At 62.8% G+C, this 111,759-nt stretch carries 105 protein-coding genes and 1 tRNA gene (2 of these 106 only partly in view); 45 read left to right on the top strand and 61 right to left on the bottom strand.

Annotated features, from left to right (window positions below; genetic code table 11):
* The 21 genes from nuoM to CXQ81_RS21240 form a co-directional block, all read right to left on the bottom strand.
* Positions 1-988, bottom strand: the 5' portion of a protein-coding gene (nuoM, locus tag CXQ81_RS21340; protein WP_101338483.1) for an NADH-quinone oxidoreductase subunit M. It extends 545 nt beyond the left edge of the window; only the first 988 of its 1,533 coding nucleotides appear in the window; it begins with the start codon at positions 986-988; its stop codon lies beyond the left edge, outside the window.
* 39 nt (positions 989-1,027) lie between these two features.
* Entirely contained in the window at positions 1,028-2,881 is a 1,854-nt protein-coding gene (nuoL, locus tag CXQ81_RS21335; RefSeq protein ID WP_101338482.1) for an NADH-quinone oxidoreductase subunit L, read from the bottom strand.
* Entirely contained in the window at positions 2,878-3,186 is a 309-nt protein-coding gene (gene nuoK / locus CXQ81_RS21330; RefSeq protein WP_085985111.1) for an NADH-quinone oxidoreductase subunit NuoK, read from the bottom strand. The genes nuoL and nuoK overlap by 4 nt, the downstream gene beginning before the upstream one ends.
* Positions 3,187-3,199: 13 nt before the next feature.
* Positions 3,200-3,700, bottom strand: a complete 501-nt coding sequence (gene nuoJ / locus CXQ81_RS21325; protein ID WP_101338481.1) for an NADH-quinone oxidoreductase subunit J — start codon at positions 3,698-3,700, stop codon at positions 3,200-3,202.
* 9 nt (positions 3,701-3,709) lie between these two features.
* Positions 3,710-4,258, bottom strand: a complete 549-nt coding sequence (gene nuoI, locus CXQ81_RS21320; protein WP_003223795.1) for an NADH-quinone oxidoreductase subunit NuoI — start codon at positions 4,256-4,258, stop codon at positions 3,710-3,712.
* Positions 4,259-4,269: 11 nt separating this feature from the next.
* Positions 4,270-5,277 carry an NADH-quinone oxidoreductase subunit NuoH gene (gene nuoH, locus CXQ81_RS21315; protein WP_007929607.1) on the bottom strand — a complete coding sequence of 336 codons (1,008 nt, stop codon included), beginning with the start codon at positions 5,275-5,277 and terminating at the stop codon, positions 4,270-4,272.
* Positions 5,274-7,988, bottom strand: a complete 2,715-nt coding sequence (gene nuoG / locus CXQ81_RS21310; RefSeq protein WP_101338480.1) for an NADH-quinone oxidoreductase subunit NuoG — start codon at positions 7,986-7,988, stop codon at positions 5,274-5,276. The genes nuoH and nuoG overlap by 4 nt, the downstream gene beginning before the upstream one ends.
* A 125-nt stretch (positions 7,989-8,113) precedes the next feature.
* Positions 8,114-9,472 (bottom strand): NADH-quinone oxidoreductase subunit NuoF, encoded by a 1,359-nt coding sequence (nuoF, locus tag CXQ81_RS21305; protein ID WP_009044590.1) that lies wholly within the window; start codon positions 9,470-9,472, stop codon positions 8,114-8,116.
* Positions 9,469-9,966: an NADH-quinone oxidoreductase subunit NuoE gene (nuoE, locus tag CXQ81_RS21300; RefSeq protein ID WP_009044589.1), complete on the bottom strand. Its 498-nt coding sequence runs from the start codon at positions 9,964-9,966 to the stop codon at positions 9,469-9,471. Before nuoE ends, nuoF begins: the two co-directional genes overlap by 4 nt.
* A 2-nt stretch (positions 9,967-9,968) precedes the next feature.
* Positions 9,969-11,750 carry an NADH-quinone oxidoreductase subunit C/D gene (gene nuoC / locus CXQ81_RS21295; protein ID WP_007929185.1) on the bottom strand — a complete coding sequence of 594 codons (1,782 nt, stop codon included), beginning with the start codon at positions 11,748-11,750 and terminating at the stop codon, positions 9,969-9,971.
* Positions 11,751-11,822: 72 nt separating this feature from the next.
* Positions 11,823-12,497: an NADH-quinone oxidoreductase subunit B family protein gene (locus CXQ81_RS21290; protein WP_007929186.1), complete on the bottom strand. Its 675-nt coding sequence runs from the start codon at positions 12,495-12,497 to the stop codon at positions 11,823-11,825.
* A gap of 10 nt (positions 12,498-12,507) precedes the next feature.
* Positions 12,508-12,921, bottom strand: coding sequence for an NADH-quinone oxidoreductase subunit A (locus CXQ81_RS21285; RefSeq protein ID WP_007929187.1), 414 nt, complete (start codon positions 12,919-12,921; stop codon positions 12,508-12,510).
* Positions 12,922-13,520: 599 nt separating this feature from the next.
* Complete coding sequence (gene aceA / locus CXQ81_RS21280; RefSeq protein ID WP_007929188.1) at positions 13,521-14,846, bottom strand: isocitrate lyase; 1,326 nt, start codon at positions 14,844-14,846, stop codon at positions 13,521-13,523.
* A gap of 511 nt (positions 14,847-15,357) precedes the next feature.
* A complete protein-coding gene (locus CXQ81_RS21275) occupies positions 15,358-16,113 on the bottom strand; it encodes a secretin N-terminal domain-containing protein (RefSeq protein ID WP_087091622.1) in 756 nt (251 codons plus the stop codon).
* Positions 16,114-16,309: 196 nt separating this feature from the next.
* Entirely contained in the window at positions 16,310-16,735 is a 426-nt protein-coding gene (locus CXQ81_RS21270) for a GNAT family N-acetyltransferase (protein ID WP_007929190.1), read from the bottom strand.
* On the bottom strand, positions 16,728-17,894 hold the full coding sequence (locus tag CXQ81_RS21265) for a cupin domain-containing protein (protein WP_009044587.1): 1,167 nt from the start codon (positions 17,892-17,894) through the stop codon (positions 16,728-16,730). The genes CXQ81_RS21270 and CXQ81_RS21265 overlap by 8 nt, the downstream gene beginning before the upstream one ends.
* 82 nt (positions 17,895-17,976) lie before the next feature.
* Positions 17,977-19,347 (bottom strand): adenylosuccinate lyase, encoded by a 1,371-nt coding sequence (gene purB, locus CXQ81_RS21260; protein WP_007929192.1) that lies wholly within the window; start codon positions 19,345-19,347, stop codon positions 17,977-17,979.
* 126 nt (positions 19,348-19,473) lie between these two features.
* The gene (hflD, locus tag CXQ81_RS21255) at positions 19,474-20,097 is read right to left on the bottom strand and encodes a high frequency lysogenization protein HflD (protein ID WP_007929193.1); all 624 of its coding nucleotides are present in this window, start codon (positions 20,095-20,097) and stop codon (positions 19,474-19,476) included.
* Positions 20,094-21,218, bottom strand: coding sequence for a tRNA 2-thiouridine(34) synthase MnmA (gene mnmA / locus CXQ81_RS21250; RefSeq protein ID WP_101338479.1), 1,125 nt, complete (start codon positions 21,216-21,218; stop codon positions 20,094-20,096). Before mnmA ends, hflD begins: the two co-directional genes overlap by 4 nt.
* A gap of 71 nt (positions 21,219-21,289) precedes the next feature.
* Entirely contained in the window at positions 21,290-21,736 is a 447-nt protein-coding gene (locus CXQ81_RS21245; RefSeq protein ID WP_053261842.1) for an NUDIX hydrolase, read from the bottom strand.
* Positions 21,737-21,853: 117 nt separating this feature from the next.
* Complete coding sequence (locus CXQ81_RS21240) at positions 21,854-24,079, bottom strand: NADP-dependent isocitrate dehydrogenase (protein WP_101338478.1); 2,226 nt, start codon at positions 24,077-24,079, stop codon at positions 21,854-21,856.
* Positions 24,080-24,584: 505 nt separating this feature from the next.
* On the opposite strand from CXQ81_RS21240, the gene icd reads away from it, so the two are divergent.
* On the top strand, positions 24,585-25,841 hold the full coding sequence (gene icd / locus CXQ81_RS21230; RefSeq protein ID WP_101338477.1) for an NADP-dependent isocitrate dehydrogenase: 1,257 nt from the start codon (positions 24,585-24,587) through the stop codon (positions 25,839-25,841).
* 89 nt (positions 25,842-25,930) lie between these two features.
* On the opposite strand, the gene cspD is transcribed toward icd, so the two are convergent.
* Entirely contained in the window at positions 25,931-26,188 is a 258-nt protein-coding gene (cspD, locus tag CXQ81_RS21225) for a cold shock domain-containing protein CspD (protein ID WP_007929210.1), read from the bottom strand.
* Between the two features lie 226 nt (positions 26,189-26,414).
* On the opposite strand from cspD, the gene clpS reads away from it, so the two are divergent.
* Positions 26,415-26,777: an ATP-dependent Clp protease adapter ClpS gene (gene clpS / locus CXQ81_RS21220; RefSeq protein WP_009044582.1), complete on the top strand. Its 363-nt coding sequence runs from the start codon at positions 26,415-26,417 to the stop codon at positions 26,775-26,777.
* 29 nt (positions 26,778-26,806) lie between these two features.
* Positions 26,807-29,077, top strand: a complete 2,271-nt coding sequence (gene clpA, locus CXQ81_RS21215; protein WP_007929214.1) for an ATP-dependent Clp protease ATP-binding subunit ClpA — start codon at positions 26,807-26,809, stop codon at positions 29,075-29,077.
* A gap of 122 nt (positions 29,078-29,199) precedes the next feature.
* On the opposite strand, the gene infA is transcribed toward clpA, so the two are convergent.
* From infA to trxB, 4 genes are all read right to left on the bottom strand, one after another.
* Positions 29,200-29,418 (bottom strand): translation initiation factor IF-1, encoded by a 219-nt coding sequence (infA, locus tag CXQ81_RS21210; RefSeq protein ID WP_002553999.1) that lies wholly within the window; start codon positions 29,416-29,418, stop codon positions 29,200-29,202.
* A gap of 100 nt (positions 29,419-29,518) precedes the next feature.
* Positions 29,519-30,226: an arginyltransferase gene (locus tag CXQ81_RS21205; protein WP_007929216.1), complete on the bottom strand. Its 708-nt coding sequence runs from the start codon at positions 30,224-30,226 to the stop codon at positions 29,519-29,521.
* Positions 30,227-30,283: 57 nt separating this feature from the next.
* Entirely contained in the window at positions 30,284-30,964 is a 681-nt protein-coding gene (gene aat, locus CXQ81_RS21200) for a leucyl/phenylalanyl-tRNA--protein transferase (RefSeq protein WP_085534134.1), read from the bottom strand.
* Between the two features lie 71 nt (positions 30,965-31,035).
* Positions 31,036-31,986, bottom strand: a complete 951-nt coding sequence (gene trxB, locus CXQ81_RS21195; RefSeq protein ID WP_101338476.1) for a thioredoxin-disulfide reductase — start codon at positions 31,984-31,986, stop codon at positions 31,036-31,038.
* Between the two features lie 317 nt (positions 31,987-32,303).
* On the opposite strand from trxB, the gene ftsK reads away from it, so the two are divergent.
* The 6 genes from ftsK to cysG all read left to right on the top strand — a co-directional run bounded on the left by ftsK (position 32,304) and on the right by cysG (position 39,820).
* The gene (ftsK, locus tag CXQ81_RS21190) at positions 32,304-34,712 is read left to right on the top strand and encodes a DNA translocase FtsK (RefSeq protein WP_101338475.1); all 2,409 of its coding nucleotides are present in this window, start codon (positions 32,304-32,306) and stop codon (positions 34,710-34,712) included.
* A 65-nt stretch (positions 34,713-34,777) separates the two neighbouring features.
* A complete protein-coding gene (gene lolA / locus CXQ81_RS21185) occupies positions 34,778-35,401 on the top strand; it encodes an outer membrane lipoprotein chaperone LolA (RefSeq protein ID WP_007929220.1) in 624 nt (207 codons plus the stop codon).
* A 30-nt stretch (positions 35,402-35,431) separates the two neighbouring features.
* Positions 35,432-36,757 carry a replication-associated recombination protein A gene (locus CXQ81_RS21180; RefSeq protein WP_101338474.1) on the top strand — a complete coding sequence of 442 codons (1,326 nt, stop codon included), beginning with the start codon at positions 35,432-35,434 and terminating at the stop codon, positions 36,755-36,757.
* The gene (crcB, locus tag CXQ81_RS21175) at positions 36,754-37,128 is read left to right on the top strand and encodes a fluoride efflux transporter CrcB (RefSeq protein WP_007929222.1); all 375 of its coding nucleotides are present in this window, start codon (positions 36,754-36,756) and stop codon (positions 37,126-37,128) included. Before CXQ81_RS21180 ends, crcB begins: the two co-directional genes overlap by 4 nt.
* Before the next feature lie 16 nt (positions 37,129-37,144).
* Positions 37,145-38,425 (top strand): serine--tRNA ligase, encoded by a 1,281-nt coding sequence (gene serS / locus CXQ81_RS21170; RefSeq protein WP_007929229.1) that lies wholly within the window; start codon positions 37,145-37,147, stop codon positions 38,423-38,425.
* A complete protein-coding gene (cysG, locus tag CXQ81_RS21165) occupies positions 38,426-39,820 on the top strand; it encodes a siroheme synthase CysG (protein WP_101338473.1) in 1,395 nt (464 codons plus the stop codon). It abuts the gene before it with no gap.
* 97 nt (positions 39,821-39,917) lie between these two features.
* Here cysG and CXQ81_RS21160 read toward each other — a convergent pair whose 3' ends face one another.
* The 8 genes from CXQ81_RS21160 to CXQ81_RS21125 all read right to left on the bottom strand — a co-directional run bounded on the left by CXQ81_RS21160 (position 39,918) and on the right by CXQ81_RS21125 (position 44,554).
* Positions 39,918-40,925, bottom strand: coding sequence for a glutathione S-transferase family protein (locus CXQ81_RS21160; protein WP_007929234.1), 1,008 nt, complete (start codon positions 40,923-40,925; stop codon positions 39,918-39,920).
* Positions 40,926-41,013: 88 nt separating this feature from the next.
* Positions 41,014-42,015, bottom strand: coding sequence for a glycosyl transferase family protein (locus CXQ81_RS21155; protein WP_101338472.1), 1,002 nt, complete (start codon positions 42,013-42,015; stop codon positions 41,014-41,016).
* Positions 42,012-42,347, bottom strand: coding sequence for a TusE/DsrC/DsvC family sulfur relay protein (locus tag CXQ81_RS21150; protein WP_007929238.1), 336 nt, complete (start codon positions 42,345-42,347; stop codon positions 42,012-42,014). The genes CXQ81_RS21155 and CXQ81_RS21150 overlap by 4 nt, the downstream gene beginning before the upstream one ends.
* Positions 42,344-42,643, bottom strand: coding sequence for a sulfurtransferase complex subunit TusB (gene tusB / locus CXQ81_RS21145; protein ID WP_053261833.1), 300 nt, complete (start codon positions 42,641-42,643; stop codon positions 42,344-42,346). The genes CXQ81_RS21150 and tusB overlap by 4 nt, the downstream gene beginning before the upstream one ends.
* The gene (tusC, locus tag CXQ81_RS21140) at positions 42,643-43,005 is read right to left on the bottom strand and encodes a sulfurtransferase complex subunit TusC (RefSeq protein WP_085534145.1); all 363 of its coding nucleotides are present in this window, start codon (positions 43,003-43,005) and stop codon (positions 42,643-42,645) included. The genes tusB and tusC overlap by 1 nt, the downstream gene beginning before the upstream one ends.
* A 3-nt stretch (positions 43,006-43,008) precedes the next feature.
* Positions 43,009-43,401 (bottom strand): sulfurtransferase complex subunit TusD, encoded by a 393-nt coding sequence (gene tusD / locus CXQ81_RS21135; RefSeq protein WP_007929241.1) that lies wholly within the window; start codon positions 43,399-43,401, stop codon positions 43,009-43,011.
* A gap of 64 nt (positions 43,402-43,465) precedes the next feature.
* On the bottom strand, positions 43,466-44,170 hold the full coding sequence (locus tag CXQ81_RS21130; RefSeq protein WP_101338471.1) for a YoaK family protein: 705 nt from the start codon (positions 44,168-44,170) through the stop codon (positions 43,466-43,468).
* A gap of 51 nt (positions 44,171-44,221) precedes the next feature.
* On the bottom strand, positions 44,222-44,554 hold the full coding sequence (locus CXQ81_RS21125) for a DUF6388 family protein (protein WP_101338470.1): 333 nt from the start codon (positions 44,552-44,554) through the stop codon (positions 44,222-44,224).
* Positions 44,555-44,835: 281 nt separating this feature from the next.
* Between CXQ81_RS21125 and CXQ81_RS21120 the strand changes: the two genes are divergently transcribed.
* On the top strand, positions 44,836-45,084 hold the full coding sequence (locus tag CXQ81_RS21120; RefSeq protein ID WP_101338469.1) for a DUF1652 domain-containing protein: 249 nt from the start codon (positions 44,836-44,838) through the stop codon (positions 45,082-45,084).
* Between the two features lie 78 nt (positions 45,085-45,162).
* On the opposite strand, the gene CXQ81_RS21115 is transcribed toward CXQ81_RS21120, so the two are convergent.
* Positions 45,163-45,396, bottom strand: a complete 234-nt coding sequence (locus tag CXQ81_RS21115) for a DUF6555 family protein (protein ID WP_007929246.1) — start codon at positions 45,394-45,396, stop codon at positions 45,163-45,165.
* A 394-nt stretch (positions 45,397-45,790) separates the two neighbouring features.
* Here CXQ81_RS21115 and CXQ81_RS21110 point away from each other — a divergent pair, with 394 nt between their 5' ends.
* From CXQ81_RS21110 to CXQ81_RS21100, 3 genes are all read left to right on the top strand, one after another.
* Positions 45,791-46,126 (top strand): hypothetical protein, encoded by a 336-nt coding sequence (locus CXQ81_RS21110; RefSeq protein ID WP_007929247.1) that lies wholly within the window; start codon positions 45,791-45,793, stop codon positions 46,124-46,126.
* 700 nt (positions 46,127-46,826) lie between these two features.
* Positions 46,827-48,473, top strand: coding sequence for a malate dehydrogenase (quinone) (gene mqo / locus CXQ81_RS21105; protein ID WP_009044563.1), 1,647 nt, complete (start codon positions 46,827-46,829; stop codon positions 48,471-48,473).
* A 255-nt stretch (positions 48,474-48,728) separates the two neighbouring features.
* The gene (locus tag CXQ81_RS21100) at positions 48,729-49,127 is read left to right on the top strand and encodes a hypothetical protein (RefSeq protein WP_101338468.1); all 399 of its coding nucleotides are present in this window, start codon (positions 48,729-48,731) and stop codon (positions 49,125-49,127) included.
* A 12-nt stretch (positions 49,128-49,139) separates the two neighbouring features.
* Here the strand turns inward: CXQ81_RS21100 and CXQ81_RS21095 are convergent, their stop codons facing one another.
* The 6 genes from CXQ81_RS21095 to CXQ81_RS21070 all read right to left on the bottom strand — a co-directional run bounded on the left by CXQ81_RS21095 (position 49,140) and on the right by CXQ81_RS21070 (position 59,949).
* On the bottom strand, positions 49,140-51,311 hold the full coding sequence (locus tag CXQ81_RS21095) for a TonB-dependent siderophore receptor (protein ID WP_101338467.1): 2,172 nt from the start codon (positions 51,309-51,311) through the stop codon (positions 49,140-49,142).
* Between the two features lie 305 nt (positions 51,312-51,616).
* Complete coding sequence (locus tag CXQ81_RS21090; protein WP_101338466.1) at positions 51,617-53,023, bottom strand: ATP-binding protein; 1,407 nt, start codon at positions 53,021-53,023, stop codon at positions 51,617-51,619.
* Positions 53,020-54,831, bottom strand: coding sequence for a DAHL domain-containing protein (locus CXQ81_RS21085; RefSeq protein ID WP_101338465.1), 1,812 nt, complete (start codon positions 54,829-54,831; stop codon positions 53,020-53,022). The genes CXQ81_RS21090 and CXQ81_RS21085 overlap by 4 nt, the downstream gene beginning before the upstream one ends.
* Positions 54,828-55,781: a cytochrome-c peroxidase gene (locus tag CXQ81_RS21080; protein ID WP_101338464.1), complete on the bottom strand. Its 954-nt coding sequence runs from the start codon at positions 55,779-55,781 to the stop codon at positions 54,828-54,830. Before CXQ81_RS21080 ends, CXQ81_RS21085 begins: the two co-directional genes overlap by 4 nt.
* Before the next feature lie 26 nt (positions 55,782-55,807).
* Positions 55,808-57,676, bottom strand: coding sequence for a bifunctional diguanylate cyclase/phosphodiesterase (locus CXQ81_RS21075; RefSeq protein ID WP_101338463.1), 1,869 nt, complete (start codon positions 57,674-57,676; stop codon positions 55,808-55,810).
* Positions 57,673-59,949 (bottom strand): EAL domain-containing protein, encoded by a 2,277-nt coding sequence (locus CXQ81_RS21070; RefSeq protein WP_101338462.1) that lies wholly within the window; start codon positions 59,947-59,949, stop codon positions 57,673-57,675. The genes CXQ81_RS21075 and CXQ81_RS21070 overlap by 4 nt, the downstream gene beginning before the upstream one ends.
* A 213-nt stretch (positions 59,950-60,162) precedes the next feature.
* On the opposite strand from CXQ81_RS21070, the gene CXQ81_RS21065 reads away from it, so the two are divergent.
* The gene (locus tag CXQ81_RS21065) at positions 60,163-61,521 is read left to right on the top strand and encodes an HD domain-containing phosphohydrolase (RefSeq protein ID WP_101338461.1); all 1,359 of its coding nucleotides are present in this window, start codon (positions 60,163-60,165) and stop codon (positions 61,519-61,521) included.
* Positions 61,522-61,533: 12 nt separating this feature from the next.
* On the opposite strand, the gene CXQ81_RS21060 is transcribed toward CXQ81_RS21065, so the two are convergent.
* Positions 61,534-62,247, bottom strand: coding sequence for a murein L,D-transpeptidase catalytic domain family protein (locus CXQ81_RS21060; RefSeq protein WP_009044554.1), 714 nt, complete (start codon positions 62,245-62,247; stop codon positions 61,534-61,536).
* Between the two features lie 141 nt (positions 62,248-62,388).
* Between CXQ81_RS21060 and CXQ81_RS21055 the strand changes: the two genes are divergently transcribed.
* From CXQ81_RS21055 to CXQ81_RS21025, 7 genes are all read left to right on the top strand, one after another.
* Positions 62,389-63,960: a murein L,D-transpeptidase gene (locus CXQ81_RS21055; protein ID WP_101339457.1), complete on the top strand. Its 1,572-nt coding sequence runs from the start codon at positions 62,389-62,391 to the stop codon at positions 63,958-63,960.
* A gap of 108 nt (positions 63,961-64,068) precedes the next feature.
* The gene (locus CXQ81_RS21050) at positions 64,069-64,341 is read left to right on the top strand and encodes a hypothetical protein (RefSeq protein ID WP_101338460.1); all 273 of its coding nucleotides are present in this window, start codon (positions 64,069-64,071) and stop codon (positions 64,339-64,341) included.
* A gap of 167 nt (positions 64,342-64,508) precedes the next feature.
* A complete protein-coding gene (locus tag CXQ81_RS21045) occupies positions 64,509-64,823 on the top strand; it encodes a hypothetical protein (protein WP_178081079.1) in 315 nt (104 codons plus the stop codon).
* A 163-nt stretch (positions 64,824-64,986) separates the two neighbouring features.
* Entirely contained in the window at positions 64,987-65,223 is a 237-nt protein-coding gene (locus CXQ81_RS21040; protein ID WP_178081078.1) for a hypothetical protein, read from the top strand.
* Between the two features lie 84 nt (positions 65,224-65,307).
* Positions 65,308-65,724 (top strand): VOC family protein, encoded by a 417-nt coding sequence (locus CXQ81_RS21035; protein ID WP_101338457.1) that lies wholly within the window; start codon positions 65,308-65,310, stop codon positions 65,722-65,724.
* Between the two features lie 130 nt (positions 65,725-65,854).
* Positions 65,855-66,046 carry a hypothetical protein gene (locus tag CXQ81_RS21030; RefSeq protein ID WP_007929308.1) on the top strand — a complete coding sequence of 64 codons (192 nt, stop codon included), beginning with the start codon at positions 65,855-65,857 and terminating at the stop codon, positions 66,044-66,046.
* 66 nt (positions 66,047-66,112) lie between these two features.
* Entirely contained in the window at positions 66,113-66,547 is a 435-nt protein-coding gene (locus CXQ81_RS21025) for a GNAT family N-acetyltransferase (RefSeq protein ID WP_101338456.1), read from the top strand.
* A gap of 151 nt (positions 66,548-66,698) precedes the next feature.
* Here CXQ81_RS21025 and CXQ81_RS21020 read toward each other — a convergent pair.
* Positions 66,699-66,786, bottom strand: a tRNA-Ser gene (locus CXQ81_RS21020).
* 123 nt (positions 66,787-66,909) lie between these two features.
* Between CXQ81_RS21020 and CXQ81_RS21015 the strand changes: the two genes are divergently transcribed.
* Complete coding sequence (locus tag CXQ81_RS21015) at positions 66,910-67,581, top strand: Bax inhibitor-1/YccA family protein (RefSeq protein ID WP_007929309.1); 672 nt, start codon at positions 66,910-66,912, stop codon at positions 67,579-67,581.
* A gap of 122 nt (positions 67,582-67,703) precedes the next feature.
* Here CXQ81_RS21015 and CXQ81_RS21010 read toward each other — a convergent pair whose 3' ends face one another.
* Entirely contained in the window at positions 67,704-68,033 is a 330-nt protein-coding gene (locus CXQ81_RS21010; protein ID WP_101338455.1) for a YceK/YidQ family lipoprotein, read from the bottom strand.
* Positions 68,034-68,115: 82 nt separating this feature from the next.
* Positions 68,116-68,553 (bottom strand): Lrp/AsnC family transcriptional regulator, encoded by a 438-nt coding sequence (locus CXQ81_RS21005; RefSeq protein ID WP_101338454.1) that lies wholly within the window; start codon positions 68,551-68,553, stop codon positions 68,116-68,118.
* A 132-nt stretch (positions 68,554-68,685) separates the two neighbouring features.
* On the opposite strand from CXQ81_RS21005, the gene CXQ81_RS21000 reads away from it, so the two are divergent.
* The 3 genes from CXQ81_RS21000 (at position 68,686) to CXQ81_RS20990 (ending at position 73,282) form a co-directional block, all read left to right on the top strand.
* Positions 68,686-69,582 (top strand): DMT family transporter, encoded by an 897-nt coding sequence (locus tag CXQ81_RS21000; protein ID WP_085534424.1) that lies wholly within the window; start codon positions 68,686-68,688, stop codon positions 69,580-69,582.
* 333 nt (positions 69,583-69,915) lie between these two features.
* A complete protein-coding gene (locus CXQ81_RS20995; protein WP_101338453.1) occupies positions 69,916-72,189 on the top strand; it encodes an FdhF/YdeP family oxidoreductase in 2,274 nt (757 codons plus the stop codon).
* Positions 72,190-72,328: 139 nt separating this feature from the next.
* On the top strand, positions 72,329-73,282 hold the full coding sequence (locus tag CXQ81_RS20990) for a Dyp-type peroxidase (RefSeq protein ID WP_101338452.1): 954 nt from the start codon (positions 72,329-72,331) through the stop codon (positions 73,280-73,282).
* Positions 73,283-73,407: 125 nt separating this feature from the next.
* On the opposite strand, the gene CXQ81_RS20985 is transcribed toward CXQ81_RS20990, so the two are convergent.
* From CXQ81_RS20985 to CXQ81_RS20970, 5 genes are all read right to left on the bottom strand, one after another.
* Positions 73,408-73,569 carry a DUF2474 domain-containing protein gene (locus tag CXQ81_RS20985; RefSeq protein ID WP_101338451.1) on the bottom strand — a complete coding sequence of 54 codons (162 nt, stop codon included), beginning with the start codon at positions 73,567-73,569 and terminating at the stop codon, positions 73,408-73,410.
* A complete protein-coding gene (locus CXQ81_RS31275) occupies positions 73,556-73,711 on the bottom strand; it encodes a hypothetical protein (protein WP_007929315.1) in 156 nt (51 codons plus the stop codon). The genes CXQ81_RS20985 and CXQ81_RS31275 overlap by 14 nt, the downstream gene beginning before the upstream one ends.
* Positions 73,698-74,714, bottom strand: a complete 1,017-nt coding sequence (gene cydB / locus CXQ81_RS20980) for a cytochrome d ubiquinol oxidase subunit II (RefSeq protein WP_053261802.1) — start codon at positions 74,712-74,714, stop codon at positions 73,698-73,700. The genes CXQ81_RS31275 and cydB overlap by 14 nt, the downstream gene beginning before the upstream one ends.
* Before the next feature lie 15 nt (positions 74,715-74,729).
* Positions 74,730-76,151, bottom strand: coding sequence for a cytochrome ubiquinol oxidase subunit I (locus tag CXQ81_RS20975; RefSeq protein ID WP_101338450.1), 1,422 nt, complete (start codon positions 76,149-76,151; stop codon positions 74,730-74,732).
* 128 nt (positions 76,152-76,279) lie between these two features.
* Positions 76,280-78,604, bottom strand: a complete 2,325-nt coding sequence (locus CXQ81_RS20970; RefSeq protein ID WP_007929318.1) for an FdhF/YdeP family oxidoreductase — start codon at positions 78,602-78,604, stop codon at positions 76,280-76,282.
* Positions 78,605-79,051: 447 nt separating this feature from the next.
* Here CXQ81_RS20970 and moaA point away from each other — a divergent pair, with 447 nt between their 5' ends.
* The 5 genes from moaA (at position 79,052) to moaE (ending at position 82,256) form a co-directional block, all read left to right on the top strand.
* Positions 79,052-80,050 (top strand): GTP 3',8-cyclase MoaA, encoded by a 999-nt coding sequence (gene moaA, locus CXQ81_RS20965; RefSeq protein ID WP_007929319.1) that lies wholly within the window; start codon positions 79,052-79,054, stop codon positions 80,048-80,050.
* A gap of 39 nt (positions 80,051-80,089) precedes the next feature.
* The gene (locus tag CXQ81_RS20960) at positions 80,090-80,989 is read left to right on the top strand and encodes a bestrophin family protein (protein ID WP_101338449.1); all 900 of its coding nucleotides are present in this window, start codon (positions 80,090-80,092) and stop codon (positions 80,987-80,989) included.
* A 92-nt stretch (positions 80,990-81,081) separates the two neighbouring features.
* Positions 81,082-81,558 (top strand): cyclic pyranopterin monophosphate synthase MoaC, encoded by a 477-nt coding sequence (gene moaC, locus CXQ81_RS20955; RefSeq protein WP_178081111.1) that lies wholly within the window; start codon positions 81,082-81,084, stop codon positions 81,556-81,558.
* Entirely contained in the window at positions 81,555-81,806 is a 252-nt protein-coding gene (locus CXQ81_RS20950; protein WP_009044519.1) for a MoaD/ThiS family protein, read from the top strand. The genes moaC and CXQ81_RS20950 overlap by 4 nt, the downstream gene beginning before the upstream one ends.
* A 3-nt stretch (positions 81,807-81,809) precedes the next feature.
* A complete protein-coding gene (gene moaE, locus CXQ81_RS20945) occupies positions 81,810-82,256 on the top strand; it encodes a molybdopterin synthase catalytic subunit MoaE (RefSeq protein ID WP_101338447.1) in 447 nt (148 codons plus the stop codon).
* A 30-nt stretch (positions 82,257-82,286) separates the two neighbouring features.
* On the opposite strand, the gene CXQ81_RS20940 is transcribed toward moaE, so the two are convergent.
* Both CXQ81_RS20940 and mobA read right to left on the bottom strand, forming a co-directional pair.
* Complete coding sequence (locus tag CXQ81_RS20940) at positions 82,287-83,189, bottom strand: LysR family transcriptional regulator (RefSeq protein ID WP_101338446.1); 903 nt, start codon at positions 83,187-83,189, stop codon at positions 82,287-82,289.
* Between the two features lie 151 nt (positions 83,190-83,340).
* The gene (gene mobA / locus CXQ81_RS20935; RefSeq protein ID WP_101338445.1) at positions 83,341-83,931 is read right to left on the bottom strand and encodes a molybdenum cofactor guanylyltransferase MobA; all 591 of its coding nucleotides are present in this window, start codon (positions 83,929-83,931) and stop codon (positions 83,341-83,343) included.
* A 251-nt stretch (positions 83,932-84,182) separates the two neighbouring features.
* Between mobA and moaB the strand changes: the two genes are divergently transcribed.
* Together moaB and glp are read left to right on the top strand one after the other, a co-directional pair.
* Positions 84,183-84,722, top strand: a complete 540-nt coding sequence (moaB, locus tag CXQ81_RS20930) for a molybdenum cofactor biosynthesis protein B (protein ID WP_101338444.1) — start codon at positions 84,183-84,185, stop codon at positions 84,720-84,722.
* Positions 84,719-85,924 carry a gephyrin-like molybdotransferase Glp gene (gene glp, locus CXQ81_RS20925; protein WP_101338443.1) on the top strand — a complete coding sequence of 402 codons (1,206 nt, stop codon included), beginning with the start codon at positions 84,719-84,721 and terminating at the stop codon, positions 85,922-85,924. The genes moaB and glp overlap by 4 nt, the downstream gene beginning before the upstream one ends.
* A 31-nt stretch (positions 85,925-85,955) precedes the next feature.
* Here glp and CXQ81_RS20920 read toward each other — a convergent pair whose 3' ends face one another.
* The 4 genes from CXQ81_RS20920 to CXQ81_RS20905 all read right to left on the bottom strand — a co-directional run bounded on the left by CXQ81_RS20920 (position 85,956) and on the right by CXQ81_RS20905 (position 90,859).
* Positions 85,956-86,996: an FUSC family protein gene (locus CXQ81_RS20920; RefSeq protein WP_101338442.1), complete on the bottom strand. Its 1,041-nt coding sequence runs from the start codon at positions 86,994-86,996 to the stop codon at positions 85,956-85,958.
* A 45-nt stretch (positions 86,997-87,041) separates the two neighbouring features.
* The gene (locus tag CXQ81_RS20915; protein WP_009044512.1) at positions 87,042-88,667 is read right to left on the bottom strand and encodes an NADP-dependent glyceraldehyde-3-phosphate dehydrogenase; all 1,626 of its coding nucleotides are present in this window, start codon (positions 88,665-88,667) and stop codon (positions 87,042-87,044) included.
* Positions 88,668-88,897: 230 nt separating this feature from the next.
* Entirely contained in the window at positions 88,898-89,935 is a 1,038-nt protein-coding gene (locus CXQ81_RS20910) for an AraC family transcriptional regulator (protein ID WP_009044511.1), read from the bottom strand.
* Between the two features lie 9 nt (positions 89,936-89,944).
* A complete protein-coding gene (locus CXQ81_RS20905) occupies positions 89,945-90,859 on the bottom strand; it encodes a GGDEF domain-containing protein (RefSeq protein WP_101338441.1) in 915 nt (304 codons plus the stop codon).
* Between the two features lie 348 nt (positions 90,860-91,207).
* Here CXQ81_RS20905 and CXQ81_RS20900 point away from each other — a divergent pair, with 348 nt between their 5' ends.
* The 8 genes from CXQ81_RS20900 (at position 91,208) to CXQ81_RS20865 (ending at position 101,339) form a co-directional block, all read left to right on the top strand.
* Positions 91,208-93,742 (top strand): TonB-dependent receptor, encoded by a 2,535-nt coding sequence (locus CXQ81_RS20900; protein WP_101338440.1) that lies wholly within the window; start codon positions 91,208-91,210, stop codon positions 93,740-93,742.
* A 151-nt stretch (positions 93,743-93,893) separates the two neighbouring features.
* Complete coding sequence (locus CXQ81_RS20895; RefSeq protein ID WP_101338439.1) at positions 93,894-95,792, top strand: phytase; 1,899 nt, start codon at positions 93,894-93,896, stop codon at positions 95,790-95,792.
* Positions 95,793-95,883: 91 nt separating this feature from the next.
* The gene (gene tolQ / locus CXQ81_RS20890; protein ID WP_101338438.1) at positions 95,884-96,594 is read left to right on the top strand and encodes a protein TolQ; all 711 of its coding nucleotides are present in this window, start codon (positions 95,884-95,886) and stop codon (positions 96,592-96,594) included.
* Positions 96,595-96,607: 13 nt separating this feature from the next.
* A complete protein-coding gene (tolR, locus tag CXQ81_RS20885) occupies positions 96,608-97,054 on the top strand; it encodes a protein TolR (protein WP_101338437.1) in 447 nt (148 codons plus the stop codon).
* Positions 97,051-97,887, top strand: coding sequence for an energy transducer TonB (locus CXQ81_RS20880; protein ID WP_101338436.1), 837 nt, complete (start codon positions 97,051-97,053; stop codon positions 97,885-97,887). The genes tolR and CXQ81_RS20880 overlap by 4 nt, the downstream gene beginning before the upstream one ends.
* 342 nt (positions 97,888-98,229) lie before the next feature.
* Positions 98,230-98,631 carry a cytochrome c5 family protein gene (locus CXQ81_RS20875; protein ID WP_101338435.1) on the top strand — a complete coding sequence of 134 codons (402 nt, stop codon included), beginning with the start codon at positions 98,230-98,232 and terminating at the stop codon, positions 98,629-98,631.
* A gap of 86 nt (positions 98,632-98,717) precedes the next feature.
* Complete coding sequence (locus CXQ81_RS20870; protein WP_178081110.1) at positions 98,718-100,046, top strand: D-arabinono-1,4-lactone oxidase; 1,329 nt, start codon at positions 98,718-98,720, stop codon at positions 100,044-100,046.
* 84 nt (positions 100,047-100,130) lie between these two features.
* Positions 100,131-101,339 carry a DSD1 family PLP-dependent enzyme gene (locus CXQ81_RS20865; RefSeq protein ID WP_178081109.1) on the top strand — a complete coding sequence of 403 codons (1,209 nt, stop codon included), beginning with the start codon at positions 100,131-100,133 and terminating at the stop codon, positions 101,337-101,339.
* On the opposite strand, the gene CXQ81_RS31100 is transcribed toward CXQ81_RS20865, so the two are convergent.
* Both CXQ81_RS31100 and CXQ81_RS20860 read right to left on the bottom strand, forming a co-directional pair.
* Entirely contained in the window at positions 101,336-101,488 is a 153-nt protein-coding gene (locus CXQ81_RS31100; RefSeq protein ID WP_157832263.1) for a hypothetical protein, read from the bottom strand. The genes CXQ81_RS20865 and CXQ81_RS31100 overlap by 4 nt on opposite strands.
* A 14-nt stretch (positions 101,489-101,502) precedes the next feature.
* On the bottom strand, positions 101,503-102,453 hold the full coding sequence (locus CXQ81_RS20860) for a transporter (protein WP_101338432.1): 951 nt from the start codon (positions 102,451-102,453) through the stop codon (positions 101,503-101,505).
* Between the two features lie 271 nt (positions 102,454-102,724).
* Between CXQ81_RS20860 and CXQ81_RS20855 the strand changes: the two genes are divergently transcribed.
* From CXQ81_RS20855 to CXQ81_RS20845, 3 genes are all read left to right on the top strand, one after another.
* Positions 102,725-103,762, top strand: a complete 1,038-nt coding sequence (locus CXQ81_RS20855) for an AraC family transcriptional regulator (protein WP_101338431.1) — start codon at positions 102,725-102,727, stop codon at positions 103,760-103,762.
* A gap of 100 nt (positions 103,763-103,862) precedes the next feature.
* A complete protein-coding gene (locus CXQ81_RS20850; protein ID WP_101338430.1) occupies positions 103,863-104,747 on the top strand; it encodes a Dyp-type peroxidase in 885 nt (294 codons plus the stop codon).
* Between the two features lie 28 nt (positions 104,748-104,775).
* Positions 104,776-105,744 (top strand): Gfo/Idh/MocA family protein, encoded by a 969-nt coding sequence (locus CXQ81_RS20845; RefSeq protein WP_101338429.1) that lies wholly within the window; start codon positions 104,776-104,778, stop codon positions 105,742-105,744.
* A gap of 156 nt (positions 105,745-105,900) precedes the next feature.
* Here CXQ81_RS20845 and CXQ81_RS20840 read toward each other — a convergent pair whose 3' ends face one another.
* The 3 genes from CXQ81_RS20840 to CXQ81_RS20830 form a co-directional block, all read right to left on the bottom strand.
* On the bottom strand, positions 105,901-107,559 hold the full coding sequence (locus CXQ81_RS20840; RefSeq protein WP_371860841.1) for a phosphoethanolamine transferase: 1,659 nt from the start codon (positions 107,557-107,559) through the stop codon (positions 105,901-105,903).
* 132 nt (positions 107,560-107,691) lie between these two features.
* A complete protein-coding gene (locus CXQ81_RS20835) occupies positions 107,692-108,429 on the bottom strand; it encodes a TorF family putative porin (RefSeq protein ID WP_101338428.1) in 738 nt (245 codons plus the stop codon).
* 119 nt (positions 108,430-108,548) lie between these two features.
* Entirely contained in the window at positions 108,549-110,291 is a 1,743-nt protein-coding gene (locus CXQ81_RS20830; protein ID WP_101338427.1) for an amidohydrolase, read from the bottom strand.
* Positions 110,292-110,394: 103 nt separating this feature from the next.
* Between CXQ81_RS20830 and CXQ81_RS20825 the strand changes: the two genes are divergently transcribed.
* Together CXQ81_RS20825 and lexA are read left to right on the top strand one after the other, a co-directional pair.
* Positions 110,395-111,312, top strand: coding sequence for a LysR family transcriptional regulator (locus CXQ81_RS20825; RefSeq protein WP_007929350.1), 918 nt, complete (start codon positions 110,395-110,397; stop codon positions 111,310-111,312).
* A 38-nt stretch (positions 111,313-111,350) separates the two neighbouring features.
* Positions 111,351-111,759, top strand: the 5' portion of a protein-coding gene (gene lexA / locus CXQ81_RS20820) for a transcriptional repressor LexA (RefSeq protein ID WP_007929352.1). The gene runs 209 nt beyond the window's last position; the window shows 409 of its 618 coding nt (coding positions 1-409); it begins with the start codon at positions 111,351-111,353; its stop codon lies beyond the right edge, outside the window.

Here is a 111,759-nt window from a genome sequence, read left to right as displayed (position 1 = left end):
TCAGCACGAAGCCCATGTGCGAAACGCTGGAGAATGCCACCAGGCGCTTGATGTCGGTCTGGGCGAAGGCCAGGAAGGCACCGTAGAAGATCCCGATCAGACCCAGGGTCATGGCGATCGGCGCGAACTCGGCCGAGGCATTCGGGAACAGCGGCAGGGCGAAACGCAGCAGGCCGTAGGCCGCGGTCTTCAGCAAGATACCGGCGAGGTCCACGGAGCCCGCGGTCGGTGCCTGGGCGTGAGCGTCAGGCAGCCAGGAGTGGAACGGCACCACCGGCAATTTCACCGCGAAGGCGATGAAGAAGCCGAGCATCAGCACGTACTCGGTGGTGGTCGACATCTTGGTCTTCAACAGGTCGGCGTAGTTGAAGGTGATCACGCCGGTGTCGTTGAAGTTGACCAGCACCAGACCGAGGATCGCCACCAGCATGATCAGGCCGGAAGCCTGAGTGAAGATGAAGAACTTGGTCGCGGCGTAGATCCGGGTTTTCTTGCCGTCCGAAGAACTGTGACCCCAGAGCGCGATGAGGAAGTACATCGGCACCAGCATCATTTCCCAGAAGAAGAAGAACATGAACAGGTCGAGGGCGAGGAACACGCCGACGACACCGCCCAGGATCCACATCAGGTTCAGGTGGAAGAAGCCCACGTGACGCTGGATCTCTTTCCAGGAGCAGAGGACGGACAGCACGCCCAGGAGGCCGGTCAGCAGGATCATCAACAGCGACAGGCCATCGAGGGCCAGGTGCACGTTGATGCCGAAGCGCTCGATCCAGACGTGCTTGAACTCCAGGGTCCAGGTCGGATCGGCGCCAGGTGCCGGAGCGAGTGAATAGTCGCCGTGGGCCCACAGCCAGAGGCCGAGGGTGAGCAGCAGGGACATGGTGATCAGCGCAATCCAGCGGGGGAGGGTGGCGCCGAAGCGCTCACCCATCCAGCACAGCAGGCCGCCGATGAAGGGGATCAGGATTAGCCAAGGCAGAATCATGACGGGCTCAATTCCTTTCGCAAGTTCGCAAGGTTCATATCAGACCGCTACCAGCACGACGGCGCCGATAACCAGCACGGCACCAGCAGCCATCGAGGCGGCGTACCAACGCAGTTGACCGGTTTCCGTACGGCTCAGGGAGTTGTGGCCCCCTTTGGCCAGGCGCGGGATCAGACCGATGGTCTGGTCGAGCGGGTCTTTGCGCAGTACATGGCTGATCGCCAGATATGGCTTGACGAACAGTTTGTCGTAGATCCAGTCGAAGCCCCAGGCAGCGAACCACCAGGCCGAGAGGATGCGGCCGATGCTGCTGTTGGCGACGGCGGTAACGAAGCGACGCTTGCCGAGGAACAGCAGCGCGGCCAGCAGGATACCGGCGATGGCGATGGCGCCCGACGCCAGTTCCAGGCTGTGCTTGGCTTCGCCACCGGCATGGCCGACGCTTTGCGGCAGTACGCCGTGCAGCGGTGGAGTGATCATGGCGCCGACGGCGGTCGACAGAATGATCAGCACCGACAGCGGCAGCCAGTGGCTGATGCCGTGGCCGGCATGGGCTTCGGTCTTGGCTTCACCGTGGAAGGTGATGAAGATCAGGCGGAAGGTGTACAGCGAGGTCATGAAGGCCCCCACCAGACCGGCATACAGCAGGCCGTGGTTACCGCTGGCGAAGGCTTCCCAGAGGATCTCGTCCTTGGAGTAGAAACCGGCGGTGACCAGTGGCAGGGCCGCCAGGGCCGCGCCGCCGACGATGAAGCTGGCGTAGGCCAGTGGCAGTTTCTTCCACAGGCCGCCCATCTTGAAGATGTTCTGCTCGTGGTGGCAGGCAACGATCACCGCACCGGAGGCAAGGAACAGCAGGGCCTTGAAGAAGGCGTGGGTCATCAGGTGGAAGATCGCGCCGTCCCAGGCGCCAACGCCCAGGGCCAGGAACATGTAGCCGATCTGGCTCATGGTCGAGTAGGCGAGAATCCGCTTGATGTCGGTCTGGACCAGCGCGGCGAAGCCGGCCAGGACCAGAGTCACGCCACCGACGACGCCCACCAGGTGCAGGATATCCGGCGCCAGGGCGAACAGACCGTGGGTACGGGCGATCAGGTAGACACCGGCAGTCACCATGGTTGCGGCGTGGATCAGTGCCGAAACCGGAGTAGGACCGGCCATCGCGTCCGCCAGCCAGGTCTGCAGCGGCAGCTGGGCGGATTTACCGACCGCGCCACCCAGCAGCATCAGGGTCGCCAGGACGATCCAGAAGTCGCCGGCCTGGAACTTCGCAGGCGCCGCGACCAGCAGTTGCTGGATATTCAGGGTGCCCAGCTGCTGGAACAGGATGAACAGGCCGATGGCCATGAACACGTCGCCGATGCGAGTGACGATGAAGGCCTTGAGTGCCGCGTTACCGTTGTTGCGGTTGCTGTAGTAGAAACCGATCAGCAGGTACGAACACAGGCCCACACCTTCCCAGCCGAAGTACAGGAACAACAGGTCATCGCCGAGCACCAGGAACAGCATGCTGGCGATGAACAGGTTGGTGTAGGCGAAGAAGCGCGAGTAACCGTCTTCACCGCGCATGTACCAGGACGCGAACAGGTGGATCAGGAAGCCCACGCCCACCACCACGCCGAGCATGGTCACGGACAGGCCATCCAGATACAGGGCGAAGGTCGGCTTGAAGTCGCCTACGGTCATCCACTGCCACAGCACCTGGGTGTAGTGGCCACCTTCCGGCGGGGCGACGTTGAATTGCCAGATCACATAAGCCGCGACAATCGCCGACAGGCCAACGGAGCCGACACCGATCAGGGCGGCGAGGTTTTCCGAGAGGCGTCCACGGGAGAACGACAGCAGCAGGAAACCGATCAGGGGGAACAGGAAAGTCAGATAGAGAAGGTTCATCCGCGCATCTCGCTGGCAGCGTCGATATCGAGAGTGTGGAAGCGGCGATACAGCTGCAACAGGATCGCCAGGCCGATACTGGCCTCGGCGGCTGCCAGGCTGATCACCAGGATGAACATGATCTGTCCATCCGGCTGCGCCCATCTGGCACCTGCGACGATGAAGGCCAGGGCGGAGGCGTTCATCATCACTTCCAGGCTCATCAGCACGAAGAGAATGTTGCGGCGCACCATCAGGCCGACCAGGCCAAGGCAGAACAGGATGCCGGCAACGGCCAGGCCATGCTCCAGAGGGATAGTTCCGATAGTAGGCATGGTCTTACTCCTTCGCCTCGTTGCGGCCCAGGTGGAACGCCGTGACGGCTGCGGCGAGCAGCAGCATCGAGGCGAGTTCGACCACCAGCAGATAAGGACCGAACAGGCTGATGCCCACGGCCTTGGCGTCCACGGTGGTGTGGCCGACACCGGTACCGCTCTGGTGGCTGAACAGCACGTACAGCAGCTCCACCAGCAGCAGGGTGGCGAGCACCACCGGCCCCAGCCAGATTCCCGGCTTGAGCCAGATGCGTTCCTGCTGAACCGAGGCAGGCCCCAGGTTCAGCATCATCACCACGAACACGAACAGCACCATGATGGCGCCAGCATAGGCGATCACTTCCAGTACGCCGGCGAACGGCGCGCCGAGGCTGAAGAAGGTCATCGCCACGGCGATCAGCGAAATGATCAGGTAGAGCAGGGCGTGCACAGGGTTGGTGTTGGTCACCACGCGGAGCGTGGAGACAACGGCGACACCTGACGCGAAATAGAAAGCGAATTCCATCTTTCTTCCTTAAGGCAGCAAGCTCTTCACGTTGATCGGCTCGGCTTCGTTTTGCGCGGAGCCTTTTGGCTTACCGGCAATGGCCATACCTGCAACACGATAGAAGTTGTAATCAGGGTTCTTTCCGGGGCCGGAGATCAGCAGATCTTCTTTCTCGTAAACCAGGTCCTGACGTTTGAACTCGGCCATCTCGAAATCCGGGGTCAGCTGGATCGCGGTGGTCGGGCAGGCTTCCTCGCAGAGGCCGCAGAAGATGCAACGCGAGAAGTTGATGCGGAAGAAGTCCGGGTACCAGCGACCGTCTTCGGTTTCAGCTTTCTGCAGCGAGATGCATCCCACCGGGCATGCCACGGCGCACAGGTTGCAGGCTACGCAACGCTCTTCGCCATCGGGGTCGCGGGTCAGCACGATGCGGCCACGGTAGCGTGGCGGCAGGTAGACCGGCTCTTCCGGGTATTGCAGGGTGTCGCGCTTGCGAAAGCCATGGCCGAAGACCATCACCAGGCTGCGCAGTTGGGTACCAGTACCCTTAACGATGTCGCCAATATATTTGAACATGGGTCAAATCCTCACTGAACCGCGCCTGCTGGCGTGTTCAACAACACAAGCGCAGCAGTCACCAGCAAATTGATCAGGGTCAGCGGCAGGCAGAATTTCCAGCTGAAGTCCATCACCTGGTCATAACGCGGACGCGGGATGGAAGCGCGCAGCAGGATGAACAGCATGATGAAGAACGCGGTCTTCAGGGCGAACCAGACGAAGGACAGTTGCGGCAGGATGCCGAACGGACCGTGCCAGCCACCGAAGAACAGGGTGACCAGCAGTGCCGAGATCAGGATGATGCCGATGTACTCGCCAACGAAGAACATGCCCCATTTCATGCCGGCGTATTCAATGTGGTAACCGTCGGCCAGTTCCTGTTCCGCTTCCGGCTGGTCGAACGGGTGACGGTGAGTCACGGCCACGCCAGCGATGAAGAAGGTACAGAAGCCGAAGAACTGCGGAATGATGAACCACAGGTTCTGCGCCTGGTAGTCGACGATGTCGCGCATGTTGAACGAGCCGACCTGGGCCACGATGCCCATCAGCGCCAGGCCCATGAACACTTCATAGGACACGGTCTGGGCCGAGGCGCGCAGGCTGCCGAGCAGGGCGAACTTGTTGTTGCTCGACCAGCCGGCGAACAGCACCGCGTAGACCGACAGGCCGGCCATGGCGAAGAAGAACAGCAGGCCGATGTTCAGGTCCGCCACGCCCCAGGTCGGGGTGATCGGGATGATCGCGAAAGCGATCAGCAAGGCGCTCATGGCCACGACCGGTGCCAGGGTGAAGATCACCTTGTCGGCAAACGGCGGGGTCCAGTCTTCCTTGAAGAACATCTTCAGCATGTCGGCGGCGATCTGGAACATGCCGAACGGGCCAACGCGGTTCGGACCGTAACGGTCCTGCCACCAGCCCAGCAGGCGACGTTCGACAAAGCTGAGCAAGGCACCTGCGACCACCACGGCCAGCATGATGACCAGGGCTTTGACGACCGCCAGGATCACGTCGATCACTTCAGGGGTGAACCAGGTCATTGCGCTGCCTCCTGCAGACCGTCAACGGATTTGCCAAAGAACGCCGGTGGAATGCCCGCCAGGCCTGCCGGCAGGGCCACCAGGCCAGCGCCCAGCTCTTCGTTGATGCGCAGCGGCAGACGCAGGGTCTGGCCCGCCACGCTCACGGCGAGCAGCGCGCCATCGTTGACGCCCAGGCGGTCGGCTTCGGACTTGGCCAGGGAGACGTAGGCGGCCGGGATGCGTTCCTGGACCGGAGCGGCTTTCGAAGAGTTCTCCTCGCTGCCGAACAGGTGGTAGAACGGCACCGCCTGCCAGGTGCCCTGGGCAGGAGAGAAGGCGCGCGGCACGCTGGCGAACCAGCCGAGGCTGTCGCCCTGGCTTTCGATCAGGCGGGTGCCCGGATCGCCGGCACGCAGATGACCACCGACTTCGTCCTGGAACTTGTTCCAGGCTTGCGGCGAGTTCCAGCCCGGCGACCAGGCGAACGGCACCTGGGAGCGCGGTTCCACGGAGCCCGAGTAACCTTCCATGGAGAAGGAAAACGCGGTGTCCTGGTCCTGCGGGGTACGTGGCTCGTGCACGCTGATATCGGCGCGCATGGCGGTACGGCCGCTGTAACGCAGCGGTTCGCGAGCCAGCTTCAGGCCCTTGATGCGGAACGACGCCGATGGCGCGGCATCGACGATGTGCGCCAGTTGCGGGTTGCTCTGGGCGCAGGCGGCGGTCACGTGGTCCAGCTGGGTCCAGTCCACCGGCTTGTTCAGCAGGGTAGAGCGCAGGGCATGCAGCCAGCGCCAGCCTTCGTGAACCAGGATGCTGGCATCCATATAGGTAGGATCGAACACCTGGAAGAAGCGCTGGGCACGGCCTTCCTGGCTGACCAGGGTGCCGTCGCCCTCGGCGAAGCTGGCCGCTGGCAGGACCAGGTGCGCGCGATCGCTGGTGGCGGTCTTCTGGTGGTCGGCGACGATCAGCACTTTCGCGGCGTTTAGCGCGGCATCGACCTTGGCAGCGTCGGTGCGGGTGTACAGATCGTTTTCCAGCACGACCAGGGCGTCGGCCTTACCGTCGATCACCGCTTGCAGCGCGGCGTCCACCGATTCGCCACCGAGCATGGCCAGGCCGAGGCTGTTGGCCTCGGGCACGATCAGGCTGATGGAACCGTTCTTCTCGCGCAGCTTGAGGGCCTTGGCAATGTTCGCCGCGGCTTCGATCAGCGCCTTGGAACCCAGGGAGGTGCCGGCGATGATCAGTGGGCGCTTGGCGGCGAGGAGGGCGTCGGCGATGCGCTTGGCCAGCTCAAAGGCTTCGCTGTCCAGACCTTCGACGGCCGGGGCGCTGGCATCCAGGGCGTGGGCCACGGCAAAACCGATGCGCGCCAGGTCGTCGGGAGCGGCGTGTACACACTCTTCGGCGACGTCGTCGAGCTTGGTTTCAGCGATGCTTGCAATGAACAGCGGGTTCAGCGCGTGCTGGCCGATGTTTTTCACCGCGGCGTCGAGCCATGGCTGGACGCGCATGGCGTCGGCCATCTCTTCGGCCTTGCCCTTGACCGACTGGCGCAGGGCCAGGGCCATGCGGGCGGCGGTCTGGGTCAGGTCCTCGCCGAGGACGAACACCGCATCGTGGTCTTCGATGTCGCGCATGGTCGGCACAGGCAGCGGGCTGTTTCTCAGCACTTGCAGGACCAGGCGGATGCGCTCCAGTTCGGCGGCTTCGATACCGCTGTAGAAGTGCTCGGCGCCTACCAGTTCACGCAGGGCGTAGTTGCTTTCCAGGCTGGCGCGAGGCGAACCGATACCGACAATATTGCGCCCGCGCAGCAGGTCGGCGGCCTTGTCCAGCGCCTGGTCCAGGTTCAGCTTGGTACCGTCGTTCAGCAGCGGCTGGCGTGGACGGTCTTCGCGGTTGACGTAGCCGTAGCCGAAACGGCCACGGTCGCACAGGAAGTACTGATTCACCGAACCGTTGTAGCGGTTCTCGATGCGCCGCAGTTCGCCGTAGCGCTCGCCCGGGGAAATGTTGCAACCGCTGGAGCAGCCATGGCAGATGCTCGGCGAGAACTGCATGTCCCATTTGCGGTTGTAGCGCTCGGAGTGAGTCTTGTCGGTGAACACACCGGTCGGGCAGACCTCGGTGAGGTTGCCGGAGAACTCGCTTTCCAGGGTGCCGTCTTCAACGCGACCGAAGTACACGTTGTCGTGGGCGCCGAACACACCGAGGTCGGTGCCGCCGGCATAGTCCTTGTAGAAACGCACGCAACGGTAGCAGGCGATGCAGCGGTTCATCTCGTGAGCGATGAACGGGCCGAGTTCCTGGTTCTGGTGGGTACGCTTGGTGAAGCGATAACGGCGCTCGTTGTGGCCGGTCATCACGGTCATGTCTTGCAGGTGGCAGTGACCGCCTTCCTCGCAGACCGGGCAGTCGTGCGGGTGGTTGGTCATCAGCCATTCGACGACACTGGCGCGGAAGGCCTTGGACTCTTCATCGTCGATGGAGATCCAGGTGTTGTCGGTGGCGGGCGTCATGCAGGACATGACGATGCGACCACGGGTGTCGTTCTCGTCGGTGTACTGCTTGACCGCGCACTGGCGACAGGCACCGACGCTACCGAGAGCGGGGTGCCAGCAGAAATAAGGGATGTCGAGGCCTAGTGACAGACATGCCTGTAACAGGTTGTCCGCCCCATCGACTTCGAGCACTTTGCCGTCTACGTGGATAGTGGCCATGGTTCAAAGTTCTTCGTTGGCCCGGTGTCAGCGGGCGTGGCTAATGGAATCTTGGTGCTCGCCTGGCGCGTCGCGGCGTCTTCAGGCGATACGAGGGCGGCACGGACCACCCTCGTTCGATACGTTTACGCGCCGACTACGATCGGCCGGGCCAGGGGCGGGACGGCGGCAGCACTGGTGGCTGCGATGCCGGCCTCGAACTCTGGACGGAAATACTTGATGGCACTGCCCAATGGCTCCACGGCGCCTGGTGCGTGAGCACAGAAGGTCTTACCTGGGCCGAGGAAACCGACCAGACCCAGTAGGGTCTCGATATCGCCGGCTTGCCCTTCGCCTTTCTCGAGGGCGCGCAGCAGCTTGACGCTCCACGGCAGGCCATCGCGGCAAGGGGTGCAGAAGCCGCAGGATTCGCGGGCAAAGAACTCTTCCATGTTGCGCAGCAGCGACACCATGTTGATGCTGTCGTCGACCGCCATCGCCAGGCCGGTACCCATGCGGGTGCCTACCTTGGCGATGCCGCCGGCGTACATTTGCGCATCCAGGTGTTCAGGCAACAGGAAACCGGTACCGGCGCCGCCGGGCTGCCAGCACTTGAGCTTGAAACCGTCGCGCATGCCACCGGCGTAGTCTTCGAACAGCTCGCGCGCGGTCACGCCGAACGGCAGCTCCCACAGGCCAGGGTTCTTCACTTTGCCGGAGAAGCCCATCAGCTTGGTGCCGTGGTCTTCACTGCCTTCGCGAGCGAGGGATTTGTACCACTCCACGCCGTCGCCGATGATCGCCGGCACGTTGCACAGGGTCTCGACGTTGTTCACGCAGGTCGGCTTGCCCCACACGCCGACGGCGGCAGGGAAGGGTGGTTTGGAGCGCGGATTGGCACGGCGGCCTTCGAGGGAGTTGATCAGTGCGGTTTCTTCACCGCAGATGTAACGCCCGGCGCCGGTGTGGACGAACAGCTCGAAGTCGAAGCCCGAGCCCAGGATGTTCTTGCCCAGCAGGCCTGCGGCCTTGGCTTCTTCCACGGCACGGTTGAGGTGCTTGGCGGCGGTGGTGTACTCGCCCCGCAGGAAGATGTAGCCGCGGTAGGTTTTCAGCGCGCGGGCACTGATCAGCATGCCTTCGATCAGCAGATGGGGCAGTTGCTCCATCAGCATGCGGTCTTTCCAGGTGTTGGGTTCCATTTCATCCGCGTTGCACAGCAGGTAGCGGATGTTCATGGATTCGTCTTTGGGCATCAGGCCCCACTTCACACCAGTGGGGAAGCCCGCGCCGCCGCGGCCCTTGAGGCCGGCGTCCTTGACGGTCTGGACGATGTCGTCCTGGGACAGGTCGGCGAAGGCCTTGCGCGCAGCGGCGTAGCCGTTCTTGGCCTGGTACTCGTCGAGCCATACCGGCTCGCCGTCGTCGCGCAGGCGCCAGGTCAGCGGATGAGTTTCCGGGCTGCGCTGGATGCGGTTGGCAGGGCCGAAGGATGTCAGGGTCATACGTAGCCCTCCAACAGTTTGGCCACGCCAGCAGGTTGCACGTCGCCGAAAGTGTCGTCGTCGATCATCAGCGCCGGGGCCTTGTCGCAGTTGCCCAGGCAGCATACCGGCAGCAGGGTGAAGCGGCCGTCGGCGGTGGTCTGGCCGAGGCCGATGCCCAGCTCGCTCTGGATTTGGCTGACCACGGACTCGTGGCCGCCGATGTAGCAAACCATGCTGTCGCAGACACGGATGATGTGACGGCCGACCGGTTGACGGAAGATCTGGCTGTAGAACGTCGCCACGCCTTCTACGTCGCTGGCTGGGATGCCGAGGATCTCGCCGATGGCGTAGAGCGCGCCATCAGGCACCCAGCCACGTTCCTTCTGGACGATTTTCAGGGCTTCGATAGACGCCGCGCGCGGGTCTTCGTAGTGATGCAGCTCGTGCTCGATGGCCGAGCGCTCGGTTTCGCTGAGGGCGAAACGGTCTGTCTGGATAAGCGGGCTGTTCATGCTTAGCGGTCCACGTCGGCCATAACGAAGTCGATACTACCCAGGTACGCGATCAAGTCCGCGACCATGCTGCCGCGGATCACCGAAGGGATCTGCTGCAGGTGGGCGAAGCTCGGGGTGCGGATCCGGGTGCGGTAGCTCATGGTGCCGCCATCGCTCGTCAGGTAATAACTGTTGATGCCCTTGGTCGCTTCGATCATCTGGAAGGACTCGTTGGCCGGCATGACCGGGCCCCACGAAACCTGCAGGAAGTGCGTGATCAGGGTCTCGATGTGCTGCAGCGTGCGCTCTTTCGGCGGCGGCGTGGTCAGCGGGTGGTCCGCCTTGTACGGGCCTTCCGGCATGTTGCGCAGGCACTGGTCGATGATCTTGATGCTCTGGCGCATCTCTTCGACGCGGACCATGCAACGGTCGTAGGCATCGCCGTTGGCCGCCAGCGGTACTTCGAATTCGAAGTTCTCGTAGCCGGAGTAGGGGCGCGCTTTACGCAGGTCGAAATCGCAACCGGTGGAACGCAGGCCGGCACCGGTGACGCCCCATTCCAGGGCTTCCTTGGTGTTGTAGGCGGCGACGCCGATGGTACGACCCTTGAGGATGCTGTTCTGCAGGGCGGCCTTGGTGTATTCGTCGAGGCGCTTGGGCAGCCAGTCGACGAAGTCTTTCACCAGTTTTTCCCAGCCGCGCGGCAGGTCGTGGGCGACGCCGCCGATGCGGTACCAGGCCGGGTGCAGGCGGAAACCGGTGATGGCTTCGATCACGGTGTAGGCGCGCTGACGGTCGGTGAAGGTGAAGAACACCGGGGTCATGGCGCCGACGTCCTGGATGTAGGTGCCCAGGAACAGCAGGTGGCTGGTGATCCGGAAGAACTCGGCCATCATGATGCGGATGACGTCGACCTTCTCCGGCACCTTGATCCCGGCCAGTTTCTCGACCGAGAGCACGTACGGCAGGTTGTTCATCACGCCGCCGAGGTAGTCGATACGGTCGGTGTACGGGATGAAGCTGTGCCAGGACTGACGCTCGGCCATCTTCTCGGCGCCACGGTGGTGGTAGCCGATGTCCGGTACGCAGTCGACGATCTCTTCGCCGTCCAGCTGCAGGATGATGCGGAAGGCACCGTGGGCCGAAGGGTGGTTCGGGCCCAGGTTGAGGAACATGTAGTCCTCGTTGGCGCCGGAACGCTTCATGCCCCAGTCTTCCGGCTTGAAGCGCGCGGCTTCTTCTTCCAGTTGTTGCTTGGCCAGGGTCAGGCTGAACGGATCGAACTCGGTGGCGCGCGCCGGGAAGTCCTTGCGCAGCGGGTGACCTTCCCAGGTCGGCGGCATCATGATGCGCGACAGGTGAGGGTGGCCGGCGAAGTCGATGCCGAACATGTCCCAGACTTCACGCTCGTACCAGTTGGCGTTCGGCCAGATACCGGTCACGGTCGGCAAGCTGAGGTCGCTCTCGGACAAGGCGACCTTGATCATTACGTCACTATTACGCTCGATCGACAACAGGTGGTAGAACACGCTGAAGTCGGCGCCTGGCAGCCCTTGACGCTTGGTGCGCAGACGCTCGTCCACGCCATGCAGGTCATAGAGCATGACGTACGGCTTGGGCAGGTTGCGCAGGAAGGTCAGGACTTCGACGAGTTTGGCGCGGGTAACCCACAGCACCGGCATGCCGGTGCGGGTGGCCTGGGCGGTGAACGCCTCAGGGCCAAAACGGTTATTGAGTTCGACGACCACATCCTGGTCGTCTGCCTTATAAGGCGGGATGTACAGAGCACTGCCTGTAGTCATGGTTTTTTATCGCTTTCGGTCAACGTAAAGAATGAAGCCAGTTTTTCGTTCTTTGTAAGAAGCGTTCTGGAATCAGACTTCGTCGGGGCTGCGCAGGTTGGTTACCTGAATACGCTGTTCGCGGCGCTGTTCCTTTTGCGACGGCATTTCGGCGCGATACACGCCTTGGTCACCGACGACCCAGGAAAGTGGGCGACGCTCCTGGCCAATCGACTCCTGCAAGAGCATCAGGCCTTGCAGAAAAGCTTCAGGGCGGGGCGGGCAGCCAGGCACGTAGACGTCCACGGGCAGGAACTTGTCCACCCCTTGAACGACGGAATAGATGTCGTACATGCCACCGGAGTTGGCGCACGAACCCATGGAGATGACCCACTTCGGCTCGAGCATTTGCTCGTAGAGACGCTGAATGATCGGCGCCATCTTGATGAAGCAGGTTCCGGCAATAACCATGAAATCCGCCTGACGCGGTGATGCCCGGATAACTTCGGCGCCGAAGCGCGCGATGTCATGGGGCGCCGTGAAGGCGGTGGTCATTTCCACGTAGCAGCAGGACAGGCCGAAGTTGTACGGCCACAGGGAGTTCTTACGCCCCCAGTTGACCGCGCCGCTCAGCACGTCTTCCAGCTTGCCCATGAAGATGTTTTTGTGGACTTGATCTTCTAACGGATCGGAAACGGTTTCCCGTTCGCCGATCGGATACTGCTCGTTAGGAGCATCGGGGTCGATCCTGGTGAGATTGTATTGCATCGCCAAAGCCTCATTGTTTTAGCTTCGCCTGCCGCTTACGGCGACCTTCCGGAGCCCAATCAAGAGCCCCCACCCGCCAAAGGTAGACAAGACCTGCCAACAGAATTGCTATGAAAACGAGAGCTTCGACGAATCCGGTCCAGCCGCTTTCGCGGACGGACACAGACCAGGCAAAGAGAAAGAGGGCTTCGATATCGAAGATCACGAAGAGCATCGCGACCAGATAGAATTTGGCTGAGAGCCGCAAGCGGGCGCCACCGGTAGGTAGCATGCCGGACTCGAACGGTTCGTTTTTGCTGCGGCCCCAGGCTTTTGACCCGAGGAGGCTGGAGACGCCGAGCATGAAGGCGCAGAGGCCGCCTACACCCAGAAGGAAAATGGCAAAGCCCCAGTTGTGGGCCATGAGTCCTGTCGCTTCGGGCATGCTGGTAATCCTTAACAGAGAGCAAAGGTCTCTGAGCTTGATAAAGAAATAAAGCAGTGACGATATGTCGCAGTGCAATCAATCGCCGTGATTTTATGGCTAAACACCGGGCAAGTAAATTTTCATGGCGAAATTATTTAGCGGAATAAGGACATAGCTCCCCTTGCAAGCCCCGTAAGCCACGGCCTGTGGGCATTAGCGGGTGTTTTGTTAATTATGTTTTGTCCTCGCTGTAACGAACATTACCGCCTCTAAATGATAATCAATATTATTTAGCGCTGCTTTTAAACAATGGTTCCCATGAAGAGCCGCTAAGTTGTCTTTTATATGCTCGTTACTGCAAGTTGCGAGCGAGCCCCTTTTACCCGCTTTTTTCTCCACGCATACCGCTCTGGATCAATGTTTTGCCTGATTGGCAGGGTGTCCGGGCCGATGTCGTCGCGAGCAGGCTCGTTGTTGTCGCAGCTTGGGGGTTGCCGGTGATGCCTGCAAAAGCTGCAGGCAAAAAAACGCCCCGAACCAGTCGGGGCGTCAGATGTGCAGCACTGCAGTTAGCTTTTACCGGGTCTGCAATGGCCGTTTTTCAGCGCGAAGTCGAATCAGTGGAACTGTTCTTCTTCGGTGGAGCCGGTCAGTGCGGTTACCGAAGACGAGCCGCCCTGGATTACGGTGGTCATGTCGTCGAAGTAGCCGGTGCCCACTTCCTGCTGGTGAGCCACGAAGGTGTAACCCTTGGCGGCGTCGGCGAATTCCTGCTCCTGCAGCTTCACGTAGGCGGTCATGTCGTTGCGGGCGTAGTCGTGCGCCAGGTTGAACATGCTGTGCCACATGTTGTGAATGCCGGCCAGGGTGATGAACTGGTGCTTGTAGCCCATGGCGGACAGTTCGCGCTGGAACTTGGCGATGGTCGCGTCGTCCAGGTTCTTCTTCCAGTTGAAGGAAGGCGAGCAGTTGTACGACAGGATCTGATCCGGGTATTCCTTCTTGATCGCTTCGGCGAAGCGGCGGGCTTCGTCCAGGTCCGGCTTGGCGGTTTCGCACCAGATCAGGTCGGCATACGGCGCGTAGGCCAGGCCGCGAGCGATGGCCTGGTCGAGGCCGGCGCGCACTTTATAGAAGCCTTCCTGGGTGCGGGTGCCGGTCACGAACGGCTGGTCGTACGGGTCGCAGTCGGAGGTCAGCAGGTCGGCGGCGTTAGCGTCGGTGCGGGCCAGGATGATGGTCGGTACGCCGGCAACGTCGGCCGCCAGACGGGCAGCGGTCAGCTTCTGCACGGCTTCCTGGGTCGGAACCAGTACCTTGCCGCCCATGTGGCCGCATTTCTTCACGGAAGCCAGCTGGTCTTCGAAGTGAACGCCAGCGGCGCCTGCTTCGATCATGCTTTTCATCAGCTCGTAGGCGTTCAGCACGCCGCCGAAACCGGCTTCGGCGTCAGCCACGATCGGTGCGAAGTAGTCGATATAGCCTTCGTCGCCCGGGTTCTTGCCGGACTTCCACTGGATCTGGTCGGCGCGACGGAACGAGTTGTTGATGCGCTTGACCACGGTTGGCACGGAGTCCACCGGGTACAGCGACTGGTCCGGGTACATCGATTCGGCGGAGTTGTTGTCCGCGGCAACCTGCCAGCCCGACAGGTAGATCGCCTGGATGCCGGCTTTGACTTGCTGTACAGCCTGGCCGCCGGTCAGGGCGCCCATGCAGTTGACGAAATCTTTCTCAGGACGGAAGGACGGTTTGGCACCCTGGGTCACCAGGTTCCAGAGCTTCTCGGCGCCCATGCGTGCCAGGGTGTGCTCAGGTTGAACCGAGCCACGCAGACGGACAACGTCGGCAGCGGAATAAGTGCGAGTCACGCCTTTCCAGCGCGGGTTTTCAGCCCAGTCTTTTTCAAGGGCTGCAATTTGCTGTTCGCGTGTCAGTGCCATGGAGATAAACCTCGTCGCGTCTTGTGTGAAAAGTCGTTCTTGGGCGGAAAATTCCGACTCGCCAGATACGCAGGTCAAAGGGTGCGTAGTTGGCTGCTCGCTGACCAGAAGCTTAGGCGGTCAAGTCGGGTATGACGCGATGGCGACGGTTGAACGATGGGCTCAAGGGGAAAGTGAGCAGGTGAGGGCCAGCTGTCGGGCGCATTCGGGCGTCGTGGGCCTTCATACGAACCATCAGTGTGTTGCCGATCTACCTAATTAGCTTCCGTCCCTCGGGACAACCTCGTTCCAGTCGCAATCTCGTCAAACACACCTTGTGGGCGGTACAGACACGAATCGGCTCAGGTGGGTAGGTTAGAGCTGCGATCCGAAGGCCCTTGCCAGGGCCCCTGATTAGCGGGAGCGAGGCCATCATGCCTTCGGTTTTTTGCCTCGTCAAACGTTTTGTAGTGCTTTTTTTTCACCACTACATCTTTGGTCTAATACGACTAATCAGTCAGTTTCCGGTGCTTTAGTCCAAGGCGTCGACTTTCACTCGCAAGGTCATGTCATCCCGGCCCTGAGTCGAGTAGCTGCGGGTTGTAGCCTGTTTGTCGGCCTGGTTCTGGCGATTGACGCCGGCCAGGGTGATCCACTCGCCAAGACGGCCGCTGACAGTTGTGTCGGTACTTTGCACATTCACTACATCGGGACGTTCCTGGCTCATGCGGTCACGGTTGGTGCTGATGCTCAGGTGGACGGTTTCGCCGGTGACGCTGGCCGTGACGTAGAAACCCTGGGTGACGTTGCGATACTGGGTCTGGTTCTGCAGGCGGCCGTAAGGATCGGTCTGGGTGGTGGTCAGCGGCACGCTCTGGCCGACCTGGATCAGGGCCGGTATGCCTTCGCTGGCCTGGATCTGCTGGATGCCGCCATCGCGGCTGACGGTGCTGCGGCTGATGATGCGGGTTTGCGGCGCGCCGTTGAGCGAATAACCCTGGTTGTTCTGGGTGTTGTTTTCGTTGGTGTCGACCGTGATCAGCAGGCGTTTGGCGGCGGTATCCAGTTGCGCGATGAAGGCGCGCAGTTCCTCGATCTTCTCAGGTTCCGCATTGACGATCAGCTGGTTGCCGTAGGCGCTGACCTGGCCTTCCTTGCCGAGGAAGTTCTGTGCGACGGGCAGCAGGTCGGCGCTGGTGCGGTTGTTCAGGGGCACGATCTCGGTCGCGGCCGAGACTGAAAAGCTTGCAGTCAGCAGCAGCGTCGTGAGCAGGGTGCGTAGGGACATGTCCGTTATCTCCGCTAGGGGTGGAAGCCTTGAGTTTGACAGTTTGTCGGCCCGCGGTGGGGCAAGTTGAATCGCCGATGGCAAAACGCCCCAGCCTCCCTGGAGCCAGCTTAGCTTGCTGGATCCGGGGAGGCCGGGGCGTTTTGTGACGCTTGGCAGGGCATCGTCAGCAGGTTCGCTGCTGCGCGGGGCTTGCTCAGGCGTTGCCGCGAACCATGTCGACGTGAGGAATGCCCGCTTCCAGGAACTCCTCGCTGACGATGCTGAAACCCAGGCGCTCATAGAAGGCGGTAGCCTGGACCTGGGCGCTGAGCATCAGCTGCTTGAGGCCACGTTTCTCGGCTTCGCCGATCACTGCCTGCATCAGCGCATCGCCGACCTTCAGGCCGCGCCAGTCCTTGAGCACCGATACCCGGCCGATCTGCCCATCGGGCAGCAGGCGTGCGGTGCCGATCGGAAAGTCGCCTTCGAGCGCGAGGAAATGCACCGCGCTGTCGTCGTCGGCATCCCACTCCAGCTCAGGGGGGACGGATTGCTCGATGATGAACACCGCTTCACGAATGCGCCGGATCTCGGCGTTATCCTTTTGCCAGTCTGCGACACGTACGCGAATCTTATTCATCGGCAAATCCCAGGCTTCCTTGCTTGACCAGTTCGCACAGCAGGCTGCGTCCATCTTCGTCCGCCAGCCATGGGCCAAGGTTGTCGAGGTGCAGCGCGTCGGCGGCGCAAATCATCTTCAGCAGTTCGCGCAGCTTGCCCGGCAGGTAGCGGCTCTGGCCGCTGGCGAACAGCAGCAGGTCGTCGTCGACTTCGGACCAGGCCAGGCGCGCGCTCGGGTTGCGGATCAGGATGGCGCCCTGCTCGAGGCTGCCGAGCAGGTCTTCTTCTTCCAGCTCGGGGCCGACCACCAGTTCCGGGTAGCGCGGCTCGGTCATGAACTGGCCGAACCAGGTCAGCAGCATGCGCTCGTCGCTCATGTGCTCGGCCAGCAGGCCCTTGAGGCGATCGAGGGCGTCGTGCTGGATCTGGTGCGGGTCGCTGACAGGTTGCACGTCGGCGTCGGTATAACGCTCTTCATCCGGCAGGTACTGGCTGAGGAAGTCGGTGAAGTGGGTCAGCACTTCGGCGGCGCTCGGCGCGCGGAAGCCCACCGAGTAGGTCATGCAGTCGTTCACCGCGACGCCGTAGTGGGCCAGGCGCGGTGGCAGGTAGAGCATGTCGCCGGGTTCCAGGACCCAGCTTTCGGTTTCTTCGAACTCGGCGAGGATGCGCAGGTCCGCGTGCTGCAGCAGCGGGCTTTCGGCGTCGCACATCTGGCCGATCTTCCAGTTGCGCTTGCCGTGGCCTTGCAGCAGGAACACATCGTAGTTATCGAAGTGCGGGCCGACGTTACCACCGGGAGCGGCGAAGCTGATCATCACATCGTCGATGCGCCAGCTCGGCAGGAAACGGAAATGCTCCAGCAGTTCGGCGACTTCCGGCACGAACTGGTCGACGGCCTGGACCAGCAGGGTCCAGTCACGCTCCGGCAGCTTGCTGAACTCGTCTTCGGCGAACGGGCCGCGGCGCAGTTCCCAGGGGCGTTCGCCATGCTCGATGACCAGGCGCGATTCGACCTCTTCTTCCAGCGCCAGGCCGGCCAGTTCGTCGGCGTCGATCGGGCTTTCGAAGTCGGGCAGGGCCTGACGGATCAGCAGGGGCTTTTTCTGCCAGTAGTCACGCAGGAATTCCCGTGCGCTGATGCCGCCCAGAAGTTGAAGAGGAATATCAGGATTCATGTGTAACCTATTGAAAAAATGCACTTTTCATACGGGAATAAAAACGCCCGGCGCTGCCGGGCGTCAAAGGTCTTGCCATCGATCAGATGCGTTTGGCTTGCGCCGCGGCATTGCCGATGTAGCTGGCCGGGGTGAGCTTTTTCAGCTCGGCCTTGGCGGCTTCAGGCATTTCCAACGCGTCGATGAAGGTCTGCAGTGCTTCAGGGCTGATGCCCTTGCCGCGCGTCAGTTCCTTGAGTTTTTCGTACGGGTTTTCGATGTTGTAGCGGCGCATCACGGTCTGGATCGGCTCGGCCAGGACTTCCCAGCAGGCATCCAGGTCTTCGGCGATTTTCTGGGCGTTGAGCTCCAGCTTGCTGATGCCTTTGAGGCTGGCCTCGTAAGCGATCACGCTGTGGGCGAAACCGACGCCCAGGTTACGCAGAACGGTGGAGTCGGTCAGGTCGCGCTGCCAGCGGGAGATCGGCAGTTTGCTCGCCAGGTGCTGGAACAGCGCGTTGGCGATACCCAGGTTGCCTTCGGAGTTTTCGAAGTCGATCGGGTTGACCTTGTGCGGCATGGTCGAGGAACCGATTTCGCCGGCGATGGTGCGCTGCTTGAAGTAGCCCAGGGAGATGTAACCCCAGATATCGCGATCGAAGTCGATCAGGATGGTGTTGAAGCGCGCGATGGCGTCGAACAGCTCGGCGATGTAGTCGTGCGGCTCGATCTGCGTGGTGTACGGGTTGAAGCTCAGGCCCAGCTCGTCTTCGATGAAGGCGCGGGCGTTGGCTTCCCAGTCGATTTCCGGGTAGGCCGACAGGTGTGCGTTGTAGTTGCCCACGGCACCGTTGATCTTGCCCAGCAGTGGCACAGCGGCGACCTGAGCGATCTGGCGCTCCAGGCGGTACACCACGTTCGCCAGTTCTTTGCCCAGGGTGGTCGGCGAGGCCGGCTGGCCGTGGGTACGCGACAGCATCGGCACGTCGGCGAAGCGCAGGGCCAGTTCGCGGATGGCCCCGGCGGTCTGGCGCATCAGCGGCAGCATCACTTCGTCGCGGCCTTCGCGCAGCATCAGGGCGTGGGACAGGTTGTTGATGTCCTCGCTGGTGCAGGCGAAGTGGATGAATTCGCTGACGTTGGCCAGTTCAGGCAGCTTGGCGGCCTGTTCCTTGAGCAGGTACTCGATGGCCTTGACGTCGTGGTTGGTAGTGCGTTCGATCTCTTTGACACGCTCGGCGTGCTCCAGAGAGAAGTTTTCCGCCAGGGTGTTCAGCACGGCGTTGGCTTCGGCGGAGAACGCCGGCACTTCGCTGATGGCGGAATGGGCGGCCAGGCGCTGGAGCCAGCGCACCTCGACCAGGACGCGAGCACGGATCAGGCCGTATTCGCTGAAAATGGGGCGCAGGGCCTGGGTTTTGCCGGCGTAGCGGCCGTCAACAGGGGAAACCGCAGTGAGCGAAGAGAGCTGCATGGGGTGTTCTCGGACAGTCGGGCAACGAAATGGGGCGCGTATCATACATGAAAATATCCGCCGGTCCGTTGCCAACTGACCAGCGTCTTACGCGTTACTGACTACAAAAGGTCTTGCGGGCGCAGTTCAGCTGCTGCGCATCAGCGGATAAAGCTCTTTGAGCAGTTTGCGGCGGCTGATCACCAGCTGCCAGCGATGGCCGCCCAGTTGGCGCCACAGCCGCGCCGAACGGATGCCGGCCAGCAGCAGGGCGCGGATCTTCGAGGCATTGCTCGGCTGCTGCAGGTTGCGCATGTCGCCATGCACCTGGATCCGCTGGCGCAAGGTGCTCAGGGTGTCCTGATACAGCGAACCGCAAGCGGCAACCACGTTTTCGTGGGCCGGGCCGAAATGTTCGACCTGGGACTGAATCTGCGGCAGGCGCTTGCCGATGATTTCCAGCAGGTCGTCGCGCTTGGCCAGCTGGCGCTCCAGGCCGAGCATCGACAGGGCGTAGCGCAATGGTTCGCGCTGCAGGGTGCTGGGGTCGCGTTCCAGGGCGCCGATCAGGGCGCGATAACCTTCACGCAGGTTGATGTCGTCGCCACCGTAGACTTCCAGGGTGTCTTTCGGGTCGCGGATCAGCAGGCTGCCAAGCATGCAGCTCAAGGCTGCTTCGGTGACCTGGCCGGTCTTGGCGATCTTGTCCACCAGCACGGCGGCGAGAAACACGCCGCCCAATGCCGTCAGTTGCTCCTGGGTCGGGCTCATGCCTTGCTGCTCCAGGGCTCTGCGACTTCGATCACGCCGCCGCCCAGACAGATTTCGCCGTCATAGAAGACTACGGATTGGCCGGGGGTGACCGCGCGTTGCGGGTCATCGAAGGTGGCGCGGTAGCCGCTGACGGTCTGTTCCAGGGTGCAAGGCTGGTCGCTCTGGCGGTAGCGCACTTTCGCGGTGAGGCGGCGCGGTTGGCTCAGGTCGATCGGGTTGACCCAATAGATGTCGGAGGCGAGCAGGGCGCGGGAGAACAACCACGGGTGATCGTTGCCCTGGCCAACGATCAGCTCGTTGTGTTCCAGGTCCTTGATCAGAACGTACCACGGCTCATCGCCGGCGTCCTTGAGGCCGCCGATGCCCAGGCCCTGGCGCTGGCCGATGGTGTGGTACATCAGGCCGTGGTGGCGGCCGATCACTTCACCTTCGGTGGTCTTGATCTCGCCGGGCTGGGCCGGCAGGTATTGCTTGAGGAAGTCGCTGAAACGCCGTTCACCAATAAAGCAGATACCGGTGGAGTCCTTCTTCTTGGCGGTGGCCAGGTCGTGTTTCTCGGCAATCGCACGGACTTCGGGCTTTTCCAGCTCGCCTACCGGAAACAGGGTCTTGGCGATCTGTTCGCCGCCGACGGCGTGCAGGAAGTAACTCTGATCCTTGTTCGGATCCAGGCCCTTGAGCAGTTCGGTGCGCCCATCGATGTCGAGGCGGCGCACATAGTGGCCAGTGGCGATCAGGTCGGCGCCGAGCATCATGGCGTAGTCGAGGAACGCCTTGAACTTGATTTCACGGTTGCACAGGATGTCCGGGTTCGGCGTGCGGCCGGCCTTGTATTCGGCCAGGAAGTGCTCGAACACGTTGTCCCAGTACTCGGCGGCGAAGTTGGCGGTGTGCAGCTTGATGCCGATCTTGTCGCACACGGCCTGGGCGTCCGCGAGGTCGTCCATGGCGGTGCAGTACTCGGTTCCGTCGTCTTCCTCCCAGTTCTTCATGAACAGGCCTTCCACCTGGTAACCCTGCTCCATCAGCAGGAGGGCGGAAACGGAAGAGTCCACGCCGCCGGACATGCCGACGATGACGCGCTTCTTTTGGGTGTCAGAAGGGGCTGGATCACGCATAGGAATTCAACGGGTGTCTTGAAAAAGGACGCGATTCTAACAGGCTGAGGCCTGCAAGGCTAAAACTGCGGTTAAAGCGACGGACGGATCAGCTCGAGGCTGTGCAGTTGGCCGGCCAGATAGTCGTCGACACAGCGGATAATCAGCTCGCTGCGCCATTGCGGGCGCAAGGCCAGCAGTTCGTCGCGGCTCAGCCAGCGCGGGCCGATGATGCCGTCGTCCAATTGATAGTCAGGGTGGTGCCTGAGCGGTTTGCCGGCAAAGCAGACGCGTTGGTAGGTCACGCCATTGCTGGGGGCGGTGTACAGGTAGATGCCGACCACGCCGGTCAGCTCGATGTCCCAGCCAGTTTCTTCCAGGGTTTCGCGAATGGCCGCCTGGAGCAGGCTTTCGTCCGGGTCCAGGTGCCCAGCAGGCTGGTTGAACACCGCCTGCTCGCCCTGGAACTCCTCGACGAACAGGAAGCGCCCCTGATCCTCAACGATGGTGGCGACGGTGATGTGGGGTTGCCATTCCATATACAAAGCTCTGTCTTGAGTGGGTGGTCATCATAAGGCGAACGCCAGTCCTACGGGTGTTGTCCAAAAAGCACAAACCCCGGCACCTGGCCGGGGTTTGTATGACAGCGGTGTTGCTTAAACCAGCGCAGCGATAGCCGCGTTGAGGGTGGTGCTTGGACGCATGGCCTTGCTCACCAGTTCAGGGTTGGCGCTGTAGTAGCCGCCGATGTCCACTGGCTTGCCTTGAACGCCGTTGAGTTCGGCGACGATGGTCGCTTCGTTCTCGGTCAGGGTCTTGGCCAGGGTGCTGAACTGCGCTTGCAGGGCGCTATCTTCAGTCTGGGCGGCCAGGGCCTGGGCCCAGTACAGCGCCAGGTAGAAGTGGCTGCCGCGGTTGTCGATGTTGCCGACTTTGCGCGATGGCGACTTGTTGTTGTCCAGGAACTGACCGGTTGCCTGGTCGAGGGTCTTGGCCAATACCAGCGCTTTCGGGTTGTTGTAAGTGTTGCCCAGGTGCTCCAGGGAAGCGGCCAGGGCCAGGAACTCACCCAGGGAATCCCAGCGCAGGAAGTTCTCTTCCAGCAGCTGTTGTACGTGCTTCGGAGCCGAACCGCCGGCGCCGGTTTCGAACAGGCCGCCACCGTTCATCAGCGGCACGATCGACAGCATCTTGGCGCTGGTGCCCAGTTCCATGATCGGGAACAGGTCGGTCAGGTAGTCGCGCAGCACGTTGCCGGTGACGGAGATGGTGTCCTTGCCTTCGCGGGTGCGGGCCAGGGTGAACTTCATGGCATCGACTGGCGACATCACGCGGATGTCCAGGCCGACGGTGTCGTGATCCTTCAGGTAAGCCTGAACCTTCTCGATCATCACGCCGTCGTGGGCGCGCATCGGGTCCAGCCAGAAAATCGCTGGCGTGCTGCTGGCGCGAGCGCGGTTGACGGCCAGTTTGACCCAGTCCTGGATCGGCGCGTCCTTGGTCTGGCACATGCGGAAGATGTCGCCGGCTTCGACGGCCTGTTCCAGCAGCAGGTTGCCCTTGCTGTCGGTGACGCGAACGACGCCGTCAGCCTTGATCTGGAAGGTCTTGTCGTGGGAGCCGTATTCTTCGGCTTTCTTCGCCATCAGGCCAACGTTCGGCACGCTGCCCATGGTGGTCGGGTCGAAGGCGCCATTGGCCTTGCAGTCTTCGATCACGGCCTGGTAGATGGTGGCGTAGCAGCGATCCGGAATCAGCGCCTTGGTGTCGTGCAACTGGCCGTCGGTGCCCCACATTTTGCCGGAGTCACGGATCATGGCTGGCATCGAGGCGTCGACGATCACGTCGCTCGGCACGTGCAGGTTGGTGATGCCTTTGTCGGAGTTGACCATGGCCAGGGCAGGGCGCACGGCGTAGACGGCCTGGATGTCGGCTTCGATCTGTGCTTGTTGCTCCGCGGGCAGGGCCTTGATGCGGGCGTACAGGTCGCCGATGCCGTTGTTCAGGTTGAAGCCGATCTGGCTCAGCACATCAGCGTGCTTGCTCAGGGCGTCCTGATAGAACTCGGCAACGATCTGGCCGAACATGATCGGGTCGGAAACCTTCATCATGGTGGCTTTCAGGTGCACCGACAGCAGTACGCCTTGCTTCTTGGCGTCTTCGATCTCGGCGGCAACGAAAGCCCGCAGGGCCTTTTTGCTCATGACTGCGCAATCGAGGATCTCGCCGGCTTGTACGGCGGTTTTTTCCTTCAGGACGGTAGCGCTACCGTCTTGAGCGATCAGCTCGATCTTCACAGTGTCCTGGGCGTCGATCAGGGCGGCTTTTTCGCTGCCGTAGAAATCGCCCTGGCTCATGTGAGCAACGTGGGACTTGGAGTCTTTGGCCCAGGCGCCCATTTTGTGCGGGTGCTTGCGCGCGTAGTTCTTGACCGACAGCGGAGCGCGGCGGTCGGAGTTGCCTTCACGCAGGACCGGGTTCACGGCGCTGCCCTTGACCTTGTCGTAGCGCGCCTTGGCGTCTTTGTCGGCGTCGCTGGTCACGGTTTCCGGGTAGTCCGGCAGGGCGTAGCCCTTGGCTTGCAGCTCTTTGATCGCGGCCTGAAGCTGCGGTGCTGAAGCACTGATGTTCGGCAGCTTGATGATGTTGGCTTCAGGGGTTACAGCCAGGTCGCCCAGCTCGGCCAGGTGGTCCGGTACGGCTTTGTCGCCCAGCAGCTCCGGGAAGCTGGCAAGAATACGCCCTGCGAGAGAGATGTCGCGGGTTTCCACGGCAATATCAGCGGAAGCGGTGAAGGCTTCGACAATAGGGAGCAGCGAGTAGGTGGCGAGGGCGGGGGCTTCGTCGGTGAAGGTATAGATGATCTTCGAGCGGGTGGGCATATTCGGATTAACTCTCTTCTTTGCTAAAGCGTGCGCAGAAACTCGAGGGGGCGCCGGGTAAGCGCGTTCGTTCAAAGTCATCCGTGAACCGAATGTCGAGGTTTCTTCGCGGTGATGTTGGGTGCATCAGTCGAGCGTCAAGCGGGTGGGCTGCGGTAACAACCCGGCTTTGGGCGGAAAGTCTCGGCTCCTTTTTTCCAGTAGCAGAGCGCTCAGCCGTCGTGACTCTGTGGTCAGCGGCGGCATTATACATAGGTAGCTGGCAAAACGCCGACGGTTCATATGCAACCGATCTCGTCCATTGGTCTAAAGGTCGCAGGCGGGGCGGCGGCGTAGAGTCCTGCGCAGTGCTCAAGTTTGGCGCTTTTCCCTTTGCTTTCAGGCTTGTAGGCCACGAACTGCGCAGCCTTCACGGCATATGAGCGGAACATGAGGTTCCCGTCCAGATTCAACTGGGGTACGCTCGAACGCAGCCAGATGTTCAATCCACACAACGGAGTTCAGCATGGGATACAAGAAGATTCAGGTTCCAGCAGTCGGCGACAAAATCACCGTCAACGCAGACCATTCTCTCAATGTTCCTAACAACCCGATTATCCCTTTCATCGAAGGCGATGGTATTGGCGTTGATATCAGCCCGGTCATGATCAAGGTTGTCGATGCTGCTGTTAAGAAGGCCTACGGCGGCGAGCGCAAAATCTCCTGGATGGAAGTCTATGCCGGCGAGAAAGCAACTCAAGTGTACGACCAGGACACCTGGCTCCCTCAGGAAACCCTGGACGCAGTCAAGGATTACGTGGTTTCCATCAAGGGCCCGCTGACCACTCCGGTAGGTGGCGGTATCCGTTCCCTGAACGTGGCCCTGCGTCAGCAGCTTGACCTGTATGTGTGCCTGCGCCCGGTGCGCTGGTTCGAAGGCGTGCCGAGCCCGGTGAAGAAGCCTGGCGATGTCGACATGACCATTTTTCGTGAGAACTCGGAAGACATTTACGCCGGTATCGAATGGAAGGCCGGCTCCGCCGAAGCCACCAAGGTCATCAAGTTCCTCAAAGAAGAAATGGGCGTCACCAAGATCCGTTTCGACGAAAACTGCGGTATTGGCGTCAAGCCGGTTTCCCTGCAGGGCACCAAGCGTCTGGCGCGCAAAGCGCTGCAATATGTGGTCGACAACGACCGCGATTCGCTGACCATCGTGCATAAAGGCAACATCATGAAGTTCACCGAAGGTGCCTTCAAGGAGTGGGCCTATGAAGTGGCGGCGGAAGAATTTGGCGCGACGCTGCTCGATGGCGGCCCGTGGATGCAGTTCAAGAATCCGAAAACCGGCAAGAACGTGATCGTCAAGGACGCCATCGCCGATGCGATGCTCCAGCAGATCCTGCTGCGTCCGGCCGAATATGACGTGATCGCGACCCTCAACCTGAACGGTGACTACCTGTCCGACGCACTGGCGGCTGAAGTGGGCGGGATCGGCATCGCTCCGGGCGCCAACCTGTCCGACACCGTGGCCATGTTCGAGGCGACCCACGGTACGGCGCCGAAGTACGCGGGCAAGGACCAGGTGAACCCGGGTTCGCTGATCCTGTCCGCGGAAATGATGCTGCGTCACATGGGCTGGACCGAAGCGGCCGACCTGATCATCAAGGGCACCAACGGCGCCATTGGTGCCAAGACCGTGACCTACGACTTCGAGCGCCTGATGGAAGGCGCCACGCTGTTGCCGTCTTCGGCGTTCGGCGATGCGCTGATCTCTCACATGTAAATTGACGCGCTCCAAATGAAACGGCCGGCTCAATCGATTGAGCCGGCCGTTTTTTTATGACTGTTTTTATGACTGGATGCTGAAGATTTTCAGCTCAGGGCCGTTTCCTGGTAGGAGGGGGCTGCGACGGGGGTGTTCTGGGTCTTGATGGATTGGATTTTCACGGCGTGCAGGCCCTTGGGTCCTTGAGTGATCTCGAAGCTCACGGCCTGGCCGGCTTTCAAGGTTTTGTAGCCTTCCATCTCGATGGCCGAGTAGTGGGCGAAAAGGTCGTCGCTTTTACCCTCCTCATTAATGAAGCCATAACCCTTGGCGTTGTTGAACCACTTGACCTTGCCGCTTGCCATGCTCATATCCCTCTGCAACAGACTCCATCACTGGAGTATCATCCAGTTCATCCGTACCGGAATCCGAAAATATAGGATTGACGGTACGGACCTTTATTACCCAATGTGGGCTCTATTGGTTGTAACACCGTTTTGCCGATAGTCAAGGTGACCCGGCGGTCGGAGTTGAAATCCCCCTGGAGTGCCCCCACCACTGTATTTGCTCAACTAACGAACCTTTCTTTCCATGCATGCAATCAGCCAGATTCGACTAACATTCAATCAGGATCGCCCGGATTTCCAAGACGACGATTCCGCTGGCTTGGCTGTACAGGAAGCTAAGCCGACGTTGCAGGCTCCGCCGATGTACAAGGTGGTTTTGTTCAATGATGACTACACACCGATGGATTTCGTCGTCGAAGTGCTCGAGGTGTTTTTTAACCTGAATCGCGAGCTGGCGACCAAGGTAATGCTGGCCGTTCATACAGAAGGACGGGCAGTATGTGGATTGTTTACCCGCGACATCGCCGAGACCAAGGCCATGCAGGTCAACCAGTACGCCAGGGAAAGCCAGCATCCGCTACTCTGTGAAATCGAGAAGGACGGTTAACGCCGACCACTTGGGTATGAGGTGAAGCTATGTTAAACCGCGAGCTCGAAGTCACCCTCAATCTCGCCTTCAAAGAGGCTCGTTCGAAGCGTCATGAGTTCATGACCGTCGAGCACCTCTTGTTGGCTCTTTTGGATAATGAGGCCGCCGCCACCGTTTTGCGTGCCTGCGGAGCAAACCTCGACAAACTCAAGCACGACCTGCAGGAGTTCATCGACTCCACCACGCCGCTGATTCCTGTGCACGACGAGGATCGCGAAACCCAGCCAACCCTGGGCTTCCAGCGTGTGCTGCAACGTGCTGTCTTTCATGTGCAGAGCTCGGGCAAGCGCGAAGTGACCGGCGCCAATGTGCTGGTTGCGATCTTCAGTGAGCAAGAGAGTCAGGCGGTGTTCCTGCTGAAACAGCAGAGCGTTGCCCGCATCGATGTCGTCAACTACATCGCCCATGGCATCTCCAAAGTGCCGGGGCATGGCGATCATTCCGAAGGTGAGCAGGATATGCAGGACGATGAAGGCGGTGAGTCTTCCTCTTCAGGTAATCCGCTGGATGCTTATGCCAGCAATCTCAATGAGCTGGCGCGCCAGGGGCGTATCGACCCGTTGGTCGGGCGTGAGCAGGAAGTCGAGCGTGTGGCGCAGATTCTTGCGCGCCGGCGCAAGAACAACCCGCTGCTGGTGGGCGAGGCCGGGGTCGGTAAAACGGCCATCGCCGAAGGTCTGGCCAAGCGCATCGTCGACAGTCAGGTGCCTGACCTGTTGGCCAGCAGCGTGGTGTACTCCCTGGATCTCGGCGCGTTGCTGGCGGGTACCAAATACCGCGGCGATTTCGAGAAGCGCTTCAAGGCGTTGCTGGGCGAGTTGAAGAAACGTCCGCAGGCGATCCTGTTCATCGACGAGATTCATACCATCATTGGCGCTGGTGCGGCGTCCGGTGGGGTGATGGATGCCTCGAACCTGCTCAAGCCGCTGCTTTCCTCGGGCGACATCCGTTGCATCGGTTCGACCACCTTCCAGGAATTCCGTGGAATTTTCGAGAAGGACCGGGCCTTGGCTCGCCGTTTCCAGAAGGTCGATGTGTCCGAGCCTTCGGTAGAGGACACCATCGGCATTCTGCGCGGCCTCAAGGGGCGTTTCGAGCTGCACCACAGCATCGAGTACAGCGATGAGGCATTGCGCGCCGCCGCCGAACTGGCGTCGCGTTATATCAATGACCGGCATATGCCCGACAAGGCGATCGACGTGATCGACGAGGCGGGCGCCTATCAGCGTCTGCAGCCTGTCGACAAGCGCGTAAAACGCATAGAGGTCGCTCAGGTCGAGGACATCGTGGCGAAAATCGCGCGGATTCCGCCGAAACACGTCACCAGTTCCGACAAGGAGCTGCTGCGTAACCTCGAGCGCGACCTGAAGTTGACGGTGTTCGGCCAGGATGCGGCGATCGACTCGCTGTCGACCGCGATCAAGCTGTCCCGTGCTGGCCTGAAGTCGCCGGACAAACCCGTCGGTTCGTTCCTGTTTGCCGGGCCTACCGGTGTCGGTAAGACCGAGGCTGCACGGCAGTTGGCCAAGGCGCTGGGTATCGAGCTGGTGCGTTTCGACATGTCCGAGTACATGGAGCGTCACACCGTGTCGCGTCTGATCGGTGCGCCTCCGGGTTATGTCGGTTTCGACCAGGGCGGTTTGCTGACCGAAGCGATTACCAAGCAGCCTCACTGCGTATTGCTGCTCGATGAAATCGAAAAGGCCCACCCGGAAGTCTTCAACCTGCTGCTGCAGGTGATGGACCACGGTACCTTGACCGATAACAACGGGCGCAAGGCGGATTTCCGCAACGTGATCGTGATCATGACCACCAACGCAGGTGCCGAGACCGCGGCGCGGGCTTCCATCGGGTTCACTCATCAGGATCACTCTTCCGATGCCATGGAAGTGATCAAGAAGAGCTTCACGCCGGAATTCCGTAACCGTCTGGACACCATTATCCAGTTTGGTCGCCTCAGTCATGAGGTCATCAAAAGCGTGGTGGACAAGTTCCTTACCGAACTGCAGGCGCAGCTGGAGGACAAGCGCGTTCAGCTGGAAGTCACCGATGCGGCCCGCAGCTGGCTGGCGGCTGGTGGTTACGATGTGACCATGGGCGCTCGTCCTATGGCGCGCCTGATCCAGGACAAGATCAAGCGTCCGCTGGCGGAGGAGATACTCTTTGGCGAACTGGCCGAACATGGCGGTGTGGTGCACATCGACATCAAGGATGGCGAGCTGACCTTCGAGTTCGAGACCACCGCAGAAATGGCCTGACCGGCCGCAATAAAAAAAGGCGCCGCAAGGCGCCTTTTTTATATCTGTTCTGTAGGCAGGCAGAGTAAATCGCAGGCAAACAAAAACGCCCGGCATGGGCCGGGCGTCTTGTATTGACTTGCTTAGCGAGCGCGGTAAGTGATGCGCCCTTTGCTCAAGTCATAGGGCGTCAGTTCGACGCGCACTTTGTCACCGGTAAGAATACGAATGTAGTTCTTGCGCATCTTGCCGGAGATATGCGCGGTTACGACGTGCCCATTTTCCAACTCCACACGAAACATGGTGTTGGGCAGGGTGTCGACGACAGTGCCTTCCATTTCGAAGCTGTCTTCTTTCGACATGCAGTAAAGCCCTCGGTGTCCAATGAATGGCCCGGTGCAACTGCGCCAGGCAAAAGCGGCGTGCATTGTGCCCGAAAAGTGGGGTTCAAGCCAAGGGCTTCTAGTTCAGGATGACCCATCTCTGGTTAATCAGCAGCTCAATGGGCCGATATTGGGTCTTGTAGTTCATCTTTTTGCAGTTCTTGATCCAGTATCCGAGGTAGACCGCGTCCAGACCCAGGCGCAAGGCTTCGCCGATCTGCCACAGAATGGCGTAGCGGCCGAGGCTGCGGCGCTCTTCATCGGGTTCGTAGAAGGTGTAGACCGCGGAAAGGCCATTGGGCAGCAGATCGGTGACGGCCACGGCGAGCAGGCGCCCATCGAGGCGGAACTCGTAGAACCTGGAGAAGGGCAGATCGCGAACCAGAAAGGTCGAGAACTGATCGCGGCTGGGTGGGTACATGTCGCCATCGGCGTGGCGTTGCTCGATATAACGCTGATAAAGGTCGAAATATTCTTCGCTGAACCCCGGTTTGACAGGCTGGACTTTCAGGTCGGCATTGCGTTTGAGAATACGTTTTTGCTGACGATTGGGCACAAACTGCGCGGCAGGAATACGTGCCGGAACACAGGCATTGCAGTTTTGGCAATGCGGCCGGTACAGGTGGTCGCCACTGCGGCGAAAGCCCATTTCCGACAGATCTGCGTAGACATGCACATCCATGGGCTGGCTAGGATCGAGGAACAGCGTGGTTGCCTGTTCTTCGGGCAGGTAGCTGCAAGAGTGGGGCTGAGTGGCATAAAACTTCAAACGCGCCAACTCGGTCATGAATCAACCCTCGGGATTAGCTTTGAATTAAGTGTAAGCCACGCTGGCAAAACCCGCCTAGGAAACCCATATGGCGCGGCTGGGCTGGTCCAGATGGCGCCGCAGATAGCCGGCGAACTCCTGGCGGGGGATGGCGCGGGCGCCCAGGCTGTGCAAGTGGTCGGTGGGCATCTGGCAGTCGATCAGGGCGAAGCCCCATGTCCGTAAATGTTGGACCAGCGTGACGAAGCCGAATTTCGATGCATTGTCGGCCCGACTGAACATCGATTCGCCGAAAAACAGCTGGCCCATTGCTAGCCCATACAGCCCGCCCACCAGCAAACCCTGATCCCAGACTTCGACCGAATGGGCATAACCGCGCTTGTGCAGTTCAAGGTAGGCATCCTGCATCGATTCGGTGATCCAGGTGCCGTCGGCATAAGGGCGTGGCGCCGCGCAGGCGCTGATGACCGCGGCAAAATCCTGATCGAAGGTGACCTGGTAGCGTTGCTGGCGCAGCAGCTTGCCCAGGCTGCGGGATACATGCAGTTCGTCTGGAAATAACACGGTGCGTGGGTCGGGTGACCACCAGAGGATGGGCTGGCCTTCGGAAAACCAGGGAAAGCAGCCGTGGCGATAGGCCTGGATCAGCCGGTCGGCCGACAGGTCGCCGCCGGCGGCCAACAGGCCGTTGGGGTCGCGCAGGGCCTTTTCCAGCGGGGGAAAGTCGAAGGTGTTGCGTTGTAACCAGGTCAGCATGGCATTCAGACTTGCGGAAGGGGAGGGCGGTGGCGGGCCTGCAAGGCCCGCCGCAAGCGTAGGTCGGGAGGTCAGTTGTCGTCGAGGAATTTCTCTGCATCGAGGGCCGCCATGCAGCCCGCGCCTGCGGAAGTGACGGCCTGGCGGTATACATGGTCGGCCACGTCGCCCGCGGCGAACACGCCCGGGATGCCGGTGGCCGTGGCGTCGCCTTCGTTGCCACCCTTGACCAGCAGATAGCCATCGCGCATTTCCAGCTGGCCCTTGAACAGATCCGTATTGGGCTTGTGACCGATGGCGATGAATACGCCGGCCAGCGCCAGTTCCTGGGTCTCTCCGGTCAGGCTGTCGCGCAGTCGGGCGCCGGTGACGCCGCTGGCATCGCCCAGCACCTCATCGAGATTCTGGTTCCAGTGCAGGCGGATATTGCCCTTGGCGGCTTTGTCGAACAGCTTGTCCTGGAGGATTTTCTCCGCGCGCAGCTTGTCGCGCCGGTGCACCAGGTGAACCTCTTTGGCGATGTTGGAGAGGTACAGGGCTTCCTCCACGGCGGTGTTGCCGCCACCGATTACGGCAACTACTTGATTGCGATAGAAAAAGCCGTCACAGGTAGCGCAGGCGGATACACCCTTGCCGGCGAAGGCTTCTTCGGAGGGCAGGCCCAGGTACTGGGCCGATGCACCCGTGGCGATGATCAGTGCGTCGCAGCTGTAGGTGCCGCTGTCGCCCTTGAGGATAAAGGGTCGCTGCTGCAACTCCGCGGTATGGATGTGGTCGTAGACGATCTCGGTGTCGAAGCGTTCAGCGTGTTTTTGCATGCGCTCCATCAGCACCGGGCCGGTCAGGCCTTCGACATCGCCAGGCCAATTGTCGACCTCGACGGTGGTGGTCAGTTGACCGCCCGCTTGCAGGCCGGTGATGACGGTCGGTTTGAGGTTGGCGCGGGCGGCATAAACGGCAGCGCTGTAACCGGCAGGGCCGGAGCCCAGAATGATCAGGCGTGAATGCTTCGCTTCGGTCATAAAAACACCTCATAAGCCTTTGTCACAAAAGAGAATGCATGCTCAAATTGAATACTGCGTAAAGTGTTCCTGATTATGCTACACCCAGTATTGAGCAGCGTGGCACGGCGCTTACAAACCCGTACAATGCGGGTTTGTATCCCTATATGGAATACATCGGCATTGCACGCGGCAGCTCTTACAGTTTCGCAATGCGTGGGCAGAATGTTAAAAGTAGCCCCAGTTACGCTCGTCAACTTTTTTACCTGCCTGGATTGGGCAGTATTTTTTAGTCGATCAACAGTTGGACGCGCCCATGGCGCAGGAAAAGACGCGTTTTGAAGAAATCCACCGCAGCACCTAAAACAGTAGTCCCACTCTGGCGCCAGCAATTGCACTACCGGCTCAAGGAAGGTGCGTTGATCGCCATTGGGGCCTTGTGCCTGTTCCTGATGATGGCATTGCTGACATATGGCAAGGACGATCCGGGCTGGAGTCATAACAGCAAGATTGAAGATGTACAGAACTTCGGTGGTCCTGCGGGCTCTTACAGCGCCGATATCCTGTTTATGGTGTTGGGTTACTTCGCCTATATCTTCCCGTTGTTATTGGCGATCAAGACTTATCAGATCTTTCGTCAGCGCCATGAGCCGTGGCAGTGGAGCGGCTGGCTGTTTTCCTGGCGCCTGATCGGCCTGGTATTCCTGGTGCTGTCCGGTGCCGCGTTGGCGCATATCCATTTCCACGCGGCGACCGGCCTGCCGGCTGGCGCAGGTGGGGCGCTGGGTGAAAGCCTGGGCGACCTGGCCAAGAATGCGCTGAATATCCAGGGCAGTACCCTGATGTTTATCGCGCTGTTCCTGTTCGGCCTGACCGTTTTTACCGATCTTTCCTGGTTCAAGGTCATGGATGTGACCGGCAAGATCACCCTTGACCTGTTCGAACTGTTCCAGGGCGCCGCCAACCGCTGGTGGGCGGCCCGTACCGAGCGCAAGCAACTGGTCGCCCAATTGCGTGAAGTGGATGCCCGGGTCGACGAAGTGGTCGCTCCGACCGTGACCGACAAGCGTGAGCAGGCCAAGGTCAAGGAGCGCCTGATCGAGCGCGAGCAGGCCCTGAGCAAGCACATGTCCGACCGTGAGAAACAGGTCCCGCCGGTGATTGCCCCGGCCCCGGTCAAAGCGCCCGAACCCAGCAAGCGCGTGCAGAAAGAGAAACAGGTCCCGCTGTTCATCGACAGCGCGGTCGAAGGCACCTTGCCGCCTATCTCTATTCTCGATCCGGCGGAAAAGAAACAACTCAACTACTCCCCCGAGTCGCTGGCCGCTGTCGGCCATCTGCTGGAAATCAAGCTCAAGGAGTTCGGGGTCGAGGTGTCGGTGGACTCGATCCACCCGGGCCCGGTGATTACCCGTTACGAAATCCAGCCGGCCGCCGGTGTGAAAGTCAGCCGTATCGCCAACCTGGCCAAGGACCTGGCGCGTTCGCTGGCGGTGACCAGCGTGCGGGTAGTGGAAGTGATTCCCGGCAAGACCACCGTGGGCATCGAGATTCCCAACGAAGACCGGCAGATCGTGCGCTTCTCCGAAGTGCTGTCGACCCCGGAATACGACAACTTCAAATCCCCGGTCACTCTGGCCCTGGGCCACGATATCGGCGGCAAGCCGATCATCACCGACCTGGCCAAGATGCCTCACCTGCTGGTGGCCGGGACCACCGGTTCCGGTAAGTCGGTGGGTGTGAACGCGATGATTCTGTCGATCCTGTTCAAGTCCGGCCCGGAAGACGCCAAGCTGATCATGATCGACCCGAAAATGCTCGAGCTGTCGATCTACGAAGGCATCCCGCACCTGTTGTGCCCGGTGGTGACCGACATGAAGGACGCCGCCAACGCCCTGCGCTGGAGCGTGGCCGAGATGGAGCGGCGCTACAAGCTGATGGCGAAGATGGGCGTGCGTAACCTGTCGGGCTTCAACGCCAAGGTTAAAGAAGCGATCGAAGCCGGTACGCCGCTGACCGACCCACTGTACAACCGCGAAAGTATTCACGACGAAGCGCCGCTGCTGACCAAGCTGCCGACCATCGTCGTGGTGGTCGACGAATTCGCCGACATGATGATGATCGTCGGCAAGAAGGTCGAAGAACTGATCGCGCGGATCGCCCAGAAAGCCCGTGCCGCGGGGATCCACCTGATCCTGGCGACCCAGCGTCCGTCGGTGGACGTGATCACCGGCCTGATCAAGGCCAACATCCCGACCCGCATGGCGTTCCAGGTATCGAGCAAGATCGACTCGCGGACCATCATCGACCAGGGCGGCGCCGAACAGCTGCTGGGGCACGGTGACATGCTCTACATGCCGCCGGGCACCAGCCTGCCGATCCGCGTCCATGGCGCCTTCGTCTCCGACGATGAGGTGCACCGTGTGGTGGAGGCCTGGAAACTGCGTGGCGCACCGGAGTACAACGACGACATCCTCAACGGTGTCGAAGAAGCCGGTAGCGGCTTCGACGGCAGCAGCGGCGGTGGTGACGGTGACGACGCCGAGACCGACGCGCTGTACGACGAGGCGGTGCAGTTCGTCCTCGAGAGCCGCCGGGCATCGATCTCCGCGGTTCAGCGCAAGCTCAAGATCGGCTACAACCGTGCGGCCCGCATGATCGAAGCCATGGAAATGGCCGGTGTGGTGACCGCCATGAACACCAACGGCTCGCGCGAAGTGATAGCGCCGGGTCCGATGCGCGACTAATGACCCGACACAGGCGGCGCGCCCCAGCGCCGCCGGTTTTTTCCACGAATCTAATGAGGACTCCCATGCGTCTTATCCGCATGTTGCTGGTACCGGTACTGGCTTTAACGACGCTGTCGGCCCATGCCGATCAGAAAGACGTGGCGCGCCTGACCCAGTTGCTCGAAAAGTCCCAGACCCTGACCGCGCGTTTCTCGCAACTGACCCTAGACGGCAGCGGCACCCAGCTGCAGGAAACCGCTGGCGACATGGCGCTGAAGCGCCCGGGCCTGTTCTACTGGCACACCGATGCGCCGCAGGAGCAACTGATGGTCTCCGACGGCAAGAAGGTTTCCCTGTGGGACCCGGACCTGGAGCAGGTCACCATCAAGACCCTGGACCAGCGCCTGACCCAGACCCCAGCCTTGTTGTTGTCGGGCGATGTGTCGAAAATCAGCGAAAGCTTCGACATCAGCGCCAAGGAGGCCGGTGGCGTGGTGGACTTCATCCTCAAGCCGAAAACCAAGGACACCCTGTTCGACAGCCTGCGCCTGTCGTTCCGCAATGGCCTGGTGAATGACATGCAACTGATCGACAGTGTTGGCCAGCGCACCAATATCCTGTTCACCGGGGTCAAGGCCAACGAGCCGATCGCCGCTTCCAAGTTCAAGTTCGACATCCCCAAGGGTGCCGACGTGATCCAAGAATAAGTCGCCGCCAAGAGGTTTCAATCGTCCGCCATGGATCTGTTTCGCAGTGACCCGATCGCCCAACCCCTGGCCGCGCGCCTGCGCCCGGCCAACCTGGACGAGTACGTCGGTCAGGAACATGTGCTCGCCCGCGGCAAGCCTCTGCGCGAAGCGCTGGAGCAGGGGGCTTTGCACTCGATGATCTTCTGGGGGCCGCCGGGCGTGGGCAAGACCACCCTGGCGCGGCTCCTGGCGAAAGTCTCGGATGCGCACTTCGAAACGGTCTCGGCGGTGCTGGCCGGGGTCAAGGAGATCCGCCAGGCGGTGGAAATCGCCAAGCAGCAGGCGGCCCAATACGGGCGCCGGACCATCCTGTTCGTCGACGAAGTGCACCGTTTCAACAAGTCCCAGCAGGATGCCTTCCTGCCCTATGTCGAAGACGGCACCCTGATTTTCATTGGTGCGACCACCGAGAACCCGTCCTTCGAGCTGAACAACGCACTGTTGTCCCGGGCCCGGGTGTATGTGCTCAAGAGCCTCGACGAGGCGGCTCTGCACAAGCTGGTACAGCGGGCCTTGACTGAGGAACGCGGGCTGGGCAAGCGCCAGCTGAGCCTCAGCGACGAAGGCTTCCAGATGCTCCTGGCAGCGGCGGACGGCGATGGCCGGCGCCTGCTCAACTTGCTGGAGAATGCCTCGGATCTCTCCGAAGACGGGACGCAAATCGGTGTCGAGCTGCTGCAAAGCCTGCTGGGCGATACCCGCCGGCGTTTCGACAAGGGCGGCGAAGCCTTCTACGACCAGATATCGGCGCTGCACAAGTCGGTCCGCGGTTCCAACCCGGACGGGGCCCTGTACTGGTTCGCGCGGATGCTCGACGGCGGTTGCGACCCGCTGTACCTGGCGCGGCGCGTGGTGCGCATGGCCAGCGAAGACATCGGCAACGCCGATCCACGGGCCCTGAGCCTGTGCCTGGCGGCCTGGGACGTGCAGGAGCGCCTCGGCAGCCCCGAAGGCGAGCTGGCGGTGGCCCAGGCCATCACCTACCTGGCCTGCGCGCCAAAAAGCAACGCCGTGTACATGGGCTTCAAGGCCGCCATGCGCAGCGCTGCCGAGCATGGGTCGCTGGAAGTGCCGCTGCACCTGCGCAATGCGCCGACCAAACTGATGAAGCAACTGGGTTACGGCGACGAATATCGTTATGCCCATGATGAGCCGGATGCCTACGCGGCCGGCGAAGACTACTTTCCCGAGGCGCTGGAGCCGCAACCCTTCTATCAACCCGTGCCCCGTGGCCTGGAACTGAAGATCGGCGAGAAGCTCAAGCACCTGACGGAGCTTGACCGGGCCAGCTCCAAGCAGCGGAGAAAACCGTGATCCCGTTGATCCTTGCCGTCTCGGTGGGTGGTATTGCCGGAACCCTGTTGCGCTTTGCCACCGGTAACTGGATCAGCGCCAATTGGCCGCGGCACTTCTATACCGCGACGCTGGCCGTTAATATCGTGGGCTGCCTGCTGATCGGCGTGCTGTACGGCCTGTTTCTGATACGCCCGGAGGTGCCCATCGAGGTGCGCGCCGGGTTGATGGTGGGCTTCCTTGGCGGCCTGACGACTTTTTCATCCTTTTCACTGGATACGGTGCGTCTGCTGGAAAGTGGACAGATTCCGCTGGCCCTGGGCTATGCGGCCATCAGCGTATTCGGCGGGCTGCTCGCGACCTGGGCCGGCCTGTCCCTGACCAAACTTTGATAAACGAGAGACCGACATGCTCGATTCCAAACTGTTACGTAGCAACCTTCAGGACGTAGCGGACCGCCTGGCATCCCGTGGCTTTGCCCTGGATGTAGCACGCATCGAAGCGCTGGAAGAACAGCGCAAGACCGTCCAGACCCGCACCGAACAACTGCAGGCCGAACGTAACGCGCGCTCCAAGTCCATCGGTCAGGCCAAGCAGCGCGGCGAAGACATCGCGCCACTGATGGCCGACGTCGAGCGCATGGCGGGCGAGTTGGCGGTCGGCAAGGTTGAGCTGGACGCCATTCAAACCGAGCTGGATGCGATCCTGCAGGGCATCCCGAACCTGCCCCACGAATCGGTGCCGGTTGGCGACGACGAAGAGGGCAACGTCGAAGTGCGCCGCTGGGGCACGCCGACGGCGTTCGACTTTCCGATCCTGGACCACGTCGCCCTGGGCGAAAAACACGGCTGGCTGGATTTCGAGACCGCGGCCAAGCTGTCGGGCGCGCGTTTTGCCCTGCTGCGCGGGCCGATCGCCCGTCTGCACCGCGCCCTGGCGCAGTTCATGATCAACCTGCACACCAGCGAGCATGGTTACGAAGAGGCCTACACCCCTTACCTGGTGCAGGCACCGGCATTGGTGGGGACCGGCCAACTGCCGAAGTTCGAAGAAGACCTGTTCAAGATCAGCCGTGAAAACGAAGCCGATCTGTACCTGATCCCGACCGCCGAAGTGTCGCTGACCAATATCGTGGCCGGCGAGATCCTCGATCCGAAGCAGTTGCCGATCAAGTTCGTCGCTCACACCCCGTGCTTCCGCAGCGAAGCCGGTTCGTCGGGTCGCGACACCCGCGGCATGATCCGCCAGCACCAGTTCGACAAGGTCGAGATGGTCCAGATCGTCGAGCCATCGACCTCCATGGAAGCCCTGGAAGGCCTGACCGCCAACGCCGAGAAAGTCCTGCAACTGCTGGAGCTGCCTTACCGCACCCTGGCGCTGTGCACCGGCGACATGGGTTTCAGCGCGGTCAAGACCTATGACCTGGAAGTGTGGATCCCGAGCCAGGACAAGTACCGCGAGATTTCGTCGTGCTCCAACTGCGGCGACTTCCAGGCCCGTCGCATGCAGGCGCGCTTCCGCAATCCGGAAACCGGCAAGCCGGAACTGGTGCATACCCTGAACGGTTCCGGCCTGGCGGTCGGTCGTACCCTGGTGGCGGTGCTGGAGAACTACCAGCAGGCCGACGGCTCGATCCGTGTGCCTGAGGTGCTCAAGCCTTACATGGGCGGCCTCGAGGTCATCGGCTAAATGGAATTTCTGCCGCTGTTTCATAACCTGCGCGGCAGTCGTGTGTTGGTGGTCGGCGGCGGGGAGATTGCCTTGCGCAAATCCCGTCTGCTGGCCGACGCCGGTGCGCTGCTGCGGGTAGTTGCACCTGAAGTGGAACCCCAGTTGCGCGAGCTGGTCACGGCCAGCGGCGGCGAATGCCTGTCGCGCGGTTATGTCGAGGCGGACCTGGACGGCTGCGTGCTGATCATCGCCGCCACCGACGACGAACCGCTCAATGCCCAGGTCTCCGCCGACGCTCATCGGCGCTGCGTGCCGGTCAATGTGGTGGACGCGCCGGCCCTGTGCAGCGTGATCTTCCCGGCGATCGTCGACCGTTCGCCGTTGGTGATCGCGGTCTCCAGCGGCGGCGATGCGCCGGTGCTGGCGCGCCTGATCCGGGCCAAGCTGGAAACCTGGATTCCCTCGACCTACGGTCAACTGGCCGGCCTGGCCGCGCGTTTTCGCAATCAGGTCAAAGGCCTGTTTCCGGACGTGCAGCAGCGTCGTGCCTTTTGGGAAGACGTGTTCCAGGGACCGATCGCCGACCGGCAGCTGGCCGGGCAGGGCGAGGAGGCCGAGCGCTTGCTGCAGGCCAAGATCGCCGGCGAAGCGCCCCATGCGCCGGGCGAGGTGTATCTGGTGGGGGCCGGGCCGGGCGATCCGGATCTGCTGACCTTCCGCGCCTTGCGCCTGATGCAGCAAGCCGATGTGGTGCTCTACGACCGCCTCGTAGCTCCGGCGATTCTCGAGCTGTGCCGGCGCGATGCCGAGCGGGTGTATGTCGGCAAGCGTCGCGCTGATCACGCCTTGCCCCAAGAGCAGATCAACCAGCAACTGGTGGACCTGGCCAAACAGGGCAAGCGCGTGCTGCGTCTGAAGGGTGGCGATCCGTTCATCTTCGGCCGTGGCGGCGAAGAGATCGAAGAGCTGGCGGCCCATGGCATTCCGTTCCAGGTGGTGCCGGGGATTACCGCGGCCAGCGGCTGCGCGGCCTATGCCGGCATTCCTTTGACCCACCGTGACTATGCGCAGTCCGTGCGTTTCGTCACCGGGCATCTGAAGGATGGCACCACCGATCTGCCCTGGGCCGACCTGGTCGCGCCTGCACAGACCCTGGTGTTCTATATGGGCCTGGTGGGCTTGCCGGTGATCTGCGAGCAACTGATCCAGCATGGCCGTTCGGCGAATACGCCGGCCGCCTTGATCCAGCAGGGCACGACCGCCAACCAGCGAGTGTTCACCGGCACCCTGGCGGATCTGCCGAAGCTGGTGGCGGAGCATGAAGTGCATGCGCCGACCCTGGTGATCGTCGGCGAAGTGGTGCAGCTTCGCGAGAAGCTCGCCTGGTTCGAAGGCGCGCAGTCGCAGGTCTGAAAGCATCGCGGGCAATCTCACTCCTACACAGAAAATCTCTTCTGTAGGAGCGAGGCTTGCCCGCGATAGCGATCTCAAGAACGATCGCTCTCCTGAGTTATTTCTTGTTGCCTTGCCAAACCCCACGCCCGCTCAAACGCTCGCGATCATGCGCCGCATCGAAGTCCTGCGCCGGCCCTTTCGGCACGATGCCGGTCGGGTTGATGGTGCGATGACTGGCGTAGTAGTGCCCCTTGATATGGGCAAAGTCCACGGTTTCGCCGATCCCCGGCCATTGGTACAGCTCGCGCAGCCAGTTCGACAGGTTCGGATAGTCGGCGATCCGCCGCAGGTTGCACTTGAAGTGACCGTAATACACCGCGTCGAAGCGGATCAGCGTGGTGAACAGGCGGATGTCCGCTTCCGTCAGGTATTCGCCGGCCAGGTAGCGTTGGCCGCCCAGGCGCCGTTCCAGCCAGTCGAGTTCGGCGAACAGATCGTCGAAGGCCGCTTCGTAGGCTTGCTGCGAAGTGGCGAAGCCGGCGCGATACACACCATTGTTCACCGCGGGGTAGATACGTGCGTTCAGTTCGTCGATTTCACCGCGTAGCGGCTCCGGATAGAAGTCCAGGCCGTTACCGCTCAGGCCATCGAAGGCGCTGTTGAACATGCGGATGATTTCCGCCGACTCGTTGCTGACGATGCGTTTCTGCTGCTTGTCCCAGAGCACGGGCACGGTGACGCGGCCGGTGTAGTCGCGGGTATCGGCGGTGTAGCGTTGGTGGAGGAAATCCAGATGATCCAGCTGGTCGCCGCTGGAGCCCAGGGCCCGGTCGAAAGTCCAGCCCTGTTCCAGCATCAGCCAGCTGACCACCGACACATCGACCAGGCTTTCCAAACCCTTGAGCTTGCGCAGGATCAGCGTGCGGTGAGCCCAGGGGCAGGCCAGGGATACGTACAGATGATAACGGCCGGCTTCCGCGCGAAAACCGCCTTCGCCGCTAGGGCCTGGTTTGCCGTCAGCGGTCACCCAGTTGCGGCGTTGCGCCTGTTCGCGCTGGAAGGCGCCGTCTTTGCTGCTTTCGTACCACTGGTCGTGCCAGCGTCCTTCAATCAGCAGGCCCATAAAAAACTCCTCGGTCAGTGTGCATTGGAGTGCAGTCTAATCCGAGGGGTTCGAACGAATTACGCAAAAGTCCGGCAGTTATGATCGGTTAAATCGATCTTTCGCGCGCGTCCCAGTAGTGCTGAGCTTGCTCGAAAGCCTGTTCCCGGGGCATGCCGAGCCCGCGCAGGGCCAGGGCCATGGTGGCGATCAGCGCCAGTTGCGGGTAGCTGTCCTGCACATCGCCGCGCCAGACGGCTTTCAGGTGCTCGGGGTCGAGGCTGGCCGGTTTGACATGGCGCTGCTCGGACTGGGCCGGCCATTCCTCATCCCAACTGATACCGCCAGTGGTGCCGTACAAGTGGCTGGCGCTGTCCGGGTTGATCTCGATTTCGCCGCCGTCGCCCTTGATCACAATGACGTTGTCCCCCAGCAGGCCGCTGGCATCGCGATGCACGCCCTGATAGCCGGGGTGGAAGATGCTTTGCAGGCAGCAGCGCGCGCCCAACGGGTTGAGGATGCGCGCCAGGGAGTGGATCGGCGAGCGCAGGCCCAGGGTATTACGCAAGTCGATCATGCGTTGCAGCTGTGGCGCCCAGTCGCCCAGGGGGATGAAGGCCAGGTTGCCCTGGGCCAGCGCGGCATCGACCGCCTGCCAGTCGCGGCACAGCGGGATGTGCAGCTGCTCCAGCAATTGCTCGGTGTACAGCCGGCCGGCGGTGTGGGCGCCGCCACCGTGCAGCAGGATACGCACGCCGTTTTGTGCCAGGCACTTGGCGGCCAGCAGGAACCAGGGCAGGTGGCGCTTTTTGCCGGCGTAGCTGGGCCAGTCCAGATCGACCTTGATCGGTGGCGCCTGCAGGCGCTGGCGCAGGGCTTCGGTAAAGCCCGCCAGCTCCTCGGGGCTTTCTTCCTTGTGCCGCAACAGCATCAGGAAGGCGCCGAGCTGGGTGTCCTCGACCTTGTCGTCGAGCAGCATGCCCATGGCTTCCCGGGCTTCTTCACGGGTGAGGCTGCGGGCGCCGCGTTTGCCTTTGCCGAGAATGCGCACGAACTGCGCGAAAGGATGCTCGGTGGGCGTTTCGGTGGTCAGCGGGGTGTAATCGGTCATAAGCAATTGGTCGGCTTGGGCAGGCCCGCCAGCTTGGCGGCAAGTTTGGCGGGAGTGCCTTTGAACAGTCGGTTCAGGTGCAGGCTGTTGCCCTTGTCCGGGCCCAGCTTCAAGGCGGTGTATTTGATCAGTGGGCGGGTCGCGGGCGACAGCTGGAACTCCTGGTAGAAGCCACGCAGCAGCTCGAGGATTTCCCAGTGCTCGGGGGTCAGTTCGATCTGTTCCGCCGCGGCCAGGGCAGCGGCCACTTCGCTGGACCAGTCGCCCAGTTCCACCAGGTAGCCGTCCTTGTCCAGGGCGATGGCGCGTTCGCCGACAGTCAGTGCGTTCATAACCAGCTGTTGACCTTGTCGTACTGGATCGACAGCGCGACGAACGCCGGGTAATCGACACTCGTGGCCCAGGCCGGAACCTCCAGGCCTCGGGCCTGGTGGTCTTCCGCCAAAACGTAGAGCGACAGCGTCTCGCCGCGTGCCTGCAGGGCCGCCAGCGGCGCGCTGCCAGGCTGCAGGGCGTACACCGCATCGCCGCACAGGAGGATGGCATCCTGCGGGCCGAGCAGGCGCAGGCAACTGGTCAGCCGGGAGTCGGTGAAAGGCGAGTGGGACAGCACGTGCAAGGTCGACATCAGAGGGTGATCACCTGGTCAAAACGGTCAATAAGTGCGCCGAGTTCGGCCGGGGCCAGAACCTGCACCTCGTCCAGGTTCAGCGCGGCCGGGTCCAGGCCGCGTTCCGCCACGCTGGCGCCGCAGGCGAACAGCTGCTCCACACCAAACAGCGGCAGGGCCTGCAGATTGGCGCTGAGGTCCTTTTGCTGCACGGCAGCGGCTTTTTGCCCGGGGGCCAGCTGAAACACGCCATCGTCAAGAAACAGCAGGCCGATCGGCAAGTCGAAGGCGCCGCCCGCCAGCACGATATCCAGGGCTTCGCGGGCACCGGGGCCGGACCAGGGCGCCTGGCGGCTGATGATCAACAGGGATTGCGCCATGTTTCATGGCCCTCCGAAACAGATCAAGCGGTCGGCCGCCTGTACGGCGTCGTGCAACTGGCCGAGCCCGGAAAGCTCCCAGGGCGCGCTCAGGTTGACGGCCGGGCGCTGGTAGCGCGCGGCTTCCTCCTGGTTCAACACCCCGCGGCGCAGGGCCGCGGCAATGCACACCACGCCATCGAGCTGGTGCTCGCTGACGAAGGTTCGCCATTGCGCGGGCAGGTCCGGTTCGTCCTGCGGGGTGACGATGTTGTCCGATGCGCTGTGCACGCCATCCTGATAGAAAAACAGCCGCACGATCTCGTGGCCGCCAGCCAGCGCTGCCTGGGCGAATGCCAGGGCGCGGCGCGAGGAGGGCGCGTGAGCAGCGGAAAAAAGGGCAATGGCGAACTTCATGTAGAACTCTGTCTGCAAACCTGGGGCCATGATAAAGCTTTATGCCGGGCCCGGCGAAGTGGCTTTAGCGCGGCATATAGCCCAGCTGCCAGCGATGGGGGATCTTCAGCGACAACAGCCCCAGCAGCGCCGACAGCAGGCCGCTGACGAACAGGGCCGCGAGGCCCAGATGCTGTTCCAGAACGGCGCCCAGCACGGCGCCGGCGAACATGCCGCTCCAGGGCACTAGTTGGATGCGCCAGCCATTGCGCCGCTCGCCGAGCATCCAGCGGCCCAGGCCGCGGCCAAAGCGCGACAGGGCGCCGGTGACATAGGTCAGGCCCACGGGCAGCCCGTTCACTTCCTCGACGGCAGCATTGAGCATGCCCATGGCGATAATCGCGGCCAGCACCGCCGGTAGCCGTTGTTCAAACGGCCAAGCGGCTGCCGCGCACAGCAGCGTGGCAATGCACAATAGCAGCGGCAAGGCCCGGCGGCCGCCCAAGCGGCTGACGACGATGCCCAGGGCGTTGCCGGCGATGAAGGTGACGACCAGCAGCACCAGATGCAGGGTCAGGGCCAGGTCGGCATCGCTGATGGCGACGGCCAGGCGCGTGGTGTTGCCGCTCATGAAGGAGACGAAGTCCCCGGTAGCCATGAAGCCGATGGCGTCGGTCATGCCGGCCAGCACCGACAGGCTGGCGACCAGGCACAGGCCTATGCGGCCGCGCCATTTCTGGCGCCGCAGCAGCTCCGGGTTACTGCGAAGGCTGGTGGAAGAGGGCAGCATCAGCGTTGACTCATGGTGACAATGATCCTTTATCGAAGGCCCGAGCTGTGCTCAATCGCGTGGCAGGCCGTGTAGCTCGCAATACTCGCTCCAGGGCATGCCGGCCATTTCCGCCACTTCCCGGTGCACTTCGAGCCGCCGCGCGGCAAATTCCTCCACGCTCTGCACGGTCAACTGCAGGCTCAGTTCCCAGGCAAACAGACCCTGGCGTTCCGCCTCGGCCTCGAAGGCTTCGTGCAGTCGCTCCGCGCGGTATTGCTCCTGGGTTTCGCCCCTGGCCTGGGCGGCCAAGGGATTGAGATGATCGAGTGCTTCACGAAGCTCCGGGCGCGCTGCGAGAAACTTTTGCAGGGCCACTTCATGCGGGTGTTCGGGTGCGGCCATCGGCGATCCTGGATGGGGTTGAAGGAAGGCGTTTCGGATTTGGGAGGTGCGAAAGCCCAGCGACCATAACGCCTGGCCGGTCCAGCGTCAAAATGCTCCCGGGTGGAGTTGCCGCGACGGAAGGTCAGGGCCGTGCTCGCACCGTGCCACTGAGCGGATTGGCCAGGTAAAAATGCGTGCTGGATAACACTTCCAGTGAATGCCTGGGTATGAGCCCCGTTCTTGTGACCTACTCTCAACGGGCACTCTCTCCAAATGGCGCCGCCAAGGAGGAATTTCTCATGCTCTCGATGGACGAGCTTCGCCAGATCCTGGAGTCCGGTTTCCTGCCGCTTTCCTGCACCTGCACCGTCAATCCCGACGGCTCCCTGGCAATCAAGGTTTTCGAGCCGCAAAGCGGACGGATCGATCTGTTCATTACCGGGGTATCGACCGAGCATCTCACCAGTGTTCGCTCGGCGGCCAATCTCGTCGGTGAGTTGCGGACTGAAATCAGGGCGGGGCGTCGGGCATTTGCCGGCGGTTTCTAGTCGTTGTGCAAGTGGATCATCGGGCAGGTTGAGCGCTTCCTTGCGCCAGTGTCGGACGTCTGAGTTGTGCGGGGAGGGCTAGTTTTCAGACAACTCTCTCCAGTTCGCCAGCGTGACGCCGCTGCGCTCGGCGAATATCTGCATGGTGCGGTAGGTCCCGCCGCAGGGGGTGTCGTGGGTAATCAGGCACCCGGAATGCAGAAAGGCCAGATACCAGGTGTCGCTGTCGCTCAATCGCGCGCCCTGGTAAGTGAAGGTTCTTTGCGAACCTGCGAAACAGTAGCGAATTTCGAAAGTCTTGATGCTGTTCATCGCCGCGTCCTTTGGGCTGTGTTAGGTGGTGGCGATTCAAGATTATTCCCAAAAGGACGCGTTGACTTGCACCACTCATCCGAACTGCATGGACAGTCGCCGTTCGTTCCTCAAATGCCTCGCGGCATTCTCCTGTATCCCAAACGCCGCTGGCTGAAACCGCCCTCAATGGGTGTCATGTTGCGCCAGGCAGCGGGCGTTTTCCGTCAATCGAGGCCTTTGTGGACAAACTGTCATTTGCCTGTCCGGGACGTGATGGGGTTAACGTTTTTTTGACCGGTATCAGGTGATGATCGCGGGGCGGGAATACCGTTCGGCGAAAGAAGCAAGTGTTTCTAACGATAAGCCCGGGCAAGTGATACATTTCTCGATTTTTTAGGGATGAGGAAGATATATGCGAGTTTGGCTAGGCGCGTCGCTGATGGGACTGTTGGCCGGGTGTTCGTTACCCACGGCTTTGGCACCGGGCAAGCCGAATGTCAGTGAGCTGACTGGCAAAACGCCGAAAGATTACGCGCAGTGTGTCCTGCCGGCCTGGCAGCGCGAGACGCCCAGGAGCACCCAGTCCGATATCTCCAACGGCTATCGGATCACCGCTCCTGGCAGCCTGGCATCGGATGAGATCGTGGAAGTGGTGAAATCGAAGAACGGCAGCCTGGTCTCGCTCTACCAGGGAACACCCTGGGCCAAGTCCGCGGTGCTGAAAAAGGCCGTGCATGATTGCCTGTAGGCCGCTTCATGCCTTCTGTGAAGGGCTTGTCAAAGTGACAGCCCATTGCTGTTGAATCGCGCGTTCCTGCCCACAAAAAAGCCCTGACTAATCAGGGCTTTTTTTGTGCCGGGTCTTGTCCGGGCCTCACCTTGTTCGCCTTCAGGCGAACTCTTGAATCATCAAGGTCCTTTTCTGCATAAAAACAGGACAAATCTGACAGTTTTTTTGACGGCTTTATCCGTCCAGTAGACAATGGCGCGTTAGCCACCACCCATGATGGCCATTATGTCCGTTTTCAGCAGGAGGGCTGCCAGGGTTGGGGGCGATCCCTGTATGCGATACCCGTGGCCTTGCCGCTGTCAGGCGGTGATCGAGGGCGTTGGCAGCAGGCCGATCGTAGTACCGGGTGTTGTTGACTCACTCCTTCGGTTACACCCGACTAGTCTCTCTATGGGAATGTGGTTTTAGCGGGCGTTTCGGACCGTCGATCGATGCTGTCCGAAGGCGTCCCAACAAAATAGTGTCACTCAAGTAGCTGAAGCCAATAGCGAATAAGAAGTCAGCGCAGGAGCGACATATAAACTGAGGTCGATAGTGTCATGTCGGCCTTGTGTGCCCACCCTTCAGTTCTTCTGAGTGCGGGAACCCATGGCGGTGCCGGGGCGACTGATGATCGAGAATGGGGGGGCGGATGGCGTTCTATCGTAGGAACTACTGTATGTTGAAAAAAGTGAACACGGCCCTGCTGGGCTTGGCGATGACGATGGGGCTCAGCTCCGCGTACGCCGCCGAGACCAAGAAAGTGGATGTGCTGCTCATCGGTGGCGGCATCATGAGTTCGACCCTGGGTGTCTGGCTCAATGAGCTGGAGCCGGGCTGGTCGATGGAAATGGTCGAGCGTCTCGACGGCGTTGCCGAAGAAAGCTCGAACGGCTGGAACAACGCCGGTACCGGTCACTCTGCCCTGGCGGAGCTGAACTACACCCCGGAAAACAAGGACGGCAAGGTCGAGATCGCCAAGGCCATCGAGATCAACGAAGCGTTCCAGATTTCCCGCCAGTTCTGGTCGTGGCAAGTCAAGAACAATGTCCTGAAGGACCCGCGTTCGTTCATCAACTCCACTCCGCACATGAGCTTCGTGTGGGGCGATGACAACATCAAGTTCCTGAAGAAACGCTACGAAGCGCTGCAGGCGAGCCCGCTGTTCGCCGGCATGCAGTACTCCGAAGACCCGGAGCAGATCAAGCAGTGGGTCCCGCTGATGATGCAAGGGCGCGATCCGAAGCAGAAGATCGCCGCCACCTGGTCGCCGCTCGGCACCGACGTGAACTTCGGCGAGATCACCCGTCAGTTCGTCGGCCATCTGAAAGCCCAGCCGAACTTCTCGCTCAAGCTGTCGAGCGAAGTGGAAGACATCAAGCGTAACGAAGATGGCTCCTGGCGCGTGGTGTACAAGAACCTGAAAGACGGTACCGAAACCCAGACCGACGCCAAGTTCGTGTTCATCGGCGCCGGCGGCGGTGCCCTGCACCTGCTGCAGAAGTCGGGCATTCCTGAAGCCCAGGAATATGCCGGTTTCCCTGTGGGCGGCTCGTTCCTGGTGACCGAGAACCCGGCGATCGCCGAGCAGCACCTGGCGAAGGCCTACGGCAAGGCGTCGGTCGGCGCTCCACCGATGTCGGTTCCGCACCTGGACACCCGCGTGCTGGACGGCAAGCGCGTGATCCTGTTTGGCCCGTTCGCGACCTTCTCCACCAAGTTCCTCAAGGAAGGTTCGTACCTCGACCTGCTGACCACTACCACCACTCACAACATCTGGCCCATGACCAAGGTCGGCATCAAGGAGTACCCGCTGGTCGAGTACCTCGCCGGCCAACTGATGCTGTCGGATGAAGATCGCCTGAATGCCCTGAAAGAGTACTTCCCTAACGCCAAGGCTGAAGACTGGCGTCTGTGGCAGGCCGGCCAGCGCGTGCAGATCATCAAGCGCGACGAGCAGCTGGGTGGCGTGCTGAAACTGGGCACCGAGATCGTCAGCGCCAAGGACGGCAGCATTGCCGGCCTGCTGGGTGCTTCGCCAGGTGCTTCGACCGCCGCGCCGATCATGCTCAGCGTGTTGGAGAAGGTCTTCAAGGACAAGGTCGCGACTCCGGCCTGGCAGGCGAAGCTGCACCAGATCGTGCCGAGCTACGGCACCCAGCTCAACGGCAGTCCTGAGCGTGTCGCTCAAGAGTGGGCCTACACCAGCGAAGTGCTGCAATTGACTCCGCCACCGGCCATCGGCCAGATCGCTGCACCTGCGCAACCTGCGGCTGAAAAGCCAAAGGCGCCAGTGAGCAACCCGTCGGCTGACATGGCCCTGTAATACCGGCCGCGCCCGACCTGTCGGGTGAACCGGAACCTGGGGCGGATATCCGCTCCAGGCTAAAAAAACGCCGCTCCCAGGAGCGGCGTTTTTTGTTTGTGCGGCGTATTCAAGAGCCTTTGCCCTCGCGTCCTGCAACCCTGCCTTGCGCCCATGGCGCATTTCTAACCGAAACATCCAAGTCACGCCTGCCCGGGAACTATTGCCGGGAAATCCCTTTCCATAAGCTCGACGCAATGATGCCTGGAGAAGGCGATGTTCAGAGCTGGCTCGTTAATCTCGATCGTCTCGATTTTGCTGTCGATCCCGCTGGATGCCGGCGCGGATTCCGGCACGCAGGCAAATGCCCGATACTCCAACGATCATGCGAATTGGGAGCGCCTTCCCGTGGTCAATGACTACCAGGTGAGAGCGCTGTTGCAGGCTTCGAAACGGGACTGGAACCCGGCCGCGGCGCTGCCGGCCGATGCCAGGCAGAACCTGCGCCGGGGCAGGACGTTGCCCAGGCAGCAATCGCGACGCTTGAACCCCAGGCTGCTCCAGCAGTTGCCGCGTTACGACGGCTACCAATGGTGGCGCGCGGGCTCCGATCTGCTGCTGGTCAGGACCTCGAATCGGATGATCTTCGACGTCCTGGCCGATGCCTTCCAGTAGGACTGACCCCGATCAGAAGTTGATCGAGGCACTCAAGCGCGCGGTCAGGGGCGCGCCCTGGAACAGGTAGCCATCGCCCATGTATTCGCCGGCGTCACGCCAGTAGCGCTTGTCGAACAGGTTGTCCACGGTCAGCCGGAACACGGTGTCGTAACCGTCGATGCGGGTGCTGTAGCGACTGCCGATGTTGAACACGGCGTAGCTGCCGGTCTGCACTTCACCCTCGCGGTTGGCGTATTTTCGACCGCTGTACTGTACCCCGCCGAGCAGCGCCAGGCCGTCGAACCAGGGCAGGGCGTAGTCGCCATAGAGGCTGGCGCGCAGGGTCGGCACGTTGAGCGCCTGGTGACCTTCGTACTCCGGGGTGTCGCTGCCGGTGACCCGCGCGCGGATCGCTGCGACACTGGCCGAGACTTGCAGGCGTTGGGTGGCCCAGCCATTGGCCGAGAGTTCCAGGCCGGTGTTCTTCTGTTCGCCCTGCTGGGTGAAAGTGAAGGTGCCGTCGCCATTCGGTCGGGAATACTGGTAGGCCTGGCGGATCTGGAACAGCGCCGCGGCCAGGCTGATGCGCTGCCAGTCGTATTTGATGCCGGCCTCGATCTGCCGCGACACGGTGGGCGCGAGGATCTCGAAGGCATTGCTGGCGAACCACGGCGCTTCCCCGCCCAGGGACAGGCCCTTGCTGTAGCGGGTGTACAGCGCCAGGTTCTGCACCGGCTTGTAGATCAGCGCGGCCTGGGGCAGGAACACATAACGCTGGGTGTGGCGGGTGGTGTCGCCCTGGCTGTCGAAGGTTTCCTCGTCCAGGCGTACCTCGCGCCCGCCGAGCACGGTCTGCCAGTGTTCGTTGAAACTGATGCGGTCGTTGAAGAACAGGCCGTACTGGCGGCTGTCCAGGCGGCGGTAGGAGTCGTTGAGCGGTCCGTCGTAACGGGCGAAATCCGCTGGCTCGCCGTCGATGTTGGCGCTACCGATCATCTGGTTGATCGGGTCGCGTTTGTCCACCACGCGGCGGAATGCGCTGGTGCCGATACTGAGTTCGTGGCCCAGGCCGCCGGTGTCGAAGTTGCCGCTGAGGACGGCCTGAACCTCGTCGTTGCGCCGGGTATCGTCCGGGCTGCGGAAATCGTAGAGGTCGTAGTCGCCCTCGGGACTGAAGTAGTTGCCGACGCCGCAATTCGAGCTGCATCCGCCCCAGGCGAACGAGCTGTAGTCGTCGATCACCACCCGGCTGCGCGAGGCACTGAGGTTGCCTTTCCACTGATCGTTGAAGCGGTACTCGAAGTTGCCGTTGAGGTTCAGCGCGTCGGTGCCGACCGGCTTCGAACCGCTCTGGTGCGCCAGGAGCTTTTTCGGCGAGGCGTGGTGCGGCAGGCTGGAGCCGCCGAGCAATTGATAACCCGGGGCCGAGCGCTGTTCCTTGGTCTGGTACTCGATGTCCAGTTGCAGCAGGGCGTCGGGGCTGATGTTCCAGTCGAAGGCCAGGGAGGCGAAGTCGCGCTGGCCATTGGTGTGTTCGACATAGGAGTGGATGTCCTCGTGGGCCAGGTTGGCGCGCAGCCCGAACTGCTGCTCGCTGCCGAACCAGCCACCGACATCGGTGGCCACATAGCCGCTGCCGCGATCGTCGGTAGAGACTGTGACCGAGCGCACGTCGGTGGGGCGCTTGGTCACGTAGTTGATCAGCCCGCCGGGCTCGCTGACGCCGCTCTGCAGGCCGTTCAGCCCCTTGAGCAATTCCACCTGCTGCTTGTTTTCCAGGCCGACGTTCTGCTCGCCGGTGATGCTGCGGCCGTTGATCCGATAGCTGTTGGCGGCATTCAGGGAGAAGCCGCGCACCGTGAAATTCTCGTAGTAGCCGACCGGCGCATAACTTTCGCCGACCGAGGCGTCGTTCTTCAGCACCTCGCTGAGCAGGCGGGCCTGCTGGTCCTTGATCAAGTCTTCATTGATCACCGCGATCGAGGCGGGGGCATCGAGCAGGGGAGCTGCCTCGAAACCGCCAACCGCGGCGCTGCTGGCCTGATAACCGGAGCGGTCTTCGCCGGTCACGGTCAGGGCCGGCAGTTCGGTCTCGGCGGCCTGGGCCACGGGCGCGGCACCGGCCAGCAGCAGGCTCAGCAGATTGCGCGCGAACCGCGGGGCGGGCAGCCCCTGGCGGGAGGCCCGGTAAAGCATATCCATGAAAACTCCTCGACGATGGCGATCCCGGCCCCGGCGAATACCAGGCACAAAGGGCCAGGCGCGCTCGGGAAAGCGTCGTGCTGTTTAAGACGGGGGAAGCGTGTGTGCCCTGAAGGCGTCAGGCCGAATGTACTCCGGTGGTCATTGGCAAGACGAAATCGGCGACCCATTCTTGAGGCGCGCCATCATACAAGAGATCGGGCCTGCGGCATGCCCCGGCGTACCGCGTCGCTTGGATCGCCAGCAAGCCTGGCTCCTACAGAAGCAGCAGTGGTGTCGAGCCTGTGGCTGGAGTGCGGGGACGTTCAGCGGGCCTTTCTGCTCTGATGCACCGGAAGTTCGACGCGGAAGGTGGTGCCGACACCGACCTCGCTGCGTACCGAGATGTCGCCGCGGTGTTTCTTGACGATGCCGTAGGACAGCGACAGCCCCAGCCCCGTGCCCTGGCCCACGGGTTTGGTGGTGAAAAACGGGTCGAAGATTTTCTGCAGGCTGTCCGGCGGGATGCCCGAGCCATTGTCGGCCACTTCGATCCACACGTTCTCGCCCTCGACGCCGTTGCGCAGGGTGATGGTGCCCCGTTCGTTGCCCATGGCCTGGGCGGCGTTGACGATCAGGTTCATCACCACCTGGTTGATCTGCGAAGGCAGGCACTCGACCTCCGGCAGCTCGGCGTACTCCTTGATCACGTCGGCCTTGTACTTGATCTCGGCGGCGACGATGTTCAGGGTCGAGTCGATGCCCTGTTGCAGGTTCGCCCATTGCCATTCCTGGGTCGAATCGACCCGGGAAAAGTCCTTGAGATCCTTGACGATCTGGCTGACCCGGCCGATGCCGTCCTTGGACTCCTTGATCAGCAGCGGAATGTCCTCGAGGAGGAAATCCAGCTCGATATCCGTGCGCAACTGTTTCAGCCGATCGCGCAGCTCGCTGGCGCCGATCCCGGTTTCGGCATTGCCGTAAGCCTCGAGCATCTCCTGCAGGCGCTTGAAGTAGCTGTCCAGGGCGCCGAGGTTGGAGGAAATGAAGCCGACCGGGTTGTTGATTTCATGGGCGACCCCGGCGGCCAGCTGGCCCAGGGAGGCGAGCTTTTCCGATTGCACCAGCTGGCTTTCCAGCAGCTTGCGCTCGTCGATCTCCCGTTGCAGCGCGGCGCTGGCCTGCTTGAACGCCAGGGTACGTTGCTCCACCCGTTCTTCCAGCTCGCTCATCTGCAGCTGAGCGCGCATGGTCATTTCCCATTTGGTGGTGAGGGTATTGGCCATCTGCTGGACTTCGATATTGTCGAAGGGCTTTTTCAGGATCAGCAGCCGGTCGTGGCCGTTCAAGCGATCGAGCAGCTCGTCCCAGGAATAGTCGGAATAGGCGGTGCACACCACCACTTGCAGCAATGGGTCGTGCTTCCACAACTCTTCGATGGTTTGCGCGCCGTCCCAGCCATCGGGCATGCGCATGTCGACGAAGGCCAGGGCATAGGGTTGGCCCTTGCCCGCCGCCTCCAGCAGTTTACCCAGGCCTTCCTGGCCACCGTAGGCCGAATCCAGTTCGAACACCGTGGCGGCGGTTTTTGGCGCGCTGCCGAACAGCGCGTTTTCCATCGCATCGAGGTCGGCGCTGTCGCCGGTCTTGGGCGTGAGGATCTTGCGGAAATCGTCGTGGATCGCCGGGGTGTCGTCGATCAGCAGCACGCGCCGGTTTATCGGGTTGTTCATGCCTCAACCTCGGCGGTGATCAGGGGGATCTGCAGGACGAACAGCGCGCCTTTGCCCGGGCCGTCGCTATGGGCGGTCAGGTGGCCATTCATCTCGATGGCCGCCAGTGCGCAACTGTGCAGGCCGAACCCATGGCCTTCCTTGCGGGTGGTGAAGCCGTGGGCAAAGATGCGGGTCATGTTTTCCGGAGCGATGCCTTCGCCTTCGTCGCGCACGCTGATCTGCAAGGTCTCGCCGTCGACCACCGCTGCCGCCAGGGTCATGTTGCGCGTCTGGTTGGACAGGTCGGACATGGCGTACTTGGCGTTGCTGATCAGGTTGATCAGGATCAGCAGCAGGCGGTGCTTGTCGCCCATGATCAGTGGTACGTCGGCGTATTCCTTGCGCACGGTCACATGATGGCGGGTGAGGGCGCCGGAGTTCATGCGCAGCGCATCTTCGAGCAGTTCGCTGACCGACAGCGGTTCCAGCAGGCTGCTGGCACCCGCATAGGATTGCTGGGTGGCGACGATGTCCTTGATGTGATCGACGCTTTTGCTCAGTTGCGTCAGCTCCTCGGTCATGCCTTGCTGTTCCAGGTCGATGGCCTCGACCAGCTGGTTCAGGTAGCCGGGCAGCAACTTGCCTTTTGCATCCTCGGTGAGAAAGCTGCCCAGGTCCTCTTTGTGCTCGTTGATCAGTTGCATCGCCTTGCCCAGCCCCTGGGCCTTGCTGTTGCGCAGCTTGCGGCTGACCAGGTCGGCGGAGATGTTCACGCTGTTGAGCACGTTGCCGACGTTGTGCAGGACGTTGGTGGCGATTTCCGCCATGCCGGCCTGGCGGGCAGTGGCAAGCAGCTCGCTCTGGGTGTCCTTGAGCTGGCGCGTGCGTTCTTCGACCCGTTGCTCGAGTTCGTCGTTGGCGGCCACCAGGGCGCGGTTCATCTGGTTGATCTCGGCAAAACTGCGGATCAGGCGGATGCCCAGCCAGATCAGCAGCAGCACCAGCAACGAGGAAAACAGCAGCAGGTAGAAATGGTACTGCTGGTCGACGGCCTCGGCCTGCTGCTGGTCGCGGTTGAGCAGAACGGTGATGTCGTCCAGGCGTTCGTCGACCGGCACCACTTCGATTTCCTCGAGCAGGCGGTTGACCTTGGGTTGCTCGCGCAGGATCAGCCCGACGTGGTTGCTGAGGGTATCGATCAGCTCATGGAAGTCGGTGGGCAAGCGCTCCTTGTTGACCGCCAGCTTGTTCAGGCCCACCAGAATATCCGCGGCCCTGTCGTCGGAGGTGACCTGGGCGAACTCCAGGCTGCTGAGCAACAGGTCGTAGGTATCGGTGGCGATGTTCTGCAGTTGCAGTTTGTCCGCGTCGTGCAGTTGGGCGAGCTCCTGCTGGATATCGTCCTCGGCGGTCGGCAGGAAGGCCAGGGAGTTGCGCAGCACGGAGTTGTGCGACTTGAACTGTTCCACCAGCCGGGTCTTTTCCTTTATCGCGTTCAGGTAGCCGTCATGGGCATTGCGCCACAGCGGCGAATCGTTGCGCTGGTTCTGCGCCTCCATCGAGTCGAATTTCTGCCACAGGCGTGTCATCTCGCCCAGGGGTGAAACCAGCGGGTCGTAGTTGTGGGTGATGGCCACCCTGGCCTTGAGTATTTCGTTTTCCCACAGCGAGTCCTGCTGCTTGATCTGGCGGATCAGGTCGCGCGATTCGGTGTAGGTCACGGTCTGGTCGGATCTGGACTTGAGGTAGAGAAAGAGCAGGATCGAAGCCATCAATACCGCCAGGGCGGCGAGCAACAGGATGCTTACGCGACGGGATACTTTCATAAGGGGTTGCCTTCCCATTCGCCGGTCAGGGTCTTGAGGAATTTGACGATCAGGCGTTTGTCTTCCTCGGACGGCGTACGTCCCAGCTGGTACTTGAACATCACCGCCACCGCGCCTTCGAGGGTGGCTTGTGAACCGTCGTGGAAGTACGGCGCCGTGACCGCGACGTTACGCAGGCTCGGCACCTTGAACACATTGCGGTCGTCTTCTTCGCCCGTGACGTTGAAGCGCCCCAGGTCGGCCTCGGTAGGGTTGCCCCGGGCCGCGAAGTAGTCGCCGAGCACGCCGAACTTCTGGAACATGTTGCCGCCGATATTCACCCCCTGGTGACAGGCGATGCAGCCGTATTCCTGGAAGCGCTGGTAGCCGTACTTTTCCTCGATGTCGAGGATCTCGGTGTTGCCCGCCAGGTATCGGTCGAAGCGCGAGTTGGCGCTGAGCAGGGTGCGTTCGTAATCGGCCAGGGCGCCCTGGATGTTGGCCTGGGACACACCACCGGGGTAGGCATCGGCGAAGGCGGTGCGATAGGCCGGGTCGTTGGCGATGCGCTGTACCACGACTTTCCAGTCGCTGCCCATTTCGCTGGGGCTCTGCACCACGATGTGCACCTGGTCTTCCAGGGTTTCGGCCCGACCGTCCCAGAACTGGTGGAAGTTCAGGCTGGCGTTGAACACGCTCGGGGTGTTGACCGCCACGGGCTTGCCATCGAAACCCAGGGAGTGCGGAACGGTATCGGCACCGCCCCGATCAAGGCGATGACAACTGGCGCACGACAGGCTGTTGTTCACCGACAGGCGCGGGTCGTTGAACAAGCGTCGTCCCAGTTCGACCCGCTTGCTGTCCAGCGCCGGTGCTGCGGGGAGGGGTTTGAGCGGTCCTTCCAATGGCGCGGCCTCGGCGCCTGGAGCGAGCAGCAGGTTGGCCGAAAGGAGTAATGCAAGTGACGACATGGTCGGTATCCTTACCAGGCACAACTTCATGGATGGGGCAGGTGAGGTCGCTGGGATTCGGTCAGGAAGCGGGCGAATGCCTCGGGCTCCACGGCCTTGCTGAAGTAGAAACCCTGGCCTTCCTCGCAGTGGTGACGCTTGAGAAAGTCCAGTTGTTCGGCGGTCTCCACGCCTTCGGCGATGATGCTCAGGTTGAGGCTTTTACCCAGGTCGATGATGCTGCTGACCAGTTTCGCGTCGTTGCTGTCGGTGCCCAGGTCACGCACGAACGACTGGTCGATCTTCAACACGTCGACCGGGAATTTCTGCAGGTAGCTCAAGCTCGAGTAGCCGGTGCCAAAGTCGTCGATGGCCAGGCGAACCCCCAGCTGCTTGATGGCGCAGAGCGTGGCGATGGTGGCGTCGACGTTCTGCATCAGCACGCTTTCGGTGATTTCCAGTTCCAGCAACGTCGGGTCGAGCCCGGTCTCGGCCAGCGTGCGGGTGAGGCGTTCGACATAGTCGTGCTGACGGAAGTCGATGGCCGACACATTCACCGACATGCAGATGGGCGGCAGGCCCTGCGCTTGCCAGGCCTGCGATTGCAGGCAGGCACGGCGCAATACCCATTGGCTGAGGGGGACGATCAGCCCGCTGTCTTCGGCCACCGGGATGAAGTCCGAGGGGAACACCCAGCCATGGCCGGGCCGGTTCCAGCGCACCAGTGCCTCGGCACCGACCACCGTGCCTCGCGCCAGGTCCAGCTTGGGCTGGTAGTGCAGGACGAACTCCTCACGCTGCAACGCCAGGCGCAGGCCGGTTTCCAGGGTCTGCTGCTGGCGCGCGCGCAGGTTCATGTCTTCGATGAAAAAGCTGAAGTTGTTGGGGCCGCAGTCCTTGACGTTGCGCATGGCCGTCTCGGCGTTCTTGATCAGCGTTACGGCATCGGCGCCGTCGTAGGGATAGATGCTGATGCCCAGACTGGCGGTGACCGTCAGGTCGTGGCCCGCCACGGAATGAGGGGTATTGATGGCGGCCAGGAGTTTTTCGGCCACCCCTCGGGTCTGCTGTGGGTGCAGGATGTCGCCGATAATCACCACGAACTCGTCCGAACCGTAGCGAAATACCGAGTCGGTTTCGCGCACCGTGGTCGCCAGGCTGCGGGCGACGAGCTTGAGCATCTCGTCTCCCGCCGGGTGTCCGAGTGCGTTGTTGATGCGCTTGAAACGGTCCAGGCCGATGAACATCACCGCCAACTGGCGGTCATGGCGGCGGGACTGGGACAGATGCTGGGTCAGGCGATCACCGAGCAGGGTACTGTTGGGCAGCCCGGTGAGCACATCGTAGTGCAGCAGGTGCGACACGCTCAGCAGTTCCTGGACCCGTTCCTCGATGGTCTGTTCCAGGTTGCGCATCTTGCTCGCCGCGTCCTGCGCCAGCTGCCATTTCCAGGTCAGGGCGCTGGCCATCTGGCGAATTTCGAGGCTGTCGAACGGCTTTTTCAGGATCAGCAGCTGGTCGCCGAACTCGATACGTTCGGCCATGGCTTCCCATGAGTAATCGGAGAACGCGGTACATAGGGCGATCTGCAACTGCGGATCGGTTTTCCACAGATGCTCGATGGTCTGCAGGCCATCCCAGCCGGGTGGCATGCGCATGTCGATAAAGGCCAGGGCATACGGTCGGCCTTCGGCCTGGGCGCGCTTGACCAGTTCCACGGCTTCCTCGCCCTGGTAGGCCGAGTCAAGCTCGAAGTGCTGATGGGGTCTGCGGCTGGCGCCCAGCAGCAAGGCTTCGGTCTTGCCCAGAGGCCCTTCGTCTTCGGGGCTGAGAATCTTGCGAAAGTCCTGATGGATCGCCGGTGTGTCGTCGATGATCAGAATTCGCCGATTGGGCACCACGGATAACGGGCTCACCTGAAATTCTCCGACGTCGGATCCGCCGACCTGGTGCTGCCATCCACAGCAGCAGACCTGGCCTTGAGCAGTTCGCCAGCCTGGTCGCTGTCGACCGCCGCACCGAGCGAGTGCCCCAGTGACGTGCCGCTGGATATCAAGGTCGTACGCTGCTCCTGGGTTTCCACCCCTTCAGCGGTGACCCCGATGCCCACCTCGCGGGCGAAGTTGAGGATGGCCCGGAGCGTCATGGCGTTGTCCGGGTCGCTGCTGGCGCTGTCGAGAAAGCGCTGGGCAAGCTTGAGGTGGTTGACCCTGTAGGTCTTGAGGTAGTCGAACGAGGAGTATTCGGTGCCGAAATCGTCGATGGCGATCTTCACGCCCAGCTCGCACAGCCTGGGCAGGATGTCGTTGTGGGTCCACTTGGTCTGGGCCAGGGTGCCCTCGGTCACGTCGAATCTCAGGTCCCACGGGCACAGGTCCCAGCGCGCGGTGGTGCGCAATACGTCGTAGATCAGTTCTGGCCCGGTCTTGAGCTGGACCAGGGACAAATGGATCGCAATCAATGGCGGTGCCACGTTCTGGTCGCGCCAGGCGCGCATCTGCCGGCAGGCCTGGTCCAGCAGCCAATGACCGAGGGCGATGACGATGCCGGTCTTCTCGGCTGCGGGCATGAAGTCCTCGGCCTCGAGCCAGCCGCGCAGGGGGTGGAGCCAGCGAACCTGGGTCGCCATGCCGAGGATCCTGCCGGTACCGAGATCGACTTCCGGCAGGTAGTGCAGGTGCAGTTCGTCGCGTTCCAGGGCCAGCTTCAGGTCGTTGGCCAGGGTCACCCGCTCCGTGACCTCCTGGTTGATTTCCTCGCTGTGGAAATGGAACTGGTTGCGGCCCTTGTCCTTGGAGCGATACAGCGCCATGTCCGACTGCGCCATCAGGCTGTCGGCACTCAGGGTCTGCGGGCTGTAGAGGCTGATGCCGATGCTCACCGAGATGCGTACCTCGTTGCCTTCCAGAGAGTAGGGGAGCAGCAGGGTGTCGCGGATTTTCGTCGCTAGCGCGGCGCAATGCGTGGCCTCGTCGACGTCCAGTTGCAGGATCGCGAACTCGTCGCCGCCCAGGCGCGCCACCACATCGTTTTCCCGGGTGCAGGCCTTGATGCGCCGGGCCACTTCCTGCAGCAGCAAGTCACCAATGGGGTGGCCGAGGGTGTCGTTGATGCGCTTGAAGTGGTCCAGGTCCAGGTAAAACATCGCGAAGGGCGCGGCTCCCCGTCGGGCCGCGGCGAATGCCTGGTGCAGGCGCTCGATCAGGGTGGCGCGGTTGGCCAGCCCGGTCAGGCTGTCGGTGCGGGCCATCAGGGCCATTTTTTCTTCGGCCAGCCTGCGTTCGGTAATGTCGAGGATGATCCCTTCCACCTCGACCAATTGGCCCTGGTCGTTGCGTACCGGAATATAGCGGTTTTCCACCCAGCGAAAGGCACCATCGCCGGTGCGCATGCGGAACTCGATGGACGCTCCCGCCACATCCCGATCGAGGATCCGCAGCATGGCGTTCTTGACCTTGGCCTGGTCGTCGGGGTGGATCAGGGTCTGGGCCCAGTCGGCCGAGGCCACCAGTTGCGCCGCCACATGGCCGAACTTGGTGATGTTGTGGGAGATGTACATCAGCGTGAACGATGGCTCGCCCCGCAGACGATAGAGGATGGTGGGGCTGTTCTGCACGATGATGTTGGCGTCGGCCAACTCGCGGGTGCGTTCCTCGACCGCTTGCTCCAGCTGATCCATTTTCAGCTCGGCGTCTTCGGTCATCTGCCATTTTACGGTCAGGGCGCTGGCCATCTGGCGGATCTCGATGGCGTCGAAGGGCTTTTTCAGGATTAGCAGGCGGTCGCCCAGTTGCAGGCGCTCGGCGATGTCTTCCCAGGAATAGTCGGAGTAGGCGGTGCACAGGGCGATTTGCAGCTTGGGGTCGACCTGCCACAGCCGCTCGATGGTTTCCAGGCCGTCCCAGCCGGGCGGCATGCGCATGTCGATGAACGCCATGGCATAAGGCGCATCGTGATCCAGCGCTGCCTGCACCTTGTCCAGCGCCTCCCGGCCCTGAAACGCCGAGTCGAGGAAAAAATGCTCCAGCGAGGCACTGACGGGCGTACCGAACAGGGCGGCTTCGGCGTCGCTGAGGCTGTCCCCGGGGGCATCCGTGCAGGCGAGGATCTTGTGAAAGTCCTCATGGATCGACGCCGTGTCGTCGACGATCAGAATTCGCCGGTTGGTCCGGTCTGCCGACACCATCATCGGCGTGCTCCAACTCGGTGCGGGCACCTTGTATATAAGCTCATCGGGCTTCCCTTCCTGCTTCCTGAACATGCAGTCCATTTTGGCCTTGAGCATAGTCAGGCTCCCCCGTATGCGCTAATCGGCCGGCGTCGAATTCATGCCGAAACACTACAAGTCATCTAGCCTGTCCCAGAAGGCGGGTCTGATCGCAGTCAAAGGGGAGGGGGAACCATGGAAGAACATACAGCGGGCACAGCCCAGGACAGACCGACGGTACTGCTGGTCGACGATGAGGAATCGATTCTCAATAGCCTTCGTCGGCTGTTACGCAGCCAGCCTTACGACATCCTGTTGGCCGACAGCGGTGCCAAGGCCCTGGAGATCCTCGAACAACGGCCGGTCGACGTGGTCATGAGTGACGCCCGCATGCCGAGCATGGACGGTGCGACCTTGCTGGCCCATATCCATCAGCGTTATCCATCGACGCTGCGCATCCTGCTCACTGGTTATGCCGACATGACCTTGATCGCCAAGGCCATCAACGAAGGGCAGATCCATCGGTATATCAGCAAGCCCTGGAACGACGAGGACATGCTGGTGACGCTGCGCCAGGCCCTGGCGCATCACAATTCCGAAAGCGAGCGCCAGCGTCTGGAAGCCCTGACCCGGCAACAGAACGAGCAATTGAAAACCCTCAACTCGACCCTGGAAAAGCATGTGGCGGCGCGCACCGCCGAGCTGCAACAGACCGCCGACATGCTCGATCTGGCGTATGAAGAGCTCAAGCGCAGCTACGTGACCGGTACCGAGGTGTTTTCGCTGCTGGCCAACCTGCGCTTGCCCAAGGCCAAGCAGACCAACCGGCAGATCATTGAGCTGATTCGTGTCTATTGCATCACCCATGGCCTGGACGAAGCCGACAGCCGCAACATGACCATGGCCGCCGCGCTGTACAACATCGGCAAGCTGAGCTGGACCGACAGCATGATGACCGCGCCCGCGGACCTGCTGCACCACAACGAGCGCGACCTGTACCGGGCCTACCCGAAGCAGAGCGAGTCGCTGCTGATGACCCTGGAGCCGATGAAGGACGCGGCGCGCATCATCCTGCATCACCAGGAACGCTGGGATGGCAGCGGTTTTCCCGATCATCTCAAGGGCGAGGCCATTCCGCTGGGCTCGCGCTGGCTCAAGCTGGCCGTGGACTTCATCGAGCTGCAACGCGGGCTGATACTCGAACGGCAGATGAACAGCGATGAGGCGCTGCTGTTCATTCGCAAATACGCCGGTAAACTCTACGACCCCGACCTGGTGGAGGATTTCGTCGGTGTCTGCGCGGTTTATCAGAGCGATGTCACCCTGGCCGATCCGACGGTCAGGGTCCTGACGACGCGTGACCTGGCCCCGGGCATGACCCTGGCGCGTAATCTGAATGCCGACAATGGCATGCTGTTGCTCAATGCCGGCAAGGTGCTGAGCGGCCCGCTGGTGGACAAGCTCATCGCCTTCGAAGCGATGGAGGGGGCGAAGTACAGCATCTTCGTCAAAATACCCGAAGAGCCGGAAACGGCGGCCTCGGCCGCCGGTTAAGGAGCGAACGGGTTAACCGCCGCTGGCGGCGACAATGCTGGCCACCTGGCGTGGTTGGCAGTTGAGGTAGGGCGAGGATTTCAGCCAACGCTGGTCGGGGTACCAGGAAAACATGAACTGACCGTCCTTGAGGCGGTCGATCACCTGGCGCGCCACCTGCGGACGCACGGCCGGGCAACCCAGGCTGCGGCCGATGCGCCCTTGGCGTCGGCTCCACAGGGGGCTCACATAGTCGGCCGCGTGAATCACGATATCCCGATCGCGGGCGAGGTCATTGAAACCTGGCTCCAGGCCGTCCATGCGCAGCGAATAACCGTGGCTGCCTTCATAACTTTCCTGGGTGCGGAACAGGCCGAGGCTGGACTGGAAGCTGCCCATGCGATTGGAAAACTGGGTGGCGAAGTTCTCCCCGGATTTCTGCCCGTGGGCGACCAGGTCGCGCAGCACCAGGGTTCTTTTATTCAAGTCGAAGATCCACAGGCGGCGGGCGGTGGAAGGTTGCGAATAGTCGATGACCGCCAGGTGCCGGGCCTGCCTGGCGCCGCTGTTGACTGCGCATTGCATGGCGCTCAAGGCACTTTTCAGCACTTGGGGATTGAGTTCTGGAGCGGCGTGGGCGAGGCTGTTGTAAAGCAGCGGTGTCGTGTTGTTGGCGGCGAGCGCGGGGCTGCAGATCGCGCCTAGGGTGGTCATTGCCAGACAGAGCCGGCGCAAGAAGGTCAGCATTCTAGAGTGTCCCCACAGTCACTTTGGCTCCTGACGTCCTGTCGCTCTCCTGGCAGTTCTGGTTACAGGTGGTTGGATGATTTTTCGCAGCCACTGCCGAGGTTGACCATCACAATGATGGCCATGATTGGAGTAAAGCAGTTGTTCAAAAAACACGCATGTTACTTGAGCCTTTTCCTGCTCGCTGCGCCGTTGGTCGCGACTGCTCAGGATGTACCGGTCGATCATGAGAACCCTGTGCAACAGGTATTCACTCGATTGTCCGATGCCTGTCCGGGGTTGGCGGTGCACCTGGACATTCCCGCCCAGAGCCTGTTACAGGCTTTTTACCAACAGCAGGGTGACCAGCCGGTCTGGTCGTCCAGCGCACGTTTGGAGGCGTTGCAGGCCCAGTTGCAGCAACTGGCCGACGATGGCCTGGACCCGGCCGACTACCGTTCGCCGGCCAGTGCGCTCGCGGGCGACGCGCTGTGCGCCGACCTGAGCTTCAGCCAGCATTACCTGCAGGCCTTGCATGACCTGCATTACGGCCGTCTGTCGCAGGCCCGTTTCGAGCCGATGTGGCACGCCCATCCCTCACAGCTGGATCGCCAGGCGCAGGTGCTTGCCATCGCCGGGCCCGGCCTGCAGGACATCCCGGCGGCCTTCGCGCTGGCGCGGCCGAGCCTCGAGCAATATCAGAACCTGCGCCAGCTGTATGCCCAGCAGCGCCAGCTGGCGTTGCCCCATTGGCAGCCGCTTCCCAGCGGGCCGCTGTTGCGTCCGCAGATGCAGGACGCGCGAGTGCCGGAACTGGCGCAACGGTTGTTCAAGGAGGGGTACCTGGGCACCCTCGCCAACGAAGGCGACACCCTTTACAGCAGCGACCTGGTGAGTGCGGTGAAAAGCTTCCAGCTCAGCCATTCGCTGCAAGCCGATGGGGTGATCGGCGCGGGGACCTTGAATGAACTGAACATCAGCCCGCAGATGCGCCGCGAACAGCTGCGCATCAACCTCGAACGCTTTCGCTGGCTGGCGCAGGACATGGAGCCCGACAGCCTGCTGGTCAACCTGGCCGCGGCGCAGTTGATCGTCTATCAGGGCGGCGTGCCGGTCTGGCAGACCCGGACCCAGGTGGGGCGTGCCGAGCGCCAGACGCCCTTGTTGAAATCCCAGGTCACGCGCCTGACCCTGAACCCGACCTGGACGGTGCCGCCGACCATTTTCCGCGAAGACAAACTGCCGGAAATTCGCCGCGACCAGTCCTTCCTCAATCGGCAGAACCTGCAGGTGCTCGACAGCGAAGGGCATCCCCTGGCGGTGGAGGATATCGACTGGGACAACCCCGGCAATATCCTCCTGCGCCAGGAAGCCGGACCGAGAAACCCGCTGGGACAGATGGCGATCCGCTTCCCCAACCCGTTTTCGGTGTACCTGCACGACACGCCCAGCCAGGCGCTGTTCAACAAGGGACCAAGGGCCTTCAGTTCGGGCTGCGTGCGGGTCGAGCATGCGTTGCAGCTGCGCGATCTGCTGGTGAGCCCGGCGGAACGGGTGCGCACCGACGAATTGCTGAGCACCGGGCTCACTCATGAGTTCAGGCTATCGACGCCAGTACCAATCCTGCTCACGTACTGGACGGCGCAAGCCGACAGTCATGGCCAGCTGTCCTATGCCCCGGACATCTACGGACGGGACGCGGCCTTGCTGGTGGCGCTGGACAGCAAGCTTTGAGGGCTTGGCCACTGGCATGGCACGCTGTGCCTTTGGTCAGGAACCGCTGAACATCTGTCGGCGCGCGACGATCTGAATAAGTAAGAGGGCCATGAAGGAGAATCGGAAATGGTTCAGCGTCGCCGTCATCACATCTCGCAGTTGTCCCTTCGTATCGAAGGCCTGCGGGCCAATGTCCTGCAATTCAAGCAGGATGAGTTCCAGATCCAGCAAGCCCTGTGCGGCGCTTCGGCGACAGCGAAGGTGCGCGATCTGGAGGATGCCTTCGATGAGATCCGGGAATCGATCAATCACACCGAGGCCTTGCTGGAAGCCCTGGTCCAGGTCGCAGTTGGAGCCGGGGAAGAGGGTGCAGGAGCTTGCCAGGCCGCTGGACGTTAAGGAAGGCCGGCGCTGGGGGCGCCTACGGGCACCGTTAAACGATTGATGAAAACCCGGCCGCTGCGCCGGGTTTTTTATGGCGACACGAATGGCTATCATCGCTCGGTGATTTTTCAGCGTAGGGCGCCATGGCCTTTTTCGAGTTATTCGACCAATTCATGAGAAGCATGCTGGCGGCTTGGCTCTTTGTCGGTATCTGCCAGCTGGCCCGGTTCGTCTTCTCGCAGACTCCGTCCAGGTTGTCCGGATGGATCACCCTCGCCGGGCTGGCCTTCTTGATGGTCTACCCCTGCGGTTGGGACTGGGCTTCCGGCTTCATGGAAAACGCCTGGGTGGCGATGTGCAGGGTCTACCAGCATTCGGCCTCTCAACTGGCGCTGTTTCTGGCCGATGCGGCGGGCGCGGCATTGGGCGGCCTGGTCGCCTACCTGATGTCCCGCTATGTCATGGCCGCCCCGGCGCCACTGAAACCTGCCGGCTGAAGCGCTGACAGATACAAAAACAGCCTCGCCACTGTGCGGGGCTTTTTATTGCCTTCGCAAAATCGGACCTGTCGTCTCTAACCCTTGATGGGGAGTGGCCACCGACTGGCGTGAATCAATGGGCTGTGCCTTACTCGAACTTCATTTACTGAGGGATGCGGCCATGACTGAGCGTCATTTGAATCACAGTGAAACGCTTTCGAATGGATGCAAGATCAAGGTGCGATCAGAGATCCTCAGAGATGGCTCGCTCAAGATGTTCATCGGCATCTACACGCCGGATGGCAGCGTTATCGTCGAAGACAATGACCTGGCCCCGGATGGCCTGGACATGGAGGATGCGTTTGAGTGGGGGATCGACAGGGCCAAGAAGATTGGCAGCGGGCAGAAGGTTCAATGACAGGTAAGGCCGCGTACTAAATAGGCCGGCAATGCAGAGAACCAGGTAAATTGGCCGGCCAAGGAACTGAATGGATGCAAGAGCATGTTCAAGTTGAACGCCCTGGTGCCGGAACTGATCGTTTCGGACCTGCAGCAGAGTCTGTATTTCTACTGTGATGTGTTGGGTTTCAGGGTCGAGTACGACCGACCCGAAGACCAGTTTGCCTTTCTCTCCTTTGGCAACAGCCAGATCATGCTGGAGCAGGACTGGCACGACGATTCGCCATGGCGCGTGGGCCCCCTGGAGCCGCCCTACGGCCGTGGCATGAACCTTTCCATCGAGTGTCCGGATGCACAGGCTCTGGTTTGTGCGCTTGAAAAGGCGGGCTGCCCGATCAGGAGGCCTGTCGAAGAGCATTGGTACCGTAGCAATGACCGGCAATTCGGGCAGAGGAATTTCCTGGTCCTGGACCCTGATGGTTATCTGCTTCGTTTTGCAGAAGATATTGGCGTGAAATAGCTGCCAGGCGATGCCGGAAACCTGTGCGGTCCAATTGGCTCCACACCGTTTGCCGGCTATCCGCTCGCGCAGGGGCTGTTGGCGATTGAGGCGTAGAATAGCGGTGCTACCTCGTCAAAAGGAGCCCCATATGATCGCCGACCAAGTAAGCAAACAGGCGTCGGAGCAAAGAGTCTGGGATCAATACTTCTGCGCTGCGTTGATTGCCGAAAGCAATCTGACGGCACCGGTCGTAGGAGAGGCCACTCATGAAGACAGGCAGAACCTGTTGATCGAAAGAGCCAAAACTCTCGCCGACAAGATGATGGCATGTAGAAAATAATCGAAGCCCAGCCAGAGTGCTGGGCTTTTTGTATCCTCCTCCTTCTTCTTGCACAGGGACGCGATCATGAATTGGCAAATCAGACAGGCCGTCTTGAGCGATATCGAATGGTTGGTGCGTGTGGATCCTATCGCGGCAAAAGATCACGGCCGTCGAGCACAAATAGAAAGGGTAGTAGGCACGGGCGAATGCTGGGTTGCTTGTGAGACGAACGATCCCAGTGTCCCGATCGGTTACGGCTGTTTGGACACAAGTTTTTTCGGGGAGTGGTTCATCCCGCTTGTAGTCGTCTCAAACGCTCATAGACGTTCTGGTGTAGGTCGGCAAATCGTTGCTCACTTAGAGCATTGTTCCTCTGCCAGAAAGATCTTCACTTCGACCAACACGTCCAATACACCCATGCGGCAATTGTTGGTACAGCTTGGATATCAATACAGCGGGACTGTGGAGAATCTTGACCCTGGTGATCCAGAGCTGATTTTTGTGAAGTTTTTGAATTAACTCCGCACAACAACGGCGGCAAGGTCTTCACCATCCATGTTGCGCTGTCGACGCTGGTTACCTTTGTGGTGGGACTCCCAAGCGCAGCGTCGATCCTCAAGCCCCAGAAACGAAAAAGCCCCGAATAATCGGGGCTTTAGCGTGACGAATATGGCGGAGGCGATGGGATTCGAACTCATGGACCTGTTACAGTCGACGGTTTTCAAGACCGTTGCCTTAAACCACTCGGCCACACCTCCGTTTTTGTTGCGGGCGCCATAATACCTGAATGAAACACACTGTCAAACTCTCTGCATGGTGTGTTGCAGAGCGTCTGTTATGATCTTTGCCACTGAACGTTTCAAACCAACAGGAGTGTCGCCATGCGCGAACAGGATTACGCAGTTAATAACAGCGTGCAGGCCGAGCAGCTAGAAGTTAGCCGCGTCCTGCGCAACACCTACGGCCTACTCGCTCTTACTCTCGCCTTCAGTGGCGTGATGGCTTACGTGGCCCAGCAGATGCGGGTTGGTTATCCGAACATTTTCGTGGTGCTGATCGGTTTCTACGGTCTGTTCTTCCTTACCAACAAGCTCCGTGATTCGGCCTGGGGCCTGGTGTCGGCGTTTGCCCTGACCGGTTTCATGGGCTTCCTGCTCGGCCCGATCCTCAACCGTTACCTGGGCATGCAGGGCGGCGCGGAAGTGGTCAGCTCGGCCTTTGCGATGACCGCGCTGGTGTTCGGTGGTCTGTCGGCCTACGTGCTGATTTCCCGCAAGGACATGAGCTTCCTCGGTGGTTTCATCACCGCCGGTTTCTTCGTCCTGCTGGGGGCGACGCTGGCCAGCCTGTTCTTCCAGATCAGCGGTCTGCAACTGGCGATCAGCGCGGGCTTCGTGCTGTTCTCCTCGGTGTGCATCCTGTACCAGACCAGCGCCATCATCCATGGCGGCGAGCGTAACTACATCATGGCGACCATCAGCCTGTATGTATCGATCTACAACCTGTTCGTCAGCCTGTTGCAGTTGTTTGGCATCATGGGTCGCGACGACTGATCGTCAAGCCTGAAACAAAAAGCCCGCTTCGGCGGGCTTTTTGTTGTCTGCGATCTGGTCGCTCGGCCAGGGTCAAGGTGGACCGTGGTAGTGCCCGCAGAGTTTGCTGCCATCCAGGGACGCTATTCGGCAATGATCAGGCTGCCATCGGTTTGTTGCTGATAGATGGTGTAGGGCAACAGCAAGGTGTCGAGTACGCCTGAGACGGCCATGTCGAGCAGCATGGCTTGGTTCGAGGCCGGGCCGGTATGAGTTGTGCCGTTCTCTGGCTCAGGGGCATGCAGGCTGCAGAAATCGTAAGTCACGCCACTGTAGATACGCGGGACGCCACCGCAGTAGGTTTTTCGCTCCTTGAGTTTCTCGCTGGCCACCGCATCCTCCCTGAAGACGGTATCGATGGTTCCACAACCTGGGAGCATCAATGCCGCCAGCAACAGAAAAGAGGTTTTCACGGTGCGAATCCTTCGTCGACGAGGTCCTGAGTCTAGCCAGTTTTCTAGGTGCCAGGGCAAACGCCGTGTGTGAGCCCAGGCATTACACCATCGGCGGCAGCCGCCGTTTCACCGGGCTTTTCTTGACGATCGCGGTGTTGGTTTCCGCGCAGCTGTTGAGGTGGTCGAGCAGGCTGTCCAGTTGCTCCATGTCGCGTACATGCAGGCGGGCGATAAAGCAGTCCTCGCCCGTGACCTTGTCGCATTCGGTGAACTCGGGGATGGCCAGGATCTGTCGTTCGACCTCCTGGAGTTTCCCCGGCAGCGGCCGGATGCGTACGATGGCCTGCAATTGATAGCCGAAGAACTTCGGGTCGACTTCGACGGTATAGGCCTTGAGCACACCACGCTCTTCCAGGCGTCGCAGGCGTTCGGCGACGCTGGGCGAGGACAGCCCGCTGATCTGCGCCAGGGCCTTGAGCGAACGGCGTGAATCTTCCATCAGGGCGCTGATCAGCGCCTGGTCAATTTCGTCGATCATGTCAGCCTCATTAGGTAAAACCTAAGAAATACCTTGATAAAAAAGGTGTAAGACGATTTTAGCCTACCGTTGAGTCTTGAGCGGGGCAGGAGCCGATTGTCATACTTTTGGCTCTTGTTGAGGAGAATGATCATGGACAAATTGTTACGCCGCGGCTCACTGGAAATGACCGCCGCCATGTTGATTTCCGGCACCATCGGCTGGTTCGTGCTGGTGTCCGGGCAGCCGGTGCTGGACGTGGTGTTCTGGCGCTGCGTGTTCGGCGCCGCGACCCTGCTGCTGATCTGTGCCGGCTTCGGCTTTCTGCGCCCCGGCATCCTGACGCGCACCACCTTTCTCCTCGCGGTGCTCAGCGGTGTCGCCATCGTCGGCAACTGGGTGCTGCTGTTCGCCTCCTATTCCCGGGCCTCGATCGCCATCGGCACCGCGGTCTACAACGTCCAGCCGTTCATGCTGGTGGGGCTGGCGGCGCTGTTCCTCGGCGAGAAAATCACCGCGCAGAAACTGTTCTGGCTGAGCATTTCCTTCGCCGGGATGCTGGCGATCGTCAGTGCCCATGGCGAGCAGGGCGCGGCGGGCAATGACTATCTGCTGGGGATCGCCCTGGCGCTGGGGGCGGCCTTGCTGTATGCCTTCGCCGCGCTCTTGATCAAGCGCCTGACCGGCACGCCGCCGCACCTGATCGCGTTGATCCAGGTCTGCACCGGGGTGTTGCTGCTGGCGCCCTGGGCCAACTTCTCCGCGCTGCCCGCCGCTCCCGGTGCCTGGGCCAGCCTGCTGACCCTGGGCATCGTCCACACCGGGGTGATGTACGTGCTGCTGTACGGCGCGATCCAGAAACTGCCGACCGCGCTGACCGGCGCGCTGTCGTTCATCTATCCGATCGCGGCGATCTTCGTCGACTGGTTTGCCTTCGGCCATCGCCTGGAGCTGCTGCAATGGATCGGCGTGATCGCCATCCTGCTGGCGGCGGCCGGCATGCAGCAGGGCTGGAGCCTGGGCTTGCGCCGTCGGGTGGCGGCGCAGTGAGCATTGGGTACCGGTGAGTGACTGGTCGCCGAATTAATACGAATGATAAGTAACTACCCGATTTGCCAGCTATTTATTGCCTTGACAGGCGGGGACGCACCACTAAGGTTTTAACTCAGGGTGAAAGATTCAAGCGCAACCCTTCGTCGTTGATTCAAAGGTTTCAAGTCCTCAAACCCGGTTCTGGGTTGCGTGTCTTTTTTGCTGTTCAGATGTGACATCTACCGTCCCCCGATTCGGGTCGGTAGGTCGTTACCGAATGCCGCCATGGCGGCGGATCCCAGGCAACCAACGACTCTCGTCTACAGGGCAGGGGGCGTATGGGGAGCGATCATGACGACTCGACGCAAGGTACCCGGTGTTCGTAACTACGACGGTCCCGCTGGCGGCTGGGGGGCGCTCAAGGCCACCGCGACAGCGGTTAGAGAGCAGATGGATACGCTGAAAGCGCCCATCACCCTGATGCGCACCAACCAGCCTGATGGCTTTGACTGCCCAGGCTGCGCCTGGCCCGACAAGGAGCACAAATCCACCTTCCAGTTCTGTGAAAACGGCGCCAAGGCGGTGACCTGGGAGGCGACCAACAAGCGGGTCACCCCGGACTTCTTCGCCAATCATCCGGTCGCCTCGTTATTGCACCGCAGCGATTACGAGCTGGAGGACCTGGGACGTATCACCCATCCCCTGGTATATGACCGTGCCAGCGACACCTACCAGCCGATCGAATGGGAGGCGGCGTTCGCGCGAATAGGCGAGATACTCCGGGGGCTGCAACCGGAGCAGGTCGAGTTCTATACCTCTGGCAGGGCCTCCAATGAAGCGGCCTATCTGTACCAACTGTTCATCCGGGAATACGGCAGCAACAACTTTCCCGATTGTTCCAACATGTGCCACGAACCGACCAGCGTCGGGTTGCCGCGATCCATTGGTATCGGCAAAGGCACGGTGTCGCTGGACGACTTCGATACCTGCGAACTGATCATCTCCATCGGCCACAACCCCGGCACCAACCACCCACGCATGATGGGCACGCTGCACGAGGCCTCGCGGCGCAAGGTGCCGATCATGGTCTTCAATCCCCTGCGCGAACGCGCGCTCGAGCGCTTTGCCGATCCGCAGAACATGATTGAAATGGCGACTTACGGCTCCACCCGGATCGCCTCGTCCTACTTCCAGGTAAAAGCCGGAGGCGACGCGGCGGCGATCAAGGGGATCATGAAAGCGCTGCTGGAGCTGGAGCGGATGGTGGGCGAAGTCCTCGACCATGACTTCATCGCCCAGCACACCCAGGGTTTCGACGAGCTGGTCGCCGATTTGCACGCCACGGCCTGGCCCGATATAGAACAGGCCAGCGGCCTGCAGCAGGCCGAGCTGGAAAAGGTCGCCGCCGCTTACGCAAAATCCAACGCCACCATCGTCACCTACGGCATGGGCATCACCCAGCACAACGAAGGCACGGCCAATGTCCGGCTGATCTGTGACCTACTGATGTTGCGCGGTAACTTTGGCAAGCCTGGCGCGGGCATTTGCCCGTTGCGCGGCCATTCCAATGTCCAGGGCAACCGGACCGTGGGCATTACCGAGAAGCCGTCGAAGGCATTTCTCGACAGGCTGGAGAAAGTATTCGGCTTCAAGCCGCCAGCGGCCCACGGCCACGATTCGGTAAAAGCGATGCAGGCCATGATCGCGGGCACGGCCAAGGCGCTGATTTGCCTGGGAGGCAATTTCGCCGTCGCCTTGCCCGATCCGGGCCAGTGTTTTCCGGCCATGGGCAAGCTCGACCTGAGCGTGCATATCGGCACCAAGCTCAATCGCTCCCATCTGCTGGTCGCCAAGGAGTCCTATCTGTTCCCCTGCCTGGGTCGCACCGAACTGGATGTGCAGGACGGGATGCGCCAGTCGATCACCGTCGAGGATTCGATGTCGATGGTCCACGCATCGGCCGGCAAGCTGACCCCGGCCTCCGAGTTCCTGCGCTCGGAGCCGGCGATAGTGGCCGGCATTGCCCAGGCCACGCTGCCAGGCAGCAAGGTGCCCTGGCAGGCGCTGGTCGCCGACTACGACAAGATCCGCGACCTGATCGAGAAAACGGTGCCCGGCTTCGAGGCGTTCAACCAGCGCATCCGCGTGCCGGGCGGGTTCCGCATGCCGCTGCCGCCCACCGAGCGCATATGGCTCACGCCCTCGGGCAAGGCCGAGTTCTTTGTCTTTCCCGGGCTGCATGAAGACAAGGTGGTCGATGGCGCGGACGTCCTGCGCCTGATCACTATTCGCAGCCATGACCAGTACAACACCACCATCTATGCCATGGACGATCGTTATCGCGGGGTATTCGGCCGGCGCGACGTGTTGTTCATCAATCAGGCGGACCTGGATGCCCGTGGCCTGGCCCATGGCGACCTGGTGGATATCGAGACGGTCACCCAGGGGCGCAAGCTGCGCTACGAGAAAATCACCGCGATCGAATACAAGATTTCCCCGGGCTCGGTCGCGGCCTATTACCCCGAAGCCAACCAGCTGGTGCCGCTGGATTACATCGACGTGGATAGCGGGACGCCGTCCTACAAATCGGTTCCGGTACGGATTGTGCGCTCGACGCTGAACTGACCCTGGCGATCCAGGGAAGGGGGCGCATGGGGCGCCCCTTTTTTCATCGGTGGGCTTTCATGAGCGCGAGACTCGCTGCCGGACTGCAGCGCCGCGATTATTTGCTACTCTGCGGTCTTTCCCGTTCCGCCGAGTGCTCATGCCCATGTCCAACGATATTCCTGAACCGCAATCCGTCTGCAACCCGATTACCAGCAGCGCGATCTTTATCGTCGCCACCCTGGCCCCCGGCAGTGACGCCGCCGCCAAGGTGCGGGGCTGGTGCGAGGGTGTGGCGGGCCTCACCCGTTCGGTCGGCAAGCGGGTGCCCGCGGGTAACCTGTCGTGCGTCTGCGGTTTTGCTTCGGCGGCCTGGGACCGGCTGTTTGGCGGTCCGCGCCCGGCCTCGCTGCATGCCTTTCGCGAGTTCGGCCCGCAAGAGCGCCGGGCCGTGGCGACCCCCGGCGATATCCTGCTGCACATTCGCGCGGACCAGATGGACCTGTGCTTCGAACTGGCGACGCAACTGATCGGGGCATTGGGCGATGCGATCTCGGTGGTCGATGAGGTGCAGGGTTTCCGCTACTTCGACATGCGCAGCATCATCGGTTTTGTCGATGGCACGGAAAACCCGGTCGGGCGCAAGGCCATCGAGTTCACCCTGGTCGGCGATGAAGACCCGGCGTTCAGCGGCGGCAGTTATGTGCTGGTGCAGAAGTACCTGCACAACATGAACGCCTGGAACGAGCTGTCGGTCGAGGCGCAGGAACGTATCATCGGGCGCAAGAAGCTGTCCGATATCGAACTCGACGATGCGGTCAAGCCGACCTCTTCCCACAGTGCCTTGACCACCATCACCAAGGACGGCGAGGAGGTGAAGATCCTGCGCGACAACATGCCGTTCGGCCGGCCCGGGGCGGGGGAGTTCGGCACCTATTTCATCGGTTACGCGCGCTCGCCGGAGCCTATCGAGCAAATGCTGGAAAACATGTTCGTCGGTCGGCCGGCGGGCAACTATGACCGTCTGCTGGATTTCAGCACGGCGGTGACCGGCGGCCTGTTCTTCGTGCCTTCCGCCGATCTGCTGGAAGCGTTGGCCGAACGCCAGCCCTGATCCAGATGTAAAGAGCCCGCGAGGTGAGGGCCTCGCGGGCTCGTTGCATCTGGCGGATGCTATTCAATGGTTGCCGGGACCGCGCACCGGGAAAGGCGCCGGGCCTTTACCGATGCGATCAGCAATCAGTGAGTGCTCATGCCGGCCATGTGCATCATCAGCCGCAACAGACCGGCCACCGCACCCAGGGCCAGCACACCGCCCAGCCAGATGCCCACCAGCCATGCCAGCCGCCGATACCAGGGGGCGCTCGGGTGGCCGGTGGTCGATACCTCAGAGCGTTCCATAAGCCAACTCCATCATCAGTGCGGTGGCGGCGGCCAGCATCACCAGCCCGCCGAGGAACAGCAGGCTCAGCTGCGCCACCTGCTGGTAGAAAGGCCTCAGCCTGGCAGGGGGGCGAAGGGTTTCGCTGTCAATGGTAACCATCGCCGATCCTCACTTTGCCGCGGAACACGTAGTAGCTCCAGCAGGTGTACATCAGGATGATCGGCAGGATGAACAGGGTGCCGATCAGGATGAACAGCTGGCTGGACGGGGGCGATGCGGCCTGCCACAGGCTGATGGAAGGCGGCACGATGTTCGGCCAGATGCTGAAGGCCAGGCCGATGTAGCCGAGGAATACCAGCGCCAGGGTGAACACGAACGGCCAGTGCGAGTGATGCTGGCGCAAGGTGCGCAGCAGCCCGAACAGCGCCAGCAGCGCGAGAACCACAAGAGCGCCGAAGACCACGATATGCGCGTGGGTGAACCAGCGGCTGGCGATCTCCGGGTGCAGCATGGGCGTCCACACACAGAGCACCGCGACCACCGCCATCAGCACGAACGCCAGCGGCCGGGTGTAGTGGCGCATGCGCGATTCGAGCATGCCTTCGGTCTTGACCAGCAGCCAGGTGCTGCCCAGCAGTGCGTAGGCGACGATCAGGCCCAGGCCGCAGAACAGCGGGAACGGCGCCAGCCAGTCCAGGTTGCCGCCGGCGAACTGGCGATCGACCACCGGGATCCCGGCGATATAGCTGCCAATCACGATGCCTTGGCAGAAGGTCGCCAGCAGCGAGCCGCCGATGAACGCCATGTCCCAGATATGGCGTTTTTCCGGGCTGGCCTTGAAGCGGAACTCAAAGGCCACGCCGCGGAAGATCAAGCCGGCCAGCATGAAGATCAGCGGCAGGTACAGGGCCTCCAGAATCACCGAATAGGCCAGCGGGAAGGCCCCGTACAGCGCCGCGCCACCGAGGATCAGCCAGGTCTCGTTACCGTCCCAGACCGGCGCCACGGTGTTCATCATCACATCGCGCTCCTGCGCGTCCGGGATGAGCGGGAAGAGGATCCCCAGTCCCAGGTCGAAGCCATCCATGATGACGTACATCATCACCCCGAAAGCGATGATCACGCCCCAGATCAACGACAGATCTATACCTTGAATGCCCATGGGCAAGCTCCTTGTTCAGTTGGCGGGGTTGCCGGACGCGAAGGTCTCGGTGACCGCGGACAGCGGCCGGCGCGGCGTGCGGTCCTGGCCGGGGCCGCCTTGTGGCGGATGATCGTGATGCGGCTGCGGGCCTTTGCGGACCAGCTTCATCATGTAGGCGATGCCGACGGTGAACACCGAGAAGTAGATCAGCACGAACAGCGCGAGCGAGATGCTCAACTGGCTGACCGAGTGGTTCGACGCCGCATCGGCGGTGCGCTGCAAGCCGTACACCACCCACGGCTGGCGGCCGACCTCGGTGGTGATCCAGCCGGCCAGCATGGCGATCAGGCCGGTCGGGCCCATGAACAGCACCAGGCGCAGGAACAGCCGGTTGCGGTACAGCGCGCCGTTGCGGCGCAAGGCCAGGCCGAGCAGGCCGGTGAGGATCATCAGCATGCCCAGCCCGGCCATGATCCGGAAGCTGAAGAAGATGATGGTCGCGTTCGGCCGGTCCTCTTTCGGGAAGCTCTTGAGCGCCGGGATCTGCTTGTCCAGGCTGTGGGTCAGGATCAGGCTGCCCAGGTAAGGCACTTCGAGCGCATAACCGGTCTTCTCGGCGTCCATGTCGGGGATGCCGAACAGCACCAGCGGCGTCGGTTCATTGCCGATGTTTTCCCAGTGGCCTTCGATGGCGGCGATTTTCGCCGGCTGATGTTCCAGGGTGTTCAGGCCGTGGGCATCGCCGACCACCGCCTGGATAGGCGCGACGATCAAGGCCATCCACATCGCCATCGACAGCATCTTGCGCACTTGTGGCGTGTCGTTCTTGCGCAGCAGGTGCCAGGCCGCGGACGAGCCGACAAAAAACGCCGTGGCGACGAACGCGGCAATCGCCATGTGCGCCAGGCGGAACGGGAACGACGGATTGAACACGATGGCCAGCCAGTCCATCGGCACGATCCGCCCATCGACGATGGAGAAGCCCTGTGGCGTTTGCATCCAGCTGTTGGAGGCGAGGATCCAGAAGGTCGAGATCAGCGTGCCGATCGCCACCATGACCGTGGAGAAGAAGTGCAGCCCACGGCCGACCCGGTTCCAGCCGAACAGCATCACCCCGAGGAAACCGGCCTCGAGGAAAAACGCGGTCAGCACTTCATAGGTCAGCAGGGGCCCGGTAATGCTCCCGGCGAAGTCCGAGAAGCGGCTCCAGTTGGTGCCGAACTCATAGGCCATGACCAGCCCGGAGACCACCCCCATGCCGAAGTTGACGGCAAAGATTTTCGACCAGAAGTGATACAGGTCCTTGTAGACCGAGTTATTGCTTTTCAGCCAGAGGCCTTCGAGCACTGCCAGGAAGCTGGCCAGCCCGATGGTGATGGCGGGAAAGATGATGTGGAACGAGACCGTGAACGCGAATTGAATTCGCGCCAGGTCGAGCGCTTCCAGGTTTGGCATGACGATACCCTCAGAGTGGCTCGATACCTGTGCACAGCCCGGCCGACCGCGGTGAACCTCGCGGCTCGCGGTCAACGGCAGTGCAGGTTTCGAAAGGGCCGGGGCGACGCTCGCCGCCCCGGGCAGGTTCAATCGACGGAGGACTGGATCAGGTTGCTGACCGGCGCCGGTTCAAGGCGAATCGCGATGAACTTCGAGGTCGGGGTGAAGGTGCGGTCGCCGTAGCTTTCCAGTGGCACCAGAGGGTTGGTTTCCGGGTAGTAGGCGGCGGCCTGGCCGGCGGGAATGTCGTAGGCGATCAGGGTGAAGCCGCTCACCCGGCGCTCGCGACCGTCGCCCCACAGCGAGATCATGTCGACCTTCTGCCCCGGCTCGTAGCCCAGCTTGCGAATGTCCTGCTCGTTGACGAAGACCACGTCGCGCATGCCGTAGACCCCGCGATAACGATCGTCCAGGCCATACAGGGTGGTGTTGTACTGGTCGTGGGAACGCATGGTCTGCAGGATCAGCTCCGGCTTCACGCCCAGGTCGCGCACGCCCTGGCTCACCAGGTGTTCCGGCAATACGCCGGGGGTGAACTGGGCCTTGCCGGTGGCGGTTTTCCAGATGCGCTGGGCGGCGTCGTTACCCAGGTGGAAACCACCGGGGTGCAGCAGCTTCTGGTTGAAGTCCTTGAAGCCGGGAATGGTGTCGGCGATCAGGTTGCGGATGCGGCTGTAGTCCTCGATCACCCAGAGCCAGTCGATGGGGTGGCTGCCGAGGGTGGCGTTGGCGATCCCGGCGATGATCGCCGGTTCCGAACGCATCAGCGGCGACTTGGGTTTCAGCTGGCCGTGGGAAATGTGCACCATGCTGAAGGTGTCTTCCACGGTGACGCCTTGCGGGCCCTGGGCTTGCAGGTCGATATCGGTGCGCCCCAGGCATGGCAGGATCAGCGCCTCGCGGCCGGTGACCAGGTGGCTGCGGTTGAGCTTGGTGGCGATGTGCACGGTCAGCTCGCAGTTGCGCAGCGCGGCATGGGTGCGCGGGCTGTCGGGGGTGGCCTGGGCGAAGTTGCCCCCCAGGCCGATGAACACCTTGGCCCGACCTTCTTCCATGGCGGCGATCGCCATCACCGTGTTGTGCCCGTGCTTGCGCGGCGCCTTGAAGGCAAAACGCGCTTCCAGGGCATCGAGCAACTCGGTGGGGGCCAGTTCGTTGATGCCCATGGTGCGGTCGCCCTGCACGTTACTGTGGCCGCGCACCGGCGACAGCCCGGCGCCCGGACGGCCGATATTGCCGCGCAGCAGTTGCACGTTGACCACTTCCTGCACGGTCAGCACCGAGTGGGTGTGCTGGGTCACGCCCATGGCCCAGCACATGATCACCCGCTTGGCCTTGCGGTACATGCGCGCGGCCAGCTCGATGTCCTCCAGGGACAGCCCGGACTGTTCGAGGATGTGCTCCCAACTGGTGGCGTCGACTTCGGCCAGGTAGGCGTCCAGGCCCGAGGTGTGCTCGGCGATGAAGGCGCGGTCGAACACCGCTTCGCCGTTGTTGGCCAGGGCTTCGCGTTCCCACTGCCAGAGGAACTTGGCGATGCCACGCATGGCTGCCATGTCGCCGCCCAGGGCCGGGCGGAAGTAGGCGGAGGAGGTGGGCTCGGAGCCGTTGGTGAGCATCTCCAGCGGATGCTGCGGGTGCTGGAAGCGTTCCAGGCCACGCTCTTTCAGCGGGTTGAAACAGATCACCTGGGCACCGCGTTTCACCGCTTCACGCAGCGGTTCGAGCATCCGCGGATGGTTGGTGCCGGGGTTCTGGCCGATGACAAAAATCGCGTCGGCTTCCCCCAGGTCCTCGAAGGTCACCGTGCCCTTGCCTACGCCGACGCTGTCGTCCATGCCCAGGCCGCTGGCCTCGTGGCACATGTTCGAGCAGTCGGGGAAGTTGTTGGTGCCGTAGGCGCGCACGAACAGCTGGTAGAGGTAGGCGGCCTCGTTGCTGGCCCGGCCCGAGGTGTAGAACTCGGCCTGGTCGGGCGACTCCAGCCCGTTCAGGTGCCTGGCGATCAGGGCGAAGGCGTCGTCCCAGCTGGTTTCGACGTAGCGATCCAGGCTGGCGTCGTAACGCATCGGGTGGGTCAGGCGACCCTGGTATTCGAGCCAGTAGTCGCTTTGCGCCGCCAGTGCCGACACCGTGTATTTGTTGAAGAAGGCCGGGTTGACCAGGCGCCCGGTGGCTTCCCAGTTGACCGCCTTGGCGCCGTTCTCGCAGAACTTGACCATGCCGTTTTCCGGCGACTCGCCCCAGGCACAGCCCGGGCAGTCGAAGCCGCCGTTCTGGTTGGTCTTGAGCATGGTGCGAATATTCTTGAAAGCGTTTTCGCTGCCCAGCCAGTTCCTGGTCACGGCAATCAATGCGCCCCAACCGGCCGCCGCCCCCTTGTACGGTTTATAGCGTTCAACTTCGCTCATGATACTTCTCCAGGACATTGCACGTAGGCTGCGCCTAATGCCGAGTCATTGTTAATGACTGTTTTCTTGTGTGCATGAATAACCAACTTTAAGTAGCCGTTAATTACAGGCTGCACAGGTTTATGCACTTCGCGGATATTGCTTCAGGACTGCGGGGTCAAGCCTAAGCCGCTTATAAAGTGCCTGTCTAATCGCAAATAATGACCGGATGATCGAAATGCTCTATCAAGGAAAAAATCGATAATAATCAATTAAATAACTACTTAATGTGGTTCGGAATTGGATGATTTTTCTTCTGATAAATCCCATCGATCAACCGGTTGTTAATAGCAATTAGACGGTGATTTGAAATGTCCTTAGTCTTGCCTCAAACAAGGCCCTCTATAACGGTGGCCTTCCAATAACGGCACTCGGGTCGATACACCTGAAGTGCTGACGGAGGCGGTAATGTCAGATCGAATCCTGCAGGATGGTTTTTCCAGGCGAGTCGACTATCTGCGAATGTCGGTGACCGATCGCTGCGATTTTCGCTGTGTGTATTGCATGGCCGAAGACATGCAGTTCCTGCCGCGGCAACGGATCCTGACCCTGGAGGAGCTCTATCAGCTGGCGCAAAGTTTCGTCGCCCTGGGCACCCGGAAAATCCGCCTGACCGGGGGCGAACCCTTGATCCGCCCGGGCGTCGTCGAGCTGTGTCGGCGCATCGCCGCGCTGCCGGGGCTGCGCGAGCTGTGCATGACCACCAATGGCTCGCAGCTGGGCAAGCTGGCGGCACCCTTGTTCGAGGCCGGGCTCAAGCGCCTGAACATCAGCATCGACAGCCTCGATGCCAGGCGCTTTCGCGAGCTGACCCGCACCGGCGACCTGGCCCAGGTGATTGCCGGCATCGATGCGGCGAACGCCGCCGGTTTCCAGCACACCAAGCTCAACTGCGTGGTGATGAAAGGGCGCAACGATCACGAGATCAACGACCTGGTGGGCTTTGCCATCGACCGTGGGCTGGACATCTCCTTTATCGAAGAGATGCCCCTGGGGGTGATCAGCGAACACAGCCGCGCCGATGCGTTCTTTTCCAGCGCCCAGGTGCGCGAGCGCATCGCCGAGCGCTACACCCTGATCGACTCCACCGAATCGACCCAGGGGCCGTCGCGTTACTGGCGCCTGGCCGAGGCACCGGAGATTCGCCTGGGGTTCATCTCGCCCCACAGCCACAACTTCTGCGCCACCTGCAACCGGGTGCGGCTGACCGTCGAGGGCCGGCTCCTGCTGTGCCTGGGCAACGAGCATTCGGTCGATTTGAAGCAGGTGCTGCGCAGCCATCCGGGCGAGCCGCAGCGCCTGGAGCGGGCAATCATCGAGGCGATGAAAATCAAGCCGTACCGCCACAACTTCGCACTCAATGACGAGGTGCAAGTGGTGCGGTTCATGAACATGACCGGCGGCTAGCCCGCGCGGTTTTCCCCTCTGCAAAAAGGCTGTCTTGCGATGATCGTCAGATCCAAACCCAACCTGATCAATGTGCTGATCTCCCTCAAGGGCTCGATTGCCAAGCGCATCGCCCTGCGCAGCCTGCTGGTGACCCTGCTGGCCTCGGCCATCGTGTTTATCGAGACCCTGTACCCGACCTATTTCTCCAGGGTCAATGCCACGCCGTTCACCCTGCTGGGCCTGTCGCTGTCGATCTTCATGAGCTTTCGCAACAACGCCTGCTACGACCGCTGGTATGAAGCGCGCAAGGCCCTGGGCACGCTGGTGACTGAGGTGCGTTCGATGATCCGCGAAACCCAGGCGATCAAGGACCCGCGGCAGCGCGGCAGGATCCTGCGCGACCTCTGCGGCTTCGCTCATGCGCTCAACGCCAGGCTGCGCCAGGAAGACGAGCTGAGCGCGGCGGGCACCTGGCTGAGCCAGTTGCCGCCGGCCCAGGCGCCCAACGTGCCGGACAGCATCCTGCGCCATGTCGGGCAACAGTGTTCGACCCTGGCCGAATCCGGGGCGATCAGCGAATGGCGCTACACGCTGATGGCCAATCACCTGAGCAGCCTGACCAACGCCCAGACAGTCTGCGAGCGGATCAAGGGCACGCCATTGCCTTTTCCCTACACGCTGTTGCTGCACCGCACCAGCTACATGTTCTGCATCCTGCTGCCCTTTGCCATGGCCGAGCCCCTGGGCTGGCTGACGCCGATCTTCACGGCCATCGTCAGTTACACGTTTTTCGGCCTGGACGCCATTGGCGACGAGCTGGAAGACCCTTTCGGCCGGGACGAGAACGACCTGCCGACCAATGCCCTGGTGCGCACCATCGAGCGTGAAGTGCTCGATGCCCTGGGGGCCACCCAGTTGCCGCCGGTGCTGCAACCGGTGGACTTCGTGCTGAGCTGACCGGCGCCCATGCATTCGCCCCGGTTCCCCCGGGCCACATCACTCAACCCAGCCAACAGGCTGCGAGGATAACCATGAACCACGATTCCACGATCCTGACTCACCTGGACGCCGAAGGCCGGGCCAACATGGTCGATGTCAGCGACAAGCCGCCCACCGACCGCGAAGCCCAGGCCCAGGCCTGGGTACGCATGCAGCCCGCCACCTTGCAACTGATCCAGCGCAACGGCCACCCCAAGGGCGACGTGTTCGCGGTGGCGCGCATTGCGGGCATCATGGCGGCGAAGAAAACCCATGAACTCATCCCGCTGTGCCACCCGTTGCTGCTCAGCTCGATTCACCTCGATCTGAAGGCGGTCGAGCCCGACAGCGTCAGGATTGTCGCCACCTGCCGGCTCAACGGCCGCACCGGTGTCGAGCTCGAAGCCCTCACCGCGGCCAGCGTCGCCGCGCTGACCATCTACGACATGTGCAAGGCGGTCGATCGCGGAATGGTCATCGACAGCATCCAGCTGCTGAAGAAACAGGGCGGGCGATCGGGCAGCTTTGACGCGGGAGTCACAGCATGATCCTGGTCAACTACTTTGCCCGTTATCGCGAGCAACTCGGTATCGGCGGCGAGAAGATCGCGCTGGATGATTCGTTGCGCAGCGTCGGCGACGTGAGGACGTTGCTGATGGCCAGGGGCGAGGCCTGGCAGGCGGTGCTCGGCGAAACCAGCCTGATGTGCGCGCTGAACCAGGACCTGTGCAACCTCGACGCGCCCATCGAGGACTTCGACGAGATCGCGTTTTTTCCGCAAGTCACCGGGGGCTGAGCCATGACCGTGCACGTCCAGGCCGAGGCCTTCGACCTCGATCGACTGCACCGCGAGGTGCACGGCGAGGACCCCGGCGTTGGCGCGCTGGTGACTTTCGTCGGCTATGTGCGTGACCTGAACCTGGGGGAACAGGTCGGCAGCCTGTTCCTCGAACATTACCCGGGCATGACCGAGCGTTCGTTGCAGCGCATCGTCGATGAGGCCAATGAGCGCTGGCCATTGCAACGGGTCAGGGTCGTGCATCGAGTGGGGGCGTTGCAGGTGGCTGAGCCGATCGTGTTTGTCGGCGTCGCCAGCGCCCATCGGCAGGCGGCCTTCGAAGCCTGCGCCTTCCTGATGGATTACCTGAAAACCCGCGCGCCGTTCTGGAAGCGCGAACAGACCTCGTCCGGCGAGCGTTGGGTGCAGGGCAGGGAGAGCGACCAACTGGCCGCCAGTCGCTGGTAGGGTGGGGATGCGCCCTGCGGCGCAGCACCTTCAGTCGGCCGTGGGCGCTTGCCCGGCAAACAGTTTCCTGGCTTCGGCAAAGCACTTTTCGGCAATGGCCGAGCGCGGTTCGGTCTTGCGCATCACCAGGCCCAGGGGCGCCAGCACACTGGCATCCGGCAGGTTGATGAAGGCCAGGTTCTCGATCGGGTTTTCCAGGGTGCTGGACAGCGGCATGATCGAGCAGCAGAAGCCTTCGTGAATCGCCTGGAACAGCTGATAGGTCGAATCGCTTTCGAGGATTGGCTGCAGGTCGAGGCCGCGGCTGCGGAAACTCAGGTCGATGGATTTGCGGTAGTGCATGCCATTGCTGATCATCCCCAGGGGCAGCTCGGCGGCTTCTTCCCAGCTCATTTCGCTGCCTTCGAAATGGAAGTGGCGGGTGTCGTACAGCAGGCCGACGCGGGTTTCGCCGATCTCGAAAAACTCGAAATAGTTCGGGTTCACGTGGTCCAGGTAACACACGCCCAGGTCCAGCTGGTTGTTGCCCAGGCCTTCGATGATCTGGTCCGAGCTCATGGACGACAGGGCGAACTTGAGCTCCGGGAAACTCCTGGAAAGGCCCTGGACGTAGCCGATCGGGTTGAAGCTGCTCAGCGGCACCAGGCCCAGGCGCAGGCTACCGACCAGTTGGCCACGGCACGCGGCGGCCTCGGCGAACAGCCCGTCATGGGCGGCGAGCAGGGTCCGCGCCCAGGCCAGCACCCGTTCGCCGGCCTCGGTGAAACCTTCGAAGCGCTGGCCGCGCTTGACCAGCACCAGGTCCAGTTCGTCCTCCAGGTTGCGCAAGCGCATGGACAGGGTCGGCTGGGTAATGTGGCAGCGCGCCGCGGCCTGGCCGAAGTGTCGGGTCTGGTCCAGGGCGATAAGGAACTTGAGTTGTTTGATGTCCACGATGGCACCTGTTGAAGAAGAGGGTTGATGTCAGGGGTAAGTCCAGGATGCACGAAGCGCCGGGAAATCCCGATCCGACTTTTGGAGGAAAAGACTGTGCGTCCGTTCGGTGACACGCGGAGCTGTTAAAAAAGCCGTTAAAAAAATGCCGTTAAAAAAGTAGCTCAGGGGTATTGAAGTTGCTCAGGCGCGGGTCGTCCTCGGCGCAGACCAGGGCCTGCGGCCGGTGCTTCGACAAGGCGCGCTGCAGGCTGCGTTCGCCGGCGTCCCAGTCGTGTTGCAGGCTTGCCAGCAAGGCCGTGGGGATCAGGCTGAACATGGGTTGCCAGTGGCCGGCCTGTTGCACCATCAGCACCGAGTCCGGGGCAGGGCGCGCCGCCAGCATGGCGCCGATCAGCGCGCCGTCGATTTTCGGCGCGTCGCAGGCGAACACCAGCAGCCACGGATGACGCGCCACTGCCAGGCCGGCGAGCACACCCGCCAGGGGCCCCGGGAAATCCCTCTGCGAGTCTTCGACCAGTTGGTCGGCATAGGCCCGATACTGCTCGGCGTTGCGGTTGCAGGAGATGATCAGGTCGTCGGTGAAAGGTCGGACCGCCGCCTGCACATGGGCGATCAGCGGCTTGCCCTGCCAGGGCAGCAGGCCCTTGTCCCGGCCACCCATGCGCGCGCCACGGCCGCCGGCCAGCAGCAGCACCGAGCAGGGGATGGGCGAAGGGGCGGCGGGGCAGGTCGGGGTCATTGTTCGAGGCACGCTGGTTGGGGGCTCAGACGATCTCATTGTCGCCCCTTCGAGTCCAATCGGAAGTATCGAATGAGCGATCAAAAGGCTCTATCGGCCGCGGATTTCACCGGCGTGGGCCGGCACGTCAGGGGGAAAGAGTCCTTGATAGATATGCTCGATAAAGTGGTCGGCCAGAGTGATTAGACACCGACGGTTTCAGCGCTTTAGCCTCTGGCCATGGTTTTTATGACTGCCCGCCGGAGAAAGACATGAGTGTGAAATCGGATGCATTGTTTGTCCCCCTGAATATTGCCGTGCTGACCGTCAGCGATACCCGCGAATACGCCACCGACACCTCCGGTCAATTGCTCGTCAGCCGCCTGCTGGAAGCTGGCCACACCCTGAGCGAACGCAACCTGCTCAAGGATGACCTGTACAAGATCCGCGCCCAGGTCGCCCTGTGGATCGCCGATGAGGCTATCCAGGTGGTGCTGATTACCGGCGGCACCGGGTTCACCGGGCGCGACAGCACGCCCGAGGCGGTGAACTGTTTGCTGGACAAGCGGATCGACGGTTTCGGCGAGCTGTTCCGGGCGATCTCCATCCTCGATATCGGCACCTCCACCGTGCAGAGCCGGGCCCTGGCCGGGCTGTCCAACGGCACCCTGGTGTGCTGCCTGCCGGGCTCCACGGGCGCCTGCCGGACCGCCTGGGAAGGCATCCTCGCCGAACAACTGGACGCCCGCCACCGGCCGTGCAATTTCGTGCCGCACCTCAAGCAGGTGCAAGCCTGCGGGACCCGCGGATGAGCGCCTCAGCGCTGATGCCGGTGGAGGAGGCCATCGCCCGCTTGCTGGCCATGGCCGAGGCGCAACGTTTGCAGGACAGCGAGCCGGTGGCGCTGGGCGAGGCGCGGCAACGGGTGCTGGCCAGCGACCTGGTGGCGACCCTCGACCTGCCGCCCTGGCCGAATAGCGCCATGGACGGTTATGCCTTGAACCTCGATGCCTGGGACGGCCAGCCGCTGGCGGTGTCGCAACGCATTTTCGCCGGCCAGGCCCCCGAGCCGTTGCGGCCGGGCACCTGCGCGCGAATCTTCACCGGCGCGCCGCTGCCCGAGGGCGCCAACAGCATCGAGATGCAAGAGAACGTCGAGCTGCTTGACGACGGTCGCGTGCGCTTCAAGCAGCCGCTCAAGGCCGGCCAGAATATTCGCCCGCAAGGCCAGGAGAACCGCGCCGGACAAGTGCTGCTGCGCACCGGCAAACGCCTGGGGCCTTTCGAACTGGCTATCGCCGCGGCCCAGGGCTGCACCCATCTGCCGCTGGTGCGGCGGCCACGGGTGGCGTTGCTGTCGACGGGCGATGAACTGGCCGAGCCGGGCACCGCCTTGCGCCCCGGCTGCATCTACAACAGCAATCGCACCCTGCTCAGCCACTGGTTGAATGTCCTGGGCTGCGAGGTGGTCGATGCCGGAATTCTCCCCGACCAGCCGCAGCAGACTCGGCTGCGCCTGGAACAATTGCAGTGCGCCGCGGACCTGATCCTGACCACCGGCGGCGTGTCCGCCGGCGACGCCGATTGCCTCGGCCAGGTACTGCGCGAGTGCGCCACCCCGGTGTTCTGGAAGCTTGCGATAAAACCCGGCAAGCCGCTGACCGTGGGGCGCTTCGGCAGCGTGCCGGTGATCGGCCTGCCCGGCAACCCGACCTCGGCCCTGGTGACCTTTGGCCTGCTGGCCCGGCCGTATCTGTTGCGCATCCAGGGCGTCGAAGAGGTCATGCCCTTGAGCTTCCCGGTCAGCGTCGGTTTCGACTGGCCGAAAGCGGGAGGCCGCCGCGAATACCTGCGGGCCAGGCTGGAGGAGGGCCGTGCGGTGCTCTATCCGAACCAGAGTTCCGGTGTGTTGCTGGGCGCTTCATGGGCCGATGGGCTGGTGGAAATCCTCGAGGGCAGCACCTTGCGGGCCGGCGAGCCGGCGCGCTTCATTCCGTTCAGCGAGTTGTTCTAGCCGGCGCGGTCTGGCGGCAGGCGCGGCGCACTCAGATCTTCCACTGCTCCGAGCTTTTCGCCAGGCGCTGGCGCATCTCGTCGAGGGTGGCCACCAGTTGCCGGGTCAGCAGGCGGTAGCCGTCCAGCGCGCTGTAGACCGAGGTGTCGAGGGGCGAGGAGGCCGGGCCATCCAGGGGCCGCCCCAGGCGTCTGGTGGCGCCGGATTGCAGGGCGCGGGCCATGCCCACCAGCTGTATGCGCACCTGCCGGTGCTCATGTTTCATGAGCTGTTGCAACTGTTCGCGGGCCTGTGGGTCGCTGAGGTCCGGCCGGGTATTGCCGAGGATTTCCAGGGTGCTGAAGCACATGCGCAGGTTGCGCTGGATGGCATCCAGTTCGGTCATGGAGATCCGCACTTCCTTGGACACCGAGGGCATCAGCGAGCGCAGTTGCAGCAAGGTGCTGTTGAGGCGCCCGAGCAACTTCAGGTGTTCGTCGTCGGTCACCGACTGACCGCCGATGATGCGTCCGTAAAGGGTGGCGCAGTCGCGCAAGGCGCTGGCCAGGTTGTAGCGCCAGGAGTAGACCGCATACAGCGGAATGGCGAAGGAAAACGCCAGGGCCAGGGCGATACCGATGAGGATATCCACGGTGCGCCACAGGCCATCGCTGACGTGGTTGTCGCCGTGGCCGGCGACGATGAACACGGTGATCGCCGCCAGCAGCGCGGTGTAGCCGCCCTTGCCGATGGCGTGATAGGAGAAATACCCGCACACCACCGACATCCCCAGGTAGGTCAGCCAGGACAGGCCCAGGTAAGCCTGCTGTACCACCAGCACCAGGCCGACGCCCGCGCCGATCAGGGTACCGATGGCCCGTTCCGCGGCCTTCTTGCCAATGTTGCCGTGGTGCTGCAAGCCGCCGATCACCACCAGCATGGTCACCGACGCCCATTCGCCGTGGGGCAGATTGAGGCCGGTGGTCAGCACGATGGTGGCCAGCAACCCCAGGGCCACGCGCACCGCATGGATCAGCTTGGCGTAGCGGTAGCGCCGATACGGGTCCAGTACCGGGAGCAGGAAGCGGCGCAACAGCGGTGGCAGGCGGAAGGTCTGGCCCAGGGGAGTTCTCCGTTTCTAGAAAATGTAATCGGTGGTCAGGAAGCTCGACTCGCGGTTACGGATGATGTCGCTGATCAGCTCCTTGTTGCTCTCCTGGAACTTGGTGGCCACCAGGGTGCGGATCGAGAAGGTGCGCAACGCGTCATGCACCGACAGCGTGCCTTCGGCGGAGTTCTTGCGCCCGTTGAAGGGGTAGGTGTCCGGGCCGCGCTGGCACTGGGCGTTGAGGTTGATCCGCCCGACCTGGTTGGCGAAGGTGTCCACCAGATGCCCGACTTGTGCCGGCTCGGTGCCGAAGATACTCAGCTGCTGGCCGAAGTCCGATTCCAGGACATAGTCGATCACCGTTTCCAGGTCGCGATACGGCACGATCGGCACCACCGGCCCGAACTGCTCTTCCTGGTACACGCGCATCTGGCTGTTCACCGGGTACAGCACCGCCGGGTAGAAGAACGACGCCCGCGCCTCGCCTCCGCCGGGGTTGACCACCTTGGCGCCCTTGTCGATGGCGTCGGCCACCAGGGCGTGCAGGTAATCGACCTTGCCCGACTCCGGCAGCGGCGTCAGCGCCACCCCCGGTTCCCACGGCATGCCGGGCTTGAGGCTGAGCAGCTTGGCGTTGAATTTCTCGATAAAGGCATCGACCACGCTTTCATGGACAAAGAGGATCTTCAGCGCGGTGCAGCGCTGGCCGTTGAACGACAGCGAGCCGGTGACCGCCTCGTTGACCGCGTTATCCAGGTCCACCTCCGGCAGCACGATGCCGGGGTTTTTCGCGTCCAGGCCCAGGGCGGCGCGCAGGCGGTGCGGCTTGGGGTGCAGTTTCTTCAGGTCGCTGGCGGCCTTGTTGGTGCCGATAAAGGCGAAGATATCGATCTTGCCGCTGGCCATCAGCGCGCTGACGGTTTCCCGGCCGCTGCCGTAGATCACGTTGATCACCCCGGCCGGGAAGCTGTCGCGGAAGGCTTCCAGCAGTGGGCGGATCAGCAGCACGCCGAACTTGGCCGGCTTGAACACCACGGTGTTGCCCATGATCAGCGCCGGGATCAGGGTGGTGAAGGTTTCGTTCAGCGGGTAGTTGTACGGGCCCATGCACAGGGCCACGCCCAGGGGCACGCGGCGGATCTGGCCGAGGGTGTCCTGCTCCAGCTCGAAGCGGCTGGAGCGGCGGTCGAGTTCCTTGAGGGCGTTGATGGTATCGACGATGTAGTCGCAGGTGCGGTCGAACTCTTTTTCCGAGTCCTTGAGGTTCTTGCCGATTTCCCACATCAGCAGCTTGACCACCGCCGAGCGCTGTTCGCGCATGCGCCCGAGGAAGGCTTCGACGTGCTGGATGCGTTCGGCCACGCGCATGGTCGGCCACGCGCCCTGGCCACGGTCATAGGCGCGCACGGCGGCGTCGAGGGCGGTCAGCGCGGTATCGGCGTCGAGCAGCGGGGTGCTGCCGAGAATCACTTGTTCGTCGCCATGGGCGGTGGCCAGGTACACCGGGCTGCGCACCAGGGCCAGGGGGCCGTTCCAGGTCTGCAACTGACCGTCGACCAGATACTCGCGTTGCTCGACCTGGCCGTCCAGGCGGTACTGCTCGGGGATGTCGGCGGCGACGGGAAACAGCGTGTTCAACAGAGGGGCTGTGGTCATGACTCTATTCCGTAATGGCAATGGGCAATGCACCGGCGGGCTGGAGCGCGCCGGCGCTGACGGGCGAGACGGGTCTTCAAGGTTTGTTTCTACGGGTATACGCCTTGATGTCTCGGGTCTTTAGCAAAAAGCTGGGCCAAAATGGCGGAAAGTCGTGCAGCAGAGGTGTGATGGTGTGGTTCTTTGGGCCAAGAGTAGCCGCTTTTTCCCATGGAAAAACAGCCTTTGTTTCAACCGGCGCTGAACAATTGGCGGATCAGCCTGGGTGTGCTGCCGGTCCAGCGCTTGAACGAGCGGCGGAAATTCGCCGCGTCGTTGAAGCTCAGGTACTCGGCGACTGCCTCGTTGCTCAGGCCCTTGATCCGGTACAGGTACAGCGCCACGTGCTTGCGCACCAGGTCCGCCTGCTGCTGGAAACCGCTGTCGTGCTTGTGCAGCTTGCGCTTGAGGGTGGCCGGGCTCATGCCGAAGGCCTGGGCCGTCTGTTCCAGGCTTGGCGCCTGGCGCACCTGGCCTTGCAGGTAGCGGTAGACGCAGTCGAGAAAGCTTGAGGCAAACCCCAGTTGCTCGAGCTGGCCCTGGGCTTCCTGGCGCGCCACCTGGCCGGCGGTGGCCGAGGCGTTGGGCCAGGGCTGGGTGAGGAATTCCCGGGGGATGCGCATCAGGTCCATGGGCCGCTTGAACTGGGTGTGCTCGCCCAGGTGCACCCAGTACTGCTCGACATAACGCGGCTCGGCATGGCTGAAGCTGCACTCCCAGGGCAGGCGCTGGCCGCTCAGCCACTGACTCATGGCCACCAGCGAGGTCATGCTGGCCTCCAGCAGGAAACGCCATTGTTCGCCGGCGCCACAGCTGTCCAGCCAGTAGAAATAGGCGTGCTGGTCGTCCAGCAGCAAGCGCGGGCTGGCCAGCGGGCTGAGCAGCGCCTGTTGCTGCACCAGAGTGTCGAGAGCCTGGTGCAGGTTCTGCGCGTGGCGCAGGGCGTGGCTGGCGGCGCCGTAGTGGCCGGGCAGCAGGCGCTGGCCGAACAGGAAACTGCTGTCGTCGGCGTCCAGCAGACGCCGGCTGTTGCCGATCAGGCCGAGAAACTGCTGCGGGCTGAGGCGGGTCTGGCCGGCCAGGATGTCCTCGTGGAACAGCCCGGTGCCGCGCAGCAGGCGATGGCTGTCGATGTCCCGCGACAGCGCCAGGTCGATCAGGCTGGCCGGCTGGTAATGCCCGGGAATGAACCGGCTGTCGTTTTCGTACCAACGGGTCTTCAGGGTCATGGCCGGGCCTCAGGCGCTTTTCGCCAGCGGCTGCTTGGCCCGGGCCAGGGCCAGGTTGAGGCGCTTGAGCAGCACCTCCGGCGTCTCGTCGAGGGCCATCACCACCGCGGTGCAGGCGCACAGCTGCAAGCGTTCGCCGTGCTGGCGGCTCTTGTGCGCCAGGCTCCGTACCGCCTGTTGCAGCTCCTGGGCCAGCAGCCGCGCCTGGCTCTCGCCGGTGTTCGGCAGCAGCACCACGAAGCGGTCGCCGGCCAGCCGGCAGAGCAGGTCCTGGCGACGCAGGTTGAGCAGCAGCAAATGGCTCAGCGCCTGCAACACCGCGTCGCCCTCGGCGTGGCCGAAGTCCTGGTTGATCGCGGCGAAATTGTCCAGGTCCAGGGCCAGCAGCGACAGCGGCTGCTGCTGGCGCTGGCTGTCCTGCAGGCTGTCGGCCAGCTGGCGCTTGAGGTAGTCGGCGCCGCCCAGCGGGGTGAGCTTGTCGAACAGCCGGTGCTCGCGGAACAGCCGTTCGCGTTTCTCCATCTGCGCGCTGATCGCCAGCTGTTCGCGGTGCCAGTGGTAGATGCCGATGGTCAGCAGGACCATGCCCACCGGCATCGGCGCGGATTCCAGCCAGTGGTCCCAGGCGATGCTGTCGGGCAGGCGGATGAACTCGTCGAGGCTGTCGATCCACCAGGAGAAAAAGATGCAGCTCAGGCCCAGGGCCAGGTAGTTGGTGACCCGTCCCGCCGGGCGGCTTTTCAGCACCAGGCCGAGCCAGATCAGGGCCAGCAGGGCGGTGCCGCCTTCGCCGATTATGTCCAGCCAGACCCATTCGCTGACCGCCTTCAACTCGCCACAGGCCAGGTGCAGGAGCAGGCCGAGATTGGCCGCCAGCAGCAGGCTGGCGAGTTTCCATCGGTGGGGTTTGAGCACTGAGAACATGGCCGCGATCCTTTGGCGAAGAAGCAATGCGCGCCAGCACAGCAGATGTGTGTGACAGCCGGGTGACGGCGGCGAAGCGGGTGGGGGAGGTCGAATCAGCTCACCGTGGTGGTGGGTTTTTTTGCGATCTGCTCGGCCATTGAACGGTGGTGTGGCCGCTGACGCTATCGCCAGTCCCGCGACAAAGGTCATTTCAGCTCACTTTGCCCCTCGGATCCGGGCAAAACCCCGGTTCGAGGGCCTTCCTGCCAACCCCTGTCACGGAACCGTCATTCGCCGACCCTAGCTTGCCCTCCCAGTTGCCGGGCCCCTTGCCTGGCGTCACTGGACTCTTGGGGGAGGACCATCATGTACAAGCGCAGCAGCACCGCCGGCCTGCTCGGCTTCACGCTCACCGCCCTGGCCATGGCGATCGCCAGCGAACGCCTGAGCGCCGCCGACGCCGACTCGAGTAAAACCACCGAACACCTGGAAGTGGTCGGCCAGGCCGCGAGCATCGACCAGGCGCTCAAGGAGCAGCGCAGCGCCGACAGCATCAAGAGCGTGGTGCACGCCGACGGCGTGGCCCAGTTGCCGGACGAGAACGTCGCCGAAGCGGCGCAGCGCCTGCCGGGCATCAGCGTCGAGCGCGACCAGGGCGAGGGGCGCTTCGTCAGCGTGCGTGGCCTGGGCCCGGACCTCAACAGCGTGACTATCAACGGCACCCTGGTGCCGGCCCCGGAAAGCGAACGCCGCGCCGTGGCCCTGGACGTGCTGCCCTCGGAGCTGGTGCAGTCGCTGTCGGTGATCAAGACCCTGACCCCGGACATGGACGCCAACTCCCTGGGCGGCACCGTCGATGTGCAGAGCCTTTCGGCCTTCGATCACAAGGGCCTGTTCTACACCGGCAGCAGTGAAGCCAGCTACGACCGGAACACTCACCAGACCAGCCCGAAATTCTCCGGCGCGGTCAGCGACCGCTTCAGCCTCGGCGACGGCATCGACAACTTCGGCGTGGCCGCGGCCCTGAGCTGGCAGAAGCGCGACTTCGGTTCGGACAACGTCGAGACCGGCGGCGCCTGGGACTTCGAACAGGGCGCGAAACTGCAGGAGTTCGAACAGCGCGACTACGACATCAGCCGCGAGCGCGCCGGCGGCGGCCTGAACTTCGACTACAAGCCGGACGACCTCAGCAGCTACTACCTGCGCACCCTGTACAGCCGCTACAAGGACAGCGAGACACGCAACGCCGCCAGCCTGGAGTTCGCCGAGCCCCAGGCGGCCGGCGAGCTGGGCGACGCCGAAGGTAAACGCAAGCTCAAGCAGCGCGAGGAAACCCAGGAGATCCAGTCCTACGTGTTCGGCGGCGAGCGCATGTTTGGCCTCTGGACCCTCAGCGGCCAGGCCGGCTACAGCCGCTCCAGCGAAGACAGCCCGGGGCATATCGCCAACGCGGTGTTCGAAGGCAACGACGACTTCGCCGACAGCGGTTTCTACGACAAGGACAAGCCGCGGCCGATCGTCGGCCAGGGTTTCTACAACCCGTCGAATTTCAGCCTGGACAAGGTCGAGTGGGAAAAGCAGCGCACCACCGACACCGAGAAAAACCTGCGCCTGGACCTGGCCCGCGACTACGACCTCAGCGGTTATGCGTCCCAGGTCAAGTTCGGCGGCAAGGTCAGCCGGCGCAACAAGGACAACGACCTCGACGCCTGGGTCTATGAAGACTTCGACGACCTGGGCTTCAGCGACGAGCAGCTCAACCTCGACCGCTTCCGCAAAGGCAGCGTCGACTATCGCCTCGGCCGCTTCGGCCCGGGCATCAGCGGCGGCTCGATCAAGCAGTTGATCGGCGGCCTGGACCGCGATGCGTTCTTCGACGAAACCGAATCCCGGGTCAACGACTTCAAGATCCGCGAAGACATCAACGCCGGCTACCTGATGAACACCGTCGATATCGACGACTGGCGCTTTATCGCCGGCCTGCGCTACGAAGGCACCGAGTTCGAAGCCAAGGGCACCGGCGCCACCGACGGCGAGTTCCAGTCCACCGAAACCAAGCGTCGTTACCACCACTGGCTGCCGGGCCTGCACGCGCGTTACCAGCTGGACAAGAACACCCAGGTGCGCGCGGCCTGGACCAAGGCGGTGGTGCGCCCGACCTTCGGCCAGCTGGCGCCGGGTTTTGTCATCGACGATGACGAGGCCAGCTTCGGCAACCCGGACCTCAAGCCGCTGGAGTCGAGCAACCTGGACCTGGGCATCGAGCACTTCATGGGTCGCGCCGGCACCGTCTCGGCCTTCGTGTTCTACAAGGACATCAAGAACTTCGTCTACAACACCGACCTGGCCGGTACCGGCGCCTGGACCGACTTCGCCGAGGCGCACACCTTCGCCAACGGCGACAGCGCCAAGCTGTACGGCCTGGAACTGGCCTACTCGCAGAAATTCGACTGGCTGCCGGCGCCGTGGAACGGCCTGCTGCTGGGGGCCAACGCCACCTTCAGCCGCTCCGACGCCGAGATCAAGGGCTTCGACGCCGCCAGCGGGGTCAACCGCAAGCGCAGCATCGACCTGCCGAACCAGTCGGACACCGTCGGCAACCTGATGCTCGGCTGGGAAAACGACACGCTCAGCCTGCGCCTGTCGGCCAACTACAAGTCGGACTACCTCTATGAGCTGGCCTCGATCGACGACAAGGCCCACGACCTGCACGTCGATGCCCAGACCTTCGTCGATTTCAGCGCCCGCTACTCGCTGACCAAGAGCCTGCAGCTCAGCTTCGAGGCGCAGAACCTCACCGACGAGCCGTACTTCGTCTACACCGGCCACCGCTCCTACAACGGCCAGTACGAGGAGTACGGCCCGACCTACAAGCTCGGCCTGACCTTCACCCACTTCTAACCCACACCGCACACGCTGTAGGAGCGAGCTTGCTCGCGAAGGTCTTGAACGATGACGCGGGCTGTTTGTAAGCACGCGGGGTCTTGAGGTTTTTCGCGAGCAAGCTCGCTCCTACAGAGGGCGGTTTGCCTGACAAGGATTTTGCCTGTTCATGAGAAGTTCCTACCTGTACCTGTTGATGGCTGCGTTGACCTGCGGCCAGACGATGGCCGCCGATCTGGCTCTGCGCCCTTGGGCACCGGCACTTGAGGCAGATGCCATCACCTTCCTGCCCAACGGCTCCGAGCGCCTCGCCGCGAGCAACCGTGACGGCCTGCTATTGCTGGATGCCGAGGGGATCGAGCTGGCTCGCTTCAAAGGCAACTTCAGCAGCCTGGATACCCGCGCCGCCGGCCGCCAGGTGCTGGTCGCGAGCCTGGACAACGATCGCCAGCAGGCGCTGCTGGTCAGCCTCGATCCACAGAGCCGCCAATGGGGCCAGCCGCTGTACCTGCCGGCGCGGGACTTCCCGGTCAACGGCCTGTGCCTGTACCGCGACGAGGCCAGCAACCTGTTCCTGTTCCTGGTGGGTGAGGAGGGCAAGGGCGAGCAATGGCTGGTGGGCGCTGGCGTCCGGCTGAGCGCCACGGCGCAACGGGTACGCGGCGTACCGCTGCCGCCGGCGGCGCAGTTCTGCCAGGTGGACGATGGTGCCAATCAATTGCTGGTCAACGAAGAGAACGTCGGCTGGTGGGCCTACCCGGCGCACCCCGAAGCCGAGGTCGAGCGGCGGCCGGTGGCCATGCGCGCGCCCTTCGGCGACATCGCCAAGGCCGCCGGCGCCATGGCCCTGGTGCCGGGCGGCGTGCTGGCGCTCGACCCCAAGGCGGCGCGGCTGCACCTTTATCAGCAGGGCGACCAACAACAGGGCGAAGGCTGGTCGCCCAGGGCCAACCTGAGCTTGCCCGGCCTGAAGGAGCCGGAAAACCTCGCCGTGCAGGCCAGCGCCAAGGGCCTGCAAGTGCTGGTGCGCGACGATGACGACGGGCAGATCTACCAGGGCCGGCTGGACTGGCAGGCCACCCCGGTGCCGCTGGCGCCGGTGCTGCCGAATGTGCCGGCCCTGAGCCAGAGCGAGCCGGTGGGGCGCCAGGGCGATGCGGCGGATGACCCGGCGATCTGGATTCATCCGCGCCAGCCGGCGCTGAGCCGGGTGCTGGGCACCAACAAGAAGCAGGGGCTGCTGGCCTACGACCTGCAAGGCAAGTTGCTCCAGGAGTTGCCGGTGGGGCGGCTGAATAACGTCGACCTGCGGGCGAATTTCAAGCTGGGCACCCAGGTGGTCGATCTGGCGGTGGCGAGCAACCGCGATCACAACAGCCTCAGCCTGTTCAGCATCGATCGCGCCAGCGGCGAGCTGCGCGAAGCCGGGGAGATCCCCACGCCGCTCAAGGAAATCTACGGTATCTGCCTGTTCCAGCCGGCCAGCGGCGAGCTGTATGCCTTTGCCAACGGCAAGGACGGCCGCTTCCTGCAATACCGCCTGAGCGCCCCCGATGGCCGGGTCCAGGGCGAGCTGGTGCGCCAGTTCAAGGTCGACAGCCAGCCGGAAGGCTGTGTCGCCGACGATCAGCGCCAGCGCCTGTTCCTCGGCGAGGAAGATGTTGGCGTGTGGGCGGTGGATGCCCGCGCCGACCAGCCGGCCAAGCTCGCCAGCGTGATCAAGGTCGGCCCGCAGCTGCATGCCGATGTCGAGGGCCTGGCGCTGTACCAGAGCGAGACGCATGACTACCTGGTGATTTCCAGCCAGGGCAACGACAGCTATGTGCTGCTCGACGCCGAGCCGCCGTTCGCCTCCCGCGGGGCATTCCGGGTCGGCCTGAATGCCGCCGCGGGCATCGACGGGGCGTCGGAAACCGATGGCCTGGAGGTCACCTCGGCCAACCTCGGCGGGCCCTGGAGCCAGGGCTTGCTGGTGGTCCAGGACGGCCGCAAGCGCATGCCCGAGCAGACCCAGAACTTCAAGTTCGTGCCCTGGGCCGAGGTGGCCAGGGCGCTGCAACTGCCCTGAGCTGTCATTAACCGTTCATCAACATGTCATCGAATAGCCCCGGCGCCGTCGCGCATTGACGGCCCGGGCGCACAGGCAAAGGAGTTTCATCATGCAGGCGACACTGGAACACATGACCATCTGGGGGCTGATCAGCGATGCCAGCCTGTTGGTCAAGGCGGTCATGCTCACCCTGTTGCTGGCGTCGTTGCTCAGCTGGTACCTGATCATCCAGCGCAGCAGCGTGCTCAAGCGCAGCGAACGCCAGCTCGACGCCTTCATCCAGCGCTTTCGCGGCAGCGCCGAACTCACCCCGCTGTACCGCGAAAGCCAGCAACGAGCGGACGGCGAGGGCGGGGTCGAGCCGATCTTCCAGGCCGGTTTCCAGGCCTACAGCCAGCTGCGCCAGCAGGGTGGCAACCCGGCCGGGGTGGTGCTCGAAGGGGTGGAGCGTACGCTGTACGTGGCCATCAGCGAGCAGGAAATCCGCCTGGAAAAAGGCCTGCAGTTCCTCGCCACGGTGGGGTCGGTCAGCCCTTATATCGGCCTGTTCGGCACCGTGTGGGGGATCATGAATTCCTTCCTCGGCCTGTCCCAGGTGCAGCAGGCGACCCTGTCCACCGTGGCCCCGGGCATCGCCGAGGCGCTGATCGCCACCGCCATCGGCCTGTTCGCGGCGATTCCCGCGGTGATCGCCTACAACCGCTTCGCCGCCCGTGGCCAGACCTTGCTGACCCGCTACTACGCCTTCGGCAACGAACTGCAGGCGCGCCTGCATCGCCAGCTGCACGGCGCGTCGTCGAACCTGGCCGTCGCGGCCTGAGAGGAGAGTGCAGATGCTAGTCAGGCCGCAACGCAAGCATGGGCCCAAGGCCGAAATGAACGTGGTGCCCTATATCGACGTGATGCTGGTGCTGCTGGTGATCTTCATGGTCACCGCGCCGATGCTCACCCAGGGGGTGAAGATCGAGCTGCCCAAGGTCGCCAGCGAGGCCCTGGCCACCGATACCCGGCAGCAGATCCTGACCCTGTCGGTGAAGGCCGAGGGCGGCTACTACTGGAACCTCGGCGGCGAACTGGATACCCGGCAGCAGACCGACAGCGCGGTGGACCTCGACGAGATGCGCACCAAGGTCGCGCAAATCGTCGCCGCGCGCAGCGATACCCAGGTCTACATCCGCGCCGACCAGGACGCCGGTTACGGCCTGGTGGTGGCGGCCATGGCGGCGTTGCAGCAGGGCGGGGTGAGCAACCTGGGGCTGGTGACCGAGGCCCCGCAATGACGGCGATGATCATGCACAGTCCACGGCAGGCTTTCGACGAATTCTCCCTGCAACCCTCGCCCAGGCACTGGCGGTCCCATGCGCTGGCCGCGGCCCTGGCAGTGGCGCTGCACGCCGGGGTGCTGGCGCTGCTGGTGGCGGGCTGGTCGGTAGAGCCGCCGGCCGCCGAACAGCCGGCGGTGTTGCGTACCCAGCTGGTGATGTTGCCGCCGCCAGCGCCCGAGCCTGCACCGGCCGTGGTCGAACCCACACCCGCACCGCCAGAACCGGTGGTCGCGGCTCCGGTCGAGCCGGTCAAGCCTGCTGTCGATCCACAGCTCCAGGCGCGCAAGCTCGAACAGGCGGCCCTGGCGCGCAAACGGGTCGAAGACAAGAAACGCGAACAGCTGGCCGAACAGCAGCGCCAGCAGCACGAGCGCCAGGAAAACCACAAGCGCAACCGCGAAGCCGAGCAGCAGCGCCTGGCCCAGGAGCAGGCGCAACAGCAACAGGCGCAGCGCGCCGAACAGGCCCGCCTGGCCGCCGAACGCGCCCGGCAGCAAACCGCCCAGGCCGCGGCCGACAGCCGTCAATACCTGCCCCTGAGCAAGGAGGCCCCGGACTACCCGCAACGCGCCCTGGACAAGCACATCGAGGGCGACTGCACCGTGGAATACAGCGTCAACCCGCAAGGCAAGGTGGAGCACCCCAAGGTGCTCGATGGCTGCCACCCGCTGTTTATCCGCCCCTCGCTGGCGGCGGCCAACACCTTCCGCTACCAGCCGCGCATCGTCGACGGCCAGGCGGTGTCGGTGCCCGCGGTGCGCAACACCTTCCATTACCGCATCAAATAGCCCCGGCTGTTGTTCTCCAGCAGCAGCGGCCGGCTGTTGCTCGATTGCCCGCGTAGCGGCGGTCCCCAGGCCCCCGCGTTATCGTTCATCGCGGGCAAGTCGGATCGCCGCCCGCTCGCTCCTACAGAATTGCGGGGGCTTCTGTAGGAGCGAGGCTTGCCCGCGAAAAACCGTTAACGATAACGCGGTCCACCGGTAAACCGCGGCGCCCCCATCGTGGGCAAGCGTCTGCCCCTGGCCGCAGATGCCCCCCTCGCTGGCCCGCAATGCCCTCAGGCCGTGGCCGCGCCTGGCTTAGTGTTGGCTCTGGGTCGATCCCGACCGTCACCCGAGAGGAACACCATGCCGGCACCGACTGCCTCGCTGCGGCTTTCATCCGTCGTCACGCCGTATCGCCTGGGGCGCGTCGCCCTGTGGCTGGCGCTGGGCGGGCTGCTGGTGGCCTGCGGCGACAAGCCCGCGCCGCCATCGGCGGCCACCCTGCAACAGCTGCCCGACGATCCGGCGCTGGCGCGGATCTACGACAGTAGCTGCAAACTCTGCCACGCCAACCCGGCGTCCGGCGCGCCGCTGACCGGCGATATCCAGGCCTGGCGCCCGCGCATCGCCCAGGGCGCCGACACCCTGCTGGACCACAGCATCAACGGCTACCACGGCATGCCGCCGATGGGCCTGTGCATGCAGTGTTCCGAGGAGCAGTTCCTCGGCCTGATCCGCTTCATGTCCGCACAAGACCTCCAATAATCCGGCACAAGGACACTGGCATGAGCATGCCCCTCACACGACGTCAGCTGCTGCAACGCGCCGCAGTGGCCGGGACCTTCAGCGCGCTGGCCAGCAACCCGCTGCTGGCCGAGCTGGCGCGGGCGCCCCGGCTGATTCCCTGGCGCAACTGGTCCGGCGCGCAAAGCTGCCTGCCCCTGGCGCGGCTGGCGCCCAAGGACCTGGACGAGCTGGTGCAGGTGATTCGCCAGACCCCGGGCAAGATCCGCCCGGTGGGTTCGGGGCATTCCTTCAGCGCCCTGGTGCCCACCGACGGCACGCTGCTGTCGCTGAGCTTTTTCAGCGGCCTGCTCAGCCACGATGCCACCACCTTGCAGGCCGAGTTCGCCGCCGGCACGCCGATGTCGCGCATGGGCGCGCCGCTCAAGGCGATCGGCCAGGCCCTGCCGAACATGGCCGACATCGACTACCAGACCCTGGCCGGGGCCATCGCCACCTCGACCCACGGCACCGGCGTCGGCTTCAAGTCCTATTCGGCCCAGGTGTGCGGCCTGCAACTGGTGACCGCCAGCGGCGAGGTGCTGGACTGCGACAGCCGCCGTAACGCCGAAATCTTCAACACAGCGCGGGTCTCCCTCGGTGTGTTGGGCGTGGCCACCCGGGTGCGTCTGCAGAATCGCCCGGCCTATCGCCTGCGGGAAAAACAGTGGATCGCCAAGACCGAGGAACTGCTCGAAGACCTGGCGAAAAACACCCGCGAGAACCAGCACTGGGAAATGCTGGTGGTCACCCATTCCGACTACGCACTGTCGATCGCCCTGAATGAAACCGAAGACCCGGCGACCCCGCCCGTGGACCCGGCCGAAGAGGGCGGCAACGAGTTCGTCAGCCTGATCGAGAACCTCGATAAATACCTCAGCGACTTTCCCGAAACCCGCCGCACCCTGCTCAACAGCCTGCGGCATTTCGCCCGTTTCGACGACCGGGTCGGCGACTCCTACGAGGTCTACGCCAACGTGCGCAACGTGCGCTTCAACGAAATGGAATACTCGGTGCCGGCCGAGCACGGCCCGGCCTGCCTGCGGGAAATCCTCAAGCTGATCCGCGACAAGGACCTGCGCACCTGGTTTCCCATCGAGTACCGCTATGTCCAGGCCGACGACATTGCCCTGAGCATGTTCGAGGGCCGCGACAGCTGTTCGATCTCGGTGCACCAGCACTACGCCATGGACCACCACAACTTCTTCGCCGCCATCGAACCGATCTTCTGGAAGTACGCCGGCCGCCCGCACTGGGGCAAGTTGCACAGCCTCAACGCCCGGCAGTTGCAGGCGCTGTACCCGCGCTGGCGGGAATTCACCCGGGTGCGCGAAGCGCTGGACCCCGGCGGCAAGTTCCTCAATGCACACCTGTCGTCCATCCTGGGCGTGGTCTGAAGGGAGATAAAAAGCATGAATCGACGCAACTTCCTGCTCGGTACCGCGGGTGTCGGCGCCTTGTTGGCGGGGGTGGGGGCCTGGCTGCGGCCCGCCGACCGGGGCGGGCCCTACAGCGACTATTTCCGCGCGCTGAACCAGGAACTCAAGGCCCACGGCCCGATGCGCCCGGTGCTGCTGATCGACCTCGATCGCCTGGACCACAACATCGATGTGGTGCTGCAGTCGGTCAAGCGCGGCGGCAAGCAGCTGCGGCTGGTGGAGAAATCCCTGCCGTCGCCGGGGCTGCTGGCGTACATCGGCCAGCGTGCCGGCACCCAGCGCCTGATGTCGTTCCACCAGCCGTTCCTCAATCACGATGCCCTGCGTTTTCCCGAGGCCGATATCCTGCTGGGCAAGCCGCTGCCGGTGCGTTCGGCCGAGCTGTTCTACCAGGACCACAAAGGCCGGTTCGACCCGGCCCGGCAGTTGCAATGGCTGATCGACACCCCGGAACGATTGCAGCAATACCTGGCCCTGGCCCGCGGCCTGGGCACCCGGCTGCGGATCAATATCGAGCTGGACGTCGGCCTGCACCGCGGTGGGGTGAAGGACAGCAGCGGCCTGGGGCCGCTGCTGACCCTGATCGCGGCCAACCCCCAACACCTGGAGTTCGCCGGTTTCATGGGCTACGACCCCTTTGTCGGCATGGGCGTGCCGGGCATTCTCGGCTCGCCCGAAGCGCTGTTCGCCAAGGTCATGCAGCGCTACCAGAGCGCCGTGGACTTCACTCGGCAACGCCATCCGGCGCTCTGGCAGCCGGGGCTGACTCTCAATACCGCCGGCAGCCCCAGCTACCGCATGCATGAGCGGGAACAGTTGAGCAGCGAGGTGTCGGTGGGCACGGCGATGCTCAAGCCGACCCATTACGACCTGCCATCCCTCAGCGAACATCGGCCCGCAGCCTACATCGCTACCCCGGTGCTGAAAAACACTGGCCCGGTGCGCATCCCGGCGCTGGACGACAAGTCGAAACTGTTGGCCTGGTGGGACCCGAACCAGCGCGAGACATTCTTCATCTACGGCGGCAACTGGCAGGCCGAGTTCGAGTCGCCGGCGGGGCTGCAAAGCAACGGTCTGTTCGGCCGCAGTTCCAACCAGGAGATGGTCAACGGCTCGCCCGCCGTGGGCCTGGGACCGGACGACCAGGTGTTCCTGCGGCCGATGCAGAGCGAAGCGCTGCTGCTGCAATTCGGCGACCTGCTGGCGGTGCGCGGTGGGCGGATCGTCGAGCGCTGGCCGGTCTACAGCTAGGTTTTTGCGCTGCTGCCGAGGGCCTCATCGCGGGCAATCGAGCAGGCGCGTCCTTCTTCTGTAGGAGCGAGCGGGCGGCGATCCGACTTGCCCGCGATGACCGTGACGCGGAATGTCTGAACCACCGCGTTATCGTTCATCGCGCGCAAGCTGCGCTCCTCCATTACAAAGAGAACGGAATCGTCAGCTTGGCCCACAGCATCTCGCCCTCGGGGCGGTTCTCCACGTCGAACTCCTTGGTCCAGCGGATCTCCGCGCTGGCGTACTTGAGGAAGGTCAGGTACAGCGCCGGGCCGATGGCGAACACTTGGCCGCGCACGCCGTCGTCCACGTCCTCGCCGAGAAACTGCACGGTGCGCCCGTACTGTTTGTCGTCGCTGGTCTGCTTCAGGTAGTAGCCGTTGAGCCCCAGGCTCAGGTTGTCGGTCACCTTATAGCTGGCGGAATAGTCGAAATGGAAAATCTGCCCGGACTTGTAGTCGGTGGCGTGGTTTTCCTCGTTGAAGCTGTAGGTGGTCTTCAGCGACAGCTCGGTGCGCGGGGTCGGCAGCCAGGTCACCGAAACCAGCGGCTTGTAGGTGTAGAAGTTGTTGCTGGTGTTGGCCAGGCGCGTCGCGTCGTACTTGCCGGTGGGAATGGTGATTTCCACGGCGGCGCCCAGGGTCAGGTTCTTGCCCAGGTCCCACAGGATGATCGGCGCGATGGTGGTGTCGCCCATGCTTTCGCGCTGGTCCTTGAGGCCGAAGACCCCCACCTGCTGGCGCAGATAGGGCTGCGCCACGTAGCCGCCGAGGCGCCCGCCGAATACCCGCAGCGGGCTCAGGTAGTCGAGGCGGGGAATGATCGCGTCGGAGACGATCCGCACGTCCGGTACCTTGCCGCCCAGGGAGCTGATATTCAGCTTCCGCGCTTCGTAGTGGTTGTAATACAGGTTGAAGGCGAACATGTGGTCCGGCAGGCCGTTGACGTCCAGCGGCAGGATGAAAAAACCGTCGGTGCCGGGGCCGATATTGTCGACCCCGGATTCGCTGGCCGGGGCCAGGGTGGGCAGGGCGGCGAGGCAGGCCAGGCTGGCGGCGAGGCGCCGGGGGAGAGGGGTGCGGGTCGAATTCATGTTCGGGCTCTTATTATTGTCAGTGGGCGCGCAGTGGGCCGGTTTCCGGCCGCCCCATAGGAATAAGCCTTCGACGCCCGGGGAGGCAGGGTATTGGCGGCCACTGAGGGGGACTTTCGCGGCCAGCCTGCAATGACTTGTTACATCCTTGCGTGAACGCGAGCGGAAAACGCTATGCTGAGCGGGCGCTCGCCTCGCCCTGGCGGTGATGGGAGCGGGGCGCATAACCAGAATAAGCATTGCAGCCGAACCGGCTCGGGACCCGATGCCCATGCAGACGAAAGCCGTCGATCCACAGTACCAACTGGCCCTGGTGTCGCCCTTTTTGTTGCAGACCCTGGCCGAAGTCGCCGGCAGCCACGGCGTCGACCCGCACGCCCTGTGCCGCGGCCTGGGCTTTACCCTCGACGACCTGCAGGACCCTGCGCAACGCATCTCCTACCGCCAGGCCGTGGCGATGATCCAGCGCGCGCTCAAGGCCTTGCCCCGACAGGGCCTGGGCCTGTGGGTCGGGCATCAGAACGTGCTCGGCACCCTGGGCCTGCTGGGGCATGTGCTGTCGCTGTGCAAGACCCTGCGCGATGCCTTCGACATCGGCATCCGCCACCAGCACACCTCGGGCGGCATTGTCAGCTGCACGGTACGGCAGCAGGGCGACGAGTTTTTCGTCGAGGCCGAATGCCGGCTGCCCTACAGCGAGGTGCAGATCTTTGCCGTCGAAGAGTTCTTCGCCAGCCTGCCGGTCTATGGCCGCGCCCTGGTCGGCGCCGATTTCAAGGCGCTGCGGGTCGAGTTCATGCACGCCGCCCCGGCCTATCAGGACGAGTACCAGCGCCTGCTGGGGCCCGACGTGCACTTCGGCTGCCTGCACAACCGCATGGTCATCGCCGGCGAATGGCTTGATACGCGCCTGCCCAACCACCACGCCGTGGCCCTGCGCCAGGCGCTCAAGCTGCTGGAACTGGAAAGCGCCCAGGTGCACCGCAAGCTGGACCTGATCCAGGCGGTGGAGCGGGCCATCTCCCGCGACCTGACCCAGGGCAGCCATATCGACCAGGTCGCCAGCGACCTGAACATGAGCGGGCGCACCCTGCGCCGGCGCCTGAGCGAGCACGACCTGACCTTCGACGCATTGCTGGAGCAGGTGCGCCGGGCGCGCACCCTGAGCCTGCTGGCCAACCCGCAGCTGTCCATCGAGCGCATCACCGAGGCGGTGGGCTACAGCGACGTGCGCAGTTTTCGCCGGGCGTTCAAGCGCTGGACCGGCCTCAGCCCCAGTGCCTATCGGGAGGAGGGCGGTCAGGCGTAGGGCAGGGGCGTGGCCATTCACCGCATCACTTCATGGGTGTCTAAACCCCCACAAATTGTGGTGCTCCGGGTAAACTCCGGGCTTTCTTCAAGGAGTCGCTATGAGTTACTACCAGCCGGGCATTCTTGCCACCCCCGTTCCGAGCCAGGCTCGTCACCTGTTTTTCGCCCTCGAATCCATCGAGGCGCTGCCGGCGGCGATCGATCGTCTGCTGACGCTGGTGGACGGGAAAACGGCGGTGGCAGGGTTTGGCGCGTCGCTGGTCAAGGCGCTGGGCGCCCGCGTACAGGGGCTCAAGGCCTTCCCGGCGCTGACCGGCGTCGGCGTCGACAACCCTTCGACCCAGCATGCGCTGTGGGTCTGGCTGCATGGCGAAGACCGCGGCGAGCTGCTGCACCGCGGCAACGCCCTGGCGGCCGCCCTGGCCCCGGCGCTGCGCCTGGTGCAGATGAACGAAGCCTTCCGCCACAAGACCGGCCACGACCTGACCGGTTACGAGGACGGCACCGAAAACCCCCACGATGAAGAGGCAGTTTCCGCGGCCCTGGCCGACGGCAGCGACGGCCTGCGCGGTGGCAGCTTCGCCGCGATCCAGCAATGGCAGCACGACTTCAAGGGCTTTGCCGCGATGCATCAGGAGGAGCGCGACAACATCATCGGCCGCCGCCTGAGCGACAACGAAGAGCTGGACGACGCGCCGGCCTCGGCCCACGTCAAGCGCACCGCCCAGGAGAGCTTCACCCCCGAGGCCTTTATGGTGCGCCGTTCGATGCCGTGGATCGAAGGCGACAAGGGCGGCCTGATGTTCCTCGCCTTCGGCCACAGCCTCCAGGCCTTCGAAGTCCAGCTGCGACGCATGAGCGGCCTGGAAGACGGCATCGTCGACGGCCTGTATCGCATGAGCCGGCCGATCACCGGCGGCTACTACTGGTGCCCGCCGCTGCTGGACGGCCGCCTCGACCTGCGCGCCCTGCAAGCGGTCTGACCGGCCCATGGGCACCGCAGGAGAAGGCATGCCGCCTGTGCGCTGGGGCATGATCGGTTGTGGCAGCGTCACCGAGCGCAAGAGCGGCCCGGCCTTCTACAAGGCACCGGGCTCGGCCCTGGTGGCGGTGATGGGCCGGCGCCTGGAAGCGGTGCGGGACTATGCGGCGCGCCACGGCATCGCGCGTTTCTACACCGATGCCCAGGCGCTGATCGACGACCCCGAGGTGGACGCGGTGTACATCGCCACGCCGCCCGACAGTCACCACGCCTACAGCTTGCGGGTGGCCGCCGCCGGCAAGCACTGCTGCGTGGAAAAACCGATGGCGTTGAACGCCGCGCAAAGCCTGGAGATGCAGCAGGTTTTCCAGCGGGCCGGCTTGCACCTGTTCGTGTCCTATTACCGCCGTTCCCTGCCGCGCTTCCAGCAGGTGCGGCAATGGCTGCGGGACGGGCGCATCGGTGAAGTGCGCCACCTGAGCTGGACCCTGACCAAGGCGCCGTCCGAGGCCGATCGCAATGGCGGCCGCAATTGGCGTACCGACCCCCGGATCGCCGGCGGCGGCTATTTCGCCGACCTGGCGAGCCACGGCCTGGACCTGTTCCAGTATCTGCTGGGGGACATCACCGAGGTTGCCGGTTTCACCGCGCGGCAGGCCGGGCTGTACAGCGCCGAGGACGCGGTGAGCGCCAGCTGGCGCTTCGCCTGCGGCGCCCTGGGCACGGGGGCCTGGAACTTCGTCGCGGACCGTCGGCTGGACCGGGTGGAGATCATCGGCAGCCAGGGGCGTATCGCTTTCTCGGTGTTCGACGAGCATCCGCTGCACTTGGACGCCGATGAACAGCTGAGCCTGTTCATCGACAACCCCGAGCACATCCAGTGGCATCACGTGCTGGGCATGAACGCCCATATCCGTGGCCAAGTGCAGCATCCTGCCCTGGCCGCCGAGGCGGTGAAAACCGACCGGGTCATGGACCTGATCCTCAAGCGCGGTTAGACCCTACGGAACGTGCGCGATCTTCTTCTGTAGGAGCGCAGCTTGCTCGCGATGAACGATAACGCGGTGTATCAGATACCCCGCGTCGCGGCCTTCGCGAGCAAGTCGGATCGCCGCCCGTTCGCTCCTACAGAAGCCAAGCGCTATCCAGCGGCGCTAGTGCGCCGCGGTCATGTTCGGCCGGCACGAATGGAAGATGTCCAGCTGCGGCTGGTACAGGCTGGTCTTGACCTCGAACAGCCCGAGCACCGAGTGGAACAGGTTGTCGTGGCTCAGGTCCGGCTCGCCGCTCTTGCCTTGCAGGCAGTCGCGCTGGATGCCCAGGTCATTCAGGGCCTGCTGGCCGAACCACATCAGCATCGGCACATGGGTCTGCGCCTGCGGCGCCAGGGCGTAGGGCGCGGCGTGCAGGTACAGGCCGTTTTCGCCGAGGGACTCGCCATGGTCGGAGACGTACAGCATCGAGGTGTCGAAGCGTTGCTGGTTGTGCTTGAGCAGCTCGATGACCCGGGCCAGGAAGTGGTCGGTGTAGAGGAGGGTGTTGTCGTAGACGTTCACCAGTTCCTCGCTGCTGCAACTGCCCAGCTGGTTGGTGTGGCAGATCGGGGTGAAGCGCTCCAGGCTCTTCGGGTAGCGCTCGTAGTACTCCGGACCGTGGCTGCCGTCGGCGTGCAGGACGATGATCGCGTTGTCGCCGAGGCGGTCGATGTACTGCTGCAGGTCCACCAGCAGGGCTTCGTCCAGGCAGTTCTTGCCGTCGCAGAAGGGGCTCGGCTGGGTCTTGGGAATGTCGCGGTTCGGCACCCGCAGGCAGGTGCCCTTGCAGTCGCTGTTGTTGTCCAGCCACAGCACCTGCACGCCGGCCCGTTGCAGCACATCCAGCAGGCCTTCGTAGGTCTTGCCCTTCTTGTCGCTGTAGTCCTCGCGGGGAAACATCGAGAACATGCACGGCACCGAGACCGCGGTCGAGGTGCCGCAGGAGTGCACCTGGGTGAAGTTGAGGATGTCCAGCCTGGCCAGCTCCGGGTTGGTGTCGCGAGCATAGCCGTTGAGGGAGAAATGGTCGGCGCGGGCGGTCTCGCCGACCACCAGGATCATCAGCGACTTCTTCTCCCGGGTGCTGGCCTGGGCGCTCATCGCCGCGTCCTGGCCGATCGGCTGGATCACCAGGTGTTGCTTGATCCCCAGGCTCTGCTTGGCGTATTTGCCGAGGGCGTAAATGTAGTTGGTCGGGTTGATGAAGTGGGTCAGCTTGTCTTCTTCGCGAAAGATCGGCGCGTAGGTGGAATAGAAGGCGCCGACCGAGACCGCGATCACCAGCACACAGCCGGCGATCACCAGCAGCTTGTTCAGCAGGCCGCGAAAGAACGGCCGGTAGCGCACCGGGGTGCGCCAGATCAGCACCACCGGCAGCAGGCCCAGCACCAGCAGGTAGCCCAGCAGCTTGAAATTGAACAGCGCGGCGGCTTCGTCCGGGTTGGTCTCGAACACGTTCTGCACCATCACCGTGTCGATGGTGATGCCGTACTGGTTCATGAAATATGCGGCGGCGGCCGAGGTCAGGGCCACCAGGGTCAGCGCTGGCTTGAGGGTCCAGCGGAAGGACACCAGGGTCAGCAGCAGGGTGATGGCGGCCCACAGGAACAGCCCGAAGGAAGCGAAGAACACCAGCTTGTGCAGGCCTTGCAGACTGATCAGGTTGCCCAGCGCGTGCCAGGTGGCGAAGTTGTAGAGCAGCACCAGCGCCAGGGAAAACAGCAGCACCAGGCGGGTCGATGTGATTGACGCGAATCGCAGTCCTTTGCCCAAGACCATTTCAGTTCGTTCCTCTACCTGCGATGAAGGCACCAGCAGTTGCACTGCCGACTATAGAGAGGGATTGGTAAAAAAAATGTCGAAAGGGCGCTGTTTTTCGTATCGGCTCACGCCGACCAGCGCCCGCGGGATTCAGAAGGTCTTCCTGGCACTGGCGACCCAGGTCGCGCCACACAGGTCGCTGAACCCGTAATTGCCGGTGCACTGGCTTTTCGACAGGTCGGTATCGATATAGCTCAGACCCAGCACCACGCCCGCCACTTCACGGGTCAATCTGGCTTCCCATTCGTGGTAGGCATCCTCGCCCTGGCCCGAGGCCGAGATCAGCCGCGGGTCCTTGAAGTCCATCTCGCCGTAACGCAGCTTCAAGCCCAGGCCCAGGGGCAGCTCGGTTTCGTAGCCGAGGTAGCGGTACAGGGTGCTCTGCTGGCTGTCGATGCCCGGCGCATCGTTGGAGTAATAGGCCGCCAGGCTGAACCCGTAGACGCTGAAAATCCCGTAGACCTCGCTCTGGTTGAATTGCCCTTCCCTGGGGTAGCTGTACTTGAGGTAGCCCAGGTCGAGGCTGACCGCGTCGCTGGCCTGCCACAGCCAGCCGGCGTAGTAGTCGACTTCCTGGCGGGTCTTCAGGCCGCCGCCGAAATCGACGTTGGAGGTCCAGGCACCGAGGTACAGGCCGCTGCTGTGCAGCAGGGTCGCGGCGGCCTGCGCGGCGGGGTCGTTCTGGGTCTGGGAAATGCCGCGGGTGCGGTAGTCGCTGGCCAGGGTCAGTTCCAGTTCCACGGCAACGTCATCGGTCAGGGGCAGGGCCTGGCTGCCCGGGGGCAACAGGCTCAAGGCACCGATGGCGAACAGGCTGAGGGTCTTCATGTGGGCGTCCCGTATTGTTGTGATTGTTATGGGCAGGTTTCGGGCAAGGCTGCGCCGGCCCCATGTGCGCAAGGACATGGGGGCGGGCAGTGGATCAGCTGGTTTTCAGACGGATCGGGTTAGAGAGGCCGGGCGTAGACTTCGCGGCCGGCGAACCAGGTCTGCAGCACCTGGGTTTCGTGCAGGGCCTTTTCGTCGACCTTGAACACGTCGCGGTCCAGCACGATGAAATCGGCCTGTTTGCCGGCGCTCAGCGAGCCGATCCGTTGCTCCAGGCCGATGGCGCGGGCGGCATTGAGGGTGTAGGCGTAGAACATGGTTTCGCGGTCCAGGCGCTCGTCGGCGTTGAGCACCCCCAGCGGCCCCTTGCGGGTGATGGCCTGGGCGATGGCGTTCCACGGGTTGGGCGAGGACACCGGCCAGTCGCTAGCCCCGGCGAGGGTCGCGCCCTGCTTGAGCAGGGAATGCGCCGGGTACTGGTAACGGAAGGCCAGGGCGCTGACGTAGGGCTTGATCATGTCCAGGGTGTAGTCGTCGGCCGAGGCCCACAGCAGTTGCATCGAGGCGATGACCCCCAGCGGCTTGAAGCGGGCGAACTCTTTCGGGTTGACCATCTGCAGGTGGGTGATGGAGTGGGCGATGCCGCTCTGGCGGTCCTTGCGCGCCTGGGCGATGCCGTTGAGGGATTCGCGCACCGCGCGGTCGCCGATCGCATGGATGTGCACCCGCCAGCCGCGCTGGTCGATGGCGCTGACCAGTTCGCCGAAATGCTCGGGATCGATCAGCAGTTCGCCCTGTTTGTGCGAGTTGCTGTAGGGATCGATCATCGCCGCGCTCTGGGCCGGGTACTCGATCACCCCGTCGGCGAAGATCTTGACCCCGGGCAGGGTCAGGTTGGCAATGCCCTGGAATTGCTGGCGCACCTGCTCCAGTGCGTCGAGGTCGGCAGGAAGGCTTTTCGGGTTGGCCACCAGCAGCGCGGCGACGTGGGCACTCATGCCACCGCTCTCGGCCAGGGCCTTGTAGGCCGGCAGCACACCGACGGTCTGGGCGGTGGGCTTGAGGGCGAATACCGCCTCGCCGGGAGCCGCGTTGGCTGCCGGGTCCATCCAGGCGGTGATGCCCAGGCTGTTGTTGTAGCGCACCGCCGATTGCGCCGCGTTGAGCAGGGCGGCGCTGCTGGGCACCGGCATTTTCGCCGCGACCCGGTCCCAGCCGGCGTCCACCAGGAAGCCGTTGGGGCGGCCGTCGGCGAGCTTGCCGATGGTGTCGCGCTCGGCCTGCGGCAGGTTCTTGAGCAGGGCGGCGTCGATGCCGGCGCGCTCGAGCATCGCATTGTTGGCCCAGGCGGTATGGTGATCGCTGCCGGTGAACACCACCGGAACCCTGGCCCATTCGCCGGCGTTGAAGCGCTGGCCCAGGGCTTCGGCCTGGGCCCAGTAGGCCGAGCTCATGCCGGCGATGCTGAGCACATCGCCATGCCTGGCCTTGCCGTCGTCGCGCCAGGCACGCAGCTTTTTCTCCAGCTCGTCGAGGCCGACCACCTCGTCCTGCATGTTGGCCGAGGTCATTTCCAGGCCGCCGAAGATCGCGTGGGAATGGCTGTCGATCAGGCCGGGCATCAGGGTCTTGCCGCCCAGGTCGATGACCCGGGTGCCGGTTTCGATCAGGGCCTTGATCTGCGCGTCGCTGCCCACCTGCAGCACCTTGCCGTCGGCCACCGCCAGGGCCTGGGCCTTGGGTTGGGCGCGGTCGGCGGTGAACACCTGGCCGTTGAACAGCACCAGATCGGTGGCGGCCATGGCTTCCATTGAGGCAAAACTCACTGCAATCGTCAGCAGATTCGGGATGAATCTTTTCATTGAGTATTTCCTTGTTATTGCGTCTGATGGCCAGCTTATTGGCTTGCCAGAGCCGACAGAACGCCTCGCTGACGAAAAACGTTTTTGCCTGAATGGAAAAAGCATGGACAAGTTGAGTGCACTGAAAATGTTCGTGGTCACCGCGCAGCTGGGCAGTTTCAGCCGCGCCGCCGAGCAGTTGGGCAAGACCCCCTCGGCCCTGACCAAGGCGGTCAATCACCTGGAGGTCGAGCTGGGCGCGCGCTTGTTCGAGCGCAGCACCCGACGGATCCTGCTGACGGAAGTGGGGCGGCTCTATCTGGACACCGCGCGCCAGGTCCTGCAGCGGCTGGAGGAGGCCGGCGAGGAAATCGAGCAGTTGCAGCATGGCCTGCGCGGCAACCTGAAGATCACCGCGCCGCTGGCCTATGGACAGGCCTTTCTCGACCAGGTGTGTGGCGGTTTCCTCGAGCAGTACCCGCAGATCGACCTACAGGTGGACCTGTGCGACGAGTTCGTCAACCTGCTGGAAAGCGGCTACGACCTGGCCCTGCGCGAAGGCCATGACGACCTGCCGGGGCTGATCGCCCGGGTGGTCGGCAGCAATTGCCTGGCCCTGTGCGCCAGCCCGGCGTACCTGGCGCGCAAGGGTGTGGCGGTGACGCCGCAGACCCTGGATGAACACGAATGGCTGCTCTATCGCCATCCCTTGCTCAGCCGCGAGTTCTGGTGGGTCGAACGGGACGGGCAGCGCCTGAGCCTGCTGCAACCTCGGGCGCCACGCTTGCGCAGCGACAATTACGACCTGCTGCTGGCCAATGCCCTGGCCGGGCGCGGGCTGCTGCACACCCCGTTGTGGAGCGCCGCGCCTTACCTGGCCGACGGCCGCCTGGTGCGGGTGATGGCCGACTACGCCATCGACCCCGACTGCTTCGGGCCGCACATCCTCGCGGTCTACCCCAGCCACCGGCGGGCCACGGCCAAGGTGCTGGCGTTCATCGATTACATCAGCGCGTTCCTGGCGAGCCGTGGCCTGGGCTGACTGGCGGTTCTTGTCAGGAAAACCCGGGTGGAGTACAAATGTACTCCATGACCACTTTATCTCCCCGCCGCAGTGCCATCCTGACCTTTATCCGCGAGCGCATCGCCGAACATGGCCAGCCCCCGAGCCTCGCTGAAATCAGCGAGGCCTTCGGCTTCGCCTCGCGCAGCGTGGCGCGCAAGCATGTCGTGGCCTTGACCGAAGCCGGCTTCATCGAGGTCAACCCCAACCAGGCCCGGGGCATCCGCCTGCTCAACCAGCCGCCGCGCCCCGAACTGCTCGACATTCCGGTGCTCGGCCGGGTCGCCGCCGGCCTGCCGATCGGCGCCGATGCCGAGGTGCACAGCCGCTTGCTGCTCGACCCGGCGCTGTTTTCCCGTACCCCCGATTACCTGCTGCGGGTCCAGGGCGACTCGATGATCGAGGACGGCATCCTCGACGGCGACC

Source organism: Pseudomonas sp. 09C 129 (genome assembly GCF_002843625.1).
In the GTDB taxonomy this organism is placed as follows: Bacteria; Pseudomonadota; Gammaproteobacteria; order Pseudomonadales; family Pseudomonadaceae; genus Aquipseudomonas; species Aquipseudomonas chlororaphis.
The sequence above is the reverse complement of the archived record's forward strand: the minus strand, read 5'-3'. Positions and strand labels throughout refer to the sequence as shown.

What these genes read in the sequence shown, in the direction of transcription:
- moaA (WP_007929319.1), top strand. Translation starts at nt 79,052, where the DNA reads ATGTCAGATCGAATCCTGCAGGATGGTTTTTCCAGGCGAGTCGACTAT.
- CXQ81_RS20855 (WP_101338431.1), top strand. Translation starts at nt 102,725, where the DNA reads ATGCAGACGAAAGCCGTCGATCCACAGTACCAACTGGCCCTGGTGTCG.
- CXQ81_RS21275 (WP_087091622.1), bottom strand. Translation starts at nt 16,113, where the DNA reads ATGTCCCTACGCACCCTGCTCACGACGCTGCTGCTGACTGCAAGCTTT.
- lolA (WP_007929220.1), top strand. Translation starts at nt 34,778, where the DNA reads ATGCGTCTTATCCGCATGTTGCTGGTACCGGTACTGGCTTTAACGACG.
- purB (WP_007929192.1), bottom strand. Translation starts at nt 19,347, where the DNA reads ATGCAGCTCTCTTCGCTCACTGCGGTTTCCCCTGTTGACGGCCGCTAC.
- CXQ81_RS21085 (WP_101338465.1), bottom strand. Translation starts at nt 54,831, where the DNA reads ATGAAAGTATCCCGTCGCGTAAGCATCCTGTTGCTCGCCGCCCTGGCG.
- icd (WP_101338477.1), top strand. Translation starts at nt 24,585, where the DNA reads ATGGGATACAAGAAGATTCAGGTTCCAGCAGTCGGCGACAAAATCACC.
- CXQ81_RS20860 (WP_101338432.1), bottom strand. Translation starts at nt 102,453, where the DNA reads ATGAATTCGACCCGCACCCCTCTCCCCCGGCGCCTCGCCGCCAGCCTG.
- CXQ81_RS21245 (WP_053261842.1), bottom strand. Translation starts at nt 21,736, where the DNA reads ATGGAATGGCAACCCCACATCACCGTCGCCACCATCGTTGAGGATCAG.
- nuoG (WP_101338480.1), bottom strand. Translation starts at nt 7,988, where the DNA reads ATGGCCACTATCCACGTAGACGGCAAAGTGCTCGAAGTCGATGGGGCG.
- nuoL (WP_101338482.1), bottom strand. Translation starts at nt 2,881, where the DNA reads ATGAACCTTCTCTATCTGACTTTCCTGTTCCCCCTGATCGGTTTCCTG.
- CXQ81_RS20825 (WP_007929350.1), top strand. Translation starts at nt 110,395, where the DNA reads ATGGACAAGTTGAGTGCACTGAAAATGTTCGTGGTCACCGCGCAGCTG.
- serS (WP_007929229.1), top strand. Translation starts at nt 37,145, where the DNA reads ATGCTCGATTCCAAACTGTTACGTAGCAACCTTCAGGACGTAGCGGAC.
- CXQ81_RS20960 (WP_101338449.1), top strand. Translation starts at nt 80,090, where the DNA reads ATGATCGTCAGATCCAAACCCAACCTGATCAATGTGCTGATCTCCCTC.
- CXQ81_RS20975 (WP_101338450.1), bottom strand. Translation starts at nt 76,151, where the DNA reads ATGCCAAACCTGGAAGCGCTCGACCTGGCGCGAATTCAATTCGCGTTC.
- clpA (WP_007929214.1), top strand. Translation starts at nt 26,807, where the DNA reads ATGTTAAACCGCGAGCTCGAAGTCACCCTCAATCTCGCCTTCAAAGAG.
- hflD (WP_007929193.1), bottom strand. Translation starts at nt 20,097, where the DNA reads ATGAGCCCGACCCAGGAGCAACTGACGGCATTGGGCGGCGTGTTTCTC.
- CXQ81_RS21110 (WP_007929247.1), top strand. Translation starts at nt 45,791, where the DNA reads ATGCGAGTTTGGCTAGGCGCGTCGCTGATGGGACTGTTGGCCGGGTGT.
- CXQ81_RS21155 (WP_101338472.1), bottom strand. Translation starts at nt 42,015, where the DNA reads ATGACCGATTACACCCCGCTGACCACCGAAACGCCCACCGAGCATCCT.
- CXQ81_RS21050 (WP_101338460.1), top strand. Translation starts at nt 64,069, where the DNA reads ATGGTTCAGCGTCGCCGTCATCACATCTCGCAGTTGTCCCTTCGTATC.
- CXQ81_RS20985 (WP_101338451.1), bottom strand. Translation starts at nt 73,569, where the DNA reads ATGGAACGCTCTGAGGTATCGACCACCGGCCACCCGAGCGCCCCCTGG.
- tusC (WP_085534145.1), bottom strand. Translation starts at nt 43,005, where the DNA reads ATGGCGCAATCCCTGTTGATCATCAGCCGCCAGGCGCCCTGGTCCGGC.
- mqo (WP_009044563.1), top strand. Translation starts at nt 46,827, where the DNA reads ATGTTGAAAAAAGTGAACACGGCCCTGCTGGGCTTGGCGATGACGATG.
- tusB (WP_053261833.1), bottom strand. Translation starts at nt 42,643, where the DNA reads ATGTCGACCTTGCACGTGCTGTCCCACTCGCCTTTCACCGACTCCCGG.
- tolQ (WP_101338438.1), top strand. Translation starts at nt 95,884, where the DNA reads ATGCAGGCGACACTGGAACACATGACCATCTGGGGGCTGATCAGCGAT.
- CXQ81_RS21160 (WP_007929234.1), bottom strand. Translation starts at nt 40,925, where the DNA reads ATGGGCCTGCTGATTGAAGGACGCTGGCACGACCAGTGGTACGAAAGC.
- aceA (WP_007929188.1), bottom strand. Translation starts at nt 14,846, where the DNA reads ATGGCACTGACACGCGAACAGCAAATTGCAGCCCTTGAAAAAGACTGG.
- cspD (WP_007929210.1), bottom strand. Translation starts at nt 26,188, where the DNA reads ATGGCAAGCGGCAAGGTCAAGTGGTTCAACAACGCCAAGGGTTATGGC.
- CXQ81_RS20950 (WP_009044519.1), top strand. Translation starts at nt 81,555, where the DNA reads ATGATCCTGGTCAACTACTTTGCCCGTTATCGCGAGCAACTCGGTATC.
- trxB (WP_101338476.1), bottom strand. Translation starts at nt 31,986, where the DNA reads ATGACCGAAGCGAAGCATTCACGCCTGATCATTCTGGGCTCCGGCCCT.
- CXQ81_RS21040 (WP_178081078.1), top strand. Translation starts at nt 64,987, where the DNA reads ATGACTGAGCGTCATTTGAATCACAGTGAAACGCTTTCGAATGGATGC.
- CXQ81_RS21035 (WP_101338457.1), top strand. Translation starts at nt 65,308, where the DNA reads ATGTTCAAGTTGAACGCCCTGGTGCCGGAACTGATCGTTTCGGACCTG.
- CXQ81_RS20875 (WP_101338435.1), top strand. Translation starts at nt 98,230, where the DNA reads ATGCCGGCACCGACTGCCTCGCTGCGGCTTTCATCCGTCGTCACGCCG.
- CXQ81_RS21000 (WP_085534424.1), top strand. Translation starts at nt 68,686, where the DNA reads ATGGACAAATTGTTACGCCGCGGCTCACTGGAAATGACCGCCGCCATG.
- nuoF (WP_009044590.1), bottom strand. Translation starts at nt 9,472, where the DNA reads ATGACCCTGACATCCTTCGGCCCTGCCAACCGCATCCAGCGCAGCCCG.
- aat (WP_085534134.1), bottom strand. Translation starts at nt 30,964, where the DNA reads ATGCTGACCTGGTTACAACGCAACACCTTCGACTTTCCCCCGCTGGAA.
- nuoE (WP_009044589.1), bottom strand. Translation starts at nt 9,966, where the DNA reads ATGAACAGCCCGCTTATCCAGACAGACCGTTTCGCCCTCAGCGAAACC.
- CXQ81_RS21265 (WP_009044587.1), bottom strand. Translation starts at nt 17,894, where the DNA reads ATGAATCCTGATATTCCTCTTCAACTTCTGGGCGGCATCAGCGCACGG.
- infA (WP_002553999.1), bottom strand. Translation starts at nt 29,418, where the DNA reads ATGTCGAAAGAAGACAGCTTCGAAATGGAAGGCACTGTCGTCGACACC.
- CXQ81_RS21180 (WP_101338474.1), top strand. Translation starts at nt 35,432, where the DNA reads ATGGATCTGTTTCGCAGTGACCCGATCGCCCAACCCCTGGCCGCGCGC.
- CXQ81_RS21285 (WP_007929187.1), bottom strand. Translation starts at nt 12,921, where the DNA reads ATGCCCGAAGCGACAGGACTCATGGCCCACAACTGGGGCTTTGCCATT.
- CXQ81_RS20845 (WP_101338429.1), top strand. Translation starts at nt 104,776, where the DNA reads ATGCCGCCTGTGCGCTGGGGCATGATCGGTTGTGGCAGCGTCACCGAG.
- CXQ81_RS21080 (WP_101338464.1), bottom strand. Translation starts at nt 55,781, where the DNA reads ATGTCGTCACTTGCATTACTCCTTTCGGCCAACCTGCTGCTCGCTCCA.
- CXQ81_RS21115 (WP_007929246.1), bottom strand. Translation starts at nt 45,396, where the DNA reads ATGAACAGCATCAAGACTTTCGAAATTCGCTACTGTTTCGCAGGTTCG.
- CXQ81_RS21100 (WP_101338468.1), top strand. Translation starts at nt 48,729, where the DNA reads ATGTTCAGAGCTGGCTCGTTAATCTCGATCGTCTCGATTTTGCTGTCG.
- CXQ81_RS20900 (WP_101338440.1), top strand. Translation starts at nt 91,208, where the DNA reads ATGTACAAGCGCAGCAGCACCGCCGGCCTGCTCGGCTTCACGCTCACC.
- CXQ81_RS21205 (WP_007929216.1), bottom strand. Translation starts at nt 30,226, where the DNA reads ATGACCGAGTTGGCGCGTTTGAAGTTTTATGCCACTCAGCCCCACTCT.
- CXQ81_RS21150 (WP_007929238.1), bottom strand. Translation starts at nt 42,347, where the DNA reads ATGAACGCACTGACTGTCGGCGAACGCGCCATCGCCCTGGACAAGGAC.
- CXQ81_RS21130 (WP_101338471.1), bottom strand. Translation starts at nt 44,170, where the DNA reads ATGCTGCCCTCTTCCACCAGCCTTCGCAGTAACCCGGAGCTGCTGCGG.
- CXQ81_RS21045 (WP_178081079.1), top strand. Translation starts at nt 64,509, where the DNA reads ATGCTGGCGGCTTGGCTCTTTGTCGGTATCTGCCAGCTGGCCCGGTTC.
- CXQ81_RS21240 (WP_101338478.1), bottom strand. Translation starts at nt 24,079, where the DNA reads ATGCCCACCCGCTCGAAGATCATCTATACCTTCACCGACGAAGCCCCC.
- CXQ81_RS21270 (WP_007929190.1), bottom strand. Translation starts at nt 16,735, where the DNA reads ATGAATAAGATTCGCGTACGTGTCGCAGACTGGCAAAAGGATAACGCC.
- CXQ81_RS21290 (WP_007929186.1), bottom strand. Translation starts at nt 12,497, where the DNA reads ATGCAATACAATCTCACCAGGATCGACCCCGATGCTCCTAACGAGCAG.
- clpS (WP_009044582.1), top strand. Translation starts at nt 26,415, where the DNA reads ATGCATGCAATCAGCCAGATTCGACTAACATTCAATCAGGATCGCCCG.
- CXQ81_RS20990 (WP_101338452.1), top strand. Translation starts at nt 72,329, where the DNA reads ATGCCCATGTCCAACGATATTCCTGAACCGCAATCCGTCTGCAACCCG.
- CXQ81_RS20915 (WP_009044512.1), bottom strand. Translation starts at nt 88,667, where the DNA reads ATGACCACAGCCCCTCTGTTGAACACGCTGTTTCCCGTCGCCGCCGAC.
- CXQ81_RS20850 (WP_101338430.1), top strand. Translation starts at nt 103,863, where the DNA reads ATGAGTTACTACCAGCCGGGCATTCTTGCCACCCCCGTTCCGAGCCAG.
- CXQ81_RS21025 (WP_101338456.1), top strand. Translation starts at nt 66,113, where the DNA reads ATGAATTGGCAAATCAGACAGGCCGTCTTGAGCGATATCGAATGGTTG.
- CXQ81_RS21095 (WP_101338467.1), bottom strand. Translation starts at nt 51,311, where the DNA reads ATGGATATGCTTTACCGGGCCTCCCGCCAGGGGCTGCCCGCCCCGCGG.
- mnmA (WP_101338479.1), bottom strand. Translation starts at nt 21,218, where the DNA reads ATGCGTGATCCAGCCCCTTCTGACACCCAAAAGAAGCGCGTCATCGTC.
- CXQ81_RS21015 (WP_007929309.1), top strand. Translation starts at nt 66,910, where the DNA reads ATGCGCGAACAGGATTACGCAGTTAATAACAGCGTGCAGGCCGAGCAG.
- nuoJ (WP_101338481.1), bottom strand. Translation starts at nt 3,700, where the DNA reads ATGGAATTCGCTTTCTATTTCGCGTCAGGTGTCGCCGTTGTCTCCACG.
- nuoH (WP_007929607.1), bottom strand. Translation starts at nt 5,277, where the DNA reads ATGACCTGGTTCACCCCTGAAGTGATCGACGTGATCCTGGCGGTCGTC.
- CXQ81_RS21030 (WP_007929308.1), top strand. Translation starts at nt 65,855, where the DNA reads ATGATCGCCGACCAAGTAAGCAAACAGGCGTCGGAGCAAAGAGTCTGG.
- CXQ81_RS21070 (WP_101338462.1), bottom strand. Translation starts at nt 59,949, where the DNA reads ATGATGGTGTCGGCAGACCGGACCAACCGGCGAATTCTGATCGTCGAC.
- CXQ81_RS20905 (WP_101338441.1), bottom strand. Translation starts at nt 90,859, where the DNA reads ATGTTCTCAGTGCTCAAACCCCACCGATGGAAACTCGCCAGCCTGCTG.
- CXQ81_RS20895 (WP_101338439.1), top strand. Translation starts at nt 93,894, where the DNA reads ATGAGAAGTTCCTACCTGTACCTGTTGATGGCTGCGTTGACCTGCGGC.
- moaB (WP_101338444.1), top strand. Translation starts at nt 84,183, where the DNA reads ATGAGTGTGAAATCGGATGCATTGTTTGTCCCCCTGAATATTGCCGTG.
- CXQ81_RS20830 (WP_101338427.1), bottom strand. Translation starts at nt 110,291, where the DNA reads ATGAAAAGATTCATCCCGAATCTGCTGACGATTGCAGTGAGTTTTGCC.
- CXQ81_RS20910 (WP_009044511.1), bottom strand. Translation starts at nt 89,935, where the DNA reads ATGACCCTGAAGACCCGTTGGTACGAAAACGACAGCCGGTTCATTCCC.
- CXQ81_RS21090 (WP_101338466.1), bottom strand. Translation starts at nt 53,023, where the DNA reads ATGAACAACCCGATAAACCGGCGCGTGCTGCTGATCGACGACACCCCG.
- tusD (WP_007929241.1), bottom strand. Translation starts at nt 43,401, where the DNA reads ATGAAGTTCGCCATTGCCCTTTTTTCCGCTGCTCACGCGCCCTCCTCG.
- CXQ81_RS21005 (WP_101338454.1), bottom strand. Translation starts at nt 68,553, where the DNA reads ATGATCGACGAAATTGACCAGGCGCTGATCAGCGCCCTGATGGAAGAT.
- cysG (WP_101338473.1), top strand. Translation starts at nt 38,426, where the DNA reads ATGGAATTTCTGCCGCTGTTTCATAACCTGCGCGGCAGTCGTGTGTTG.
- nuoI (WP_003223795.1), bottom strand. Translation starts at nt 4,258, where the DNA reads ATGTTCAAATATATTGGCGACATCGTTAAGGGTACTGGTACCCAACTG.
- CXQ81_RS31275 (WP_007929315.1), bottom strand. Translation starts at nt 73,711, where the DNA reads ATGGTTACCATTGACAGCGAAACCCTTCGCCCCCCTGCCAGGCTGAGG.
- moaE (WP_101338447.1), top strand. Translation starts at nt 81,810, where the DNA reads ATGACCGTGCACGTCCAGGCCGAGGCCTTCGACCTCGATCGACTGCAC.
- CXQ81_RS21060 (WP_009044554.1), bottom strand. Translation starts at nt 62,247, where the DNA reads ATGCTGACCTTCTTGCGCCGGCTCTGTCTGGCAATGACCACCCTAGGC.
- nuoC (WP_007929185.1), bottom strand. Translation starts at nt 11,750, where the DNA reads ATGACTACAGGCAGTGCTCTGTACATCCCGCCTTATAAGGCAGACGAC.
- CXQ81_RS21125 (WP_101338470.1), bottom strand. Translation starts at nt 44,554, where the DNA reads ATGGCCGCACCCGAACACCCGCATGAAGTGGCCCTGCAAAAGTTTCTC.
- CXQ81_RS21120 (WP_101338469.1), top strand. Translation starts at nt 44,836, where the DNA reads ATGCTCTCGATGGACGAGCTTCGCCAGATCCTGGAGTCCGGTTTCCTG.
- tolR (WP_101338437.1), top strand. Translation starts at nt 96,608, where the DNA reads ATGCTAGTCAGGCCGCAACGCAAGCATGGGCCCAAGGCCGAAATGAAC.
- CXQ81_RS20880 (WP_101338436.1), top strand. Translation starts at nt 97,051, where the DNA reads ATGACGGCGATGATCATGCACAGTCCACGGCAGGCTTTCGACGAATTC.
- CXQ81_RS21065 (WP_101338461.1), top strand. Translation starts at nt 60,163, where the DNA reads ATGGAAGAACATACAGCGGGCACAGCCCAGGACAGACCGACGGTACTG.
- CXQ81_RS20835 (WP_101338428.1), bottom strand. Translation starts at nt 108,429, where the DNA reads ATGAAGACCCTCAGCCTGTTCGCCATCGGTGCCTTGAGCCTGTTGCCC.
- CXQ81_RS20970 (WP_007929318.1), bottom strand. Translation starts at nt 78,604, where the DNA reads ATGAGCGAAGTTGAACGCTATAAACCGTACAAGGGGGCGGCGGCCGGT.
- cydB (WP_053261802.1), bottom strand. Translation starts at nt 74,714, where the DNA reads ATGGGCATTCAAGGTATAGATCTGTCGTTGATCTGGGGCGTGATCATC.
- CXQ81_RS20840 (WP_371860841.1), bottom strand. Translation starts at nt 107,559, where the DNA reads ATGGTCTTGGGCAAAGGACTGCGATTCGCGTCAATCACATCGACCCGC.
- glp (WP_101338443.1), top strand. Translation starts at nt 84,719, where the DNA reads ATGAGCGCCTCAGCGCTGATGCCGGTGGAGGAGGCCATCGCCCGCTTG.
- CXQ81_RS20995 (WP_101338453.1), top strand. Translation starts at nt 69,916, where the DNA reads ATGACGACTCGACGCAAGGTACCCGGTGTTCGTAACTACGACGGTCCC.
- mobA (WP_101338445.1), bottom strand. Translation starts at nt 83,931, where the DNA reads ATGACCCCGACCTGCCCCGCCGCCCCTTCGCCCATCCCCTGCTCGGTG.